Origin of the sequence: Thiothrix sp. UBA5583 (assembly GCA_002425225.1) — a bacterium.
Taxonomy (GTDB): domain Bacteria; phylum Pseudomonadota; class Gammaproteobacteria; order Thiotrichales; family Thiotrichaceae; genus Thiothrix; species Thiothrix moscowensis.
This window is the reverse complement of the sequence record DILV01000009.1, coordinates 1-102481: the sequence shown is the minus strand read 5'-3', so window position 1 is coordinate 102481 and position 102481 is coordinate 1. Positions and strand designations below refer to the sequence as shown.

Sequence of the window (102481 nt, the reverse complement as noted above, 5' to 3'; positions counted from 1 at the left end):
CAAGGACAGCAAGGAAGCCAAAGACAACACAACTGCTGACAAGGACAAAAAGCCTCTGGCAGAAGAAGATTACCAGTTGTTTGAGGCTCTCAACATCCTCAAGGGCATGGATTTGGTCATAAACCGCACCAAAACCGACCCACTACCTCCTAAAGAAGCCAGTACCGAAAAGGTCATGTAATGCCGCGCGTGCTTATCCCATTGGCGGAAGGTTGCGAAGAACTGGAAGCCGTTACCATCATCGACCTGTTACGCCGTGCGCAGGTCGAAGTGATAAGCGCCAGCCTGTGCAGTGGGCCGGTGAAATGTTCCCGTGGTACAGTGCTGTTGGCAGATCGTGAATTGTCAGAGGTCATGGCAGAGCATTTCGACATGGTTGTTTTGCCGGGTGGCCTGCCGGGAGCCGACCACCTGAATGCAGACCCGCGCATTCACCAGCTCATTAACCAGCAAGTTGCTGCCAACAAACCGCTTGCAGCCATTTGCGCCGCCCCGAAAGTGCTGGTGGCAAACGGCAGTATCAACGGACGCAAACTCACGGCTTATCCGGGCGCATTGGCAAGCATGGATACCAGCAAGGTCACACTGACCCGTAATCCTGTAGAAATTGATGGCAATATCATCACCTCGCGCGGCCCCGGTACTGCCTTGGATTTTGCCCTGCAACTGATTGAAACCCTGCTAGGCAAAGCTACCCGTGATCAAGTCGAAGCCCCCTTGCAGCGACCATGAGTGAATTTACCCACTTCAATGCCCGGGGTCAGGCGCATATGGTTGATGTTGGCAACAAGCAACCAACTCAGCGTATTGCCATCGCTGGCGGTTACATCACCATGCAGGCAGGCACGCTTGCCAAAATCCTGCAAGGCGACCACAAAAAAGGCGATGTACTGGGCATTGCCCGCATTGCCGGAATCATGGCTGCCAAAAAAACCGCTGACCTGATCCCGCTATGCCATCCGCTGGCATTGACCCATGTGGAAGTCGAACTTCAGCCCGCTGACAATCCACCCCGCATCCATTGTCAAGCCACAGTGGAAACACACGGTAAAACCGGCGTGGAAATGGAAGCCCTGACCGCCGTCCAGATTACCTTGCTGACCATTTACGATATGTGCAAAGCTGTTGACAAAGGCATGTCGATGGAAAGCATCCAGTTACTACACAAATCAGGCGGTAAATCAGGCGCGTGGAATCGTTCGTAATTTCAACCTGTACTTCTCTTGCCCGATATGTTTAACTTTTACACATCAGGCGGGCAACCTAAAACACCAGATGTTTATGGGGAAATTTCCACCAAGGGGTGTGGAAAAGTAGATTCGCCTGTCCATAAGTAATCACACAGGAGGGGAAAGTATGCACATCATGCGTTCTTCCCGAGTTGTCATCTCATCGGGGCTAGCCACCATTTTATTCTGTGCCACTGGCGCTATTGCCCCTGCCACGGCTGCGGATACCAACCTGAAAAGCCGGGTTACACTGGTTGCCACCATCAGTAACCGCGCTGCCCTGCTACCGGGACGCTGGCTTATTTACCAATATACCGACCGTGAAAGACGCCATCCGGTTGAAACCTTACCGGGGCACAGCGGTACGGTTTATCTGCCTGCCGGACGTTATCTGGCACGGGTGGAACTCAACGACAAGATCAGGGAAACCAGCTTCAAGATCGAAACAGACACAGAAAAAACCATCACCTTGCCAATGGACTAAGCCCTTTTAGCCCGGTGTATTTTTATCCACCCAGCGGGTAGTCCCGTTGCGGAGTGTTTCCTTTTTCCAGAAGGGTGCGTGGTGTTTGAGGACTTCCATGATATGCCGACAAGCTGCAAAGGCTTCTGCGCGATGCGCCGACCAGACAGCCACCAGTACAATGGCATCAGCAGGACGAATTTCACCAGTCCGGTGCACAATACAAACATCATCCAGTGACCAGGTTTGTTGTGCATCAGCAGCAATGGCGTGGAGCTGGTTTTCCGTCATGCCGGGGTAATGCTCCAGATACATGGACTGGACATCATCCCCTTCATTAAAATCCCGCATGGTTCCCACAAACACCGCTGTTGCCCCGGAACGGGCGGACAGTTGCCGGGTTTGTTGCCAATCTGTCAGATAGCGCCACGGATCAAACGACCCGTCATGCAGTTCCACAGCTATCATGCTCACCCCCCGGTCACAGGAGGGAAAAAAGCCACTTCATCGCCTGGCTGTACTTGGGCTGTCGCATCAGCATACGTCTGATTGATGGAAACCAGTACATTGGCAGGCAGGCAAATCTCCCCGCTCGCTTGCTGCCAGACTTCTGCAATACTCAAGGGTGATGATGCATCCAGTTGCACATCGCCACGCCCGAGACGTTCGCGCAAACTGGCAAAAAACAGAACCTTTATCGACATGAGCATGGCCTCCCGCCAATATGAAAAAGGCCGCTTGCGCGACCTTTTCAAGGATACCTTATTTGCTTTCCAGTGGCATATAGGTTCTGAAAGGTTCAATGTCGATAGCATCCCCCAACAACTCCTTGGCATGGTTCAGGGCATACTTGCGCTCGCGGAAGAAACGGTCTTCGCCGATATGCCGCGCCAGGCCAGAACGCTGGAAGGCTTCATATACCCGGAACTTGACGCGAGCAATATAGAACTCGATACCGGCAGACTTGAGGCGATCAGACAGCTTTTCCAGCATTTCTTCACCCGTTGAATCTACTTGGTCAATGGATTCCATATCCAGCACCAGTACTTTCAAGCTGGGTTTTTGCGCTACATTGTTCAACAGTTTGCCTTCCATATAACCGGTATTGGCAAAGTACAAATCACCATCAAAACGATACACCGCCACCGTGTCACTGGTTTTGAGGTTATGCGCCTTGGCATCACGCATCGTGCCATCTACATCACGCGCTACCTCCACCAGATTCGGACTCATGGTGCGGTACAGGAATAGCCCCAGTGACAAGACCACACCCAACAAGATGCCTTTGTCCAGATGCGGGGCAAATGCCAGCGTGGCAACGAAAGTAACAACTGCGACAATCCCGTCATGTGGTTCCACTTTCCATGCGTGCTTGATCGGCGCAATCTTGATCAGGTTAACAACCGCCATGATGATCACTGCCGCCAGCGTAGCCTGTGGCAAGTGATAGAGCAATGGCGTCAGGAACAGCAGCGTCAAAGCCACCAACGCCCCGGTGACAACCGATGAGAAACCCGTCATTGCACCTGCTGCAAAGTTAACCGCAGAACGGGAGAACGAACCAGACACGGCATAACCACTGAATACCCCTGAAGCAATGTTTGCCAAGCCCTGCCCCACCAGTTCCTGATTGGCGGACAAACGCTGGCGGGTCTGGGAAGCCATCGCCTTGGCGATAGAAATTGCCTCCACGAAACCAATCAGACCGATGACAGCCGCCGTCATTGCCAGCGAACTAAAGGTCTGGAAACTCATTTCCACTACCGGCAGGGAGAAGGAAGGCAAACCTTCAGGGATTGTGCCAATCACACTACCTCCCAACCCTTTGTAATCAACTACCCAAGACAACAAGGTAGTAACAGCAACCGTAATCAGTACACCCGGCAGACGGGGCGCATACTTTTTCAGAACTATCAGGGTAAGTAATGCAAATGCCCCGATCGACAAGGTAGTCAGCTTGGTATCAGGCAGGGAAATCAGGGTTGCCCACCAGAATTCATAGGAATGCTCAAACTGGTCAGCCTTGACCCCCAACCCAAACAGTTTCGGCACCTGGGAAGTGGCAATGATCAAAGCCCCGGCATTGGTAAAACCAACCACCACCGGATGCGACAGGAAGTCAACCAGTACCCCCATGCGCAACAACCCCAGCGACAACTGGAACACACCAATCATGAGCGCCAACAGAGCTGAATAAATAATGATGGTTTCAACAGGCACACCCTGCGCAGCAAACGGCTGCATGGCGGCTGCTGACATCAGGGAAACCACCGCCACCGGCCCCGTACCCAACTGGCGGGAAGAGCCAAACAGGGCAGCAATCATGACCGGCAGGAACGAGGCATACAAACCGATATAAGCAGGTAAACCCGCCAGTTGCGCATACGCCATTGACTGGGGTATCAGCACCAACGCAACGGTCAAACCTGCCATTGCATCTGCCTTTAATACCTCAGGATTTTTTAGTTCACCGATCCATCCTTTATAAGGTGTAAAACGGTCTTTCCAGTCGCTTAACAGCGACATCAACCAGTTGCCCATCTGTTGCCTGCCTCCACATTATTTCTGCATTACCCTAAAAAGAAACCAGCGGGGCAACCGCTGGTTTATTAGAATATAAGATTATACTGAAGTTCCTGCACGACCGACAGTAAACAGATTCAATGCTGAAGCCTGCCTACCATAGGATTCTTCAATACTATTCGACTGTCACGGACTTCGCGAGGTTACGAGGTTTGTCCACATCCGTACCCTTGAGTACTGCCACATGGTAGGACAACAGTTGCAAGGGAATGGTATACACCACCGGAACCAGCAACTCCGGCACATGCGGCATATCCAGCACATGCAGGCTATCAGTAGCAGCAATATGTGCCGCTTTGTCAGCAAACACATACAGCTCACCACCCCGCGAACGGACTTCTTCCAGATTGGACTTTAGTTTTTCCAGCAAGACTGTGTTGGGTGCTACCGTGACAATCGGCATTTCACTGTCGACAAGCGCAAGCGGGCCGTGTTTGAGTTCCCCGGCGGGATAGGCTTCCGCATGGATGTAGGAAATTTCCTTGAGCTTGAGCGCCCCTTCCATCGCCACCGGATACAGTTCACCACGCCCCAAAAACAGCGCATGGTGTTTTTCGATGAAACGTTCTGCCATGGCTTCAATGGACTGGTTCATGTCCAGCACCCGCTCCAGCAAAGCAGGCAGTTTGCGCAAATCAGCCACCACTTGTGCAACATTGGCCTGATCAGCACCCTTGGCCTGCATCAGCAAGGTCATCAGCAACTGGAGAGCCACCAGTTGAGTAGTGAATGCCTTGGTGGAAGCCACCCCAATTTCCGGCCCCGCCAACGTCATCAATGACATGTCGGACTCGCGAGTCAGGGAACTTTCCGCCACATTGCAAATGGTCAGGGTTGCCAAAGCACCGTGACTTTCCTTGATTTTTTCCAGTGCCGCCAGCGTGTCGGCAGTTTCACCGGACTGGGAAATGGTCACGAACAGCATATTTTTGCGCGGTGGCTGGCGGCGGTAACGGTATTCGCTTGCCACTTCCACATGGCAGGGAATGTCGGTATTGGCCTCAATCCAGTAACGCCCAACCAGACCTGCGTGATAACTGGTTCCACAGGCAATGATCTGGATCTCTTCCACCTGCGCCAGTTTTGCCAGTGCATCCGGTGTTCCCAGCAAGGAAGGTAACACGTGGTCGCCAGCCAGACGGTTTTCCAACGTGGCGGCAACTGATTGCGGCTGCTCGAAAATTTCCTTGAGCATGAAATGGCGGTATTCGCCCAGTTCAGCGGAACACAGGGAAGCGTTGGATTCCTTGACGGGACGGCTGACACGCTCACCATTGGCATCAAAAATCTCTACCTTGTGGCGGGTAATCCGTGCAGCATCACCGTTTTCCAGATAAATGAAACGGCTGGTGACGGGCAATAATGCCTGGATGTCGGAACCAATGAAATTCTCACCAATGCCCAGACCGATGACCAGCGGGCTGCCTTGGCGAGCCACAATCAGGGTGTCAGATTCGTTGGGAGAAATTACCGCCAATGCATAAGCGCCCTGCAATTCGCAGCGAGCCGCCATCACTGCATCCATCATATTCAAACCTTTGCGGCGGAATACCTCAATCAGATGCGCAACCACTTCGGTATCGGTGTCGGAATCGAAGCGGTAGCCATCGTTTTTCAAGCGTTCCCGCAATTCCGCATGGTTTTCGATAATGCCGTTATGTACCAGACCAACCCATTCACCGCTGAAATGCGGGTGGGCATTGCGTTCTGCCGGAACCCCATGGGTAGCCCAGCGGGTGTGGGCAATACCCAGTTTGCCATCGACGGGTTCGGCTTCCAGACGCTCCATTAATGCTGCCACCTTGCCCACAGCACGACTACGCACCAGATCGCCACTTTCACGCACGACCGCAACCCCGGCTGAATCATACCCCCGGTATTCGAGGCGGCGCAGACCTTCCAGCAGGATTTCCACCACCGGACGTTGCGCAATGGCTCCAACGATACCACACATTATTTTTTCTCCTTGACCGGACGCTGCCAGCCTTTCATTGTCATTTGCTTGGCGCGGGACAGGGTTAACTCCCCGGCAGGCGCATCCTTGGTGATGGTGGAACCGGCGCCGATGGTAGCTCCATCACCTACACTGACAGGTGCAACCAGTTGAGTACAGGAACCGACGAATACCTTGTCGCCAATCACAGTCTTGTGCTTGTTTGCACCATCATAGTTGCAGGTAATCGTGCCTGCACCGATATTGACACCTGCCCCCATCTCGGTATCGCCAATGTAGCTGAGGTGATTGACCTTGCTACCTTTGCCGATGCGGGCTTTTTTGGTTTCGACGAAATTGCCGATGCGGGCGTTTTCTGCCAGCACCGTACCGGGGCGTAAGCGGGCAAATGGGCCAATGTCACAACCTGCTGCGATTACTGCGTCTTCAATCACCGAATGTGACTTGATGTGGACGTTATCGCCAATGTCCGCATCCTGGATCACGCAGTTGGCTTCGATAATGACGTTGTTACCCAGCGTCACCTTGCCTTGCAGTACCACGTTCACGTCGATGAAGACATCCTGCCCGGTTGCGACCGTACCACGAATGTCAAGGCGAGCCGGGTCTGCCACCGTTGCCCCCGCCAACATCAGGGTTTCCACCTGACGTTGCTGGCAAGCACGTTCCAGACGGGCAAGCTGCACGCGGTTGTTAGCACCTTCCACTTCCAGCGGGTCAGCACATAATACCGTATTGATGTTGCCACCTTCCGCCACCGCCAGCCCAACGCAATCGGTCAGGTAGTATTCGCCCTGCGCGTTCTGCGGGGTAAGCTGTTGCAACCAGCGTTTCAGGTCAGCACCGCGTGCTGCAATAAAGCCAGTATTCACTTCAGTAATGTTGCGCTGCGCATCATTGGCATCCTTTTCTTCCACAATCGCCTGCACCTGACCGCCAGCATTGCGCACGATGCGCCCGTAGCCGGTCGGGTTTGCCAGTTGGGTAGTAAGGATACACAGGGAAGCATCCTGCAAGCCTTGTGCCAGCCGTTGCAGGGTGACAGGCAGGATCAGGGGAACATCACCGTAAGCAATCAGCACCACATCTGTGTCACCCGCCAAATGGATAGCCTGCGCTACCGCATGACCTGTGCCCTTTTGCTCCGCCTGCAAAGCCCACTGAAGGTTGTTGCCGGAAATACGTTCACGCACCAGTTCGCCACCGTGCCCATACACAACCGCCATACCAGCCTGACCACCCGGCAAGCTGGCACAGGCATCAACCACGTGTTGTAACATGGGCTTGCCTGCAACGGGATGGAGTACTTTGGGCAGGGAGGAACGCATCCGGGTTCCTTGACCCGCAGCGAGAATAAGAGGGAATATATTCATGAATAATTAACCAGACTGCTATTTATTGTGTCGTGAATTATAGTCAATATGCGTGCGCCACGCTAAACCCGGCTTGTGTCGATTGTGTCAAAAGATGTCACCCAAGGGTGCTGCAAGCCGTCGGTTGGCTGGTTTTCACGGACAAGGCAACAGGTTTTCAACCCCGCCTGCCGTGCGGCATCCAGTTCTTCACGGATGTCCGACAAAAACAGGATGTTATCCGCAGGCAAGCCAACCTCAACAACAATACGCTGATACGCTTGCGCCTCGCGTTTGTGCCCGATATGGGTGTCAAAATAACCGCTGAACAACGGTGTCATATCACCCGCATCCGAATAGCCAAACAACAACTTTTGCGCATGAACCGAACCGGAAGAATAGACAAATAACGACAAGCCCTGTTGATGCCAGAGACGCAAGTTGCGTACAGCATCCTCATAGACATGCCCGGTGAAAGCCCCTTTGCGGTAGCCTTCCTCCCACATCAGCCCCTGAATCGCCTTGAGCGGGGTAATTTTTTTGTCCTCGGCAATCCACTCGCGCAACTGGGCAATGGCCTCCAGCAGCGACAGATTGGGCTTGCCCACCTCCATACGCACATCATCCACCAGTTTAGCGACTGCTGGATCAGTACGGTGTGCCACCACAAATTCGTGCATGTACTGGTCGGCATAAGGGAACAGCACATCCTTGACGAACGACAGGCTGGTAGTCGTACCCTCAATATCCGTCAAGATCGCCTTGATGCCCATCAGTTCTCCAGACGCGGGAAACGTTCCGCAATATCACTACCGGTAAAATTCGCCACCCAGCCTTCCGGGTTGGTAAACAGGCGGATGCACTTGAAACGCGGATTCGGCCCCATATCAAACCAGTGGGTAGCCCCCGCCGGAACGCTGATCAGGTCGCCTTTTTCACACAACACCGTATACACCTGATCACCCAGATGCAGGAAAAACAAACCTTGCCCGTCGACAAAGAAACGTACCTCAAACTCCGAGTGGGTGTGCTCATTGAGGAATTTCTGCCGCAGCGCTGTCTTGTCAGGGTGTTCCGGGGTCAGGCTGATCACATCCACGCTTTGGAAAGCGTATTCAGCCATCAAGCGCTCCACATCTGCATGGTAGGCCGCAATGATTTCATCTTGTGTGGAAGCATCCGTCAGTGGCGCATTCGCCTGCCAGCGCTCGAAACGCACCCCCTTACCCTGCAACAGTTCACTGATGGTGGCGTAATCGCTATAGGTTTGTGCTGCTTGCGGGTCGCTATCCGCGTAAATTTTCAATTCGCTCATCGTCCTCACCTGTCCAGCAACATCTGCCGGTAAACACATTCAAACAAAAACTCCATCGCTTCGATATGGCGTTGGGTATCCGTCACTGTCGCCCCCCAGGTATACAAACCATGTCCCCGGATCAGATAGCCCACCGTTCGCGGATACTGATCCAGATACCTGCCGACCTCCTCCGCCAGCGCAGGAATATCCTGACTGTTGGGAAAAACCGGAATCACCACACGGCTTTCATGCGTATCAATCCCCGGAAACGCTTTCTGTACTTCATACCCTGCAAATACCACTTCATCCAGCCGCATCGACAACACCGTGGCATTGACCGAATGGGTATGCAACACGCAACCGACCGCAGAATCACGCTGGTACATCAAGGTATGCAACCCGGTTTCCGCCGACGGGCGCTTACCCTCTTCCAGCGAAATGCCCTGCAAATCTGCCCGCAGGAAACCGTTCTCATCCAGCCTGCCCTTATGCTGCCCGGAACTGGTAATCAGGATCTCCGCATCACCCAGACGGGCGGAAAAATTGCTACTGGTCGCAGGAACCCAGCCGCGTGCATGAAAAAACTGCCCGGCAGCAATCAGTTCGCTGCGCAAGCGTGACAATGTGTCGTGCATAAGGTTACTCATGGCAACAAAGCATAGCATTTTCGCAGCATTACGCCCGTTTGTCAGACGATTTGCAAAAAGTACCGGGAAAGTCCAAAAAAGTTCTTTACATTAGAAAACTCTAATATTAGAATTATCTCATACTCAAACATCACTTGAAACATTTTCGCTAGGAGACAAAATTCATGAAACTGCAAACTATCGCTTTCGCTGCCCTGATCGCTTTCTCTGGCGCTGCTTCTGCTGAATTCTTCGACGGCTTTGACAACGGTTCTGGCGCTGGCAACGGCTACGGTAACGGCACTGGCACAACGGCTGCCAACGGTAACGGTTACAGCAAAGGCAACGGCGACGTAAATGGCTGGGGTCGCGGCAAAGGCACTGCTGACGGCGAAGTTGAATTCAGCATCAACTTCAAAGGCAAAGGCAAAACCGACATGGATACCGACATGGCTGCCAACGGTAAAGGCAACGGTGACTGGTACGCTGCTGGCAACGGTTATGGCTACGGCGATGGCAACGGCAATGCTTACGGCTACAGCAACACTGCCAAAAACGGCGCTCCAATGATGGCTCCAGCCATGCCGGTTGCTCCTCAGCAAGCACCTGCTGCTGCACCAGCGCCAGCTACTGCCCAATAATTTCCAAGGTGGGAAAACCGTCGGCAGGTAGCGCTTAGGTGCTACCTGTTCGATTACACCTTAAGCTCCCTAGCAAGGGAGTTATCCTTCGGGGTAGCTCTCTTGCTTTTTTCGTTTCTGTTTTCTGACTTTTCATTGCCACTAATCCTGCGTTCAGCCTGCACGCGCTAGCCTGTATCAATTAGGCTATTTTTTGATCAAGCCGATTGATACCCCATTAGCGAGCACCAAGAGCAAGGCTAACAGATGATTGATTTCATTATTGAAATTATTGATTCAACGTTGACGGCACTGCGCGATGCCCAGCACTACCTGCTTGTCATTTTTTTCTACGCTGTCACCATCCTGCATCTCCCCATGGATGATGTGCTCGAAATGTTTGGCATCCTCGTGCTGCTAACACTGGGGATCAACCTGATTCTGGCTGACAGCGGGGAACATCAGCCCTGAGCAACAGCCAACCCTGCTGCCAGACTCGGGTAACGCAATTCCATCTTCAATTCGCGTAACAGTTTGTCATTGCTGATACGCCGGGATTCCTGCAAATACGACAACATACCAGCACTCATGGCTCCTTGTGCTTCAGCCATGCTGATCTGGGGCGGACGTGGCAAACCAGCAAAATCCGCTACCTGATTGAAATAAGCGGTCATGCTGGACGGGTTGCCATCGGTAGCATTGTAAATGGAGCCGGATGGAGCAACTTCCATCGCCCGCTTGCACACCATCGCCAGATCGTCGGCATGAATGCGGTTAGTCCACGGTGCTTCTGCCTCACACACGACCGGCTCACCCCGTTGCAGGCGCTCCAGCGGTAAACGATCCTGGGAATAAATGCCGGGAACACGCAGGATCACGCTTTCCCCACCAAAACGTGCCACCCATTCCTGCACGGCGGCTTCAGCATCCGCACGGCGTTTGGCACGGGCTGCCAACGGTTTCAGCGGCTCGGTTTCATCTATCCAGCGCCCACCGCAATCACCGTACACCCCCGTAGTACTGATCAGCACTACCCGATGGGGAGCCGCATCCACCCCCTTGAGGAAACGGCGAATGCGTTCATCCAGCTCCCCGCTCGGCTGAGGCGGCATGAACCAGTACACCAGTGCCTCATCCAGCGCAAAAATCGGGAAAAAACTGCCACGATCCACATCGCCCTTGCGCATGGCAAACCCTTGCGCCAACCCCAACTGGAGCGATTCCTCACTGCGTACCCAGCCTATGGCCTTGGTTCCCTCGTTTTGGTATAACCGTGCCACCCGGCGACCAATGTCGCCACACCCCATAATCCACACATTGCGGTTGACAATATCCATGAACAACTCCCGACTTGATGCAGGCAGTATAAACGAAATCAAACCCGGCAAAACCAAACGGGTCGAGGCTGGCAATGGCAAACGCATTCTGGTCTGCAATGTAAACGGGGAATTTTACGCCGTTGATGACCGTTGCACCCACGGTGATTCGTCGCTGTACCTTGGCTGCCTGAAAGGTGACAGGGTACATTGCTCACTGCATGGTGGCGAATTCAACGTCAAAACTGGCGAACCTGTGGCAGAGCCTGCCGATGTTCCGTTGCAAACCTATCCTGTCAGCCTGTTTGACGGGCGCATCCTGATCACACTCTAACCATGCGCCTGTTACGCCGCCTCATCCTGCTGCTGTTGCTTGTCATTGCCGTGCTGGTGGCGGGAATCTGGGCGTACCGGCATTTCATCCTGCCGCCTCCCCCAGGCAGCATCCTGATTCCCCCAACGCCGCAAGTGACACCTCCACCACCTGTCCTCAAGCCGGTCATTCCCCGGCATGTTGAAAAGCTGCTGGAGTCGGTTTACCGCCAAACGGAAGTAACCCGCAGCTATGACCCTTCCTACGTGCGCCTCAAATATCCGGGTGGCGATGTCCCGGAAAGCACCGGAGTCTGTGCGGATGTGGTGGTACGGGCATTCCGCGCCCAAGGTGTTGACCTGCAACAGGCACTGCATGACGACATGCGAAAAAATTTCAGGCAGTACCCGAAAAGATGGGGAATGAAAGCCCCGGATACCAACATCGACCACCGCCGTGTTTATAACCTGATGACGTTTTTCGAGCGGCAAGGCAAATCGCTACCTGTCACCTACAATGCGGAAGATTACCTGCCGGGGGATGTAGTAGCGTGGGATTTGGGCAATGGGCAAGGCCATATTGGCATTGTCAGCCATTACAAAACCCCGGACGGACGCCCGTTAATGGGGCATAACGTTGCCTACGGAACCAATATCGAAGACGCCCTGTTTTTCTGGCCAATTATTGGACATTACCGTTATTTCAATGCCCCGGCAGACACCAAAACCACCCGGCAAGCCCCCCGACCTTGAATTTCGGCACGGTTACGCACCTGCCCGACAAGACAAGCTGTATTTTTCAGCTTGTCATTCCCAATAATTTACCCCTATGATTGCACGCAGAATTTAATAAAAATGCGTATGCCAAACCAACTTGCACTATAGTCAGTCTTGGCCGCCAACGGGGTGGCCTGCCAAGGCGCAAATACCGGCTAACAACAGAGCTCAGAATGAATAAGAACAAAACCGATGCATCCAGCAAACTTCCTGTCGCCGTCACACACGGACAGATTGCCTATCTTTTCCGTCATGGCTCCATCTGGTTGTGGGGCAATCTGTTTGCTGCCAGCCTGTTTGTGCTGTTGCGCTGGGTGGAAGGCGAGCCGGACATGCTGCTATTGCTGATCTGGTACACTGCTGTCGTTGCCATCGGCATGGTGCGCTGGGCATTCGGGCAACGTTTTTTGTCAGCCCGCCATTATTCGGACGATGAGCTGGGCGATTTCGGGCAACGCTTTCTGGTGTACTCCACGCTGATCAGCGCCTTGTGGGGTGTTTCCGGTTTTATCCTGTTCTCGCAGCAGGAGCTGGTGCAAGCCATGCATGTACTGTTGCTGGCTGGAGCCGTTATTGCCACCATGCCAGTGCTGGCAGTGTCGCGTTTCGCCCTGTACCTGCAAATTGGCATCATCCTGTTGCCCACCACCCTCAATCTGCTGTTGCTAGGCGATGCTACCCACCAATCGTTGGCAGCCGCCGTGCTGGTATTGGCAACCTTGCTGGTCATGGCTTCGCGCTCCATCACCCACGTCTTGCAGGAATTGCAGGCAACACAACTGCAAATGCAGGAACAGGCCAATACCGACCCTGTCACACAGATTGCCAATCGCCGCTATTTCGATGCAATTTTCAAGACTGAATGGCGGCGGGCTGCACGTGAAAATAAAAACATCGCTTTGCTGATGATTGATGTAGACCATTTCAAACGCTACAACGACCGGCACGGGCATCACGCAGGCGACCAGTGCCTGCAAATCATTGCCCAATCCATCAAGGCTGTCGCCCGCCGCGCTTCGGATGTGGTTGCCAGACATGGCGGTGAGGAATTTGTCATCCTGCTGCCTGATACCTCGCTGGATGATGCAACAATTCTGGCAGAACGCCTGCGCAAAAATGTGGAAGAGCAACGCATCCCTCATTCTGATGGGGCGATTCCACGCATTGTCACGGTCAGTATTGGTGTTTCCTGCTGCACTCCCAGCTCCCCGCGTGACCAGCAGCAAACCTCCCCGGATGCCGAACTGGTTTACCCTGCCATGCTGTTGAGCGCTGCCGATCGCGCCCTGTACCGTGCCAAACGTAACGGTCGTAATCAGGTAGCTCGTGAAAAATGTGGACAAGCTGCCATCAAACTCAGCCTGCCCGCTGCCATCAACTCCAACGCTGCCTAATACAGATCACACAGAGATGTAAAATAAATATTTCGTAAATTCATAGTAACAATGGAAATGTTACCGAATCATTGTTGACTAACGTCATATTTTATTGTTATTCAAGGGCTTGCGGCATCAATATTCAGTTTACTTGACGGGGTTTTTTCTGCTATAAAATAGCCGCCACATCCGTGGTAAAAACATTTTCAAAGAAAAAACACAAAAAACAGGAGCTGAAATGCCATCCACACAAATGGCCTTCCTGACGGGCAACTTGATGAAAAACCTAACGATTACTTATTCATCAGCTATACAGAAGCGTGGGTAGGGGTTGTCATACGTGGTTCCAGACAAACAACAGGTCAGCGAAGAGCTGGGACGGCTGCTTGCCAGCCCTTCTTTTCGCGCACGCAAACTGATCAAGCGCTTTTTGCAGTACAGTGTTCAGGAAACACTGGCAGGACGAGGGGATCAGCTTAGCCAGTACACTATTGCCATTCATGCCCTAGGTAAACCGAAGGATTTTTCCCCGGTTTTCAACCCTGTGGTGCGTATTGAAGCAGGCCGCTTGCGCAAACTGCTGGAAGACTACTACGCAGCACCGCCGCCGGGTAGCACGATGAGCATTTCCATACCCCGAGGTAGCTATCAGGTAGAAATCAGCCCACTACCGGAACCTGTCCCGTCTTGCATCATTGACGACAACTACCCATCCAGGGTATCGGAAGGCCCGCGCCTGTTTGCCCACTTCCAGATCGCGGATGAACTTGCCGAACACCACCCGCCCCTCCTCTACAAACTGCGGGGTGATCTGCTACTGGTTTTGAGCCGTTTCAGAAACATCCGTCTGGTATCATCCGCCACCCTGGAACCCCGACAAATGCCGACCCGGCAGTTTCTCCTGCACTTGCAACAGACCTACCGGGCTGACTACCTGCTAACCTGTGACATGAATACTGACAAGCAGGGCAATCTCATCCTGCATTACACACTGGTGCATACCATCAGCGATGAAATTATCTGGGCTGATCAGTTTGTCCTGCCCGTCCAGCCAAGCCAGGAAGCCCTGAATGACCTGTATCGCTGGCTGGTAGCCAATGCCGTTTCCCTGCATTCGGGCGCAATCCTGCGCCATTGGTGCGAATACCAGCTTGCCCACCCACCGCTACCCGTTTCACAACAGGTGCTGATCCATTATGTGGCATTCCTGCGGGATACCAGCCGTTACAGTTTTGCCACCGTACTGGAATCCTGCCACCAACGCCTGAAAAACTTTCCCGATGACAGCAAGGCGCTGGTGATCTTGGCTCGCTTGTGCGGCTATGACCATGTTTTGCAATACAACCTGATCACCAATCTGGATGCAGAATGGACCCGTTCCGCCCGCATGGCGCTGAAGCTAGACCCCGGCAATGCAGAAGCCCATTCCGTGTTTGCACACAACTGTTATTACCGGGACGACTATCCCCTGTCGCTGGCAGAGCTGGAAACCGCCCGTCAGGCCAACCCGTTTGATACGGCCTGCGAATACCTTTATGGGCTGGGCTTGTGCCTGATGGGAGAGTGGGAGCAGGGGATTAGCCTGATCCAGCAAATTCTGGCGATTCCGTTTAACCAGCCATCCTGGTATTACGTACTACCCTTCCTGCACGCCTTTAAACAGCAGGATTACAACCAAGCCCTGCTGCTGGCAGAACGCATCCAGGATTTCGGTTACTGGGGTGAACTGGCGCGGGCGACCAGCCTCTACAAACTGGGGCGTACAGAACGAGCCATCAGCGAATTACAACAAATGCTGCATTGCAACCCGGCAATACTCAAGGAAGATACCCGTACCGACCAGCGCAAACTGTCTTCCCACCAGTCGCTGGCGGCAGTATGGGCAACCTTGGCAGAACTGCGGGCGCATCTGGCTGCCAAGCCCGCCTAGATCGGGGTACAATGCCGCTTTTGAGCCTGAACGGATAGCGTTTTTCTCTTGAGCAATAATACAACCATTCCCGCCATCCACGCCTTACGCAAGCAACTGGAAGCCTGTTTCGGTGCAGAGCGTTTTGCCCTGCGCCGCGCTTTATTCTCACTGGAAAAACAACCCTGTAGCAAACGTACCCTCGAATTGCAGGCACGCATGGCAGCTTCCAGCCAGAAACGCAGTCTGCGCCAGCAACACCTGCCACAGCCTGAGTATCCGGCAGAGTTGCCGGTCGCTGCCCGTCGTGACGAAATTATTGCTGCCATCAGCCGCCATCAGGTCGTGATCATTTGCGGCGAAACCGGCTCAGGCAAAACCACCCAGTTGCCGAAAATGTGTCTGGAACTGGGGCGCGGCGTGGATGGTTTCATCGGTCACACCCAGCCACGCCGTTTGGCAGCCCGCAGCGTGGCGGCACGGATTGCCGAGGAACTGAAAACACCGCTGGGGCAACAGGTTGGCTACAAGGTACGTTTCCACGACCGCTGTTCGCCGGACAGTTACGTCAAGCTGATGACCGACGGCATTTTGCTGGCAGAAATCCAGCAAGACCGTTTCCTCAACCAGTATGACACCCTGATCATTGACGAAGCCCACGAACGCAGCCTCAACATCGACTTTTTGCTGGGCTACCTGAAATGGCTGCTACCGAAACGACGTGACCTGAAAGTCATTATCACCTCCGCCACCATCGACCCGGAACGCTTTTCCCGGCATTTCAACCACGCGCCCATCATCAATGTATCAGGACGCACGTACCCGGTAGAAATCCGCTACCGCCCGCTGGTGGATGTGGATGGTGAGGAAGAATTCGAGCGTGACCAGACCGAAGCCATTCTGGATGCGGTTGATGAACTGGGGCGCGAAGCTCCCGGTGACATTCTGGTGTTCCTGCCCGGTGAACGTGAAATCCGCGAAACGGCGGAAGCCCTGCGCAAACACCATCCACCTGCCACCGAAATCCTGCCGCTGTATGCCCGCCTGTCCAACGAGGAACAACACCGCATTTTCGAGCCACACGGACGGCGGCGCATTGTACTATCCACCAACGTGGCGGAAACCTCCCTGACCGTACCGGGCATCAAATACGTGGTGGATAGCGGTTACGCCCGTATTTCGCGCTATTCCTGGCGGGCGGGAGTGCAACGCTTGCCGATCGAAAAGATTTCGCAGGCTTCTGCCAGCCAGCGCTCCGGGCGTTGCGGGCGGGTCAGCAACGGCATTGCCATCCGCCTGTATAGCGAGGAAGATTTCAGCAAGCGCCCGCTGTTCACCGAACCGGAAATCCTGCGTACCAATCTGGCAGCAGTCATTTTACAACTGGCAGCCCTATGGATTGCCGATGTTGAGGAATTTCCGTTTGTCGAGCCACCGGATACCCGCCTGATCCGCGATGGTTACAAGCTGCTGTTTGAACTGGGTGCGGTGGATGACGATTACCGCGTCACCCCCAGTGGGCATCAACTTGCCAAACTGCCGCTCGACCCACGTTTCGGGCGCATGTTGCTGGCAGCGAAAGACAACGGTGCGTTGCGCGAAGTTCTGGTCATTGTCAGTGCCCTGACCCTGCAAGACCCACGCGAACGTCCACTGGAGCGCCAACAGGCGGCGGATGAAAAACACAGCCGTTTCAAGCATGAAGATTCCGACTTCCTCGGCTTCCTCAAGCTGTGGGACTACTTTCACGAACAACGCAAACACCTGTCGCAGCGCAAATTCCGCGAACTCTGCCAGAAAGAGTTTCTCTCGTTCCTGCGCCTGCGGGAATGGCACGACATCCACCACCAGTTGCACCAGATGCTGGCGGAAATGGGGGCAAAGGAAAATGAAGCGGATGCATCCTATGATGCCATCCACCTCAGCCTGCTGACTGGCTTGCTGGGCAATATTGGCCTCAAGGATGAGGAACGCGAATACCTGGGGGCAAGCGGACGCAAATTCCACATTTTTCCTGCCTCCGGCCTGCGCAAAAAAGCTCCGCAATGGCTGATGGCAGCCGAACTGGTGGAAACTTCCCGTCTGTACGCACGGGTGGTTGCCAAAATCCAGCCCGAATGGGTGGAACAACTGGCCCAGCACTTGCTGCGCCGCCATTACACCGAACCGCACTGGGAACAGAAAGCTGCGCAGGTTGCTGCCTTTGAACGTACCGCGCTGTATGGGCTGACCATTACCCCACGCCGCAAGGTCAGTTACAGCCAGATTGACCCACCGGTGTGCCGCGAACTGTTTATCCGCCACGCACTGGTGTACGGCGAATACCGCACTTCTGCCGCTTTCGCTCGCCACAATGCCGAGCTGATCAGCGACATCGAAACGCTGGAAGCCAAAGGCCGCCGCCGCGACATTCTGGCGGATGAACAACGTTTGTATGACTTTTACGCCGAACGTATCCCGGCACAAGTCGTCAACGGGCATTCGTTTGAACGCTGGCGCAAACAGGCGGAGCAAAAAGATTCCAGACTGCTGTTCCTGAGTCGCGATTACCTGATGCAGCGCAGCGCCCAACATGAAACCAGCCATCTGTTCCCCGACAGTTTGCAGGTGCAGGGCATGATCCTGCCGTTGCGTTACCACTTCGACCCCAAGGCCGACGATGATGGTGTCACGGTGCGTGTACCGCTGCTGGGGCTGAACCAGCTTGCTGCCTGCCGTTTCGAGTACCTGGTACCGGGAATGCTGGAAGAAAAAATTACCGCACTGATCCGGGGTTTGCCCAAACAGGTACGCAAGCAGTTCGTGCCTGCCCCGGATTATGCGCGTGCGTGCATGGAATCCATCCAGCCGAGTGACGATGTGCCGTTACAGGCAGCAGTGGAACAGCAATTGTTGCGCATGACCGGCAGCCGTATTCCGCCCGAAGCCTGGGCAGAAGTCCTGCTGGACAAGCATCTGCTGATGCGCTTTGAAGTCGCCGACGATAGCGGCAAACTGATCCGCAGCGGACGGGATCTGGACGAATTGCGCGGCAGGGTGCGCGAGCAAACCCGTGAAGAACTGGCAGCACAACCTGTCCAGTCCATCGAGCGTACCGGCATTATGGGGTGGGATTTCGGGGATTTGCCAGAGACACACTGGCTGGAAACAGGCGGAATGAAACTGCGAACCTGGCCTGCACTGGTAGATACTTCGGTATCCGGTGTTGCCATCCGCCTGTTTGACAATGCGGCGGATGCGACCGCCGCCCATTGGCAGGGCGTGCTACGCCTGTTCCTGTTGGCGTTGCCCGCTGAAGTGAGGGATTTGCCGAAACATGTGCCGCAAATGCAGACACTGTGCCTGCATTACGCCGCCACCGGCAAATGTGAAGAATTGAAGGAAAGCCTGGCCCGTTATGTGTTCCGGCAGGCATTTGCGGATTACCTGACTATCCGCAAACAGGACAGTTTTAGCCATGCACTGGCTGAATGCCGCAAGCAGGTATTTCCGCAGGCACAGGAAGCTGTGCGTTTGCTCGCACCCTCACTGGCGCTGTACCACGACATCCGCAAGCAATTGAAAGGCAAGGTTCAACCGGCTTGGCTAGAAGCCATGAACGACATCAGCGACCAGTTGAACCATCTGGTCTACCCCGGTTTTCTGGACGCAATCAGCCCCGAGGAGTTGCGGCACTTTCCGCGTTACCTCAAGGGCATACAAAGGCGTTTGCAAAAACTGGCGGAGAACCCGACCAAGGACAGGGCGTTACGCTTGCAGATACAACCCTGGTGGGATCAGTGGAGAAACGCAACGGCAACCCGCAGGGAAAACCTGCACGATTACCGCTGGTTGCTGGAAGAGTTTCGGATTTCGCTGTTCGCGCAGGAACTGGGAACCGCAAGGCCGGTATCAGCCAAGCGGTTGGAAACATTATGGAAAGAAAGCTGAGCGATCACTGCGGAACCATTGCCGTACCCGGATTGCGCGGGTAACGGGTTGGGTAGCCGTAGTACTTTTTGGCAACTTCCGGTACTTTCATTTTGGTCAGCACCGTACCAATCACATTGGTACGTGCCTGCATCAAACGCTCATAAGCATCTTTCAGGCTGCGCTTGCTGGTTTGCCCAAACGCACTGACCAGCAGCGTGTTGTCAGAACGGTTGGAAATGATCAGCGCATCCGCCAGCCCCATGACCGGCGGGCTATCCAGCACCACCACATCAAATTGGGCGGAAGCCTCTGCCAGCAGGCTGGCAAAACGGCTACTAGCCAACAGTTCAGTCGGATTGACAACCGCATCCCCCGCCGTCACGGCATACAGGTTTTCTACGGTAGTTTCCTGCATGATCTCTGGCAGGGTATTGCTGCCACGCAGGTATTCTGCCAAACCCATACCGTTGCTGATATTCAGTTTTTCATGGCTGGCAGGGTTGCGCATGTCACAATCCACCAGCAACACCCGTTTGCTGGTATAAGCAAAAACTGTCGCCAGATTGACCGATGTGGTGGTTTTGCCTTCACTGGCTGAGGGACTGGTCACATTCATGATCAGGGCATGGTGCTCGCTGGGGGCTTTGAATAACAAGGTATTTTCCCGCAAGGAACGGAATGCCTCCAGCATGAAGGAACTCACCTTGTCACCGGAGGTTGCCAGCACATTGCGGTTGTTTTTGCCTGTCATGAAGGGAATAACACCAATCAGTGATACATCCGACAGGGTACGTTTGATGTCTTCAACACTTCTGAGGCGGTCATCCATCATATCAGCCAGAATGGCCGCCAGCAGCCCCAGCAGCAAACCGGCAACCGTACCAATCCCCAAGTTCAACAGGACATTCGGCTTGTAAGGCTGGCTGGGAACCGTAGCCTTGTCGACGACCAGGACGTTGCTCACGCCACTGCCTTCGGCAATGGACACATCTTTCATGCGTTGTAGCAAACCTTCATAGTTCTCACGGTTGGCGGTTACTTCACGTTCCAGCGTGTTGTATTCAACGCTTCTGTCACGCTGATCCAGCAACGCTCCTTTCTGCTTTTGCAATTCGGCACGTAACTGGTCTTCTTTCTGCTTCGCAGCCTGATAAGCCGCCTGCAAAGAGCCACGGGTAGTGCTGTCAATGCTGGAAGACTCACGGGCGATGTCACTACGCAACTGGCTGATCTGACGGCTCAACTGCTGCATTTCAGGATAACCCGGTTTGAACATCTGGGATTTTTCCTGATAGTCACTTTGCAGACGCGCCAGTTGTTCTTTCAGCGCCTGGACAGCGGGGTTTTCCAGCGTCCGGTCAGCCCCTGCGACGTGTTGTGACTGGCGGTAGGCTGCTTCTGCGGCAATCCGTTCAGCTTGGGCAGCAGCAAAGGCACGGTTGATTTCAGTAATACTTTGGGAGTTCAGTGATTCCTTGTACTGACCGTCAGTGGTAATGATGCCCTGCTTTTTGGCATAAGCCACCATGCGGTTTTCAGAGTCTTCCAAATTGACCTTGGCAGTGTTCAACTGGTCGGTCAAAAACTCCTTGGCATAAGAAGCAGCCTCGGAACGGCGCTCTAGGTTCATTTTGATGTAGTTTTCAGCCAGTGAGTTGGCAATGGTAGCAGCAGCCTGTGGACTCTCATCGTCAAAACTGATCTTGAAAATCTGCGAGTTTTCTACCGGCTGCACCAGCAAATACTTCAAAAACCTGTCTTCTTCCGTTTTGGGCTGTTGTGCTGGCAGTGGCTCACCTGTCAAGGTCTCTTTGACGCTGGACAACCAGCCATACAGCTTCAACTGCAAGCCGTCCTCATTGCTGAACTGCTGCTGGATACCTAGCTCTTCCATCACCCGCGCTGCCAGATTACGGCTACGCAACAACTCATATTGGGTCTGGTAGTAATCCTTTTCGTTGATCGGCGCACGCATGTTATCAGCATTGATGTTGAGGTCACGCATGTCTTCCGCACTAATCTGCAAGGTCGTGCTGGCACGGTAAGTCGGTGCAGTCAGGATGGTAAACAGGATGGATAACAGGAAAATACCGCCTGCTATGGCAAAAAACAGCCCCTTGCGCTGCATGATGCGTTTCCACAACTCGCCCATGCCAAATTCTTCAACTTTTTGCTTGGGTGCGGCATCCTCAACCGGGATATATTCAATAATCTGGCTATTATTCCCCGACCTGATGTCAAGAGCCTTTGATTGCTGTGTTATGTAGTAGTTTTCCATGGCTATTCCTCTGTCTCTGTTTCGTCGTCCTGCTGGTTTCTAGGATTCATAGATGTAACTTAATATTTCACGGGCAGCGCTAAATTCCTTTTTTTTGTAGGTATTCAAACCTGAAGTTGAGAATTCAATATTCTCGATATGTTCCACCACGTCACCCACATTCATGCAAACAGCGCACAACTGGCTGGAACCCACATAATTGGCAAGCTCCAACTGATGTTTGTCAGCCCTGTCGGTATTAGGTACAACCAAGACCCGTTTACCTCTTTCCAGCAGCATGAAGATGGTTCCTGCCCCGGCATGGGTAATGAAAAAATCGTAGTCAGACAGTTTGTCATTCAATTCCCGGTCAAATGCAAAACATTGCTTGTACTTTGGCTGATAAAGACCTTCGCCTGTTTGCAGCACAATGTCATACTTGTTTTCAATTTCACGATTTTCGTCAATATTCCGTATCAGGGAATCAAACCCGGTAGTACCGGTAATGACCAGAATACGGCGTTTGTTATAAGCGCCCTGCAAATTCTGCATTGTGGTACAACTCCTTTAAAGATTCATTTTGCACAAAGACTTTGGTACTGAAAGGGGAACAGGCTTTGCCTGACAGACTCTTACTGGTAAACCTGCACCAGTCTTCAAAAAATATGCGTTTCTTGATACCCAGCAATTTGCTGACCATGAAAACCGGAATACAAACACCAGGGCCAAAACCGATCACGGCATCGAAGCGATAAGCACGTTCTAGTTTGATTGTCAGCCATGCCGCCTTGATATAGGATTTCACAAACAAAACAGGATCAAATGCTGCATTCTTGTGACGCATGGGCGGAACGGTATGAACCTCGCCTGCTTCTTTCATCGTTTCCGAATCAGTAATGTGAATAAAATTCAAATCAGGATCAAGCGAACGCATTAGCTCCATCAGCCGTATGGCTTGGTCGTGATGCCCCCCCTCGCCGTACACGAGCAATATATTTAACTGTTTTTTGTCCATATACATCTCCCTGAATCCTGATCAAGGTCATCAATATTGCGAATTCCCCAGCCATCCTGCTGATATGCTCACCGAAAGGAATGGTGAGACACACAGCAATAAAAATTGCCATCATGATAATAATAAAATCATTATGATAACGACGGTACAACATCCCTACTATCGCCACATAAATGGCGATTAATGGAATATAAAAAAAGCCATACTTGTACAGATAACCAACAAGCCCCATATCAGCCGTATAGACATTCATGCCAAAATAGGTTTTAAATCCGCCATTGAACTGCAAGGACAAATGTCCATGTGGCATGAAAAAATCACGAATCACATCCCTGAACAGCAGGTTAAATTCCATGTTGCGGTAAACATCGTAGAAAAAAACCGGCTCAGCAAAAACATAAGCATACAGGAAGTACAAGAAATACAGCAACATCATAAAGATGGGCACAAAAAACAATGCCGCCAGATTCAAATGATCTTTTTTCAAGCGAATAACAACAATTGCCAACATGGAAATAATTGCAATAGCGGCAATTGAACGTGTCTGGTTAATAAACACCATGTACAACACCGTCAAAATTACTGGCAATAACGCCTTGCCAAATTTTCCTTGTGCCAGTAAAAAATAAACATACAAGAAAATCATGAAATTGCCGCCAAGAAAGCGGGTTGCAAACCGGTCATCCATTGACTGGAAGCCATCCAGAAAATGCTCTGTATGGGTTGAAAACCAGAAACCCTGGTTGCGCGGAATGAGTTCGTAAGCATTCAGAGCAGACCATATCAGACCGACGACAAACACAACACCCAGCACGCTCTCAATGTCTTCCGTGGAATAACTTTTTTTCCGCAACATCAACAGCGGTATAAAGTAGGAAAAATACAACAGGGTACGGCGCTCCTCCAGTATGCCAAACTCAAACGGCTGCTTGAAATAAAGGTATGAAAACAAAACCGGCACAATAAATACCATCAACGCCAGGAATGCAACATACCAATCAAACCGTTCCATGCGTTCACGGTGGAAAACTGCGTAGTAGGCAAAGAAAAGTAGGGATACTGCTGCGACCCCTTCCATTAAAAATGGAATGCCGTAACGATGGTCATCACTCAGAAAAAACAGTCCTGACAGCAATAACATTACCGATGCAAGCAACAACCTGTCAAAGTTTGATGCTGATATACTGTCTGCCGTTCTTTCAGAGGGCATCCTAAAAACAACCATTGCAGAAGACATATTCAGTAACCTTTATTTTAATCGTTAAAACTGTTTTTACAGGAAATCATCCCTGAGCCGTTACAGCCGTATCAGTCTGGATTGTCAGGGTTTCCCTGCTTTTTTTTTGCTTAAAAAACCAGGCAAAAAACGCTAGACCAGCCAATATACCTACAACGCCATTAACGACAATGCTGACCAAAGCATTCCCAAACAGGTTGTTCACCCACAGCAAGGCATAAACCGCCACTAAACCCAGCAATGTTGTCAGCACCAAACCAAACAGGTATTCATTCAGCCGATGTCCGATTTCGCGGGCAACCCACATAAACAGCAAAGGAAATGGCAATAAACTGAGGAACAAGGCAACCGCAACCCCGTTATAGGAATACAGATTACCCAGCGCAAACAAGCCAATACCGTAAGCCAACCCACTCAATACCAGCACAAATGCAATGAGCCTGGCTTGCCCGCTACCCTGCGCAGCCCAGTAAGCTACTGACAGGTTGGCATTGAAAAACGAAAACAGGGCAATAATCTGCAAGGTCAGAGTTGTTTTATCGGCAAACTCGGGGGACACCCACAAGCTCAGGAAATTACCACCCGCAGCAATCAGCATGACTGCGATCAAACCACTGATGAAAAACACCACATGGGTGGCATGGCGGTACAGATTCAACAACTCTGTTTTCACCTTCAGGCTGGAGAGTTCACTGAAACGCGGAAACAGGATGACAACCAATGTATTGACAATACCATTTGCCATTTGCACGATGGTGTAGGGAATCTGGTAATAGGTCACAGCATCTGTGCCAATAATGCCACCAATCAGCAGTTTGTCAGCCCTGGTGACAAGCGCAATGACAAAGTTGCTAACGAAAGTATATGCACTGAAGCTGATCATTCCCCGAAAAATCGGCAGGTCAAAAGCCATGCCAAACTGCACACCAGCAGGCAGCACCTTGCGCCCGGCAAGATAACCACTGCACAAGGCAATCGCTTGGATAAACACATATCCCCATAACACTTCATGGAGTGCATAACCTGCCAACAACAGTAGCGTAGTTAATACCACCCCACTGATATTGCCTGCGTTATGAATGACCGCCGGGACATCAAAACGGTGATAGGCACGGGAAACATTCAGGAAAAACTGGTTAATGTAGCTCAAAAACAATGCCAAACTGGTAATTCTCAGAGCGATACTGGCATCCGCTGCCTGCTGTGGCGACTCATACAAAAAACCTGCCAACGCCGGAGAAAACACAAACAAGGCCGTCACCATCAGCAGCCCCAGCCCCAGATACATCAGCAAGGCAATATCCAACACTGGCTTAACCTTGTGCGCCTGTCCGGTGGCTTCGTATTCCGCCACATATTTGATGACTGCCTGCCCTACCCCCAGATCGACAAAGCTCATGAAACCAATCAGGGAAATGCAAATAATGTATAAACCGTATTGGTCAACGCCAAAATATTTCAGCATGAGCGGGATAGTCAACAAAGCAGCCAATAATGGCAAAATGTAACCAACCCCGCTAAAAATGACATTGCGCCTGATATTTTTCATGATTAATTCCCTGTATGGCCTTATTCAGGATGATGCAGGGATAACAGTCTTGTGTCCCATAACAAGTGAAGCAAGGGCATACTTCAGAGATGAACGGGCAGCCTTGAATACCAGCCCGCCCCGTGTCTGCAATGGCAACGAACTGTTCATAGCTGTGACAAACAGTTCCCACCAGATTTGCGCCCCACGAACAGCCTTGTCCAGCAGGCGGATACGTGCCGCCTCCTTCATGTAACTGGATTCGGCGTAATAGCGGTACAGCTTGAGCGGCGCATCAATCGAGGCAATCTTGCCTCTGACAGCCACTTGTGCAAGAAAGGGCACTTCCAGACTGAACACCAGATTTTTCCATATCTGGTTCGGCAAATAACAAGCCTGGACGACCTCCGTCCGGTACATGCCATAGAAGCAGTCAAACAGCTTGTGCCCCGGATACTGGAAGAACAACTCACGCTTGTGCTCCCAGTCAGCGTCAACATCTGCCAGACGGATGGAATCCAACCGGTTCACCTTGACTGCAACCCCGTTTTCGGAAATGTATTTGAGATCAGCCATCACCAGCGCCAATTGCGGATCACGCTCAAGGCATTTCACCAGTTCGCTGACAAACTCCGGCTCACACAAGTCATCCGAAGCTGTCCACATGAAATACTTGCCACGTGCCGCTTTCATTACAAAATTGAAATTTCCCAGCAAACCCAGATTACGTGGCTGACGGATGTAGCGGACACGGGCATCCCTCGCGGCATAGTCCCTGCAAACGGCTTCTGTCCCGTCTGTCGAACCATTGTCGGAAATGATGATTTCAAAATCCGTGAAGGTTTGCGCCAATAGCGATTCCAGGGTTTTGGCAACCAAGCCCTCCCGGTTGTATACAGGTAATCCGATACTGACCGTAGGCTGCTTTTCTGCTGTCATTGTTGCTTCCTTTACAAGTCGTGTTAATTACTTGCTTGTGTCTACCGATTCATAATCCCTGATCTGCGTCAGAGATACCGAAGCCATATCCTCACCACGCCGCCATGCCTGATGCCATGACAGGGTATTTTCCAGCGCGGCAGGCAAGTGCCAGCGTGGCAACCACCCCAGTCTGGCTTTGGCTTTGGAACTATCCAGCCGCAGCAGACCCGCCTCATGAGGCTGCGGGCTGCCGTCGCACTGCCAGCTTGCTCCTGTCACTTGATTGCACAGGTTTTCGACAATCCAGCCTACCGAGCGGGCATCCCCTTCATCCGGGCCAAAATTCCAGCCTTCGGCGAAGCTATTACCCTCTGCATACAGTTTTTCTGCCAGCGTCAGATAACCGGACAAGGGTTCCAACACATGCTGCCACGGGCGTACTGCATGAGGTGAACGGATGGTGATGGGTGTTCCGGCATCAATGGCCCGCAGAAAATCCGGGATCAGTCGGTCATCTGCCCAGTCACCCCCGCCAATGACGTTACCGGCTCGCGCACTGGCCAACTGGATACCGGCAGTATTCATGAAAGAACGGCGGTAGGCAGAAGTCACCAGTTCGGCACATGCCTTACTACTGGAATAAGGGTCATAACCGCCCAGGGCTTCACTTTCGCGGTAAGGCCAGACCCATTCACGGTTTTCGTAACATTTATCAGTGGTAATATTCACGATGGCTTTCACACCCGCTATCCGCCGGGTAGCCTCCAGTACGTTGACCGTCCCCATGACATTGACCGCGTAGGTATCCACCGGCGCCACATAGGAGTAACGCACCAGCGGCTGAGCAGCCAGATGAAACACGATGTCTGGCTGAGCCGCTGCCATTGCCTGACTCAAGGCCGCAGCATCGCGGATATCACCGATGGTGCTGGCACGTATCCGTGCCGACACATTGCAGACATCAAAGAAACTGGGCGAAGTGGGTGGAGCCAGTGCATAGCCATGCACTTCCGCCCCCATGTCAGCCAGCCACAAAGCCAGCCAGCCGCCCTTGAAGCCGGTATGCCCGGTCAGGAAAACCCGTTTGCCTTGCCAGAATTCACGCTTCATGCCACACCTTCCAGGGCGCTTTGCCAGATACCCACAGTTTTTCCAGCTCCTGTTTTTCGCGCAGGGTATCCATAGGTTGCCAGAAGCCGCCATGACGGAAAGCCATGACCTGCTCCATTCCAACCAGACGCTGCATTGGCTCGGCTTCCCACATTTCCATGTCATGTGCCACGGCATCAATGCATTTGGGTGACAACACAAAGAAACCGCCATTCACCAGACCGTCACCGTGCGGCTTTTCTTCAAAACTCATCAGGCGGCTGCCATCAAGCTGTAACACGCCATAACGCCCGGAGCGCTCCACCGCTGTCATCGTGACCCAGCGCCCGTGCTTTTTGTGAAACTCAATGGAGGCGGTAATGTCAACATTGCCCACACCATCACCGTAGGTAAAACAGAAGGCTTCTTCGTCTTTCACATAGTCTGCCACCCGCTTCAGGCGACCGCCGGTATAGGTTTCATTGCCGGTATCGACCAGCGTCACCCGCCACGGCTCTGCATGGCGGCGATGCACTTCCATTTGGTTGTGAGTCATGTCAAAGGTCACATCGGAACGGTGCAGGAAATAATTGGCGAAATATTCCTTGATGACATAACCCTTGTAGCCACAGCAAATGACGAAATCATTAACGCCGTGTGCAGCATAGATTTTCATGATATGCCACAGGATCGGCATTCCACCGATTTCGACCATTGGTTTTGGTTTGACATTGGTTTCTTCAGCAAGGCGGGTTCCAAGTCCCCCGGCAAGAATGACTGCTTTCATGTTTTTAATTCCCTAATTTGTTTTCGCACGCGAATCATTGATGGAAATAAGTGTTTTGTTCCGCCCGCAGCCGGTCGCACAGACGATCTGCTGGCAGCTCCACATCGTCGTAAGTAATGGGGTAATCCCTTGGCACATCACGCTTCATGCGACAACCTTCCGACAACCCCATTGGCAACAGATTTTCGGTGTGGCAAACACTGGAATTTTCAGCCGCACCGTAACAGGTGAACCCGCCAATCCCGTCCAGCACTTCACCGGCCTTGAGGTCACGCTTGGCAAGGGTAATCACATCCACGACCGGCCCACCGATAGGTGCAACCGCAGCGTCGCCAAACAACACGGCACGCGCTACGGTCAGTGGCACTTCCAGGTGGCACAGGTGGTAAGGGGTGTAGAACACGTACAAGGGACCATCGCCCATCTTGTAATACTTGAGGTACTGCTGCTGGATAGGGTTGTCGTTGTAGCCCAGCACAAACACACCCGGTGTGCGCTGCGCCCCCAGCACATAATCCACCAGACCGGTTTCCAGCATTTCATCCAGCGGAAACAGCCCAGCAGAATCATTGACATCAGCACAGGCTGGGCCATACATGCCACGCTGACCGACCTTGAAGCCCGTCGCATTGGCGACAACCGCCATTTCCATGGAAATCTTGGTGCCATCGGCAAATGAAGTCACCATGCGGGGTTTTTGCTTGAATTGCTCAGCATAAGCCCGCTGGGTTTCCGGGGTACGGTAAGGGTCTTGCAAACCCTTGATATTGCCAGCCAGCACCGGACGGCAACCGATGCTTTTGACATAACGCAGCAGGTTCATTACCACGCCCGGCTGGTCGCCATCCACATTGGTCATGACCACACCAGCACGGTCTGCATACACTTTCAGGATAGGGCCAACCGTGGCATCCAGTTCCGCATTCATGAGGATGATGTGCTTGCGGTTTTCAATCGCGCTCATGGCGACATGGGCACTAAACTCCACGTCGCCCGTAGCTTCCACCACCGCATCAACATGACGGGACTGACACAGCAGTGCGGGGTCACTGGTGACTGCATACTTGCCTGCCGCCAGCAGTGTATCCAGTTGTGCAAGGCTGTGCGCCTGATTGACATCATCCACCCCGGCCTGCTGGTATGCCCGCTCTGCTTCCTCAAGGGTGCGGTTGGCAACTGCCACCAGTTTCATGCCAGGTACACCCTGAAGGATTTGCAGCGCCACACCGCGCCCCATATAACCTGCGCCGACAATAGCAACTCTAACCGGATTATTATCCTGTTGGCGCTTTGCCAAAGCCGTATCAACAATAATCATTTTTTAACTCCCCGCAACGAAGAAAATAACCGCAAAAGGCTGATTCAAAGAACTGGAACATAATCAGGCCAGTTTTTATCTTTGGGTGAAACTGCACTCACCGCCAACGGCCATTGAATCCCGAAAGACGGATCATCATAACGCGCCCCACGCTCACATTCGGGAGTATAAAATTCGGAAACCTGATAAAAGACTTCACAGTTATCCTCCAGTGTTTGATAACCGTGAGCAAAACCTGCCGGAACATATAACATCCGGTGATTTTCCGCACTCAGCTCAACACCAAACCATTGCCGGTGGGTCGGGGAATCCGGGCGCAGATCCACAATCACGTCGTAAATGCGCCCTTTGGTACAGCGCACCAGTTTGACTTCCTCTGCGGGTGCAATCTGGCGATGCATTCCACGCAATGTACCTTCAAACTTATTAAAGGAAAGATTGCTTTGTACAAAAGCAGTCACCAAACCATGAGCGCCAAATTCCTTCTGACACCAAGCTCTGGCAAAAAAACCGCGCTCATCCCCGATTATCTGGGGATCAATAACATAAGCGCCTCGCAAATAGGTTTCTTCAAAAATCATTATGCATATCCATTTGAGTTTCGTTGTTCAACAGCCCTTTAACGGGTGTTTCATGCATATATCCTGATAAAGCACACAAACAGCATAGACATCTTTCAGTTTATTAGCGTCTGTACACAGACTGACAGTTACGAAAGACCCGATAAAGGGCAAGACGTCCCTTTACACACGCTGAGAACGACTAATCCACTTTTTTCCCATACGTGCCAGACTGACCACGTACACAGAAAAACTGGCGAGAAACAATAGGAAAATGGCGGACTCACTCCAACCAAACATCGGCAGCAAGACACCGGTCAACACAAACAATAGCGACAGGCTACATATTTTTACCAAAACCAGATACCGGTTGGCATAACGCAGCAACAGCAAGTGGTGTAAATGCGTGCGATCTGCCTTGAATACAGGTTTGCCGTCATGCATCCGGCACAGCATGACCCGCACCATATCCATCACCGGGAAAGCCACCAACCACAACGCCGTTGAGGTTGAAAACGCAGGCTCTGCCCCCTGGCTACCCTTGACCAGCAACCAGACCACCGTAAAACCGATCAACATGGAACCGGTATCCCCCATGAAAATCTTCCTGACCTTCACAATCCCCATGTTTACAGCCAGATAAGGAATCAGCGCCACCACCATGAACAAGGACATATACAGGCTATTCACATCTCCCTTGAGGAAAAACAGCAAACCCAGCCCCAGAAACGTAATCATGGAATTGATGCCAAGCAAACCATCAATCCCGTCAATCATGTTGAATGCATTGATACCAGCCAGCACCGCAACGATGGTCAGAAGCACGCCACCATAACCAATGTACAGGTTGCCCTGACCAAACAGATCACCAACGTTACTGATGTGCAAGCCCGCCCCCACAATCATGATGAAAGCAACCAAGGCCTGTACCACCAGACGTACCAGCGGGGAAATATCCCAAGAATCATCCATGACACCCAAAACAACAATCAGGCTGCTGCACACCATATAAGTGACATAGCCATTACCGGGTGCAGCAAACAGCAGGATGCCCACTGCCAACCCGATATAAATGGATAAACCACCGATCAAGGGAATATGACCTTGATGAAGCTTACGCTGATTGGGCACATCGACCAGACCAAATTTTTCTGCCAATGGGGTTAAAAATAAAATTGATAATGATGACATAAACATTACCAATAAGGCGACACTTAAAAAACTCACTGCGACCTCCTGTCATTCATATGCATCATGACATATAAAACCAGTTTTTGACACGCTACCGCCCTTCTGTAACAAACAGACCACGGCTTAGAGGAATTAGCCATTAATCACTTTTTTGCTGATTAACTGACTTTAATAACGAACACATCGCAAGATGTAAAACCTTGCACAACTCACCACTGACAAGCGACCCAAAAGACAAAAGCGCATGACCCATAGACTTTCAGGGTCACGATTCAGATAACGGAAAAAGGGATACCACAAGGTTTTTGCCATTTGCGCCAAATTTCATCAAACTTCCGCACACCAAACTCACCTGCACAAGCCCCTCAAAGGTCTTATGGGTGCATAATTCAGTGTAATTGAAACATTATTTATTACACTCACTCTTCCCACGAATGGCGACATTTACGCTCCCAAAGGCAACTTATGCCACCATGATGCGTATAATCATGACATCTAAAAATAAACATTATCTATTTATAAAAATAAAATTTAACTATTGAATAACTAATCCTAATATCTCAGACACAGACTATAGTCGTTTTCAACGCAGTTTCCGTCAAATGTTTTTATTTGGCATTTGAATATTTGATTTGTACAAAAAACAATATCTCTAATAAGAGCTTTTCAATTACTTATGTCATCTTGCATCTTTATCACCAAACGAAAAACGATCGATAAGTAATCAATCACTTTAAGCGGATATTCGTTTTCTTATAGTCTATTTAACGATTAACGGTCTTTTTTCCTGACACTTGCTCATGCCTAACTCATCAAATACACTTTTGATATATGCCAATAATACAATCATTAAATTTAAAACGATCCACATAATAGGTTAATTTTTTATTTTACCCCTGATCAGATGGGTTCCTGCGCGAAATTTTCCACACAAACATGGCACACCCCAACCCAAACCCGGTAAACTAACGACCACAACGGAAGGGCAACAAACTCATGGAAAAACAACACTCCCGCGTGATTTCACCGCACAGTAACCAGACAGAGCAACGGGCAGACGACCATATCCGCCCACGCCGCCTGCGTGACTACATTGGGCAACCGGTAGTGCGCGAACAGATGGAAATCTTCATCGGAGCAGCCCGTGGCCGGGGTGATGCCCTTGATCATGTGCTGATCTTCGGCCCGCCCGGCCTTGGCAAAACCACCCTGTCACACATCATTGCCCACGAAATGGGCGCAAACCTGCGCCAGACTTCAGGCCCGGTACTGGAAAAGGCAGGTGATCTGGCTGCCTTGCTGACCAATCTGGAACCGCACGATGTGCTGTTTATTGATGAAATCCACCGCCTTAGCCCAATGGTGGAAGAAATCCTCTATCCAGCAATGGAGGATTTCCAGCTCGACATCATGATTGGCGAAGGCCCGGCGGCTCGTTCCATCAAGCTGGACTTGCCCCCCTTCACGCTGGTGGGCGCAACCACCCGTGCCGGTTTGCTGACCTCCCCGCTGCGTGACCGTTTCGGCATTGTGCAACGGCTGGAATTTTACAATACCGACGACCTTGCCTACATCGTGCAACGCGCTGCCGGGATCCTTGGTGCGACTATTGATGCGGATGGAGCGCGTGAAATTGCCCGCCGTTCACGGGGCACGCCACGTATTGCCAACCGCCTGCTGCGCCGGGTACGCGATTTTGCCCAGGTCAAGGGGGATGGTGTCATCCATGCCGGGCTGGCTGACAAAGCCCTCAATATGCTGAATGTGGATGAACAGGGTTTCGACCACATGGACAGGCGCTTGCTGCTGGCTGTCATGGAAAAGTTTGACGGCGGCCCGGTTGGGGTCGACAGTTTGGCGGCAGCCATTGGCGAGGAACGTGGCACGATTGAGGATGTGCTGGAACCCTTCCTGATCCAGCAGGGCTTCCTGATGCGTACCCCTCGCGGGCGGGTTGCCACCCGGCGGGCATGGCAACATTTTGGGCTAAATATCCCCGAACACCTTGGCAACAACACTCCAACAGAAGGCACGAATCTTGAGCTTTTCGAGTGAATTTATCCTCCCCGTCAGGGTCTATTATGAGGACACAGACGCAGGTGGCGTGGTGTATTACGCCAATTACCTGAAATTCATGGAACGCGCACGCACCGAATGGCTCCGGTCACTCGGTGTGGAACAGGACGCTATTGCACAACGCCTGAATATCCTGTTTGTGGTCGGGGAGGTCAGTATTCGTTACCGAAAACCTGCACGATTTAATGAGCAAATTTTTGTCATTACTGCTATAAAAGAGATGGGCAAAGCCACTATTACATTTAATCAGGGCATCTGGCGCGAAAAAACAGGCGGCGAACGCGAACTGTTGACCGAAGCTAGCGTCAAAGTCGCGTGCATCAGCAACACAACCTGGCGGGCAACCCCCATCCCAACCGAGATAAGGAAGCTATTTCAGTGACTACCGACCTTTCTATTCTGAAACTCATTCTTGACGCAAGCCTAGTCGTCAAAATCGTCATGGCATTGCTGGTGCTGGCTTCATTGCTGTCCTGGGCGCTGATCATGGCGAAATCGAGCAAGATCAGTGCAACCGAAACCAGCGTGGCACGCTTTGAAGACCGTTTCTGGAGCGGTGTTTCACTGAACTCCCTGTATGAAGAATTGTCTCAGAAAACAAACCGGCAAGGGCTGGAACGGATTTTCTGGGACGGCTTCCACGAATACAAACGTGCGATTGGCATGGATCCTGCTTCCCGGTTGTCACTGACGGATTCAGTACAGCGGGCGATGCGGGTTGCAGCCTCCAAGGAAGTGGACGAACTGGAACAAAACCTAGCATTTCTGGCAACTGTTGGCTCCACCAGCCCGTATATCGGCCTGTTTGGAACAGTATGGGGGATCATGAACTCTTTCATTTCACTGGGACAAATGCAGCAAGCCACATTGGGCGTGGTTGCTCCCGGCATTGCCGAAGCACTGATTGCCACCGCGATTGGCCTGTTCGCTGCCATTCCGGCGGTCATTGCCTACAACCGTTTCAGTGACAAGATTGACCGGCTGGCAGTCAGCTACGACAACTTCCGCGAAGAATTCACTGCCCTGCTGGAACGCCACGCAGCAGCACAGAGGAAACCGGCATGAGCACCACTTGCCGCCGCAAGCGCCGCGCCATGTCGCAAATGAACGTCGTGCCTTACATTGATGTCATGCTGGTGCTACTGGTCATTTTCATGGTGACAGCACCGATGATGCAAACCGGGGTGGAAGTGGACGCGCCGGATGCACAAGCCGAATCACTCAGTGCCGACAACCAGAAAGAACCACTGACGATTTCGGTCAACAAGGAAGGGCAGTTTTTCCTGGATGATGGTTCGGAAGTAGCCGCAGGCAGTATTACCCAATATGTTGCCGGACAGCTTGACCCCAAAGGCGAACGCCCCATTTATGTACGGGCTGACGGCTCCGTTGAATACCGTTACCTGATGAATGCAATGGTTGCCGTACAACAGGCCGGTGCAAAAAAAATCGGCTTGATGGCAGACCCTTCACCATCCGACCAACCTAAGCGTTAAAGGCTTGTAACACGGTTATGTGGAAAGAGTTACTGAAAAATCCAAGAGCGCTATTCTGGGCAATTGCACTGCATGTCTTGGCGGTATTGTTGCTGCTGCTCAGCTTCAAGTTTACGGAACGCCCGGAACCGGAAGCAGGCAACCCGGTGCAAATGATTGCATCGGAAGACGTGATTAATTCCCCAGACAAAGCCAAAACCACCCCGGACAAACGCCCGGAAGCTCAGCCCGAAGTAGCGGAAAAAGCCCCAAAGCAGCAGCAACAAGCCAAACCCGCCCCCACCGAACAAACTGACGCCCAACAAGCCAAAGCCGAAGCTGCCGAAAAAGCCCGTCAACAAGCTGCGGCAGAAGCCAAGCGTCAGGCACTGGTCGAACAACAGGCACGCGAAAAAGCTGATGCCGCTGAAAAAGCCCGTGAAACGGCTCGCCAGCAAACCGCTGCCGAAAAACGTGCAGAAGCAGAAGCCGAACGCCGCGCCGAAGCCCGTGCAGCAGAACGCGCAGCCGAAGCCAAGGAAGAAGCCAAACGGTTGGCAGTAGCCGCCGAAAAACGCAAGCTGGCGGAAGCCGAACGCAAAAAAACCGAAGCAGCCGACGCCGCTGCCAAAGCCAGAGCGGAAGAACTGGCAGCCGAAAAAGCCCGTGAAAAAGCTGATGCAGCCAAAGCAACTGCCGCAGAAAAAGCCAAGGCTGAAGCAGAAGCCAAAGAGAAGTCTGAAGCCCTCGCCCGCAAACTGGCAGAAGAAGACAAGCAACGCAAAGCCGCAGACGATGAGCGCAAACTGGCGGAAGAACGCGAACGCTGGAAAGCCGCTGAAGCCAAGCGCAAAGCCGAGGAAGAAGCTGCCGAACGCAAACTGGCAGAAGATCGTGAACGCTGGAAAGCCGCTGAAGCCAAACGCAAAGCCGAAGAAGAAGCCCGCCGGGCGGCTGCCGGTGGCAATGGCGGCTCTGGTGGTGGCCCCAGCGCCCGTGACATCAGTTCCGCCCGCACCGAATGGGGACGCAAGATCAAGGCACGGGTCGAAGGCCGCTGGGATCAACCCGCCGGAACAGCAGGCATGTCCGCCCGTGCCAGCCTCAAGATACGCCCACCCGGTTACATCAGCCGCCTGAGCGTTACCCAGTGTAGTGGCAGCAAACCTTTCTGTGATTCGCTCGTGTCCGCCATCCACCGTTCCGAGCCTTTCCCACAGCCGCGCTACGATGATATGTATGACGAACCGATAACCTTAGTTTTTTGAGTAAGCCATGAAAACGAAACTGATTACCGCTGTATTGCTGGCAACCGGCTTGCTGTTCACCTCCGCAGCCGCCCGTGCCGAACTGGTCATCCAGATTGATGGAGACCCAGGCCCTGATGAAGGAACCCGTATCCTGGTCGCGCCTTTCGGCGAACAGGCCAAAATTATTGAAGCTGACCTGCGCCGCAGTGGTCGCTTTGCCCTGATCAACCCTGCCAGTGTTGGCTCCCTGCAAATGGGGCAACCGTTGGATGCTGCCGCCTTGCAAGCGAGTGGGGCGCAATACGTGGTACTGGGGCGGCAAGCCGGTTCGCTGGATTTTGAAATCGTCAACGTTGCCAACGGACAACGCGAAGGCAGCTTCCGCATCCCTGCGCACCCCAACCAGCGTCGTATGGGACACAAGGCTGCCGACCAGATTTTCCAGAAACTGACCGGCGTGCGTGGGGCATTCGATACCCGCATTGCCTATGTAGCTGCCAACGGCCCGGCAGGTAGCCAGACCTACCAGTTGATCGTGTCGGATTCCGACGGTTTCAACCCGCGTACCATTGCCTCTTCACGCAAGCCGGTGATGTCGCCGAGCTGGTCGCCGGATGGACGCCAACTGGCTTATGTTTCCTATGAAACCGGGCGTCCGGCTGTGTACGTGCAGGATTTGGCATCCGGCGGCAAGCGCATGATTTCCGACCCCAACCAGTCGAGCATTTCGCCTAGTTGGTCGCCGGATGGGCGCTCCATCGCCATGAGTGTTTCCAACCGGGGCGATTACGACATTTTTGTTGCCAATGCAGGCGGTGGTGGCTTGCGCCAGATCACCAACACACGCGGGATTGATGCCGAGCCGCAATGGGCCAATGCCAATACCCTGATTTTCACCTCTGACCGGGGTGGGCAACCGCAGCTTTATCAAACATCTGCCAGTGGCGGCAATGCCAGCCGCATGTCGTTCGGCGGCAGTTACAATGCCGGGGCAAGTGTTGCCGGTAATACCATGGCGATGGTACGGCAAAATGGCGGTGCATTCCGCATTACCGTGACCGACTCTGCCACCCGTGAGGAACGCACCGTGTCACGCGGCACGCTGGACGAATCCCCCGCACTGGCTCCCAACGGTACAATGGTACTTTATGCCACCGATGCCGGGGCACGCGGCTCACTGGCGGTTGCCAGCGACAATGGCAAGGCTCACCAGCTCCTGTATTCCGAAGCCGGTGATGTGCGTGACCCTGCTTGGTCACCTTATCTGGACTAAACAAACCAACGAATAGCGAGAAAGAGTGTCATGAAAACGAAAGCATTAGTGGTCTCCATCCTGATGTCAGCCGCCTTGCTGGCGACAGGTTGCGCCCAACAGGGTGGCTCAGCCAGCGGCGGTGTTAACGCGGGCGGCGGCAGTGGTTACAACAGTGGCAGCACAGGCGGCTACAACAGTGGCTCCGGTGGCTACAACAGTGGCGGTTACAACAACGGTGGTGCGGGTGGCTATAATGGAGGTTCCGGCTACAGCCAGTACACACCTGCCGACCTCAAAAATCCCAGCAGCATCCTGGCGCAACGCATCATCTATTTCGATTACGACAGCGCCAACATCCGTCCTGAGTACCAGAACGTGCTGACTGCCCACGCTTCCCTGCTGTCCGCTTACCCCAACCTGCGGGTACGACTGGAAGGCCACGCGGATGAACGTGGTTCCCGTGAGTACAACGTTGCCCTGTCTGAACGGCGTGGTTATTCCGTGCTGGATTACATGCAAATCAAGGGTGTGCGCAGCAACCAAACGGATGTGATTGGTTACGGGGAAGAAATTCCGGCGATGTTCGGGCATAATGAGTCCGCGTGGGGCAAGAACCGCCGCGTCGAAATCAAATATCCCGGAGAATGATGCACATGTACAACAAGGTTAACCGCCATGCGCTGGCAGCACTGGTTGCTGCTACGTTGGCTGCACCTGTTCACGCCGCCCCGATGAGTGATGAGGCTGCCCTCCAGTTGTTGCAACGTATCAACGATATGGAACAGGAACTCAGCAATCTGCGTGGCGAAAACGAGCAACTGCGTAATGACCTGAAAGATTTGCAGAAAAACCAGAAAGAGGGTTTCCTGCAAGTCGATGAGCGCATGGAAAAGCTCAAGTCCACCAGATCGGAAGCAGACGCAAGCAAAAGTACGGCGACGACTGTACCTCCTTCATCCACCGACAAGGGGCTTGGTGACGTTGGCAAAACGGATATGAAGACCGACACGGGTAAACCTGAAGACAAACCGGAAAAGTCTGACCCCAACGGTTTCTACAGCTATGGCACGGGCAAACAGGATGATAAAAACGCTGGCATCGCCCGCACCGACAGCAAACCTGCGGACGACAAGGCAACAGATAGTAGCAAAAGCGACAGCAACAAGCCTGACGACAAACCAGCCGACAGCAAAACGTCTGACCCTGCCAAAACCAGCGATAGCAAACAGTCCGACCAACCCTTGCCTGCCAAGGAAGAACGCGCAGTCTATGACGAAGCCTTCAAGACCTTACTGAAAGATCCCAAGGCAGCCATTCCGGCCTTCCGCAGCTTCCTCAAGGATTACCCCAACAGCTCACTGGCAGCCAGCGCCCAATACTGGGTTGGTGAAGCGCTGTATGCCGAAAAGGATTACAAGGGTGCTGCGGATGAATTCCTGATCGTGCTGAAGGAACACAAGGGCAGTGACAAAGCCCCGGATGCCGCCCTGAAACTTGGCTACAGCTTCTATGAGCAGAAAGAGTGGGATAGCGCCCGCAAAACGCTAGAAGATGTGACTAAATTTTTCCCTAGTAGCGATGCCGCCAAACTTGCCAGCCAGCGGCTGGAGAAGATGAAGACGGAAGGGCATTAAGCCCTAACTCGATGAAAGAGCTGTTCGACACCGCCAGCAACTGGCGGTGTTATTTTTTACAGACACTCCATCTGTCTATAGTTGATGCCATCGCCCTAAATATCAAGTTACTTATACAATTTTTCCAAAAATATAATTTTTCATTTTTATGCAAAAAATATATTGACTTTCTTGAAAAACCCACTACTTATGAACTTGACTTTTTACACACAATAAACTAATATTTGCCACATATCGAAAACAGCAAACAACCAAGTTTACTTCAGCGATATACCGACTGTAAACACAGTTTAACTCACATTATGTATTTCTTTTGCAATTAAATTGTTGCACGCCAACTTATGCTTAAGATAATGCATTTTTAATAAATTCAAACCTAAAAAGGAAATATAAAACAATGAATGAAAAACTTATTTTTGCAACCAGATTAACTATTGATGCAGTGTTTTCAATTTTTAAAACAAAATTCAAAAAATTAAAAAGCCATTGGCGGCATTACATTTACACAAATGTATCATACTCAACACAACTTCAAACAGGATGGTAATATGAAATAATCATGAAATCTAAACAAGCACAATGCCGCTTAAAAGCGGCTGCTTGCGCAATAATTCAAAAAAACATTTTTTCAATATTGAACTTAACTCAATCGATCAAATTACAATAAACACCAAATCATCTAAACGACTCCTCTCTCCCTCGACGAATGCACATTTTCTAAACACAAGTTGACTATAAAGGGTTAGATGTGAATTAGAAAAACCGTATTTTTTGTAGTGACACATCGTATAAACCGAAGTATTGCCAGCTCATCGAAACAATCAATCAATCTCCACACATTATTCATGATCTTCCGCCCGCACATTTGTTAAAGTAACTCCCCACCGTGCCTGCAAAGTCATGATTCTTTGCATATAGTTATAAGGATGAATCGAGGCGGAGGATACGCATGTCTGAAAAACAGCCCCCAGAGTTCCTGCAAAAGTTGCAGCCAGAAACCCTGAAAACAGCGGCAGCCCGCCGTTTCGCAGACTTTTGCCTGCAAGACTTCCCCACCCACGCCAAGGCCGAAGGCTTTGACCCGCAGGTTTACGCTGACGCTGCCAGTCTGGTAATTGCCCGGCTCGAAGCTACCCGCCACATGGAGTAATCCCCATGATCATTACTGCACTGACAGCGGAAAACTTCCGCAAATACGAACGCCTGCATCTGGGCAATCTGCCTGAACGTGGCCTGCTGGCAGTAACCGGCGGCAATGAATCCGGCAAAAGCAGCATTGGTGATGCCATCCAGTTTGGCTTGTTCGGGCGTACCGACCAGTTAGCCCCGGAAGAAGCCACCAAACTGATCCGCTGGGGAACAAAACAGACCACGGTTTCCCTGAAACTGCGCCACCGCGAACACGAATACCGCCTGATCCGCTCCATCAACCAAGCAGGTGACACCGTAGCGACCCTGTTTTCCACTGAAGAAGGCTTGACCCTGGCGGATACCCCGGAAGCGGTGGAACGTCAACTCCAGTCGCTACTGGGCTACAATTACAAGGCGTTTGTGCAGGCATTTTACTGGAGCCAACAAAGCACTCGCGTCCAACAGGGCGACAGCGACAACCTGCGGGCATTGGCAGGCTTGCGCGAACATGCCCAGTTACGCGACCAACTGCAAAGCGAAAACCGCGAACGCTTGCAAACCATTGCCGACATGGAACTCCAGTTGCAGAGCAACGAGGCTGCCCTGGCAAACCTGCACATTGACGATACCCACCTGCCCCAACTGGAAACCGTCGGTGCAGCTTTGGAAGAACGTCAGCAACACTTCCTGCAACTGGCGCAAAAAGTCGACAAGGAAGCAGAGGTTTACCCTGCCAACCACGAACGTTTTCATGCCTTGCGCCAGAAATTTGAGCGCATCGGTTTCTGGACACGCATCTGCCTGCTGATCTTCATTGTGGCATTGCTGTTAGGTGTTGCCTTCCTGTTTGCCCCCAACATTGGCAGCACCCTGCTCGCCAGCATGGATGCCAGCCTGCGCGAAACCATCGGGCGCGTTTCCGTGCGGATTGCTTCCATCGCCGCCCTGATCAGCGCCATCCTGCTGATTTACGGCTGGTACATTGATACCCGCCGCATGGCTCCCCTGCGCAGACAGTCACAAAGCCTCTCGATGGCACTACACGAAGCCTTCCACCTCAGCAACACGCCAGCAGTCGAACAACTGGAGGGCGAAGCAGGCCAATACCTGTTGCAAACCCAGACCGACATGCCGGAACGCAGCAGTGACCACCCCGACATTGCCGTCATCCCCGAATGGGCGAAATCTGCGGAACGTTACGAAACCTACCCCAGCAACATCAGCAGCATTGCCGATGCCGTCAATATCAGCATGGAACAGCGTAACCGCGAATTCGGCAAATACCTGCGCTTCCTTTACGCCGACGTGGAAACCGAACAGATCAGGCTCAACCAGCGCGAACACATCCAAGCAGGCATCGACCAGCAGGAAGACGCGCTGGAACATATCCGCCGTGACCGGGTAGTATTCGACACCGCCATTGGTCTGCTGCAACGCAGCGGTGGCAGTTCCATCGGTCGTTTCAACCAGTTGGTGCGCAACCGTTGCACGGAACTGCTCCAGAACTTTACCGATGGGCATTACAACGCGCTGGAAATTGATGAGGATTTCGCCCTCAAAGTCATGTCGCCCAGCAAACAGGATTATCTGGATTTCAGCGAAATTTCTGCCGGAACCCAACGCCAGCTCGCCCTCGCCATGCGGATCGCCGTAGCCAATGCGCTGGCAGACACCACCCAAACCCGTAACCAGTTCCTGTTTCTGGATGAGCCGCTGGCCTTTTTCGACCCAGGACGTACCGCCAGCACCCTCAATAGCCTGCAAACCAACAGCAATGGCGCAGTCAGCCAGATCTGGCTAACCGCACAAACCTTGCCAGACAGTATTCGTTTCACCCAAGTGATCAATTGCCCGCAAGGTAGCCCGACATTGGAGATATAGCCCTTTATCCTTTGAGATTTATCAACTTATAATCTTCCTCGCGCACATTGAGAGAGGAGAGGTTATGGCGTTTGCAGACTTTGCATCGGCCCAGTCGTTCTTGCTGACGGCGGGCTTCGTGATTGCTTTCATCATGGGAGCAATCGTCAACAAAACACACTTTTGCACCATGGGTGCGGTTTCTGATTGGATCAACATGGGTGACACCGGGCGTTTCCGCGCCTGGGGGTTGGCGATTGGTATCGCCCTGCTGGGCGTGGTCGTGCTGGAAATGCTCGGCATGGTCAACCTTAACAGCACTTACCCACCTTACCGTAACGGGCAACTGATCTGGGCAGAAAACCTGCTCGGCAGCATCCTGTTCGGCATCGGCATGACCATCGCGGGTGGCTGTGGCAACAAATGTCTGGTACGGATTGGTGGCGGCAACCTGAAATCCATTTTCGTGTTCCTGATCATCGGGGTCGTGGCTTATTTCATGCTCAACCCATTCCCCGGTTCCGACAAAACCCTGTATTCCGTTCTGTTCTACCCATGGTTGAACCCGCTGGCGATCAACATGGGCAATTCGCAAGATCTGGGTAGCGTGCTGGCAGGTGAGGAACATGCGGTAATGGTACGTCTGGTAATTGGCCTAGTGCTTGGCCTGTTCCTCGTCTGGCTGGCTTTCAAGTCGAAAGACTTCCGCAGCAGCGCCGACTTTGCCCTCGGCGGCATCGTGGTGGGCTTGTGCGTGCTGGCAGCATGGTACGTTACCAGCAACATCAGTATCGACGTAGATGGGCAGCCTTACCCCCTGACCCAGTATTACGGTGAATGGGACATGCTCGCGGAATCCGAAGAGGGCAAACCGGCGATGGGCGTAGCCCTGGGGTCACAATCCTTTACCTTCATCAATCCGATGGGGCAAGCGGTCGGCTATGCTGCGGGTGGTTTCAATGCCGCCTTGCTGACGTTTGGCGTCATGGCTTTCCTCGGCGTGTTGGCTGGTTCGTTTGCCTGGGCACTGGTTAGCCGCACGTTCCGTATCGAATGGTTTGCATCCACCAGCGATGTCATCAACCACGTGCTAGGTGCAGTACTGATGGGGATCGGCGGGGTATTGGCAATGGGCTGTACGGTCGGGCAAGCCATTACCGGTGTTTCCACGCTGGCGATTGGCTCTTTCCTCGCGTTTGCAGGCATCGTGCTGGGCAGCGCCCTGACCATGAAGGTACAGTTCTACCAAATGATGTACGAAGACGAAGCCAGTTTTGGCAAAGCACTGATTACCGGACTGGTTGATCTCAAGCTGCTGCCGGAAAGTCTGCGAAAACTGGAAAAAGTTTAACAAAAGGGCTTGAAACCGGAAGTTGCTTCCGTATAATAGCGCCTTCTTCGGGACATTAGCTCAGTCGGTAGAGCATCTGACTTTTAATCAGGTGGTCGTGCGTTCGAGTCGCACATGTCCCACCATTTTTTGAAGTCGGTCTGCGATTCGCTTAGAATGCAGGCCGTGTGTCTGGTAGCAAACATCCGGTTATTGAGATATTCGGGCCTATCGAAACCACCGAGTAATCAAAACTCCGGTTTATCAGATCCAAAGCGGACGTGAGTGGATTCACGCCCGCTTTTCTATTTTTGGGCAACTGCCAAGTTGCACCCCCTATTCTCAGCCATTTCGGCTACTTAATACAACCCCATTTTGCTATTGTGTTACGCACAAACGTGCTGCAACCTGAACAGATGCGTGCCACGCAAGTGTAGCCTCTAATCCAGAGGCTACTTTATCAGCTACTTACAGTCCACGGATACCACCGTTTATCATCTCGCGCATACTTTCTGTATCAGACTCCACATAACCCAACGTGGTCTTGAGGCTGGTATGACCCAACATCCGCTGGAGGTGTCGCAGGTTCTGCCCACCCCGGTTTGCTGCTTGGGTCGCAAACGTGTGACGGAACCGGTGGGGACTGATCTTGACCTTGTAACGCAGTGATGCTCGTTTGAAATACCCTGTGACCTGCTCCGGGAACATCTGTTTACCTGCATAGTCCGGGTTGAACAGGGTGATGTTGAACACCTGCAATTGACGAATGGCTGCCACCTGCCCCACTTCCAGTTTCCCCAGCGTTTTATCCTTGACCACCAGTAATGCTTGGACAACCTCCGCAGTCATGGGGATATGCCACTCCCGACGTGTTTTACTCCCCTCTGCCCGTAACAGGATACGTTCATGGCGGAAATCCACATCAGCCCAAGTCATGGCCACCAGTTGCCGCCGCCGCATTCCTGTATAGTACAAGGTTTTAAGCACCGCCTCCCAGAACCAGGAAGGGCGATTTTCATCCGGGTACTGCCGGATCATACTCAACAGACTGAGAATGTCCACATGCTCGGCTGTGTGCTTCAATCGGGTATATTCGGGCACATAACTGACATGCTGGAACGGGTTGGTTTCCAGCAGACCACGCTTGTCCGCAAGATTAAACAACGTGCGTAACGCACGCAGGTAGCTGTTGACGGTTGCCTCAGCAGCCCGCGACTTGAGCAACGCTTTCCACTGGAGCAGCAACTCGTGCGTCACTTCCCCAACCTGGGTGCATTGGGTTTCGCGCTGGAACAGCGCCATGACATTTTCACAATGTTTGACGGTCGCAGGAGCCGGGTCGCTTTCCCGGACATACAATGCCAACAAGTCATTCAAATCACCTAACATTTGCAAGCTCCTCTTCACAAAAGCAGTGATTTTCACTGACTTATGTTAATGGAGTGTGCTATGCAACTTACAATCAGTCCCTTGATCCTGAAAAAAGTATAGCCAAGGTTTCAGCCTTTTGCCGACTATTCACAACCAGTGTTGACGCCCTCGCATGGCCTGCCTAGCAGTATGCCGCTGCCTAGCTGTCACCATCCCTGACACCTGCCCATCCAGCCCAAAACGTACCCCACCCTGCATTAATCGTTCCCAGTAGCGGGTTCGGCTGGTATGCCAGCGCAGAGTTTTATGGATGACCCGTTTTGACCATCTCTCTTGCACCCCATGCACAGCCAAAAGCGCATACACATCCTCAATCACCCCGATCCGCAGCGGCAAAAAATCCCGCCATACCGCCGAATGCTCTCCCAACCACTCAGCAAGTTGGCAGGATGCCTGATCTGACAGCCGTGAAGCCTCCTGTTTGGCTGTAGTGGCCTCAACCGAAGGTTCCGCAACAGGTACTGTTACAGGCGTATCGGATGTCCTGGTACGTTTAAGGGTTAAGATAGGTCGTTTCTTGTCCATGCAAAAAGTGTAACGCATGGTGATGGAAAGGTCATGTTGGGATGGCTGGGATTGGAAGGCTCACAAGAAAAAGCCTGCTTATGCAGGCTTTTATAAGTGGTTTCCATAAGTAAGGTCTAAGCGGCTTTTTGTTGTTTGCTTTGCTCAATCAACTTGTCCAAGGACTGATTGTACTGCTTCAAAGCATTTCTCAGAGCACGCACTGCTTCTAGCGTTTCCTGTTTGGTCATTGACGTAGCTCCTCTTCATTCATCGGGTATCTAATAAGCGACATAACCACTAGATTAGACAATACTAAATTATCATAGCTTCTTTCTTCAGTACAGAGACAACCTGATCAAACGCACTTTTATCTTGATTAGCCAAGGCCAATGTTAGTTCTCTGATGTGCAACACATACTGCCTAACGTTGACTATTTTCAAACCACTCTCTGGAGAAAAATCCCCATAAACCACCAATCTATCAATAATCGGCACGACCATCTCATCCAAAGTTCTCGACATCTGATGAATGTTAGGATCTGGAATATGCATCAACTGAAAACCATATATATTTGAATGATTTATGATCCTGTTACATGTATGGATCACTTCTTCATATATAGCTTTTACCTCATCGTCAATCAACGAATCTTGTACGGTACGTAACTCCACAACTGTGGACATAGAAATAAGTCCCCTAGATAAACAAAGCACGTAAATTTATAATGCCCCATGCGCCATGTCAACCATGATTACCACCTCGTCTACCAGCAACTCCTTATCCCCCAGCCACAACCCCATCTGGGGGTGATGGCGATATTTGCTGAATACCATTGGTTTCATACTGCCACCCTCCCCGCCTGTGCCTGCAACATATCCCGCAGCCGATACCACTCGGCTTTCTTGACCTCAATCTGCGCCGTGAAACTGTCCCATGCGTCGGAACCTTCCTGCTGGGCTTTCTGCAACCCCTGCAAGGTTTTAACCTCATTGCTGAGGTTGCTGAGTTCTGTTTTCAGTAAAGCGCCGTTGTAGCTATCCCCTTGTGCCTGCCGCTTGCGCCATTCCAACGCAGGTGTGCGGTCAAACGTCCCCGTCCGGGCGGATTTTGCCAACCAAACCAACAAGCCGATGTTTGACTTCTTGACCTCTCCATTAGCCATCTTCCATGCCAGTGCGTCCAGTACCTCCTGTGCCATTTGGGGATGCAGTCCGTCCAGTTTTTTCGGTGCTTCGGTGAGTTCCTCTGCTGTCAATGCTGCCGGGTATTGCAGGGCTTCGGCAGTGATCCCGCTGGCTTGGCTAGCAGGGGCTGGTTGTCCACCTGCCGCAGCAGGTGATGGATGCTGGCAACGGGCTGTTGCCGCTGCGTATTGCTCCCAAACCTGAAAATCATCATCCCCATGCCCGACCAAATCCCAATGCGCAGTCCACCGTTCTGGAGAGGTTTCTTCACTGGCAGGGTTTGGGATGGTAGTGGTTTTGTCTTGTCTGGGTTTTATATTGTCTGTTACCAAAATCCGGGGCGTTTCAACCCGACTTTCGGTCAATGCCTCACCGGATTTCGGTAAGCATCCCCCATTTTTAGGCAAGCTGTTTACCAACTGTTGGTAAGCATCTACCAGATTTTGGTTGGTACTCACCAACAGTTGGTTACTTTCCGCCAGCCGCTGGTTTGTCTCCAGCAAAGTCTGGTGTGCCGCCTGTAGTTGCTGATAACGTGTCTCCAGTAGCGCACCGGCTTCGCTGTTGTCCTGCACCGTTGGCGTGTGACCCATCCCTTCCCCCGCCATGTTGTCTTTCAGGGCTGGGAAGGCCGCACGGTTACTGCCAGATTCCCCATCCACCAAAAACCGTTCAGGGATGCGGTAAACCGTACCGTACCTGCCTTTGCCTGCAACCGTCACCAGTTGGCTGGCCTCCAGTCCGGCAACCGCAGCACGAGCGCGGTCACGGCGCAGGCCAGACAGTTTTTCCAGACGTGAATCGGCAAGATCATCTTCCACTTTGCCATAACTGACGGTCTGCAACAGCAATGCCAAGAACGCTGTTTGTTGTGAGGGGGTCAGGCCAGACTCCAAAGCAGCCTTGATCCATTGGGTGACAGGGTTCATGTTCAATTTATCCTTTTTCATAGGCAATACTGACCCGTCAGGCCAGTTGCTGACCTGAACGGCATTAATAATCAGGGTTTCCAACGAATGGGGTGTCAGGGTGGTTGTTGTTTCACCTGGTCACTTCCTGCAATAAACGCCCGTATCTCCTCCCTTGCCCGTTCGGCTTCTGCTGTCGTGCCATCGTCATAAGCAGGGCACTCCCTCGCTGCGGTCAGTGCCACCCAACTATGGCAGTTCGGCATATGCAAGCACTGTGAACAGTTGCGGTTCCAGGGTTGGGGGGTACTGCTCATGGCTCCCCTACCCCGTACTTCCGGGCAGCTTCTGCCGCATCCAGTGGGTGGCAGGCATCCCCGGTACATTCAAACCATGACAGTCCGCACCCACTGTTGGCTGACCACACAGATGTGGGGTGATCAGCCAGGTAAAAGCTGTCGGCTTCCATCTGAATGGATCTGGGTGTACCGCAGGCAGCGTCCAGCAAGGTGGCAATGGTGTGGGTATAACGGTCAGCAGAATCGGAACCTTCCGTAACAGGATCAGCCCTGCTGCTTCCCGTGTCAGCCAATACGGCTACCGGCAGGAAACCCAGGGTGGCAACCGCAAGAAGCACTGCTATCTTTTTCATGTCATTCCCTTTCATATCAACCTCGTTGTTGTGTGTTTAGGTGTTAAAAAACATTCAATAATTGCTAGGGCATTCAACCCCAGACTTCTGCCATGTCTTTGGCAAAAACCTTCTGGATCGTGGTTTCAAAGCCGTTGTACTTGCCCTGCCAGTGCGACAGGAAAACCTTGGCAACCGCAGCAGCGGACAAACCGCTTTTCAGGGTGTAATAGGGACGCTGGCGACCATCTTTTGCCGTTATGCTGCCGGTATTGAAATAGTGGTCACGCACGCTGCCTGGCAGGTTGTACCCCATGCTGTTGATGACCGTGCTTTCCTTCATTCCGGCTGACTGACCTTGTGACAAGCGCCAGATGGCTAGGACGACCGGCAAGCCTTGTTGGTGCGCCATGTACAGGTAAGCACCTTCCACAGGCATCGTGCTGACCATCCCGCGCTTGTTGTCGCGTGCCAATTGGGCAGTGGCAGCGGTGGACTGGGATAAATCCATCGTGTTTTTCACGCCATACGCTGTAGCGATGGCTGGCATCAACTGATACCAGCCGGAAGCACCAGAGGCATTGAGCATGTGCTGACCCAGTGCCGATTCAATCTTGAGCATGGTGGCCATGTAGCCACGCGGCAGACCATGCTGTTTGCCGACCGCTTCTACCCGCTTGATGATGGCAGCGTCCGAGAACATGCCCGCCATGGCAATGTGACGGTGTATGGCAAAACCATCCATACCTTTAAGGCTCAGGCGGGCGCAATAGGCCAGCATGTCCTTGCCAAAACGCGAGTAGCTGGCCTGGTGTTCAATGTGCCAGGCTTCCCCGGAGGGGTTGTCCTTGACAAAGCCATGCTTGACCAGCAGCCCCAAGCGGTGCAGTTCTGCCACTTGGGGTGATGACCTGCCCTGCCGGTCAATGTCCACGGAGTAGCCATGCTGGTGTTGCGACCAGCCGGGTTCGGCTGCATCAGCGCCAAACTGGGCCTTGACCCCGACCTGATAGGCTGCGCTGCGGTAGACCGAACCAACATTGAGCTTTTTGCCGGTCTTATGGTGATATTCCACCACCATCGCATAAAACGCATGTTGGGCAGGCCCCGCCATGCCCGTGATGGCGGTAGTGAAATCTGTCCCGCCGGTATAGCGGATGACCTTCTGGAGTTGTACGAGCTGGGCAGCATTCAGGCGTGGTAGGAAGTCACGGGCTTTGGGGTCAACCGGGGCGGCACTGCCCGCTATCCCTGCCTTGGCATCAGGCAAGGTGGCAACCGTATCCGGCGCTGCCGATACCGCCATCCCTTCCAGCAGGGAAGCGAGGGACTCAAATTCGTCGGCAGACAGGGCGTCGACCAGTGAGGCTGCCAGAGTGGTTCCTTGTGCAATAGCATCCTCAAAATAAGCCGCATCATCACGTACCGCAGCGGTGGTAGTATTTTGCACCAGCTTTGCCATCAACGCGGCAGCAGCAGGGTACTGGTTCTGTACCGCCAGCAGTGAACCTGCGAACATGATGGTTGCAACACGCCACATGCTCAGCCCCTGCCTTTTGCCGCTAACGGTTTGGCTGCGATCACAGGGGCAGGTACTGGCGGCTTAACAGGTGCGGGTTTACTGGCACTGGTCGCTGCCGGGCAATCCCAGCGCAGGCTTAGCAGCAGCAAGGCCAACGCACACCAGACAAAGACCCATCCCAGCAACCAATTCTCCCGCCCTAGGGTGATGGACAGATGCAGAGGTTTGTCCCCCAGCAGGATGCCTAGCGCCAACCCGGCAAACAGGAAGCACACCATCAAGGCTGTTGTCCTAACCAGGTTAAAGAGTGGGTTCACGCTGCCTCCCTTGACTGGTGTGTATCCGTTTGCCGTCATCCTGCATCCGCAGGTAAGGCGCACAGGCCAACGCCAGTAACCAGACCACGACCAGACAGGCAATAGCGCTCGCCCCATAAGAGAGCGTGGCTGTCTGTTGGTCTTGTGCCCAACTCGCCAGCGCCAATAAGGCAAACACCAGATAAGCGATCATGACCGCTCCGGTCAGCCATTCCGCCAACACCAGCCAGACATCCACCAGTGCCAGCTTTTCTAGCCATGTTTTTTTGTGCATCACACGCACTCCTTTTTGATGCAGACAGTGACGCCAGATAACGGAGCATCCCCCTTCTCCGACCAGATCAGGGCATTGCCACCGCCGTTCAGACGATCACCCTGGTTGCCAGCACCCGTATGCAGGCTGGATTTTGAGGGGGTTTGGAACTGGGCAGGCTTGCCCTTGTTGACCTTGACAGGGGCTTCCCCCATCAGGCGGGCTACCCATGTGCCTTGTTGGGCGGCACGTTCTTGCGGCTTGGGGTTGCGGATGTAGTTGTAATAATCGGCCTGCACCGCCTGCCCCGGCATCAGCCTGCCCACCCAAGTGGCAGGGACAGGTGCCGGACGTGTGACGGTTCGTTGAGCCACCTTGTTGGCTGGCGGCTTCGTGTCACCTTGACTCGCCTGTTTGCGGGGGTGGGCAGTTTGGGAACCTTGCTGTTTATGGGGGGTGGAACTACTGGCTTGTTGCCGCACCATCTGGATGACAGGCTTGGCAGCAGACGATGAGGCAGCACCAGAGGGCTTGCCCATCACAAAAGGTCGTGTTTCTGCATCGCTTGCCTCGGCAGACGACACCAGCATCACCGGGATGGCTGCCAGCGTGTTGATCTCACCCTGCCCCGCACTGCTGGTTAGCAGTCGGGGGGAACCCGGCATGGACTGGGTGGCTGTTCCTGCTCGGCTATCCGAGGTTTTGTAGACAGACTTGCCACCATCGCCAAACGGGTTGAACCCGTTGGATTTGCCATAGTCCCAGACGTGGTACATCGCACCGGCAATCAGCGCACCGACACAGCCCCCTGCCACAAACGTGCCGAAGGTTTTGATCCGCTGGACAGCGCCAGTCTGTACTACTTGATGCTGTGCTTGAATATTCATGTTCATGGTTCCTGTCTCCTGTCAGTGGAATTAGCCGCACGCCAGCACGATGTCGATGTCCCCGCCCGATCTCAGGGTGAACGACCGGCTGCGGTTGGTTCCGTTACACTCCAGATGGGCGCTGTAGTCCCCACCTGGCAAATGGAAGGTGGCGCTGTGGGAGTGGGTGCTTTTCACCACCGCATCACCCTGCTTCACTACCCAGCTCACTGCCTGCATGGCAGGACCATCCTTGATGGTGGCCACCAAATGCAGGGCACCTGTTTGGGCGGCATTCGCCTCACGGCTCCCCAAGGTGATGACTGTCAACGCTACCGCCACACCGAAAGCCAGCAGGCCATTGGCAATTTTTTCCCCTGTTGTTCTGTTCGTTTTCATGTTGTTGTCCTTGTTATGTTCTTCGTTCGTGTTTTGTTCGCACCCAACAGGCAATACTTGCCCGTCAGGCTTAAAGCCCTGTTTTTTTGGATGAATGAGAAATGGGAGTCAGCCTGACGGCTGGTCAGTGTCTACCCATAGGCATGACCTTGCAGGAATTGCCGGAAATGCGTAGGCAGGAAGTGGATACAACGGTGCAATACTGCCAACAGATCGCTTTCACTCATGTGAAATGCCTGGGCCAAATTGCCAAGTTGCCCTGTTTGAAAAGGGATTAAGATGTTAGGATTCATGGCTAACACCTTTGTCAGGATTGGCTTTTTCAGGGGAGTCTTTGCTAGGGTCGGCTTTTAGCCCCAGTGCAATCGCAGCCCGGTGGGATTCACCACGCAAGCCAGGGGCATTTCGGTGCAACAAAGCATTGACTGTACTGCGGTTGAATTTATAAAGACGACACCAACCTGCAACAGTCGTGCCTGTAGCCCGGAAGTTAGCCAACACCTGTTCAGGGGTCAGTAAAGTTGGGTTGGGGGACGTGTCCATCCTGTCGGTTCTCCTGTCCAAATGTGTTACGTTGTGGCTAGTATTTATCTTTAAAGATAACAAGTCAAGTAACTTAAATGATATTTCGAGGAAGAATGACAGAAACAAGCATCGGGCAGCGCCTGCGCGAAGTGAGGGGAACTCTAACTCAAGCAGAGTTTGCCGAACGCATGGGGGTTGCGAAAATAACTATCACCCGTTACGAAGGTGACGCATCTGTTCCAGATGGTAATTTTCTTTTAAAGTTAGAAAATCTGTTTCAAGTCGATCCTGCATGGATGCTTTTGGGTAGAGCCTTGAGTAACGACAGTCATATAAACTCAGAAGAAGCTGCCCTTTTGACAGATTATAAATCTATTAGCCCATCAAATAAGGAAATTGTTCGAGCTATGATTTCTGTTATTGCCAATCTTGAGAAGGAGAAGGGGGGACGCTAGTAGAAATTTCATTCTTTGGCGATGAGAAAATGTGCCTCGCCAGTAAGGATGATGGCTTCCTGCCTTTCGCATCAAAAATTTTCATGTCGCCAAAGACCATGAAACTGTGTTTTGCCCTTGAAACAGCAACGTTCAACATGTTGGGGCCAGCATCAAAGAAAAACTGCCCGCCAGTTTCGTGCTTAGAGTAAACAGGTGAAAAGATTATCAGGTTACGTTCAGCCCCTTGAAGAGCGTGGACAGTACCAACAGTGATGTCATTTTTGTCTCCTAGCATTTCTTTTAGTTCTGATTGGATAGCTGTCTTTTGCGCACCAAACGGGGTTACTATCCCCAGAATCTTGCCAATTTTTTCCCCTTGGTAGTGCTGTTGGATTTGTTCACGGTTCGCTGCAACCCAAACCGCAATAGCCTTTGCTTCATACCTGTTAATACGGCTTCCCCCTTGGCTTTGTGATTTCCCATCAATATGTAGGTAAGCCATGGGCGGGAATAGTGGGGTAATCTTTGCGGAGGCATGAGCAGAACCCTGCTTGGGTTGGAGAGTGCCCTTGTAACATAATTCGCTACAATAGGCGATGATCTCGTCCCAGCATCGGCGGTGTTCATATAGCCACATACCCCGATCAAGAGCTTTGTTGTCGTGGTGCAATGTGCTGTGTTGGGACATTTTCATGACACTACCCGCTGTCGCTGTCTTTCCTTGTAGGTCTAAGGCTTCCTTACCCTGCCTTTCCGCACACGGTGCAGCCAACCCGCAGGCAACCAAGTTGCCAATATCGACGGATTCCGGCAGTGACCAGATAGGTTCTATTTGCTGAGTGTCTCCAATAACCAAGGCTCTTTTAGCTAGTGCAAATGAGGCCGCCGCCAAATCAGGCGTTACCTGTCCTGCCTCATCTATGATCAACAGGTCAATGGTGTTGTAAAGATAAGTATCCGTGCCACTCCACGCCTTCATGGTTTTAGGCAGCATGTAGAGCGTCGAGACGGCACAAGGGGTCAGCATCATGCGTAGTGCCCATGTTTTTTGGATATGCTTGCGGGATTTGCTGCTGCCCGTTCCCCCGGCCCCACTACTTGTCAACACAGGAACACCAGTTTTCCCTTTTTCAGTCAACTCCTGTAAGAATTTTTCGGTTTCTTCCAACCATACGCCCTCCCAGTAATGCGTGGCTAGGCGGAACAGATCAAAACGGATTGTTTTGTCCGCCTGATCTTCGATGGATTGGATTTCATCTACGGCTGCCCAGCCCGGATATAACTTGTCCAGTTGTCCAAGATGAGTTTGCCATTCCTGCTGGAGTTGTTGATGCTTGTCCCATACGTTAAGTAAATTTTCGTAGTTCAGTGCCGCCCTGTCTTGCTGACCCGATGTAGACTGTTTGTATGCCGAAATTCGTTGGTGGATTTCGGTAAATTGGCGTATACCGTCCAAGACACCACCATCACATCCATTTTGGATGATGAAACTGATTGCCCTGTTTAACCGACGTTCCTGAATTGGGCGCAGCCATCCGAACAGGGATGACACTAGCACTTCCGATAAAGATTCTGTTTGGTGGAATGCCCGTAGCCTAGTATCCAGCAAGCAGGCAGTTCTGTACCGGGCGGATGCTGCATCTTTCCGCTTAAGGGCTTCTGATAGCGCATATTGTGGGGTATTCCCAAGCTTGGTTAACACCTCCGTTTTAGCATCTTCTGCCTGTTGCCATAGGTTGTATGTTTGCTCTAATACATCATTCAGCCCCACCATTTTCTGTCTAATAGCAGAAATTCCTTGGCTGACGGACAGTAAACCATTACCAAAAGCCGTAGCAGCACATTGAATGTAGTGGATTTTCGCCCTATCAATGTATTCTTGTTGCTCGTATTGATTATTCATGAGTGATTCTGTCAAGTACCCGCGCTCAACAGCATCACCTTCCTTAGCTTTGGCGGGCAGGTAGATGCCGTAGCTCGAAAGGTTTGGCAACCATCGTCCCGCTAAAGGCCCCATCCCCATATCAACCTTCCTGAAGGCGTCGATGATGTTGGTGACAGCTTGGTTATTCGCTGATGCCGCCATTGTTATAGGAGCTTCCCTACCACCTTTAAGTGCAGCGTTGACCCACTGGGTGGCGATGATGCTCAGAAGCATGGTGGTTTTCCCTGTACCGGGTGGGCCGTTCACTGCCAGTATGCTGCCATCTTGCTCACCCAACAGGCGTGCCAGAACATCCCGCTGGGCAGGAGCAAGTCCATAACCATCAGTACCGTGTCCAGTCCTTTTGGTAAAGCTTTTAATGGTTGGCTGGCAATGTTTTTCCCGTGTATTCCCTGTATAGGCCAAGTTCTCAAATAGTGGTACGCACTCGCGGGTCTCCAACAAATGGTCATATAGGGCAATGACATTCCACGCAGCAATATTGTTGCCTTTCTCTAGGTATACAACATGTTGTTTCAAGTAATGTTGCAAAGGGATTTGACAAACATTTGCTTCAAGCCCATCAGCGTATTCGAGCAGTTTGCCCCATTCGTCAAATTGTTTATGGGAATCGCGGGAGTCTATCTCATCACAACCCTCATTCTCTTTTAATTGGTAGGGGTGCTGTGTGATATAGCGGTCATATTCCTCCAAGCTCCCTATAGTCAGATACCCTTCTTCAAGCGGTGCAAGTAAGTCCCTGGCAATGATAGGGGAAGTAGCCGGGAAAAATTTGCCTTGCCGATCCATGAGCAGCAGCACGGATACAGGCAGAAGGTACTGCGGCAGTATGCCAAGACCGTAATCATGGCCATGTTGGGATATGCGTTTGTACGTGTTTGGGCTAACGATGACTTCAACGGTCTCATCGGTCGCAGGAACCCCCTTGAAGTAATTACCTATGAGATCTTTTTTATCATAGCCTAGCTGACCGTTACGCCATTCTTGTTCGTTGATGACATCCTTTTTTTTCAAGTCTTGTTCTTCGGCAAATCTTCCTTTCGATAAAGCCGTATCAGCAAGTGATTTTCGCCAGTATTTGGCGAATGCAAAGGTTGGTTCAAATTTGTGTTCAGTCATAAGGTTACACCAGAAGATCAGGCGATTCTTGTCAAAGAGTGGTCATGGTTTAGGTTCTGCATTGATCATTCATCATGTTCGCCAGCGGCTTTTAACGCCGAGTCAAACACTGTTTGGGACAGGTAATAGCCTGATGCACGCAGTTCTGCCAGCAATGGGTATGCTTGTTGGATCAATCCCAACCTCTTTGCGGTTGCAAGGACACCAGCACTCCCAATCAATTCCAGTGATAGACTTTTGGCAGCAGCCCGACCTTTGGCCTCATCAATCACCAAGCGGGATGTTTGCCCGTTCTGCTGGTATTCCAGCGCCAACAAAATTGAACTCCGTTCACCTAGGTCAAGCCACCCAAGCCCCGCATCAGCAGTCCCTATGGACAAATGCTTGACCTGTAACCAACCTGCTTTGATGGCGTCACCAACAGGAACAGAGTCAGCAAAGCCACCACCTGACAATACTTCCTGCTGGACAATTTCCGTCACCACCACCCCACCAAAAATTTCACGTAGCAGGTGGATATGCCCAATTCTGGCCAAAGCAATCAGCGGGCCAGCATCTGCAATCACAACCACGGGATTCATGCGGCTTTTAGCCCTGTTTTCGCCTGATGTTCACGCACCAGCTTTTCAACCATGGTTACTTCGGCTTCAGCCTCTTCTTGGGAATAATCAACGACAGGTATACCCATGCCGGATACTAAGGTCAGCATTTCTGACAGAGACTTACCCGCTACCTTTGCCGCCGCTGCCAAGGATAGCAATTTGTCACGGAACAAGCCGACACCCAAGGCAAGCCTGACCTGATCAAGGTTGGGGATGCCGGAAAGCTGTTCCATGCTAACCAGCAGGGCATCAGGTCTATCACGGTTAGTGACGACTACCAAATCATGCTTGGCCTCGCGCAATGCGACAGAAGGGTTTGCTTTCAATTGGCGTATGTTGACAACTTGCATAATGTTCTCCTTTTTTGTAGGAACATTCTGTAAACATAGCATAGCCGTTGGCACTCCTGCAATTGCCCCGCATTTCCCGCAGGTGCTGAAACCATCGACCAGCGCCTGCGAGAAGTGCGGTGGGGAATGTCTCAGCAGAGATCGCAGAGCAAATGGGGGTTGTCAACAAGACAATTCGGATGAAGATAAACCCGTTCACCAACCAGATGGAGTTTGATTCAGGTGGATGTTAATCATCTTCATCTGCCTTCTGGCGGTTGTTCCCCTGCCAACGCTTTTGCCTGTTTCACCAAGGCGGGGCAAGCCAACCGTACCTAGTACTTCCACCTGTTCACGTTTGGCAACCACCCGCCCGCGCCTCTCATCCAGCAAGACCGGGCAGTGTGCCTGTTGTCCGAGAGGCGGAAACCATTGGTGATAGCCTGATCCAGCAAGCTAATGAACAAATGGCACGTTCTGCAAATCCTAGATGCCGCTTCGCTTCTCAGGCAGAAGTGATTCCCATTTGTGCCGCTTGCATTTTCTTGATGGTATCTGCCGTACATGGTAGCAGAACAACACTACCCGTTTCCCTACTCTCCCCGCAGGTGCTGGCTGGTGGCCTCAGCACTTCAGAACAGGATTTACCCCACTTCAGGGAAACAGCACATTCTCAAACGGCTCATGGCTCTTCCATCGGTAACAGTTAAAATCCCGTTGGTCAGTGGAAAGGATGCGCCCATGCCCCAGTTCCTCCGCCAAAATGACCAACGAGGCATCCGTCAAATCCATCGGGAGGTCGCGGTATTTCTGCATGAGGGCATTGATCCGCCCCATGTGCTGGATTCCATCAAGCTGAAAAATATCTGCCCCACCCCGCTGAAGCGTCTGCAAGAATGCCAATTGCCGCTGAAAACCGGCACGTTGTAAAAGCAAGTGGCTCGCTTCCACAATGACAGGCCAAGTGACAATCAACAACTGGTCAGCAAACCTGTCCAGCGCGGTCACTGCGGCAGCATGGTAAGAGTCTTGCTGGTGGAACAGTGCTATCCAGAAACCACTGTCAGCAATAACACTATTTTTCGCTGGCATGTTGGGGGTACTTCCCGTCCAGGTATTCGGTAACGTATTGCTTGTAATTGGCGGACAGGTCTTCAGGCGCATTATGGATGCAGCCAATCAGGCCACTTTCCCGCCAAAGCTGCTTTTGGCGTCTGGCTCTGTCTTTGTCACGCAAGTCTTGCGCCACCTGCTGCAAGGCGTATTTCAGCACGTCAGTAACTGATTTATCACCCAAAACTTCCCGCAAAAACCGCAAATCCACCGCTGTTTGCTCATCAAGGCGGGCATTGATCCTTAACCCATACATATTGTCATACCTATAAATATAGTTCGTCATACAAGGATAGCGCAGGCATTTAATCTTTGCACTTACTTACTCCCCGCACTTAACCGCAATGTGCAGTGCATCCAGTTTCGCTTTTTCCGGCGGAGCCGCCGTGCCTCCATCTCAGATTCTCTTTTATGCAGCAGTTACCACTTTTGCCAGATTAAAGGAAACATGCTGCCCCGCAGCTTCCAGCATGTTCACTAACCTGTCGATGGTGCAGCGGTCAATCTTACCCTTGAGGACGTTGTTCAGGCGGGGTTGGGTTGTCCCTAATACGGCTGCCGCCTCCTTTTGGGTGTAACCACTGGCTTCAACCCACTGGGTAATTGCCCGCATCAAGGCAGACCGTAATTTGAGGTTGGCACGGATAACAGGGTCAGGTTCGAGTGCATCCCATACGTTGGTGAATGCCTGCATTTTCAGTGTCATTAGCCCATCCCGAATTCTTGGGCTTCGGCGGTCAACTCATCCAGTAGCAGCATACTGGCCTGATCCCGTGTTCTCTTGTATTCCATCACGTCCTTAAAGAGAACCCTACGGCGCACCCCATTCTTGTGGAAGGGTATTTCACCACCCTCCATCAGCTTCACCAGGTAGGGGCGTGACACATTCAAAAGGTTGGCCGCCTCTTGTGTGGTCAGTTCTTTATGGATGGGAACCAGTGATACGGCATCGCCCCGCGCCATGGCATCCAGAATGTCGACCAATAGGCGGATAGCTTTTATAGGGACTTGTAATACGTCGTTCCCATCATGCAGGCGCAAGCAGGCACTTTCCCCCTTGCCAATACAAGCAGCCAACAAGCGGCTGCTCTCAACAGCCAGTGCGGCATCTTCTTGTGTTGGGATTTGATAGCTCATCAATGCAGACATCTCTGAAAACTCCTTCAACCGTCGTCATTAGTCTTGATTTCCTAAGTATAGCAGTGAACGAAATGAACGAAACAATAAGTTTGACACTCGCACTTCGCGCAGGCGCTGACCGATGCTTGTTTCTGTCATTCTTCCTCGAAATATCATTTAAGTTACTTGACTTGTTATCTTTAAAGATAAATACTAGCCACAACGTAACACATTTGGACAGGAGCAGCAGACATGGCAAAAGTACTAACGGTAACAGGATTCTCCATCCGCAAGGATCGGATTGAGGTCGAAAAACCATCCGGCACTGCCGCTCAGGCTGGCAAGGCGTGGAAGGCGTATGCAGATGTAGCACCCGCAGGTGTGAAGGTCGAACTGTACGCACTATACAGCGACGGCAGCGAAGACTTGCGCGGCTTGAGCCGCAAGCCACTCCCTAACGAGATATAAGAAGGAGTCACCCATGCCAATCCCCACCCACACCGAAGCTGCGGCAGCACAAAAACTCTGCCCGCTGACCTGTTCGCCCCATCAGTCCAACTGCTGCGCCAGTCAGTGTATGGGCTGGCAGTGGATGAAACCTGCCCGTGTGCAGGAAAACCGTTATATCAAGCTGGGTTACGGTGTTGACCGCCCTGAGACAGAACCAGCGGTTGAAACCCTGCGCCAGCCCCAAGGTGCTGGGTGGCAGCTCTCCAAAGAGGAGCCGGTCTACTTCTACGACGGCAGGGACGATGGTGAAGAGTCTGCCTGGGTAATCCACTGGGAACGGGAGGCTGACCCAGAGCGACAAGGCTACTGCGCCATGATGCCGCATCCAGCAGTTATCCATGAAGCGCTGGATGAATTCACGACCACTATTTACGGGGCAATCGTGGAAGGCCAGAGGGAGTGAGGCATGAAAACGTTACACCGACAATCACTCAAACTGCTCGGCTACTACACCCTAGCGATTGTAGTTGCCACTGGCATCACATTCTTCCTTGTCCCTGTCAGCAATTATTGGCTGGAAACAGACCGCTGGACATGGGGCGCATTCCCCATGGGGGCATTGCTGCTCGGCGTTGTGGCCTATCTGGTCATCACGCCGGTAGTCATGGCGGTTTACTGGCTCAAGAACCGTGGGGCAAACAATGAACGGTGAAGCTGAAATCATCTGTGATGAGTCCACCAATCCGGCAGAACCCTTGTTCCAGGTGATCAGGTTCACCAGTCGGGAGGGCTACGTGACCGAAGGCGGTCAGCCAGTCGGATGCTACAAGGTCATCGAAAGGAAACTGACCTGGGGGCAATTGCTGGGTTTCCTGAACCAGTTAACCCAAGTGAAGGGGTATGCGGCATGAGCAAGAAAAAAGCAAGGACACCTGTAGATGTGTTACCCACCGGCATGGAAAACGCCGACCCGCTGTACACACAGGAACAGGGAGTAAAAATGGCCGATCACGTTAAAACCTACACCCTGATTGTTCGTTGGAAGGACTTCAAAGGTAGGAACCAGACAACATTTTTAACCGAGCTTACGCAAGAAGAGGGAGCGAAACTCTACGACTACGACACCAGTTTGTCGTCATTAGTCTGGGCAAAATTGATTAATGACCATACCGGGATGGTATGGAAGGAAACGGCAGGGCAAACCAATGGGAGGATCGGCAATGGGCATCAAGACTGATAACAGCATGAGTACGCACGGATCAGGGGAAATCAACCCGCAGGAACTGTTTACCGGCAAGGGGCGTTATGTGCTGGAAGTACGCGGCGAGACGATGGTTGGCATCGGCATCATGGACGGTGATTTCGTCGTCATCCAGCACCAAGAAGAAGCCCGCAACGGTGAAATCGTGGTGGCTCTGGTAGACCGGGAAGAATCCACCTTGAAACGCTACTACCGGCACGCACCAGGGGTGAGGGTAGAGCTGCATCACCCGGACGCTGGCATGTCTCAGACAACAGACATCTCCAGCTTGTTCCCGGACGGGCTGGTAGAACTGCGCCCCGAAAACAGCAACTTGACATCCAGCTTTTACGCGCCGGGCCGGGTGCAGATTCAAGGGAAGATGGTTGGATTATTCAGGAGTTACTGAGATGAACATAAAAGCATTCTTTGGTTTTCCGCTGTTCCTGTCAGGGCTGGCAGTCCTGCTGATCGGCGCCCATTCCTTAATGACAGCGGCTGGCTATCCCGCTATCCAGGGTTTTGGCCTGAGCGTGAGCCTTAACCTGGCTGGCCCTACCTATGTGCGCAGCCTGACCACGGGTTTCTACGGTGGTGTCTTTGCCTGGCTGGGTACGGCTATGGTGATTGGCTCAGCCATGTTGCTGGATAGCAAGGGCAAGGAGTAAGTGATGACACTGGCAAACGCAAATACATCCACCACCACCGATGCCGATGACTGGTGGGATCGGGTAACAGATGCTTATGCGCAGGACACCCCGTTCAATGCCGAATTCAACGATGGCAAGGGGAGTGTCACCACGGACACCGATGACGGACAACAACCATAAAGGATAAAGGTGGGTCATGAACACAGGAAAAGATATGGCGTCCCTGAAAAAGAGAAGGCATGAGCAACGTCAACGCAGCCAAATCATGGGCGTATTGAACCGGGCAGGTAGTGATGCTAGGGCTTGGGCGCAACGACTTGGTTTCCTGACCAGTCAGGGATGGGATTATGCACGCACACATTAACCCTGCTTTACAAGCCTACCTGTTGACCATCACCGCACTGGCCTTGCTGGCGGTGCTGCTGCAACCGGCAGGGGGCTATGCCATCAGCTTGATGGTGCTGTCCGGGCTGGTGCTGTATGCCGTGCTGTCAACCCTTGGGCAGGCGGGCAGGGTAATGTGCCAGGTTGTCTCTGTCCATTCTGGCAATGGGCTGGTTATACAAATCAAACACCGCAAGATCAGGGTGCAAGTATGGGGCATTACAGCCCCTGAACCTGAATCAAGGTACTTCGAGTCATCACGCCAGGCGCTGGAAAGCCTGCTGCAAAACACCTCAGTCCAGTTCCAGGAATTGCCGGACAAAAAGCGAGCAGGGCACATCAGCCGGGATGAGCCGCTGATGTTCTTTGCCGATGGCTTGGACATCGCCCCACGCCTGCTGGCAATGGGCATGGCAGGGCTGGAAAAGGGTGTCACCGTACCAGACCGGTACACCCAGGCACTGGGAACTGCTGCTGATGAGGGTTTGGGCATCCATGCCGATAGCCCCCAAATTAGCCAAGACACCGAATAAAACATGAACAGGAAAGGGTAGGGTGGTCAGCCGCCCTACCCCGTCAACCAACCATTGCAAACAGAGCGCAGGAAGTCAGCTATGGATACCATGGAACAACCATCCCAAACCGTACAGTCTGCCAACAGTGTACTGGAGGGAATTTCCCAGCAGGATGTGCTGCTGGCAGCGGCCTTGATGCTGGTATTCGCCGTGGGTGCTGGTATCTGGCATTACCGTAAACAGCAAGCTGTGTTGCCTGCCATTGGTGTGGCCTCCCACATTGCGGTTTGGGAAGCCTCTAGCGGGGCCAACATGCTGTTCTGGTACATCCTCGGTTCCAGCATGGATGCAGTATCCGCTGTACTGTTACCCATCATCTTCTTTGTGGCGGACATCGCCAAGGTGCTGATCCCGCGTACCCGGAAGTACCGGCAGAGTTGGGACAAGCGGATCAGCGTCAACATCCTGCGCGGGTTCAGCCTGTTTGCGACCATCGGGCTGGGGAGTCTTTACGCCACCCAGAATGCCAACAGTGGCATGGATGCAGAGCTGGCACGGCAACAGGCTGCATTTGTGGTGAAAGCGGCTGAAGCATCTGTCGATGCCGCAGATACCCGTCTTGAGTCCAATGCACCTGATGCAGACGATCTTGCGTTGCAGCAATCCTTGCGTGACAAAATTAACGCCATTCAAAACCGTCCCGCTGTGAACGCATCAGGCATCCGTATTTATCTGGATGGCAAAGACAAGCCAGCCACAACGGTATGGGTTGCCACGAAGGGGTGCAGCACCAAAAGCAGCTACTCAAAAGTGCCCGCCAATGGCTGTGAGGAACTTAGCCAGCTTCAGCTAAACCTGGCTAAATGGAGTTCCGGTTTAGCTAGCCAGGCAAAAAACATGGCTAGCCAGTCAGAATCCTACAAAAATGCAGGACAGCAACTTGAAGAAGCCCGCAGAACATTACAGGGCACACCCCCTGCCCTGCCCGTCAATGACATGATCGCTGCCGCCCAGGTTTGGCTGGGTTATACGCAGGAACAAGCCAGCGACCATAAGCGCAACTCACTGATTTTCGGCGCATTGCTGGCAATTTCACTGGAATTGCTGGTGATGATGACTATCAATCTGGATTTCAAAAATACGTCAGCCAAAGACGATGATGTGGATTCATCCGGGGCTTCATGGGTTGCAGCCACCACTGGTTTAGGGCTGCTGCTGTTCAAAACCGCCCAAAACCGCCTTTTTTCGCGGGCTAAACGTGGGCTAGATGCGGGTCAGTTTCCGCTACATGGACAAGAAAGTTTGGCTAAAACAGAAAAACCGTTAGCCAGCATTCCTGTTGATGAAGTTGAGCAGTTCAAACAGGCCGTACTGTCAACACTCAATGATTGGATCGACCTATCTGTCATCCGTGACGAGGATGGGTTCAAAATTAAAGAAGGACATCAGCAGGCGTTAGTGCTTTTGATGCAGAACTTTGGTGGGAACGTATCCAATGATTTCTTTTTCAACAAGATCAGGAACGCCCATGGCGAAGGCATCCGCAAGGCTTATATCAGCGAGTCCAAACTAATCCTGTACCGCAACGGCTACATGTGGTCAAAACCATTTGGCAACCGTGGTGTGACCTATGAATGGGTTGACGAAGACACCCTGCGCAACGTGATGCGACAACACCTCGCGGGCACATACCACTACCAACCCGACACAAAACCTGCCAGCACCCCGGAAAAGGCAGGTGTTGTATCACTGGCTGAGCGGCGTAATGCCCGCCAGCAAGAAATTAACCTGGATGGCCTGACCGCTGCATAAACAAGGAGATGGCAATGGAAACCCTGAGTGAAGCCCAAATGCTGACGAATGTCGCTGCTTATATGGACACCCTGCGGCAATGCATCCTGGAAGAAGGCATGAAAGCGGTACTGAAGGAGTTGCAGGATGAAATCAACCTGTATCAGCGGGAACCTGTGGAAGCTATCCGCAGGTTGCTGCAACAACACAACATGAATACCTACCTGAACACACAATAAGGACTGGAACAATGGCTACGTTAACCCTGCCCATTTTCAGTAATGCCCGCCGCCGTCAGGCCAGGGCCAGCAAACAACGTGCTGTCGCAGGCAATACCAGCAGCGCACCCGTAAAGCCAGCAGCCCAACGGCTGACGCAGCAATTCGCTTGGGTAAGGCATGTGAGCCTGCCACACATCCGCCCTGAACTGGTGCTGGGTACGGGTATCGGCCTAGCAGCCACCTGGGGGGTGTTGGAAGCATGGGATGCAGCCGCCCCGGTACTGGCATCGGTCAAGCTACCTGTGCCAACCTGGCTGCAACCAGTGGTGTTGGTGGCTGGTGATGGCACAGGCGTTGGAATCGGTGCTGGTCTGTATGGGCTGCAATGGGCGATACGCACCAATATCCAGCGCCTGAGTGCTGCCATCGGCTATGCCATCGGCATTACTGTTGCCAGCCTGCCGGTGCTGGAAGTATGTGGGTTTGATGGTGGGGAGCTGGGGCGCTATGCACTTGACTTGCTGCTGGCCTCCGGGGCGCAACCCGCCTGGATTGCCGCAGCCGGTACTGCCATTGCCCTGGGGGCATCCATCCGCATGGGTGATCCGCTGAGCAAGCTGGCTGGCTTGTTTGACCTGATCGGGGCTGGTGTTACGGCACTGTTGCCCAGTGTCAAGGCAGCACCGCAGGAAAAGGCGCTGCCAGTACCTGTGACCAAAGACAGCAGTCCTGACGCTGCACTGAAAGCCAAAATGCAGGCGGTACTGAATGCCCGCAAGCTGGATTACATCAGCGTACAGCAGGTTGCTGTCGGGCCGGTGCTGACCACCTTCATGGTGAAAGTGCCGCTGGACAAAGACCTGAAAACCTTGACCCGCGAGGCGCAAAAAATTGCCTCCGTCTTCCGCTCCAGTGGTTCGGTGGGGATTACCGAGCATGTGCGCGGTACAGACTGCGGGGCGATTGAAGTGCCCAATGCCGAACGCGGTGTGGTCAAGCTGGCTGATCTAATGGATACAGCAAGCTGGCAGACATTCAATGAACCACTGGCGTTGCTGCTGGGGGTGGATACAGTCGGCAACCCTAAAATGGCTTCCCTGCCTGACCTGATCCACCTGCTGATTGCGGGTACGACCGGCATGGGCAAATCCGTCCTCCTGAACACCATCCTGGTCAGCATGATGGCGAAAAGTACCCCGGACATGCTGCGGATACGCATGGTTGACCCCAAACAGCTTGAACTGGGCTTGTATGAGGGTTCCCCGTTTGTGGAAGGCAGCATCATTACCGACATGAAAAATGTCCGCCCTATGCTGGAAGAACTGATTGATGAAATGGAACACCGCTATGGACTGATGAGGGCGGCACGGGTACGGAATATTGCCCAGTACAATGCCAAGCGGGCGGATGCCCCCCTGCCTTATGCGGTAGCCCTGTGGGAGGAATTTGCCGACTTCATCATGCTTGACCGAATGATGGGCAAAATGACCAAGGTCATGGATGAAGACGGACGTGAAGTCGAAGCCACCGAAGCGGAGGACATGATTATTCGCCTGGCGCAAAAATCACGGGCAGCAGGTATCCACCTGATGCCCACCACCCAGCGCCCTGAAAAAGATGTGGTCACACCCCTGATCCGCTCCAACATCCCCAGCCGCATTGCCTTGCACGTCATGAGCAAGGGGGATTCCAAGATTATCCTTGACCGGGAAGGGGCAGAACAACTGCTGGATAAGGGCGATGCCTACGGATTGTTCCCTGGCTGTACGGAATTGCAGCGTTTCCATGGGGCATTGGTGACAGAAAGAGAGGTTGAGGCGGCTGTTGCAGGACAGCGTAAACGCTGGCCCGAATATTGCCGGAATGGGAAATGAGGAGACAAAACATGCTGATGGAAAAACTCATTGCTAGCATGACACCAGAACAGCGGGGCAAGTTGTCAGAATTGAAAGCCCTCCTGAACCAACCAGCGAAATCCACACCGGGGACATCTACAGATGCATAAGTTCATCCAGCCACCTCATGGCTTAAAACCACTACAACGGCTGGCCTGGCAACTGGGACGGGATGCTGGCTTCAAGCGTGAACCCTTCCGCCGTCACCTCAGGGGTTTGAATACTTACGCCCAAAGGCCGTTCATGGACGGCTACCGTGCAGCACTCATGGAGTCCTAACAATGGCTGATACAACCAACATTTCCTGGACAGACAGCACCCACAACCTCTGGTGGGGCTGTACAAAAGTAGGGCAGGGCTGCGACAACTGCTATGCCGCCGCCTTGGATCGCCGCACAGGTGGCAACCATTTTGATGCAGAACCATACAAAAGGCTCTCTGACCACTACTGGCGACAACCGCCAAAATGGAACCACAAGGCAGAACAAGTGGGGAAACGTCACAGGGTTTTTTGTGGCAGCATGTGTGACTGGGCGGATAAGCAAGGGTATGACGACCAACGGGATCGCCTGTGGAACCTAGTCAGGGCAACCCCACATCTGGATTGGCAACTGCTGACCAAACGTGCCAGCAATATCAGGAAGTACCTGCCTGCGGACTGGGGCTGCGGCTATGCCAACGTGTGGCTGGGTGTCACCGTTGAAAACCGCCGCCAGGGTCTGCGCCGGTTGGCCATACTCAGGGATGTTCCCGCGCTAGTACGGTTCCTGTCGGTTGAGCCGTTGCTTGAAGACCTAGGCAGCCTTGACCTGTCCGGTATCCATTGGGTGATCGTAGGCGGAGAAAGTGGAGTGAAAGCCCGTCAGATGGAACCGGCATGGGTGGATAATATTTTCCATCAGTGCCAGGAACAAAGCGTGCCGTTTTTCTTCAAGCAGTGGGGCACGTTTGGGGAAGACCGCCAGCGCCGCAGTGTGGTCGCGAATGGCTGTTTGTACAGGGGAAGGGAGTGGAAGGGGATACCTGTGTGATCAAAATAAACTGGGGGAAAGACGACATAGATACAACTTTTTAGCAAAAGTTGAAGTCACATTTAGCCAACAGTGCAGTCATGGCAATGACCCCGCTGTATTGGGGATTGGATCTTTGCCAGCGTTGGGATGGCAGTTTGGCATCTCCCGAAATTGGTTCTGTTTTCGGTATCTGATTTCGGTATCTGATTTCGGGGGGCTTCAACTGTCATGTCCCATGCATCACTTCTAATCACACCCCTCCCTGTTAAAAAGATTGCTTAAAAACAAAACAGTGCTGTATACTCGGCGAAGTGTGGGTAAAATTTAGTCTCAGGAAGGTAATCTATGAAGAAAGAAGAGTTGTTTCAGTTTGTTGAAGAAAAAGTGTGACTACTCGGTCTCCTAAAAAATCAGCTATGCTATCCTTATGAACCAGCTACCCCGCCCAACACGAGAAAGTCTCCAGCAGTTAAGCCACTCCGAATTGGTGGAGTTGGTGTTGATGCTGTTTGACCGCTTTAATGATGCGCTGAAGCAGTTGGGCATTATCAAAACAGGCAAGTTCTATAAGGACTTTTCTCGCTAAATCTATGTACACGAAATTTATATTTAAATCATGACTTTATGGCGACTAGTGGCAACTGAGTTTCATGGACTCAGTTATTGCATTTTATTAATTAATGGGTAAAATTTATGTCTTTATATGAATCTTCAAATTCTTCACATAAATCTAAGGAAACAACAGGTAACATAAATAAATTTGTCAAAGACGTACAGACTCAGCCGAATTTGCAAGCAGAATTAATACAGCACTTTAAAACTAACCGGTTAAAGGAATCCTCAGTTCTGGAGTTTGCTAGAGTCAAAGGTTACGAGGTTGGTTATGAGAGAGGTTATATTTTAGAATTGTTAGAAGCGGAGCAAAAACGACTAGAAGATAACAGTGATTATGATGACCTTCTAACTGAATATAAACATAAATACAGAGAATTTGACCTAGTTCCTACTGAGAGACCATTAGCTATGCTTTTCATTAATACACCTGTGTTTATTATAGATAGAGTTATTTGCTCGCGAAAGTAGGCAGATCATCTGTACACGACAAAAACGTAACAAACTGATTTTATTTGGCTTTGCTTGATGAGTTGAAAGCCCGTCGTAAGCCTGTTCTAGTCTCAGCGACCAAGCAGAAGAGTGTAATGGATTTGAACGACGGACTGTTCACCCTAACCCACTTTCCTGAAGCCTGTTGGGATGCTGGGGACAGCCCTCCTCAGCATCTATTTTTTAGACACACCACAAGCCACCGACAAAATAAAAGCGGCAAGGTCAGGGCTAACCATTGCCGCCAAACTTCCCTTTTTCGTGGAGAGACGTTCCTTGTCTGCAAAAGAGCTGTCTTCAGATAGACAGCAGCATTCTGCCACAATGTCGACTGAAAATGAATGAATGCTTAATGAAAAATGAACGAGACTTGTTGTTCATCCAAATACCCCAATGCATTCAGGAATAACTCAACAGCGGGCTACCCAACCACCACATTCCCAAACGGCGGGCTGGCCAGCCCGTCACGCCGCAACTGCACGGCCATGGCCTGTTTGGGGCGGATGTATTTCAGTGTTTCCCTGCTGATCCCCAGCTTGCTGGCGGCCATTTGCCGGTGGCTTTCGTGCAAGCCGAGGATGATGGTAGCCCCCACATTGGTCAGGAAGCTGTCCGGGAAGTCGGTCGGGTTCTGGCTGGCACACCACAAACCGATCCCGAACTTGCGGGCTTCGCGGGCAACCACATTGATAATGTCGTCATTGTCCTTGCGGAAAAACTTGTGGGCTTCATCCAGAAAGATGACATGGCGCAGTTCGGTGCCACTGCGGGTTGCCCCGGCCTGCTTGTGGCGCTCAAAGATGGCCTGCAAGCGCAGCTTGACGAACAGGGTTTGCTGTTCACTGGCCAGTGACTTGATCTGGTGTACCCGTGCCAGGGCGCTGCCAAACGGTGGCGGATTGGCACGGAATATCCCTGCCGAATTGAGCAGTTCCAGCCGTTGCAGCACACTGGCAAGCGTATCTGCCGAGTCGTACTTGAGCAGGTCATCCAGCTCCCGCCCGGTCTGCATGGCTTCGATGAAGGTGGTGTAGCTGCCGGTGCAGTGTTCCTTGCTGGTAGCAATCTGCTTGCCGAGCTTATCCAGATCACCATCACCACTGGCTTTGGCATATTTGCCTTGCAGGTTGCTGAGGCGCTTGTAGTGGCGGGTAAGCTGTTCCAAGGCAGTGATGCAGGGATTGTCACCACCGAGGGTGAGCGCGATGAGCTTGCGCCTGCCATAGTCCTTGAGATCATCCAGCGTAGGGTAATACTGCTTCAGAGCAACCCAGTTGCGGGCTTCCCGCAGTTGCCTGCGCCCTGCTTCAGTGATGTTGTCCCGCTGCCAGGTGGCCGGGTTGTCCGGGTAGATACCGGCTAGCTGGTAAGTGTCCAGGATCAGGTTGCGCAACACCATATCCTGCCGGATGCCCAGTTGGGCGCTTTCCCTGACCAGCCCCAGCAGGTATTCTGCCTGACGGGCTGGCCCACCGGTATGCGGGTCAGGCGACAACGCCAACGGGTTATAGCCGTAGCCGGTCGCCTGCGAATAGCGGCAGGCTTTCGCCCCTGCAATCCCGTCCAGTTCGTCATGCACGTCGAACACGTCCACCTCGATACCGGCCCCAACAGCACTGCCAAGCAACTGGCGTGACTGGTACGACTTGCCAGTGCCGGACATGCCGCATACCAGCAAATGGGCATTGATCAGCTTCTCCGGCTCATAGTTGACCGGGTATTCCTGTTGCTTTTGGCGCAGGTGGTATTCCGAAAGGCCAAGGTAATGTTTCATCATGTTGGGTACAAGGTTGTGGTGCCACGTCACAGGTATTTCTTGAAGTAACCCACTGCCAGCCGGGTAGCCATTGCCACCAGCAGCAGGGAAGGCAGCAGTATCCAGCGCGGATCAACCACCACGGGCGGCAACAGGTACAAGACCCAGATGCCCAGTACCGTATGGCGGAAACCGTGTTTGGCGCGGTGGTAGATAAAGCCCGATTCCCGCCCGACACTGGTGCGGCGTTTGTACCAGGCAATGGAACCATCCAGCCCGGCAGCCAGTGCCACTACCAAGAACAGAGGGGCTGACAACAACAGCACCGCCAGCCGCTGGGCAAACAGCAGGATGCCGATGTGGGCGGTTTGCAGGAATGGCCAGTTGCCCACCACAAAAGCGTGCATGTAGGCATTCGCACCCTGCCAGGAAGCAGGCTTGCCAACATCACGCATCATCTCGTGCAGCCCTGACCAGGCAAAGGTGGGCTGGTACGCCCATACCTGTACCTTGCGGATGAAGGCCGCCGCCTCGGCACCGGCCAGGCTGGCAACCAGCCCGCTTTCCGCTTGCAGATTATGCTGGAATACGGCTACCCCGCGCATCGCCGGGTAAGGCCAGAACACGTACACGATGTCCACCAGCAAAGCCAGCGTACACACGATGGCAAACCACTTCACATACCAAAGGATGCCCGTCACCTTGTCCAGCATCAGCCACCCTCCCCCAACCGGGTTTCCCGCACCCAGCGGATAATGGTGTGCATGTCTTTGGGCAGCAGCGGGTCAGCCCCTGCCAACGGCAGGCGCAGCTTGTAGAGCTTGCCTCCATCCAGCAGGGCAAATGCCTGCCCCTTGGGCAAGGACACCAGATCCGCAGGGGTAAGGATGTCCGCCTCCGCTTCAGTGATGCGGTCAGAGTTACTGGAGGTAAAATCCACCGATGAATCCGGGTCGTTGTTGTCAGTCACGGCGGATTGAGCGGTTTTGGTGTAGATACGTACCTTGGGCAACTGGTCAGTCAGTACCGCAGCGGTTTCCTCATTCTTGACCCGCAACATAATCAGGGTGTTGAGGTTGCCCTGGATTTGTCCCGCCTTGGGTTTCTCGCCAATCCCGGCCTCAATGTCAGAGGCCGTTTGGGTATACGCTGTGACCTGCACCCCTGAACCACCGGCCTTGTTCAGCAGCGGGATAAACTCGTTACCCACCAGTTCGTTGAACTCGTCCGCATGGATGGCAATCTTCGCCCGCTGGTGTCCTGGCAGTTCCGGCAAGCCGAGGTTGTCACCGTGCTTGTAGAGCTGTCCGGCGATGGAAGTCAGGTCAGCGAACATGGAGTTGCCCACTGCACCTGCCACTTCTGCATCAGACAGTGCATCCAGCCCCACGTACACCACATCCCGCTGGCGGATCACCGTCATCCAGTCGAGGATCGGGCGTTTGTCGTTACGGTCGCCGTAGTGGGGAGCCAGCAGTTCCCCGGATTTGCCGGTGGTGAGTTTTTCCAGTAATGGCAACAGCGAGGCAGTGAGTTTGTCGAAATAAGTTTTGTCGTATTCAAACGCGGAACGCAGGCCATCCGCTACCGGGTCGTACAAATCCCGCGCTTTGGCAAATTGGGTGTAGGCAATGGCTTTAAAGTCACGGCTTTTGAGTGCCATTGTCAGTGACTTGGGGTCGATGTTCTGCGCAATGGTATTGACCTGTTCACGCCAGTTCTCAATGCCTTCGCGGTCAAACCAAAAGGCGTAATACTCCATCATCAGCGGTTCAATGTTGGTGACGTAACGCGCAATCGCGGTGTAATCCGGTCGCCGTCCCAGTGCCACCAGTGCGTTAGCAACGATATTGGTGAAACGCCAGGCAAACTCCTTGAAGGTGGCACTGTTGCCTGAGCCAGGTAACTGCCCGGCAATCCGCGAAGCCACTTCCGTGACCCGTCCGAAACTGCCCACCGGGTTGTAACGTTCGGAAATCTCCGGGAATCCCAGATGGAAGATGTGGAACTGGTCGAGCCGCCCTGCCCGCAGGCATTCTGCCCACATCCGTGCCAGCAGTTCAGTGTCACCCTTGGGGTCGAACACCACCACAATTTCCCCCCGGCGGATGTCCTGTGTCACGAGCAGTTCGGCCAGGCGGGTCTTGCCAACGCGGGTTGTGCCCAGCACCAGGGTGTGCGCTACCCGGTCAAACAGGTCAATCCAGGTATCGCGCTCATCCTCAACCCCAACCCCATGCAGGGCAGGATCACCCCCCACGGGTGGCAGGGGCTTTAACGGGTTCCACCAGGCATTGGCACGGGTGCGGGACAGTAGCCACTGCATCCGGGGCTGGTGTTCATGGCGTAGCTCCAGCGTCCTTGCCCACAGGTACAGCCGACCGGGTTGTATCCAGCGCCGCCCACCCGGTGAGCGGGCTTCCACCAGCCGCTGGCTATGCACTTGTGTCCACTGGAACCCCTTGCCAAGGAACAGTTTGTGGCGTGACAGCGGAATATCATCCGCATCCAGGACATAGGTCGGCAGACGCTTGAGGTTGGCGCGGTAACGCAGTATCCCCGCACCCTGCCAGCCACGCCACAGCGCCAACAGGAGGATAGCCATGGCAGCCCATTGTGCCAGTCCCGGCATCAGCGGGGACAGCCAGACGGGCTGGTGTAACAGGAATGCAGCCAGTCCCAGCAGCAGGCCAGCCACCCACAGTTCCACTGCCGGGCGCAGGCGGTTGTCAAAGACAGGTTGGCTCATGGCTTCCCCCACCAAGCATTGAACCAACGGCGGTAAGCAGGGGTTGTCAGCTCATTTAATACTTGGTTAAGTTCTTTAGGGGTTGTTGCCGTTTGGGTATTTTTACCATGCCGTTCCACCGTTACCGTGGGTTGGTATAAATCCAGCCGCCATCCCCCAGTATCACGCCGCCCAGTTCGTACACTTTGGGCTGTCACACAGATGTTTCCCAGTAAACGGCGTTCCCTCATGGTTTCTAACAGATTAAGGTAAATGCTGTGCATTTCCCGGTCAAAACGGTAATCACTCATTTCCAAACCGTATAATTCTGTCCGGTCTTGATAATGGAACGAGAATTTGGCAATAGCAGTGCGATGGTTGCCGTCTCCATCCACATACCAATTTAGCCCATCGACGCTGGTAAGGGACATTTCAGGGACTTTCTTTACGATTGCGTCGTAATAGGATGGGTTTTCGTCATACTTGGGGAGATTATTTGCCATCCGCTTTCCACGTTGCAGGAACTCAATCCAAGACAATCCTTGGTAATCAACGTGCTTAGTCCCAACAACCTTAAATACGTTCAGTGATCCGCTATCTATCCAGTAATGATGGGTAATAAAGGCATCAAGTTGCTTGAATAACTTATCATCCCACGCAAGGATTTTCTCATGTCCCCAATGGGGTGGCTGCGCCATCACCTTTTGGTAAAGGGTGGCGTTTTGTATTGCTTCGTCAATTTTTTCCATCGTGTTTACCCTGTCATTGCATTGAAGTTGTTTTAGATGTTCACTGCGGCTCCCTCAACAACGCCGCCAGCGTCCCCGGCTGGAACCCGAACTCCAGCAGCAAAGCCTGGTTGAAGAAAAAACTGCGCAGGAGGGTGATGTACTGCCAGCGCAACTGACCCGGTTTGCGGATGGCAATCCGCTGTTCGGTATTGTGCTGGGTAGCCTGAAACCGGTCATCGACTGAAGCCAGCGTGGTTAGCAGGTTGGGTACTTGCCGCCAGGCTCCCGGTGGCAAGCTGTCAGCATCATGAGTTTGTGCAAACAGCGTGCGTAACAAGGGGGGTGTTACCCAGATGCCATCCGGCATCACCAGGCAGGATGCGGTTGGCTGGTTGATTTCGATGCTGTGGTTCAGCATCCCCTTGTGCAACTCACCGATGACCAGCCGACATGACTGTACAATGCCGATGGCGGCTGCTTCCTGGGTAGTGTTGGGTAAATGGTATGCCTTGTTCATAGGGTTAGCCCTTCCTTATTGTTGTTGTGTCAGTTGATGTTTTTTGTGTTTGTTTTGTGATGGATGGCGTGGTGATCCTACCCCGGCAAGGCTAATGACTTGTTGGGGGCTGGCAGGTAGTTCAGCCCCAGGGTTGCCAACGGGTCTGCCAGCAGGATGCCCCGCACTACCCCTGTCCTGCGTTGCCCGCGCACGTTGTACTGCCAGATGTTACTGTCATTCGGCGCAGGCTGGTGGAGCTTCAGCTTGGTGAAACGCTTTTGCACGTATTCCCAGTTATCCGGGGAATACTCCTTGAAGGCACGGGGGCTGACCAGTAACACCCCTTCCCTAACCACATGCACAAATGCCTCCGGCGTGTTGAGCGGATGCTTGCCGGTGAGCAAGCCATCCGCCAGCCAGGCCAGAAACTGCCTGCCGGGATCATCGGCATCAGCCGCTGGTGTGATTGTTACAGGTGGATCACCCACCATTGTGTGGGCAAGCTGCGGTTCCATGCCCAAAGGAGCCTTGAAACTCAAGGCTCCTTTGGGCAGCTCATCATCCCCCCACGGCGAACCACTATCCCCTCCCCCAGTGGCATCCGGCACAGTGCTGGCCTGCCCCGCCGTGGTTGGCAACAACCAGTCATCATCCGTATCAACCACTACCTGTGCTGCGGGTACGCTGGGTGTTGTGGCAGATGCCTGGGCAACTGTGGCAGCCAGTTTGTCTGCTGCGGGTAAGGATTGGGAGGCTGTGGCAGCATCCCCGTCTTTGGCATTGGGCGTGATACTGCCATCCAGCGGGCTGGGGTATTGGCCTGGGTCAGCCCACAAGCGGCTGGCAGGAATGCGTAGCAGGGTAAATGCCTGCTCCATGCTCCCGGTCTTGATGGTGGCATTCCAGATGGCTTGCCCTGCCAACGTGGGGGTGAGGATCGCGTGCTGTTGCAACTCGTCCATCAGCCGGTCGTTGCGGCTGGGGATGCCGGTTTGCCCTCCCTTCTCCAGATGGGTACGCAGTTCATCCAGCACCCGTTTGCTGACAAGCCACAAGCTATCACCGTCAAAGAACCCGGCAGCACCAGGGCGGTTAAGGGTCAGTTGCTGTTCATCCAGCAAGTGGCGCAAACCAGTCAGCAGGCGCTGTGAAAGGGGCTTGGCCTTGGCAGTCGGGATCTGGCGGGTATGGGTCGGCTGGCTCCCGGACAGGTCATCTGCCACTGACTGCATGTCAGCCTGGGTGACGATCTGCCCCAGCACACCAGCTACCTCATCCTGCCCGGACAGGTAGCCCAGCCATGCCTGGAACACGTTGGGGAAATCCTGTTGCAACCAGGATAGTGCCTTCTCCGGGGTAAGTTGCCGTGCCAGCAAGGGGGGGAGCAACTCATGGGTACGGTAGGCTCGGTTACGCACAAAGTCCACCCGGTAGCACCCAGCCTGCAAAGAGCCGTGCAGCGGCTCCCAGTAACAGTAGGTATCTTGTCCGTATGTATCAAACAGGCGCAATTTCTGGTCGCTGCATGGCTTGCCAACATCGTGTAAAAGTGCGGCACTGGCGATGGCATACGTCCAGGCGTGCTGCTGGCGGTTGACCTCTTCTGCTGCCGCACCGGGTGGGAGCAGGTTGCCCTTGCGGGCATCCAGCGCCAGTTGCATCACATGCAGACTATGGGCAAGCATACCGCCCTGCCCGCAGTGGTGATGGGCTTCTGACGCTGGGGTTTGTTGCACGAAGGCGGCGAAATTGTCCAGCAATGGCTGGTAGAGCGAGTCCCAGTAATCGGCGGACACCCCGCTGAGGCCACGGATACGCACCAGTAGGCGCTGGTGCGGCTGCAACAGGGTGGGCGCAGGCAAGACCGGCCACACACCGGGGGGCAGTTGCGGGATGGCAGGGATACCAATGGCAGTCAAGGCGGGCTTGGCTGCCACTTTACTAGGCACAAGCGAAGACAACAGGCGGCGCAGCATCACCCTGCCCCGCACTCTTGGCTATCCAGTTGGCGGGCGAGTCCGACCAGGAACAGGACGCAAGCTGTCAGTGAAATGCCCGGTGGCTGGTGTGCCGGGTCTGACCATGACGCAGGCCACACCCCGGCAGTTTCACACCCCACCAGGAATGCCTGAAAACTGCATACCCGGAAATCCCATTCATCCTCCCCTGCCCGAATGTGGCAGCGCAGCAGCGGCCAGTGCCGCAAGGCCAGCCAGTCACGCAGGAGGGGACGTTTGTCCGGGTTACGGGCAACCTGTGCCAGCCAGCCTGACAACAACAGGGGCAGACGGGCATCTTCGTCCAGCCACGCTTCCGTACCGGCAAAACGTGCTAGCAACCAACCAGCCCAGGCGGGTTGGGTATCAGCAGGAAAGTCGAGTTTGTTGTCCATAACACCTCAACGTCACAACAGGATTAGAGCAGGTGATGGCGCTTCAGTTTGGTGCGCAGGGTTGCCCGGTTAATGCCCAGGCACTGTGCTGCACGTGATTGATTGCCATGTGTGTAGCGCATCATGATTTCCAGCATGGGGCGTTCAACTTCATCCAGTACCAAGCGATAAATATTGCTCGCCTCATGGTCGCCCAGGGTATCCAAGTAATCTTGTAGCGCCCTTTGCGTGGTTTCTGCCAGGGAGGCATCCAGGCCGGTTGTACGGGGACGTGCAGTGGCGTGTTTCATAACAGTTTGCCCATTGGTTTATCATTGTCCCCATGATAACGGGCGGGTTATTGGCAAGGTAATTTTTGCCGGAGCGAGCGGACAAGTACTCCGGTAAAAACTTGCCCTAAAAAGTCGTTTGTGCATACTAGCCGCATGACAACAGGTATCAGCCAATGCTGGCGGCATCCTGGCAAACGCCGCTACTATCGGGTACAGGTATTCCCTGACCTGTTTGGGAGCTTGTGCCTGGTACGTTCCTGGGGGAGTCTGGATAATGCACGGGGCAACTGTAAAACGGAACCCATCACCGATTGGCAGGAAGCCCAGCGCCGGTTCAAACGGATCAGCCAGGAACGGTTGCGTAACGGTTATCGTCCGATCTATTTATAACGATTCTGTAAAATACCTATGAAAACAAGAACAAAAATTATGCCCTGCATTTACCTGATCCTATGCGGCCTATTCATCGCCTTGCTCCCTGCCCGCAGTTGGGCAGAGTGTTGGGGGGATGCCTCGGCACGTTACGGTGTGCCCATCCCGCTGCTCAAGGCCGTGGCCCAAGTGGAAAGCAGCAACCGCGCACGGGTCATCGCCCGTAATACCAATGGCAGCCTCGACTACGGTTTCATGCAGATCAATGACTGGTGGCTGCCCAAACTGAAGGCTTACCGGATCGGGGTGGAAGAACTGCTGAACCCTTGTACCAGCCTGCATGTGGGGGCATGGATACTGGCGCAGAACATCCGTCAGATGGGCTATGGCTGGGAAGCCATCGGTGCTTACGGGGCTGGGACTAGCCCCAAAAAGGCAGAAGCCCGGCGCAAGTATGCCGGGAAGGTGTGGAAAGCACTGGGACAGGTGGAAAGGAAGGCAGGCGGGAAAGATGGCATGAAGCTGGCCCAGCCTGTGGCAGTGCCTGCGGTTGCCTCAGACAGTATATCCAACGGGGCAGCACCTGCTGGAACTCCAGCATCACCGGAAACTGCGGCAGAAGGAAAACGGGGGATATTGGTGGTGGATTTGGGGGGGTAGGGTTTGTTCGTTTGTCGGGTTATCAAAACACACCATCAAATTGATTGCTAAAATTGACTAACCCCTTACAACAACAAGGAACACCCACATGAAACCATTTGGTATTACTGCACTGGTATTTGCAATCACAGGTATTTTCATTCCTGTCGTCGGCCCATTTATTTCTGGACTTTCTGGCTTTCTAGCTTGGCTTTCAGCAGGCAAAGGGACTACATTGGGAATATCCGCAATTATTATAAATATCATTAACATCTTGTTTTTGTCTCCATCCCTAATACTGGCAGGTAGTGACAAAAACCCTCTTACTGGCACTGCTTATAAGAATCAGGCAATGTTGGATCGTGCCAACGAGGTACAAACCATTTTCGGTACTCTGTTATTGATCCAAGTAGCAGCCTTGGTCATCTTTTTGGTGGTTTGGTTGATGGGTAAAAATAAAAGGGCACGGCAGTATGCTGACTAAACTCGTCTGGATCACCTTCCTATGCCTTACCCTATTTACTGACTCAGGAGTGGCTGATCAACTACAAGGTGAGATTGTTGGTGTTACTGACGGGGATACTGCCACGTTGCTGACTACTGACAAAGCTCAAGTCAAAATCCGGCTGGCGCAGATAGACGCACCGGAAAAGAAGCAAGACTTCGGGCAACGCTCCAAGCAATCACTCTCTGATCTGGTTTACCGGAAAAACGTCACTGTTGATGTCGTGGATACCGACCGCTACGGTCGCACTGTGGGGCAAATATGGGTAGATGGGCTGGATGTAAACCTTGAACAGATCAAGCAAGGCATGGCATGGGTCTACCTCAAATACATGACTGACCCGACTTATCAAGAAGCCGAGGCCATAGCCCGAAAAAATGGGATTGGCCTGTGGCAGCAAGAAGATGCTGTTGCCCCATGGGAATGGCGTAAACAGCAGAAAACATTGCGGCAAGAGAAACAGGAATGAGCGAAGATAGCCGTCATACACCTGATTTACAACAAGTATGGGCTGAACTATCTACAAAACTCCAGGCAATGATGGAAAACCCAAAATCCAGCTACTGGCTACGAACAGCAGCTCAGGATTTATGGGAACAGGAACCTGAAACTGCGTTGGCTGATGCAATCCTGTTGGTGGAACTGCTGCAACTGAAGGTAACAGCAGACAGACTCCTGCGGCTGGGATGGGAACAAGTGGGAAACAATCCACTATAACCTGATGCCGTCATCACGCAGCTTCAATGCCTGCCCCGCTTGGATGGCATACGGGGTGGACAACTGGTTCAGGTCAATAAGCCGGGCGACTGGTACACCTGTTTTGCGCATGATCCCATACAACGTATCCCCGACATTTACCCTGTAGATGTAACCATAATCCCCATCGGCTGGCTCTGGGTCAGGTGATGGCAAACCACCCGCAAGCTGGAGGACTTGCCCTGCATACAGATGGTAGGGGGCTGCCAACCGGTTCAGGCGGATCAGGTGGGTAATCGGGACACCCGTGTTCCTCACCACGGTAAACAGCGTTTCACCTTGCCTGACCTGATAGGTGGTTGTGGCGGCGGTGCTAACAGGCTGGGTGGTTGCAGGGAAAGTACCTGCATCAGTCTGGTCAGCAATGGCTGGGACGGCTGCTACAAACCATACAGTGATAAAGCAGGTGCGGAAACATGACGGGCTAAACATGGGTAAACCTTCATTATTGTCTGTATTTTATGCTTCAGGTAACAAGCGCGGACTATACGTAACAACGCAGGAGGCTGCAAGGCAGGCAGGGAAACAATCCACCAAGGCGGGGCTTACACCTTGGTGGATGCGCAAACAGCCGATAGAGATATTCGCCCACCTGGGCAAATAATATACTAAACTGTGTTGCAGCTTGCTTTCTCGACGCTTCCTCCGGTCATGGCAAGCCCAGCAGCCAACAGGTTCCAACCCTCCCTGTTGGCTGTTTTATTTGCGGCATTCATCGGAATTGACAGGCTTACTGCGGCAGGGAGGGTTATGATCTGCGCCAACCAATAACAACAATAACGGGGAAGGCATGGGTCAACAACTGCGCAGGTTCTTCATTCGGAAATTACAAGGAGCCGCACACCTGCCAACGTTCTGGATCATGGTACTGGCTGCCCTTTGCCTTGCATCCATAAGCTGGCGCAGCGTTTGGTTACTGGCCGCTTTCATTGTCGCTGCCATCCTGGCCTGGATTACCCATGATGCCAAACACCCATCGTATGATGACTGGTTTTAGGCAGGAACGCTGCAAAGCCTTTTTGCCATTTGACAGCCCTTTGCGGGTAAGTCTGTTCCCTTATGTTTCCCATTCCCCTTACCTGCCCTTTACGCCTTTGCCCTTTGGTTGCTTCAAACTGGGGATAGCTGTTTGCACGCACGAAACCTGAGGGCCAGCACAACCCAGGCAGCATTGCCACTGACCAGCAAGACACCAGCATAAAAGCTCCACATCTGCCCCAACGCCGGATAGTAATACAAGTTCCAAATGCCCCAAGCTGCGAAAAACGCGGTGGTAGGCCAGTAAACGCCCTTTACTTCGCGCTCTTTCCAAAGTGTGTAAGCATTCATCCAGGCAAAATATGCTCCCACCAGTTCAAACAGGCCGTTGATCATGTCCGGCTGCATTGTTGTTACCCCATGTTTGGTTTATGTGTTTTCGTTTTCGGTTTTGTTGGTAGCTGCGGTTGCAGCCTGTTGGTGCTTTGCCAGCAACCGTGCCACCGTTGACGGGTGGACACGGAACAGCCGGGCAGCATCTGCACCAGTCTTCTCACCTGCTGATACCAATCTCACAATTTCCTTCTGTTGCGGGTCGGTCAGCTTAGGTCGGCGACCACCTACCCGGCCTTCCCGCCTGGCAGCGTCCAACCCATGCTTTGTGCGTTCGCGCAACATGGCACGTTCAAATTCCGCAAACGAGCCAACAATCTGCATCATCATGCGTCCAGCAGGTGTACCCGTGTCGATGGCTTCTGTCAGGCTTTGGAACGCTGCCCCTGCCCCATCAATTTTTTCCAGGGTCAGCAGCAAGTCCTTCAGGGATCGGGACAGCCGATCCAGTTTCCAGACCACGACGGTATCCCCCTGGCGTAACTGACCCAGCAGCCGGTGCAGCTCCGGCCTGTCCCACCGGCCCCCGGAAGCCTTCTCCTGAAAAATCCGCTCACATCCCGCCGAGTGGAGGGCACTGATCTGGGCTTACATGCAAAGCCTTGTTCTGGCGTGTTGTGCAGAACCATTGCATAAACGTTCGTTTTTGCAACTTGTTTTATAGCTTATCGGGAACGTCTTGCTTTTTCTTAATGAAAATGGGACAGTAGAGACACAACATGATAAGTGCGGACTTGTACTGCACTACTGGCAACAACTTTAACTCTTGGTGCGTAAGACCTCCTCACGGGGCAGCCGGGTGTTTCTCCGCAAGGTTGTATGCCTTTTTTATTCACGATGGACGGGGCCATGAAGATACAGGCAACTGCGGCAGGCAAATGGACGCTGGAAGCGCCCCCAACAGGCATGGAAAGGTTCCGACTTGGAAAACGTTGGGGATGATGTCATGCAACGGGCTTTGTTTGCCGGTCAGGAACTGATTGCCATTAAAGAAGCCGATGAAACTGACCGGTTCGGGTTGCGGTATCTTGGTTTCAAAGCTACCGGCTTCATGACGATGGCGGCGGCGAAACAGGCTGCACCAGAATTTGCCCAACGTGTGCTGGGCAGGATGCTGGAGATGGTGTCATGAACACAGGGCGGAGAATCGGGTATGTGCGGGAAAGCCATGCCGGACAGAGCTTGGAAGAGCAGACCGAAAAGCTGCGGCAGCAGGGCTGTGAAGTAATCCAGGATAACCTGCCCTGGATAATGGGTTATTCCCGCCCTGGTGATGTTGTGGTGGTCACGCGGCTGGATCGGTTGGCAGATTCCATGCGCAGCCTTGGTACAGCCATCAGGTTACTGCGGCACAGGCAACTCGGGCTGATCGTGCTGGAACAGAATCTGGATACCACGGTGTCAGGTGATGTACTGTATGATGTCATGGCAGAGGTGGTAGCTTTTGACCGGAGCCTGACCAATGAACGGATCACCATCGGGCTAGCCAAAGCCAAAGCCCGAGGGATTGAGCCAGGCCCCAAGAAAAAACTGACTGCGGCAGAACTTGAAGCGCTGCGGCAGGAGTTCAACATCCCTGGGGTGAACAAAGTGGAACTGGCCCACAAGTTCGGGTTGCACCGGTCGAGCTTGTATCGGCTGATGCAGGGAAACAAACAATAGAGGAGAACTCAGGATGGATATACCCATACAGACCATTGCAATGGTAATGGCGATAGTCTTCTGGCTTGTGGTGCTTGCCCTGTTCTTTTCATGGCTGAATGAAAAGGTCAAAGCACATTATAGCTATCGACCCAAGCAGAATTCTTATAAAAAATGTCCAAGTAGACCAGCGTTAATGGAAGATGATATTGCTTTATTTGCAAACAACTCAATTTTCCCTAATAACATTGAACGAGGCATCAATCCTGCTACTGGGTATGTAATGATGGGTGGCAGGGTAGATATTGGAGGGAATATGTATGGCTCCAGCAGCAACCTTTAAGTGACTCTTGAAGGGACGCTTCATGTATTTGATGGGGAAACGCCTAACGAACAACAAGTACAGTTCCCCAGTTTGTTGCTGGACACCCCTGTACTAATGGGGTGCCATTAATCTAGGATCATGACCTCTTGATTTGTCCAGGTCTCCAGCCTTCATGTTCGGCCATCTTGCCAACCATCCGTGAAAACTGTTCATCACTTAGACTAGCAATTTTAGTATCAGGTGATACGCCAGCAGCAGCAGAAATGACTGATGCATAACGGTCGGTATCATTCTCAAAAGAGGGGGCATATTTAGACACCATCCCATGAATAGTGTAATTCTCATATTTTCCCCTCAACAAAGCTATCCGAGCTGCATCACCAGTCTCTTTATCAGGAAAAATTGCAAATCTCCCATCACTACCAGTTGCCCCATGTCTTTTGGCAAAATCCCCATATTCAAGGTTGCCAGGGTTGTTGTTCCTCCATGAACGTGAACCACCAACCCGAACTTCACCATTTGGGTATGAAATCTCCCTCCCCATAGTAGTATGGCGAACAGATACCTCGCCTTGTCGATTAACTGAACTATCACTCAGCGGGCTTTTTTTTTCCTCACCCCCATACATCTGTTCGTAGATCGACTGTGTTGTGCCCGCAGGCGTACCCAGCAGGTCACTACCCGCAACACGATCAAATCCAGCCTGATAGTCTGTACCCCAGTCTTGCTCCCGACCAGTACGGAGACGCTCCATCGAACCCGCAACCCCCTGGATGACGCCAGAGGCTGTTGCTGTCATATCTGTAACCCCTTTATTGGCAAACTGAAGGGCCGAATTGACGGGCTGTGGCAATACATCCATCACGTTGTCAGATATACGGTGTAAAGCAGCTTCTGGTGCTGACATATCCGCCATAGTCTGGATATTCTCACCCCTTGCCTGTGCTTCCGTTTGGATACCGTCACGCCCTAAGTGGATAACGCCGCGATCATTGGCCATGCCAAACTGGGTAGCATCACGGGTTGCTTGATAGCCTTGTGGGATGGCACTGTCCGAGTCAACCCCGGCCTTGCTGGCAGCCCCAGCCACCTGCCCTGCCCCTGCCACCTGATTGTGGGTAATACCTGTTTGACCTTGCGATGCCACCGCCCCTTGATAATCGGCGTAAGCGTTGTAGACAGGATAAGCTGCCGGGGCATCATCCAGCCCAAACAATGATGCCCCCCGCTCTGCCACAAACCTGTCCACCAGCCCATCCAGTTGCTGGATGGCAGCCGCGTTGCCCTGCTCTGCTTCCTGTTGCAACCCCAGGTATTGGCTGCGGCTCAGGCCAGAGAATGCCTGGATCGCGTTGTCAATTTTACCGGTGAAGTTAAAACCATGTTCTTCCATGCGAGCCTGTACCCGCGACCAGCTCTCGGCACGTTGCAGGGAGGCAGAGGCTTTTTCTGCCAACGCCTGGTTCTGTTGCAAGCCTGCCTGCATTTGCTGGGCTGCGGTATCCGTCACGCCATCCTGGTGGGTGGAGGACAATTGGCTGGAGATCTGTGTGGCGGTTTGCATTGCCTCCTTGAAACCAGATTGATTAGCCACACTAACGGCCTCATCATACGCTTCCTGGGATTTTGCATTAGCACCTGCCCCCAGCTTCACACCTTGAGAAGCGCCCGCCAACATACCCAAAGAAGTTTCGTATCCCAGGCCATGCCTGCCAGCAAAATCCCTAGCAACAGATTCCATTTTTTCCACGGACTGCGCCAGTTGGGTGGATTGCTGCTGGGTAGCCGTATCCTGGGTTGAATTGCCTGCACTCACCTGATGGCTGAAATTTTTCATGTTGCTGAACAATGAGGAAGTTGATGCCATGTATTCAACTGCATCCTGCCGGGCAGCCGTGACCGACTGCCCGGCCTGGGTGGTAATGCTGGACTTGACGGCCTCCCCGGTACTGGCGGAGAACGCATAACTGCTGACCTGCTGCTGGGTGATTTCCCCGCCATTTTGGGTATAGGTGTGTTTTGTGCCCATCCCGTCAGTATGGGTATATGTACCAAAGCTAGTGGATGGTGCAGTGTTCTGCGCCCACCAGTTTGCATTGCCCATGGAGGTATTGCCGAGGGAAATGTTGCCGGTCGTGGCTTCCTCAGCGCCCTTGGCAGCCGGGGCTTCGTAGCTGCCCATGACCTTCCCTGCCAGGCTGGCCATCATCGCCCCGCCCTGGTTGACGATCAGGTAGCTGATCATGGGGATCGACATCGCCATGTAGCCCGCAATCAGCGATATATCCGCCAGCGCCTGGTACAACCCGGTATTGGTTGCCATCGACAGCGCGGAACCACCGTCCAGCAAAGCCGTGGCACTACTGGCTGCGCGGGTACTGTATAAAGTCATGCCAAAATGCAGGATGGCATACAGGGGTGCCCACAGTTGCAGCCACAGTAACGCCTTGAGGTAGGTCATTACCACCTTGCTGGCGGCGGGCAACAACATCAGGGCAAACACCAGCGGGAAAATGCCATACACAAAGGCTTCAAAGATGTTACGGATCAGTGGCAGGGTGCGGCCTGCCAGCTCCCCCAGTACTGCATAAGTGGTACGCCGTTCGGTTTCCGCCCGCGCCACCGCAAAATCCTGGGCAGCAGCACCAGCATCCACACGGGTGGCAAAACTCTGCAATCCACGCGCCATGTTGGTGGCCATCCAGCTTTGCCGGATCGTCTGTTCGGCCGTCATGCTCATGCCAGTCAGGTGCTGGTAGGAGATCGGCAGTGCTGATGCGAATTGCAGCGCAGCTTCGCCAGGGGTAGCGCCCTTACCCAGCTTCTGCCCGTAGTAAACCTTGGCCTTGGCGATGGCTGCTGTCAGGTCAGCCGTAAGGCTATGCCCTGCCGGATTACTATCATCTGTTGTACCGCTGGCTCCTGCCCGGCAGCCAATAACTTCTGACCGTGCAGCACCACCGGTACGGTAGGCAAAACTCCGGGACTTCGAGGTATTAGCCTTGATATACTCCCAGGTATCCTGCGCAGACAATAGCTCATCAAATTCATACAGCCCCAGTAACACGTCATAAAACACACACGCCTGCCAGAACTCACTTAGGTTACGGGCAAGCCGGGCATCCGTCACCTGAAAGCGTGCGGACTCCATCATCAGGTGCTGCCCGAACAGCATCCCGGTTTTGGAATAGCTCAGGTCATCCGGCAAGGCAAACACCGTATCAAAGGTACGGGTCAGGTAGTCACCCACTTGGCTGAACGATCCGGCTGTCACTGCCAGTGCTAGGGGCACGTTGGCAACCACACGGGTAAAGGCCGGATTGATCCGGTCAGTCACGACCACATTGGCCTTGGGAACCATAAACCCCATGTAGACAAAGATCATGATGAACAGCCATTTGTAGTTCAGCTCCTTGCCAAACGCCCCTTCAATAATCACCCATATCAAACCGATCATGGCAACTACGGCCAGCAAGCTGGTGTAGTTGCTGTTTTGGGTGATGGAGGCTACAGCATTGAACACCGTATACAGGTATTCACCACCGCCATAGGTATAAATTTCCCAGTTCACTGCACTCCCCCCAGCTTGTTATTATCAGTTGACACCAAACATGACCGACTGGAACAAGCCGGGCGTCAAATTGCCTAGGATGGCTTTCTCCTGGTTCTGCACACTGGCAGAAAATGTCAGGGCATCATCAAATGCCTTACCCACATCATCCTTGTATTTGCGGATCTCGCTTCGCGCCTGAAAGATACCGTCCTTGAATGCCTGGAATTTTGCATCATCTTTCTCATTGGATTTGATCAGGGCTGATGATGCGGTCACTTTACCCAACAGGTCATTGAGATAGGTGGCAAGGATGTCCTTGGCAATCAACAGAGCATAGGTATCCACCGTGTTGGAAGCCGTACCCGGCAAATAGACAGCTTGTACCGTCAGATACTTGTAAACAGGCAAGGAAGTTGAAGCCAACAAGCCTTGTTGTTCCGCGCTGAGCTTGTCATCCGTAGTGATGTTTTTGTCGATAGCTTGCAAGATGTTCTGTACCCGCGTCACCAGTGCCTGCGGGGCAGGAATGTTCACTGTGCGCCCCGCTGTTACATCACGGCACTGCATTTCACCGAAACCATCCGCACAACCGACGATAGGGACACTTCCACCCTGCAACAGGGTATTCAGCAACTGTATCCCCTTACCCTCCATCAAAATGGAAGGAACGGTATGGGAGATAGTCAGGGCATCATCACCGACACCATTCTTGTAGGTAACAACTGTCCCGGAGAGGTTCATCATCACCTCTGCCACAGCCGTATTGCTACTGAAGAAGGCATTCTTCATCAGCGCCCGCCATGCCACATTGCCCTCGGTGGCATTGATGATGCTGGCAGGCGAGTTGGGATCACCATTATTATTGGTGCTGTTGCGCTCACCGCCCGTGGTACAGGCCATCAGTGCCTCGGCATGGCTCATGCCCTGCCCGCCTTGGGCAGCCGGGGCTGTTTTCTGGGCAAGGCAGGCTGACTTTTCACGGCTGAATTGGCTCAATGCCCCACCAACCAATCTGGCACCCTCCTCACAGGAATTAATCTGGAAATTGTTGAACTGCTGTGACCAGTCCTGGAGTTTTTCCAGGGTAGCAGTCAATTGCGGTGACAAGGATCGCATCCCAACCATAAAGCCATAACTGACAGCGGCTGAGCCTATGTTACGTAACATAGCCACCAGTTGTTCCTTGTTGATGAAGGAAAAACCACCGGCAAACAGGTCGATCCCGCCACACCCGGCACGGAAGGAGGGAAACTGGATACTACCTAGGGTATAGGTACGAGCAGGCACCCGTACAAAAGCCGAGCCACCCGTGTAGTAAGTGGCACTCTGTCCCTTGTAAGCCCCACCAGGGGTGACATTGGCATAGTTCAGGTCATCAAAAAAACTGCCCATGTCGCTGGCGAGATCAGCCTGGGCAGTGCCTGCCAAGAATACGGCGATTACCCATACCCGCAGTGTGTGTGTCAGCAACCTGAGAGTTTTCATGTTTGGCCTCCTGTCATGGCTGGATCGGGTTGGGTTGGGTTTTTAACCACGCCTCACGGCTATCCTGCTGGGCTTGCTGTGGGTTAGCACTGTGCTTGTTGAGTACCGTGTAGATACGGGTACGCAGCTCATCCCAGGTGATGAAGCCGTAACTGATGGGTTGGATGTCACGCTTTCTGGGTTCCACCAGGAACAGGGCTGGTACTGCCTCCACCTTCAACTCAACCGCCACTTGCTGGCTGGTCTTGAAATCCGGGAATTCCGGCAAACCCTGTCCATCCAGGGATACCGCTACGATATTAAAACCGTATTGTGTGGCAAACTGCTTGAGGATCGGAGCCAGCTTGTGGCAGTACGGGCAGGTGCTGCGGAAGAAAAAGAATAACCCGTATTGCTGGCTGGCTGAGCGCAAGAAATCCTCATTAATTGCCAGCTTGGCGTCATTGTAGGCATGGATAGCCTGGTCATCGGTTGGTTTAACCAGCCGGTAATCCAGTTGCGGGGTCTGCCACAACACTTGCTGCCATGTTTCGGCGAACCGCGCTGCCTGGGCTTGCGCCTGGGCATTCACCACCATGAACGCCTGCACGTTGGCTGGGGTCGGGTCTAGCACTGCCCGTGCCTGCGCCCGTTCAATCGCCTCTTGCACCTGCTTCATCTGTACCAACGGATCATTGGTGTCTTCCGCTGGTTTGGCAGGCGATACTGACATCACCGCTGCTGGTTGTTCCTCGGGTGGCTCCGGTTTGTCAGGATTGGCAGGTGGCTGTGCATACCAGAACCACCCCTGCTCACCCGACTGGTAGTACGGTATTGGGGCAAGGGCATCTCCCTCCCCCACCACCGGACTAGCATGGATCAGGGATGGCAGATTGAACAGCATCAACAGGGCAATGGCGGGGTACTTCATCATAGTATTCACCGCTTGCCGGGCAACTGCTGGAGAATCTTGTCCTTGATCAGGTCACTGAGGTTATCCATCCCCGGCTTGATCGCCTTGTCCGCATTGGTCAGTGCATCTGCGAAGAACTCACTGAAATCCAGTTTCCCAAAATCAACCCGTGCCAGTTCATCCGGGGTAAATCCACGGCAGACTGGATTCCGAGCGCTACCCCAGTCCAGTGGCACATAAGACCGTCCCTGTTCATGGATGATGCGTGCCAGCTTAGAGTTGAAACAACATGAAACGTTATAACGGTTGGGGAACAGGGATTTATCCTTGTACGTCCCCACGAAATGGCACAAACCCGCCGCCTGTTTTTCACCCAGAATAATTTCACTTTCGGAACACTGGGTCAGGTTCCAGCCGATTCCCCAGCCAGAATCCCTGCAACAGTTCTTAAACCCCAAGGCTGTCTTTTTGCATTTATAATTCTGCCCCGAAAAAATAAGCATGTTGCTGGTATCAAAATCTTTGGCCGCACTTTCCGCTGAACTTAGGTAGCTGGCTGCCTGACCAAAATCACCGTTAGGCGCATAGCTGCTGTCAAAACATTTATCCCCATCCATGCAGAACGCTTGCCCTGAACAGTCCTCAATGGTGCGCTGATTGCCGGAAGCCGTACATTGGTAGGTTTGTTCCCAAGCCACACAACGCCCGTACAAGGTTTCGTCACAGTGCGAGCCGGTTTGGGTGCAGCCCGCCTTGCGCAGCTCCGCACAATAATCATCCTCTCCCCGCTGATCCTGACTGTTGTAACACTGGTAGGTATCTGTGTATTGCCAACAGTCACGGCTGACATCCTCCCCATCCACCTGGTGGGGATTGACAGTATCCGTGCAGGCACTGGACTGCACCTCACAAGCGGGGTTGCTTGTATATGGGATACAATCATTGCCCCAAACATCTTCCCACTGGCTACATTGACAATCCATACTCACCACAAACCGGATAGGTATGGCTTCATCCAGTTTCCAGATAGAAAAATACGGACTGGCCTTGAATAACCCTGTCAGGTCAGACCCATGCCCATAATAGGCACCGTAACTACCTATAACCGTAGAGTTGCTATTTGTATCTATCCATACCGCCCGTCCATCTGTTTCTAGGCGAATTGCCCTGATATTGTCCAACTTGGAAAATTCCCAGCGTGCTTGCCACCACCAATGCCACCAGTACGTGGTCGCTGGCGTATATGTGATAGTCAGGGTATCCCCTGACAAAACAGGGATAATGCCAATATCTGTCATTAACGGAGATATTTGAACGCTATTTAAGCAGTCATCGCGTACTTTACAGACTGTTTCCAAGGTACGTTTACACTGAACCATCTCCGGTTTCAGATATTCCATGCAGGTATCGACTCCCATCCGTATCGGATCAGTGACCACCACCTGCCTGCACCCGCTATCTGCCCCTATCTTCCCTGCATCTGCCAGTAACTGGTCAGTTTTTCCCACCAGTGGATCATCCCTGCCCAGTTTGAAAACTGGACGGTTGAGGATGCTGTGGAGGGTCTGCCCACTGGCATTGTCCGGGGAGGCAGAGAACAACACTGACCGAGCTTTGTCTTCCAGCCCCATTCCGGCACTTTGATGCTGTACTTCTTCGGGATTGCCTGTGACAAACCCCGGCAGGGAGTCAGATGTTACGCCTGGCAAGGTAAAACTGGACACGCCAGTACTACCGAATTGTTTGCCAGCTTCCAGCGCAGCCGTCTGGGCAGGGTCAGCCAAGGCTTGCAGGATCAGCACTAACCATAACAGCATCGCCAGCACTAATACCCTGGACAAGGTGATGATGGCTGCCAAAAGCCTGGGATGGATGCCGCCCATATTCATGGCGTCCCCCCCTGCAATACCTTTAACCACTGCTGGACAGGGGTCTGCCAGTCCGGTACATCCTTGAGGTAGCCTGCAAACTGTTCCAGGGCATACGCCAGACGGACATCACCGCTGAGACGGACATGCCGAAAAACCGGGCAACCCTGACCTTCCACGCAAGCGGCTGGTGGCACGGCAGGCAGTACAAAGGTGGGCACTTGCCGGATACCCAGGCGCGAGAACAGAGTCGGGTCAATAACCATACCTGCCACGGCCTGCATCCCGTCTGGCAGGCTGGTTGCCTTGGGGTCAATCCCCTGGATTTCCAGCAAGCGCCCAGCCGTGGCTTGGACATCATCATCCACCAACCCGTTCAGCACCAGTTGCGCACCGATTTTGGCAGCATCTGCCAACAACAGGCGTAAGCTGGCATTAGGCATCGACATTGACACGAATACCAACGGTACAAGTGGTTGCTGCGGTGTGGAAGGGAACGTGATGGCATCAGCCATCAGCCTGTCGATCACAGACTGGGCCTGCTGTTGCTGGACAACACCCACTTGCCTGACTTCTGCCCAATCAGGCAAGGCCGGGACAGGCACGCCGCCACTGTCCAGTGCTTGGAGAGCTTCCTGCCAGCCGGGTGCTGGCGTATCCACTGGGATAGGTTGTCCGGTGGCAATACCCGGCAGCAGGGCAACCCATAATGGCAGGATTAAAAAGCGCAGCATAGGCGTCTCCTGAATATCAGGTAAGCAAAATCCTCCCGTCCCGGAAACTCCTTGCCCGCACCGCTGACCATCGTGGTACGCCCAAAGGTTTGGGGCTTTTGTTGGGTCGCCGGGATGGGGTACAGCATCTGCATCTTGTACTGGTTTTTCATGACGACCGGGGCAGGCTTGCTTTGGCACATGGCAGCATTGGTGCTGGTGTTGAGTGCCAGCAGTTGCTTGTGCATCTTCGTGAGCATCCTTTCCGTCATCAGGGTAGAAGATTCCACCCCGCCCGTGTGATGATGGCTGCTGCCTGTCATTGGGTAATTCGACCCCTGACAACCTGCACACCAGAACAGCTCCTGCCGGGAAAATCCAGCCGTAGCTGCCACACAATCGGCTCCGCAGGCTGCCTGTGCCACAGGGTTAGCGAACAGGGCAGCTTCCGGGCTTAACAGGGTATTGAGTTCATCGTCCTGCCATAACGGGTCAAGCTCGGTCAGGTACAGCATGTCGAAGCTCTCAGCCTGCACACAGGTGACACTGGTCAGCAGGTTCAGCCACGCCAAGACCGGATAGATGTAATAGTGGGCATGGTACATGGCCTTGCGTTCATCGCTGGCATCATTTGTGCCTTGGGCAATGCCGTAATCCCCCAGCGTAGCCCCGCCCAGCAGGGGGGAACAAAACGGCTTTTTCACCACTTCGGCAACCCTGGCAGGCTCCCAGAAACTGATGCCGATCCCGATTCGCACGAAAATTGGCGCTGGTGCCGGACAGGTGCAAATCAGCGGTGGCGTGTCACCATAATCTTCCTGCCCAAAACTGGCGGACAACGGGCCGATACGCAGCGGGAAAATCCCCTTCCAGTAAATGTCCGTGAGCGGGTTGGGGAACTTGCCCTGGCAGGTATTGGCTTGTACCAATGCAGGCAGTGTAACCACCAGGATAAGCAGCAACATGATGAGGCGCCTAGTCATGTACCACCACCTCTTCCAACACCAGCACCTGGCCTTGCTGACGCAACACCACCGGCAGGGACTCAATACGGAAACGTTTAGCCAGATACCCGCCCTGATCAAACCACAGCGGGGTTTTCCAGTCCTGCATCAGTTGCAGCACTTTTCCGGCAGTCAGGATTGGCTTTACTGGGCGCTGGCTGGAAGTGATGTACTGTTTTGCCCAAGCTAATTGCGCGGTATCCGTGCCATCAAACAATACGATGTCTTTGGATAACTGCATCATCGCCAACGGGTTGACTTTTGTACCCGCTTTGGCAAACACAGCACCATCGGCATCAGATAAGTCGTTTTCCAAGGTCAGGGTCATGTCAAGCGTGCGGGTACGGGCTTGGGGCGCACGCGGGTAATGCTTTCCGGGTGGCTCCTGGGCATACGCTTGCCAACGTTGCCGGGCATCCTCCTCAACCTTGTCCAGTTCCCCCGCCTGCTGTGCCTGCCGCAAGCGGGCCATCAGCACATCCAGCAGGCTGCGCTCCTGTACCGGATACACTTTGCCCATCACCCCAAGGTCATGGGATTCCGGGGCAGGTGTTGCCCAACTTGGTGCCAGCCATAACAGCAACAATCCGGGGATGACCCAGATCATAGGTTTAGAAAATACGGAAAGCACGCCCCACCACCTTGTCCTCGGTTATCAGGTCAATCTCGGCATACCGGGAGTCAAACGAATCCGGGTTCGGCGTCCACACAAACACCGACCCAGGCGGGATCACCCCACCCGCGCTGTGGGGCAATGCAATACCACCACTGGAGAAGGCTTTAGCAGTACCCATAGGTTGGCCATTGATGCTGAAATCCGTGCCCATGGGGTAATCTTCCCCAAAAACCACCACATCCCCAGGCACGCCTGCCACCTGTTTGATGAACAAGAAAGCAGTTGGGTAGAACGAGTTTTTGGGGGGGTAAAAACCGATGAGGTCGCCAGGCTTGAGGTTGGCAGTTTGCCCTAGAGATACCACATAAACCCACCCTGGCAGGCTGGTACTCAAATTAAGGCCGAAACGGGCATACGGAGAGACGAACCAAGGCAGGCTAGCCAACACACCCGCAAGGCATACCATCAACATAGCCAAGCAGGCGAACCGCCCAAGGAAGGCACGAAAAGCGGGCTGATCCCAGCGGGTCATGGTTGTCCACCTGTACTAAAAACAGGCTGCTGTGCCAGCGGGGGCTGTACGGGCAGTGCCACCGCTGGCGCATCAGATTGAACCCCTGGGCTGCCCATGGCAGCCACCATCCGCTGGCGCAGTTCACCAGTCAGGTCGGGAACCCCCGCCACAACAGCGGGTGCCACCAGCACCACGGCATGGTATTCCTCCGCCATTGCCCTGGATTGCACATCCAGTTGCTGGGCAAAGGCAGCCGCCAACTGTGTCCTGGTAGCGCCACCATCATCCTGCCGGGAGGCCAGCACCTGCACCTGTTCCGCCACCAGGGCAGCCAAATCCAGCCGGATAAAGACAGGTGGCGGAAACCAGATACGCACCAAGAGTAACGCAACCAATGCGCCCGTAAAGCCCGCTCCGATAAGCGTAACCCACGGCCTGATGGACTCAGAAAACTTTGCCAACCGTTGCATATCCCCCCCTTGTTTAGTGTCGCTGGGCGCTGGCCACCAGCCGTTCCAGAGCATCCGCGAGCGACAGACCAGCAGTCTGCATGTCCCGGATGGCCTGCACTTCTTGGGCTTTGGTGGAGTAAAGTTTTTCTGTAAACGGGTCTACGATCAGGCGTCCCACTGCTGTGCCATTAGGGCCACGGATCGCCACCTCGGAATACTTTCCCGCTTGGGTGTCAAGCGATAACAGCAGGCGTTTCAATCCTCCATCCATCAACATGTGTCCATGTTTTTCGGCAGCAGCGATGGTTTCAGGCTTCTGGCGCAACAGCAACACCCAGTCAGAGTTCTGCAAAGCTGCTTGGGCGGTGGATGACGCATGGTAATCCCCCAGTGCTTGGGTTATGGTCATGAACGCCCCGCCGAACTTGCGAGCGGTACGGTAGCCACGTTCCACAAACTCACCGGCATTGCCACTGCCCATCAAACGCCACGCCTCATCAATGATGCACAGCTTGCGCTGGCTGCGGTTGCCTAGGTACATGGCTTCGGTGATCTGCATGATTAACAACAGCAATACCACCTGTTGCAGGTCGGGCTTGCTGTCCAGCTCCCCCAGCTCCAGCACCACAAACGGGTTATCCAGGTTGATATTGGCCTTGCCACGGAAAATGCGGGCATAGGTTCCCTTAGCGTAAGGGTACAGCATTTGCCCCACTTCATTTGCAGCCCTGTCCGTGTGCTGCTCCAGCCACTGAGCTACTCCGGCAATTTCCCCATCATTTCCCTGCTGCCCCCATTCATGCTGGATCGCTTCTTCTAGATAGGCTTTCTGGAGGGCATCCAATGGCATGGACGGGGATGCCATCAACGCCAGCAGGTCTTTCAGTTGCGGCATTTCCATATCCATGCGCTGCACCCAGGTAAATGGGTTCAGCCGTATGCTGCGCTGGTCGGAAAAGGCAATGAACTCTCCACCCACCAAATGGCATAACTGCTCGTAGGAGCGGCCGGAATCAATCACCCAGCAGCGCCCACCCGTACCCAGCAGGGATGTCACCAGTTCCTGGGTCAGAAATGACTTGCCTGCCCCGGAGGTAGCCGCTACCGCAATATTGAAATTGCCCTTCTCGTTTGCAAATGGGTCAAAGTGCATCACTTGCCCGCGCCTTCCGACTAGCAACAACAAGGGTTGCCGATTGCCTTGCCATTCCGCGACCAGCGGCAAGGTGTTGGTGACTGAATTGGTCAGGAAAGTTGAGAACCGCCCCATCCGTGACATTTCAGACACAAAAGCAGGCCCACACATCAGCGGTAAGGCAGACAGGAACGCGGGCAAAGGCATGAAGCGGTCGCGGCTGAGCGACCAACCCTTGGCACTGAACAGCCCCTGTGCCTGCTGGCACACCTGTTCGGCTTCACCCGCACGAGCGAACAGGACAAGCTGGAAATGGCTATTGAGGATGCGGTGGCCTGCATCCAGTAGCTTACCCGTCGTAGCCCATTCCTCTTGACGCTCACGCCAGGCCGGGATAAACCGCCCCATGGGGGAACCAGCCATCTGGGTAGCCCTCACCGCTTTCATGCGAGCCTTGCTTTCGGCATCCACCGCATCCGGGACGTGGATCGTGGTAGTCATCAGGAATGGCCCGCCAAACCGTTGGGTATTAGCATAAAAATCCCCAATCAGCTCTGCCATCCTGTGCGCAGGCCACTCTCGCGGATACTGGCGCACCGAAAACGGGATCACCTCCACTGGCACACCTTCATGTATTAGTGCAAAACTGTCACGCCCCACCTGCAAGAGGGAATCAGGGGCAACAACCTGTTCACGCAGGGGCTTGTTACACTGCCATAAAAGTTGGCGTGGATGATGCAGGGCAGGATTCAGGATTGTATCCAGAAAGTTGATGAACGCCCCGGCATCAGCCGTCCACGCCACCATCTCTGCCGATTGCAAGGTGCCAAGAGCAGAGGCCCGCGTCCGCTGTAACCACTCTATGACTAACCTACCGACCTCTTCGCCTGCGTTGGTAGGGAGCGGCCTGCTGACCGTCATGAACAAGCGGAAATGGCGCAACAGCAAGGATTGCCCTGACAACAAGGACTGCCAGTTTGCAGGACGGAAATAAGCCGCTCGCCGCTCTGCTAGATGGCGGTAGATGCCCCCTTCGGTACGTGCATCCACCCATGCTTTCAGCATGGGGTCTATATCGGGTGACGCATACAGCAGAAACTGGATGACTGTCCCCTCCGGCAACCCTTGGGTAAACAGGCCATTCATGACCCTAGCCTGGTTTTCGGACAACCCACCGGCTGCCGGAAGCAGTTCCAGCATGAAACCAACGGCATCCTCGCCGTAGAACAACCCGGTAGCATCATCGTAGGCTTCATAAGGCAGCAGGTCTGCCACACGATAACGCTGCATCAATGCCTGAGCATCTGCCAAGGATGCAGGCATTGCCCCTTCAGCATAGGCAGTGGCTGGACTGGTTTCACGTAGCCAGTAAGCAACCATACCCGTCAGCCTATCCTTCCATATTTGTGGGATCATCGCAGTAACCACTGCCCGCTATCGAGCCGCAGGTACAGGTAAGTTTCATCATGCAGATCCCCCTGTGGGTCTTCCCAACGGTCAACCCAAACCCGGATATGGCGTGGACGGGTCAGGATCGGATTGCCGGGTGCTACCGTTGCCACTGGCTCAGCGGCAGATGCCTGCACCATAGCAGTACCACCTGCCGCACTAGCAGGTTTATTGCCCAGCGTACCATCGGCTGAGAGCTGGTAAACCTTGCTGACGGGCTTACAGCCGACCCCATTGGGCAACCCACAGGTAAAGCGTGGCGTTTTGAAGTCACTGAGTACGGAACAGCCTGCCTGGGTAGACAACAGCCCCAGTAACAGGAAGATAGCGAGTGTTTTTTTATTGTTTGGCATTGCCTTCCCCTTTTTGTAAAAAGCAGGGCCACCGGGGGAATACCCCGGCAACCCTGAGCCGCTAGGAGCCGTTGCCAGGCAGGTTATCCTGTTGGCCTGCCCGGTCTTGTACTGTTTTATCGTTGATGGTTTGCATGTCAAAAATATGCCCTACCACCAGATAGCGCCCGGATGGGTCGGCATAGAAGGTGTTGTTGTCGCCTGCACTAAAGGCGTACAACCCTGGAATCCCGGATTCCCATACCCGACTAATGGTGGTTGCTGGAAATGCTGACCTGATGTTGGCCTCAGCACGCTGGTTATGATGCTTTGCCCACCACTGCGGGGCAGGCAGCAAGGCAAACACAACTAGGAGCGGCAGAACTACTGCCAATAGCGACAAGCCCATGCGCTGGCTGGTCAACCTCATCATTCGTCCGCCTCCCCATCGCCCATGCCATTGGCAAGGATATTGGTTTCAAAGGCAAACCCCTCAGTCAGCACAATGTCCACGCTACGCCCACTGGCAACTTCGATAATGGGGTAGGTTTCATTAGCACGTTGCAAATACCAGTCAGCAACTTTCTCCAGAGTTTTGCCAAAGCCGTTGGCAACACCGAACTGGCCTATCTTGCTGGGGTCAACGGTTGTCACCGTCCCGGTCGTTGCAGAAGTTGATACACTGCTGTAAGCATCAGAAATGCCACTGCCAATGCCTCCGGCCACACCCGACACTAGGGCGCGAGCAATCATTTGCCCCTGCTTGCTGACCAATAATCCCCGGATACCGGCCTTGCCATCCTCTCCCGCGACATAGCCCTTGATGGCTTTGTCCACCACTTGCCCATTAACCAGAACGCAGGACATGCGTTCCAGTCGCAAGTAAGCACGCTCTGCGGATATGTCACCGTAACCAGCGGCGGTCATGTGGCAGGATCGTATGTTGGAGGCAACACGATTTGGCAAAGTACCATCATCCACCAACCGCAACAGCACCGGCTGCGGGTTGTTTTGGGCTTGCCCCCCTGTAGGCGCATCCAACCCCGACAACAATGTAGCAGAAACAAAACTTCCGGCAGGCAGGTAATCACCCACCGTATGTGGCTTGTCCTTGAATTGCTCCACCTCTTTTGCTCCCGCATTGGCATCAAGGTTGATGTTCAGGATGCCGGGCTTTTTCCCGTCCCCTTCTGCTGGGGACGGCTCTGGCAAGCCTGCCGGGTTCGCAGGGGGAACCGGGGTTCTGGCTGCTGGAACCGGTGTTGGAGGAGTAAGTGGCAAGGATGATGCGGGTAATGCACCTGGCACAGGTGGCAACACCATGCTGCCACCTGCTGCTTCGGAGCCTGCATCCCTACCCTCATTCTTGCTGTCTTCCTTGTTCGATCTGGTGTCCTTGCTGTCCTCCTTGTCCAAGCTGGCAGACGCACCAGCACCACCCTCCTTGCCATCCTTGACCAGTTTGGTCAGGGCATCCACTTGTTGCTGCATGGCGAGGTTTTGCTTGCGCATTTCCTCCAGAGTGGCCTCCGAACGAGTGATCCAGACATCTGCCGGATCAAGCACCTGTGCAGGTGTCGTGAACTGCTTGCTCACCATCGGGGTATTGGCCTGCTGTTGCTGTGCTGCATCCAGCTTACGCCCCGGATCAGACCACCACAGTCCAAAAATCACCATGGCAACCAGCACCCCTGCCACACCAACGGTCAGCAGCATTTGCCGCCGTTTGATGTTTTGTTGACCATCCATTACAGGCCATCCTCGGACTTGATGACATACACACGGGTTGTCTGGCCTACGGTCAGTTGCAACTCGTCCATGGCAACTGCCTTCACATCCAGCCCATCCCCCCCGGTCAGTGCTTCAAACTGGCGCTCATCCAGTATCAACTCGGCATCCGCTGTAAATTCGTACACTTCACCCGCCAGTGCCCCGGAATAACGCTCCAGCAAAACCAATTTGCCAGGCAGGCCAGCATCAACTGTCTGGTTGATAGCTTCTGCACCGGGCAAGGTTCCCAGTGCCATGTTACGCACCATCTCCTTCAAGGTTTTGACCCAGTTGTAAGGCCGTCCCTGCGTTGAGCCGAGATAAGACCCTCCCCCTACGCCCAACCGTGCATTGGCGTCACCCTGGGGTTGCAGCACCACGGAGCCAGCGGGCATGTTTTCGGGTCTGACCTGTATGGTATACGTCCCGCCCCGTTCGTCCTTGACAAAAACACTGAACGGCTCGGTACGCTTGTCCAACAAGCGCATGAACAACTGGCCTGAATCCTTGTCAGGTTCCACCGCAAAGCGGTCATCCGGCCCCCAAATCCGCGCAATCCGCCCACCCTCAACCGAGAAACGGGTCAGTTCGTCTGCTGACACCCCAACGGTCACGCTATCGCCATCACTGACCGGGAGGTTTTGGAGTGCCATGGCGGGTGCTGACAACAACAAGGCCAGCAACAGGTAAAGTTTCAGTTTCACGGTGATAAATCCCCCTGCGGTTTGTTCTGCCCACTCCGGTCAGGCACTTCCAGGAAATCGCGGATCAACGGTTGTTGCTGGCCCTGCGACAATTCCAAACGGTAGCTGCGTTGTTTTTGTTCGGTGACGTTCTTGCCCACAAAGACAGTCTGAATACCGGTAATCTTCACGGTCATTCCTTGTATATCCACTTGCTGCGGGAACCAAGCCGAGGACAGTTGGTTACGGGTCACACGGCCTTTATCTTCCTCGAAGCGGCTGGACAACTCACCGTAAACACCAGGCTCCACAAAGCGCAGGAACTGGCTGGCCTGATAGCCCAAGTTGGCAGGGTTGTAATTCAGCAGCAGGCCGCTGTAGTACATGGCCATCTGTTCCAGGTATTCCGGGGACAGTTCCCCCCCGGACACCCAGAAAGAACGGTGGAAATCCGGCGGTACGACAATGGTTTTTTCGGCTTGCCCCGTGGAACGCCACACTATCGCCACGAGGATCAGGTTGGTTAGCAGCAGCACGCCTGCCACCACTCTCAGGGCTGCTTGCTGGTAGCCGCTATTGGCTAGTTGTGACAGGTAGTGGCTGCGCCTCATCCTACGAACTCCCGCTGCCAGGACGGCACACGGGTTTTAATCCACCAATCCGATGGCGTGTACCAGTACAGGCAACGGATCACCATGCCCTTGCCACCACCATGCTTGATTTTGGAAAACCCCCGCGCCAACAACAAACCAACCAGTATCCCCGGAATGGGCGCATTGAACAGTGCTCCCAGCAAGGTGAAGACAATCACAATCACGGCAACGTCTGCATCCCAGAAAAACAACTGGGGCATATCATCCAGCCTGCGCGGCATGAAATGGCTCCTATCCGTCATCGCAACCCCTGCTCAGATGATGGCTGAATTGAAAATGGAGTTGATGATGCCAGGCCCCAAAGCCCCGAAGATCGCCAGTACCACCCCCAGAATCGCAATGGTCGCTTTGCCGGAACCGGCTGCCACCCCCAGCATGATCAATCCACCGACAATGGCGATGCCACGCCCCAGATAACCGGTAGCTGCGTCATACACAAAGTCGTAGAAATCTTTGAACGCCGCACCGCTGGTGGAAGCAGATGCAAGCACTGGCAGCAGCAACAGCAGCACTACAGTCAACACAAACATGATGGCCATACGCTTGTTAGGGCGGAAAGCCAGGGCAGGTAAAACAAACAGGGGAAAACTCAGGTTAGTACCCATAATAACCATCCTTTAATTGTTAGTGATTAGTAAATTAACTATATTTAGGATAGAAATCCTGCGCCATTTTTTCCCGGAGAGGCCAAACATGCCGAACGGCAAAAACTTGACAAAACGTGGAATCATTCACCGCGCATGGCTACAGAATTTATCAGCGCCACGGCGGGTAACATCCAGTTGATAACCTAGTGTTCCTACTGCCAATGCAGCCACTAATGGCACATTGGCAGTAGCGCCCGCTAATACAGCAAGGTTATTAACCGCCGCCCCTAGCTTGATGGCAGACAGTGCATGGTAAAAAGGTTTGCATTGCCCTGGTGCGTAGTACCGCACACCATATACAGCCCCATAACTTAACGCTGCGGACACAACCGCGACAGAAACAGCATCATTGCCGGATAACGCTTTTAACACCGGGTTTGCCTCAACAATGTTAGGGTTGGAACTGATCCCGATATAAGTGGACAGCGAATCTCCCCCAATGGCAGTATCCAGTACAGTGCATCCACCAATGGCAACACTCACGACGACCGAAAAAAACAGCTTTTTTATTTTCACGCTTTAAAGACTCTTGTTGTAATTTATAGGTTGTCTTTGGTCTGGCAATATCATTCTGCCTGCTTTCCAACGTGCTGCATGGAATCCCGCAAAATGGCCTGCAATGCCAGCGACATGTAACCGCAGATAACGACCCAGAACACCTGCCCCCAAAAACCGCCTGCAATCAGAGCAAAGATCCCATCCAGTTGACGGGTTCCAGCATAAAAAGCTAATGTCAGCACAACCGGGAGATAAGGTGATTGCCATGCATAGCACAGCCACACCCAAACGCAGTTATTGTGGTTTATCACCATGCTTTTTAACCTCTACGCACATGAAAGCAGCAGTCGGCGTGCCTGTGTCAGTGTTATCTCTACCCAGCTTCATGGTGGCTGCATTCATATCCCCCCTGCTGACATGCACAAGGCTTGTGACTCAAACCCATCCACCGTACTCATGGACACCTGCTGTGGCGTTGCCGCAAACAGCAGTAAAAGTACCCATTCACCCATAATTCCCCCTTGTATTGATTGTCATGATCGTAGCGGGCAAACATTCGGGTTGGCCCTCCCAATAACGTGTCGTGCGGGCAACCCAGCCAGGTAGCCAACGGCTCTCATGTGGACGGATACGCACACGATTCTCCAGCACAATGCGTGCAGAGATGGCAAACGCTTGCAGGGGTGAATAGTCTTGCTGCAACAGCATCACGCCCTCAAGAACATGCAGCAAGCCCCAAGGTCGTGAACCTAGGCCAGCGCCCTTGAAATTCAGATAATCAATGATGGCAAACCAGCCATCCGCCGATTGGGTCAGCCGTTGCAAGGCGGGTATCAGGTCAGGGCGGCGCTGCGTAATGTCATGCAAATTGTCGATGGCACGCTCAATGATGTAGCGGATCTGTACCTCGCCCGTGGCGTATAGCCAGTGCCGCAAGCGATTGATGCGTAAAGAGCCTTGTGCCAATTCAGTCAGATAGTGATCGCGGTCACGCCAAGGGTTGCCCTGGGCGATCCATAACGGAATCTGTACCTGTTGGCGGCGCATGTAATCCAGTAATTGGTCAAACCCTTGCCGGTTGTGTGTACCTGCGGGATACCAGGAGAAATGCCCAATCCCGACGGAAGCAAAACCTTCCCCGTTATGCCAAGCCAGCAGATTTTCAGATTTGCAGCCCGTTTCATTGGAGGCTAGTTTGTGGGCAATAGCGTCGATATAGGATACCGGCATACGCCAACGGGCAGGCTCAGCATTGACAACAGGAGCCAGTACAAACAACCCGAAAAGGCCAAAGAAAATGAGGTAAGCCCGCATCATGTATTTCTTGTTGTTTTGAAGGTTAAAGCAGAAAAAAGTATGGACACCACCAGGATGCCCATACCCACGCCAAAGGAACCGACTACCTAGGCGGATTACCAGCTAAGGCTATAACCGACCTTAGTCGCAGCCTTGCCGCCTTCAACTCCAGACAAACCTAAATCCAAACGACCTACATTCAGTTTTGTGGCAAAACCTACGCCAGCCGCTGTTTTACCACCGTAGTGACCTACAGCGATGCCAGCCGCTCTGGTTTTACCCGATTCAAAACCCACGAATGGCATAGCTAAAGAAGCCGCAACACCTTCTGCCACAGCTTTATCGGTATAGCTGTTGGCACTGGCCAGGGTGGCAGCATCGCCAGCCTGCATTTGCCCCAGATTAACTGCGTCATAACGCTCAGTACCGTCAGCAACATTGTGGATACCACCAGTGGGGTTGCCATCCACATCTGTACGCAGTGAAATACCACCATCTGTATCAAACGGTACAGAATTGCTCAAGCCCTCTTCAACAGAGGCAATACGCATCATGCCTTGCCGCAACCCGCCTTGAATATCAGCGATGTCCATTGAATTCTGAACACCCATATCCAACGCAGCACCTGCCATACCCTTAGCTTCTTGAGCCGCGACATTCGCACCTACCGCCAAGTCAGTTACCGCTGTAGCAACCCCTAACGCCTCATTCGCTGTACTTTGAGCGGCTTGTGCTGCGCCTTGAGCCGTGTTTGCTGCCGATTGAGCAGTGGCAACACCCGCTTGCAGTGCAGCGTCACCCGCGATACGGGCAGTAGTTTCTG

At 53.2% G+C, this 102481-nt stretch carries 119 protein-coding genes, 1 tRNA gene and 1 pseudogene; 49 read left to right on the top strand and 72 right to left on the bottom strand.

Going from position 1 to position 102481, the window contains the following annotated elements; translation table 11 throughout:
- The 4 genes and pseudogenes from B2U47_RS02875 to B2U47_RS02860 form a co-directional block, all read left to right on the top strand.
- Positions 1–181 (top strand): annotated as a pseudogene (locus B2U47_RS02875) (peptidase S41); the annotation flags it as partial.
- Positions 181–732: a DJ-1 family glyoxalase III gene (locus tag B2U47_RS02870; RefSeq protein WP_296676522.1), complete on the top strand. Its 552-nt coding sequence runs from the start codon at positions 181–183 to the stop codon at positions 730–732. The pseudogene B2U47_RS02875 and the gene B2U47_RS02870, both read left to right, overlap by 1 nt.
- Positions 729–1205 carry a cyclic pyranopterin monophosphate synthase MoaC gene (moaC, locus tag B2U47_RS02865; RefSeq protein ID WP_296676520.1) on the top strand — a complete coding sequence of 159 codons (477 nt, stop codon included), beginning with the start codon at positions 729–731 and terminating at the stop codon, positions 1203–1205. Before B2U47_RS02870 ends, moaC begins: the two co-directional genes overlap by 4 nt.
- Before the next feature lie 151 nt (positions 1206–1356).
- Positions 1357–1713 (top strand): hypothetical protein, encoded by a 357-nt coding sequence (locus B2U47_RS02860; protein ID WP_296676518.1) that lies wholly within the window; start codon positions 1357–1359, stop codon positions 1711–1713.
- 6 nt (positions 1714–1719) lie between these two features.
- Here the strand turns inward: B2U47_RS02860 and B2U47_RS02855 are convergent, their stop codons facing one another.
- From B2U47_RS02855 to B2U47_RS02820, 8 genes are all read right to left on the bottom strand, one after another.
- Positions 1720–2160, bottom strand: coding sequence for a molybdenum cofactor biosynthesis protein MoaE (locus B2U47_RS02855; protein WP_296676516.1), 441 nt, complete (start codon positions 2158–2160; stop codon positions 1720–1722).
- Positions 2161–2162: 2 nt separating this feature from the next.
- Positions 2163–2396 (bottom strand): MoaD/ThiS family protein, encoded by a 234-nt coding sequence (locus tag B2U47_RS02850; protein WP_296676515.1) that lies wholly within the window; start codon positions 2394–2396, stop codon positions 2163–2165.
- Between the two features lie 58 nt (positions 2397–2454).
- A complete protein-coding gene (locus B2U47_RS02845) occupies positions 2455–4233 on the bottom strand; it encodes a SulP family inorganic anion transporter (RefSeq protein ID WP_296676512.1) in 1779 nt (592 codons plus the stop codon).
- A gap of 157 nt (positions 4234–4390) precedes the next feature.
- Positions 4391–6229 (bottom strand): glutamine--fructose-6-phosphate transaminase (isomerizing), encoded by a 1839-nt coding sequence (glmS, locus tag B2U47_RS02840; protein ID WP_296676510.1) that lies wholly within the window; start codon positions 6227–6229, stop codon positions 4391–4393.
- Positions 6229–7602 (bottom strand): bifunctional UDP-N-acetylglucosamine diphosphorylase/glucosamine-1-phosphate N-acetyltransferase GlmU, encoded by a 1374-nt coding sequence (glmU, locus tag B2U47_RS02835; RefSeq protein ID WP_296676507.1) that lies wholly within the window; start codon positions 7600–7602, stop codon positions 6229–6231. The genes glmS and glmU overlap by 1 nt, the downstream gene beginning before the upstream one ends.
- 62 nt (positions 7603–7664) lie before the next feature.
- Positions 7665–8354, bottom strand: a complete 690-nt coding sequence (gene mtnC, locus B2U47_RS02830) for an acireductone synthase (RefSeq protein ID WP_296676504.1) — start codon at positions 8352–8354, stop codon at positions 7665–7667.
- A complete protein-coding gene (locus B2U47_RS02825) occupies positions 8354–8896 on the bottom strand; it encodes a 1,2-dihydroxy-3-keto-5-methylthiopentene dioxygenase (protein WP_296676502.1) in 543 nt (180 codons plus the stop codon). Before B2U47_RS02825 ends, mtnC begins: the two co-directional genes overlap by 1 nt.
- A gap of 5 nt (positions 8897–8901) precedes the next feature.
- Positions 8902–9513: a methylthioribulose 1-phosphate dehydratase gene (locus tag B2U47_RS02820; RefSeq protein ID WP_296676500.1), complete on the bottom strand. Its 612-nt coding sequence runs from the start codon at positions 9511–9513 to the stop codon at positions 8902–8904.
- Positions 9514–9689: 176 nt separating this feature from the next.
- Between B2U47_RS02820 and B2U47_RS02815 the strand changes: the two genes are divergently transcribed.
- Together B2U47_RS02815 and B2U47_RS02810 are read left to right on the top strand one after the other, a co-directional pair.
- Positions 9690–10145, top strand: a complete 456-nt coding sequence (locus B2U47_RS02815; RefSeq protein WP_296676497.1) for a sulfur globule family protein — start codon at positions 9690–9692, stop codon at positions 10143–10145.
- 246 nt (positions 10146–10391) lie between these two features.
- Positions 10392–10595: a hypothetical protein gene (locus B2U47_RS02810; protein WP_296676494.1), complete on the top strand. Its 204-nt coding sequence runs from the start codon at positions 10392–10394 to the stop codon at positions 10593–10595.
- Here B2U47_RS02810 and B2U47_RS02805 read toward each other — a convergent pair.
- Positions 10586–11461, bottom strand: a complete 876-nt coding sequence (locus B2U47_RS02805) for an NAD-dependent epimerase/dehydratase family protein (RefSeq protein WP_296676490.1) — start codon at positions 11459–11461, stop codon at positions 10586–10588. The two genes, B2U47_RS02810 and B2U47_RS02805, sit on opposite strands and share 10 nt — an antisense overlap.
- Here B2U47_RS02805 and B2U47_RS02800 point away from each other — a divergent pair.
- The 5 genes from B2U47_RS02800 to hrpA all read left to right on the top strand — a co-directional run bounded on the left by B2U47_RS02800 (position 11460) and on the right by hrpA (position 19744).
- On the top strand, positions 11460–11774 hold the full coding sequence (locus tag B2U47_RS02800) for a non-heme iron oxygenase ferredoxin subunit (RefSeq protein ID WP_296676487.1): 315 nt from the start codon (positions 11460–11462) through the stop codon (positions 11772–11774). The two genes, B2U47_RS02805 and B2U47_RS02800, sit on opposite strands and share 2 nt — an antisense overlap.
- A 2-nt stretch (positions 11775–11776) precedes the next feature.
- On the top strand, positions 11777–12505 hold the full coding sequence (locus tag B2U47_RS02795) for a DUF1287 domain-containing protein (RefSeq protein ID WP_296676485.1): 729 nt from the start codon (positions 11777–11779) through the stop codon (positions 12503–12505).
- A 197-nt stretch (positions 12506–12702) separates the two neighbouring features.
- A complete protein-coding gene (locus tag B2U47_RS02790) occupies positions 12703–13923 on the top strand; it encodes a GGDEF domain-containing protein (protein ID WP_296676482.1) in 1221 nt (406 codons plus the stop codon).
- Between the two features lie 322 nt (positions 13924–14245).
- The gene (locus tag B2U47_RS02785; protein ID WP_296676480.1) at positions 14246–15835 is read left to right on the top strand and encodes a tetratricopeptide repeat protein; all 1590 of its coding nucleotides are present in this window, start codon (positions 14246–14248) and stop codon (positions 15833–15835) included.
- Between the two features lie 48 nt (positions 15836–15883).
- A complete protein-coding gene (gene hrpA / locus B2U47_RS02780; protein ID WP_296676477.1) occupies positions 15884–19744 on the top strand; it encodes an ATP-dependent RNA helicase HrpA in 3861 nt (1286 codons plus the stop codon).
- 4 nt (positions 19745–19748) lie between these two features.
- Here the strand turns inward: hrpA and B2U47_RS02775 are convergent, their stop codons facing one another.
- The 11 genes from B2U47_RS02775 to wecA all read right to left on the bottom strand — a co-directional run bounded on the left by B2U47_RS02775 (position 19749) and on the right by wecA (position 31635).
- Complete coding sequence (locus B2U47_RS02775; protein ID WP_296676475.1) at positions 19749–22004, bottom strand: GumC family protein; 2256 nt, start codon at positions 22002–22004, stop codon at positions 19749–19751.
- Positions 22005–22043: 39 nt separating this feature from the next.
- Positions 22044–22535, bottom strand: a complete 492-nt coding sequence (gene pssE / locus B2U47_RS02770) for a PssE/Cps14G family polysaccharide biosynthesis glycosyltransferase (protein ID WP_296676473.1) — start codon at positions 22533–22535, stop codon at positions 22044–22046.
- The gene (locus B2U47_RS02765; RefSeq protein ID WP_296676470.1) at positions 22510–22917 is read right to left on the bottom strand and encodes a hypothetical protein; all 408 of its coding nucleotides are present in this window, start codon (positions 22915–22917) and stop codon (positions 22510–22512) included. The genes pssE and B2U47_RS02765 overlap by 26 nt, the downstream gene beginning before the upstream one ends.
- Positions 22904–24235: a hypothetical protein gene (locus tag B2U47_RS02760; RefSeq protein WP_296676467.1), complete on the bottom strand. Its 1332-nt coding sequence runs from the start codon at positions 24233–24235 to the stop codon at positions 22904–22906. Before B2U47_RS02760 ends, B2U47_RS02765 begins: the two co-directional genes overlap by 14 nt.
- A gap of 46 nt (positions 24236–24281) precedes the next feature.
- Positions 24282–25784, bottom strand: a complete 1503-nt coding sequence (locus B2U47_RS02755) for an oligosaccharide flippase family protein (protein WP_296676465.1) — start codon at positions 25782–25784, stop codon at positions 24282–24284.
- Between the two features lie 24 nt (positions 25785–25808).
- Positions 25809–26702, bottom strand: a complete 894-nt coding sequence (locus B2U47_RS02750) for a glycosyltransferase family 2 protein (protein WP_296676462.1) — start codon at positions 26700–26702, stop codon at positions 25809–25811.
- A gap of 27 nt (positions 26703–26729) precedes the next feature.
- Positions 26730–27794, bottom strand: a complete 1065-nt coding sequence (rfbG, locus tag B2U47_RS02745; RefSeq protein ID WP_296676461.1) for a CDP-glucose 4,6-dehydratase — start codon at positions 27792–27794, stop codon at positions 26730–26732.
- On the bottom strand, positions 27784–28560 hold the full coding sequence (gene rfbF / locus B2U47_RS02740) for a glucose-1-phosphate cytidylyltransferase (protein WP_296676458.1): 777 nt from the start codon (positions 28558–28560) through the stop codon (positions 27784–27786). The genes rfbG and rfbF overlap by 11 nt, the downstream gene beginning before the upstream one ends.
- Positions 28561–28594: 34 nt before the next feature.
- On the bottom strand, positions 28595–29878 hold the full coding sequence (locus tag B2U47_RS02735; protein ID WP_296676456.1) for an NAD(P)H-dependent oxidoreductase: 1284 nt from the start codon (positions 29876–29878) through the stop codon (positions 28595–28597).
- A gap of 44 nt (positions 29879–29922) precedes the next feature.
- Positions 29923–30459, bottom strand: coding sequence for a dTDP-4-dehydrorhamnose 3,5-epimerase (gene rfbC, locus B2U47_RS02730; RefSeq protein ID WP_296676453.1), 537 nt, complete (start codon positions 30457–30459; stop codon positions 29923–29925).
- A 162-nt stretch (positions 30460–30621) separates the two neighbouring features.
- Positions 30622–31635, bottom strand: coding sequence for a UDP-N-acetylglucosamine--undecaprenyl-phosphate N-acetylglucosaminephosphotransferase (wecA, locus tag B2U47_RS02725; RefSeq protein WP_296676526.1), 1014 nt, complete (start codon positions 31633–31635; stop codon positions 30622–30624).
- 990 nt (positions 31636–32625) lie between these two features.
- On the opposite strand from wecA, the gene ruvB reads away from it, so the two are divergent.
- From ruvB to B2U47_RS02665, 12 genes are all read left to right on the top strand, one after another.
- Positions 32626–33684: a Holliday junction branch migration DNA helicase RuvB gene (gene ruvB / locus B2U47_RS02720; RefSeq protein ID WP_296683000.1), complete on the top strand. Its 1059-nt coding sequence runs from the start codon at positions 32626–32628 to the stop codon at positions 33682–33684.
- Entirely contained in the window at positions 33668–34087 is a 420-nt protein-coding gene (gene ybgC, locus B2U47_RS02715) for a tol-pal system-associated acyl-CoA thioesterase (RefSeq protein WP_296676447.1), read from the top strand. The genes ruvB and ybgC overlap by 17 nt, the downstream gene beginning before the upstream one ends.
- Positions 34084–34770: a protein TolQ gene (gene tolQ / locus B2U47_RS02710; protein ID WP_296676444.1), complete on the top strand. Its 687-nt coding sequence runs from the start codon at positions 34084–34086 to the stop codon at positions 34768–34770. Before ybgC ends, tolQ begins: the two co-directional genes overlap by 4 nt.
- Positions 34767–35201 carry a protein TolR gene (gene tolR / locus B2U47_RS02705; protein ID WP_296676441.1) on the top strand — a complete coding sequence of 145 codons (435 nt, stop codon included), beginning with the start codon at positions 34767–34769 and terminating at the stop codon, positions 35199–35201. The genes tolQ and tolR overlap by 4 nt, the downstream gene beginning before the upstream one ends.
- A 17-nt stretch (positions 35202–35218) precedes the next feature.
- Positions 35219–36448, top strand: coding sequence for a cell envelope integrity protein TolA (tolA, locus tag B2U47_RS02700; RefSeq protein WP_296676439.1), 1230 nt, complete (start codon positions 35219–35221; stop codon positions 36446–36448).
- 7 nt (positions 36449–36455) lie between these two features.
- Complete coding sequence (gene tolB, locus B2U47_RS02695) at positions 36456–37703, top strand: Tol-Pal system beta propeller repeat protein TolB (protein ID WP_296676436.1); 1248 nt, start codon at positions 36456–36458, stop codon at positions 37701–37703.
- Positions 37704–37733: 30 nt separating this feature from the next.
- The gene (gene pal / locus B2U47_RS02690; RefSeq protein WP_296676433.1) at positions 37734–38333 is read left to right on the top strand and encodes a peptidoglycan-associated lipoprotein Pal; all 600 of its coding nucleotides are present in this window, start codon (positions 37734–37736) and stop codon (positions 38331–38333) included.
- A gap of 5 nt (positions 38334–38338) precedes the next feature.
- Positions 38339–39319, top strand: coding sequence for a tol-pal system protein YbgF (gene ybgF / locus B2U47_RS02685; RefSeq protein WP_296676431.1), 981 nt, complete (start codon positions 38339–38341; stop codon positions 39317–39319).
- A gap of 949 nt (positions 39320–40268) precedes the next feature.
- The gene (locus B2U47_RS02680) at positions 40269–40469 is read left to right on the top strand and encodes a hypothetical protein (protein ID WP_296676428.1); all 201 of its coding nucleotides are present in this window, start codon (positions 40269–40271) and stop codon (positions 40467–40469) included.
- Positions 40470–40474: 5 nt separating this feature from the next.
- Positions 40475–42331, top strand: coding sequence for an ATP-binding protein (locus B2U47_RS02675; protein WP_296676424.1), 1857 nt, complete (start codon positions 40475–40477; stop codon positions 42329–42331).
- Between the two features lie 64 nt (positions 42332–42395).
- On the top strand, positions 42396–43661 hold the full coding sequence (locus B2U47_RS02670; RefSeq protein ID WP_296676421.1) for a YeeE/YedE family protein: 1266 nt from the start codon (positions 42396–42398) through the stop codon (positions 43659–43661).
- 49 nt (positions 43662–43710) lie between these two features.
- A tRNA-Lys gene (locus B2U47_RS02665) sits at positions 43711–43786 on the top strand.
- A gap of 322 nt (positions 43787–44108) precedes the next feature.
- Here the strand turns inward: B2U47_RS02665 and B2U47_RS02660 are convergent.
- The 13 genes from B2U47_RS02660 to B2U47_RS02600 all read right to left on the bottom strand — a co-directional run bounded on the left by B2U47_RS02660 (position 44109) and on the right by B2U47_RS02600 (position 52202).
- Complete coding sequence (locus B2U47_RS02660) at positions 44109–45029, bottom strand: tyrosine-type recombinase/integrase (RefSeq protein WP_296676418.1); 921 nt, start codon at positions 45027–45029, stop codon at positions 44109–44111.
- A gap of 129 nt (positions 45030–45158) precedes the next feature.
- Positions 45159–45596 (bottom strand): ProQ/FINO family protein, encoded by a 438-nt coding sequence (locus B2U47_RS02655; protein ID WP_296676415.1) that lies wholly within the window; start codon positions 45594–45596, stop codon positions 45159–45161.
- A gap of 294 nt (positions 45597–45890) precedes the next feature.
- Positions 45891–46262, bottom strand: coding sequence for a hypothetical protein (locus B2U47_RS02650; RefSeq protein WP_296676412.1), 372 nt, complete (start codon positions 46260–46262; stop codon positions 45891–45893).
- Between the two features lie 36 nt (positions 46263–46298).
- Positions 46299–46421, bottom strand: a complete 123-nt coding sequence (locus B2U47_RS02645; protein ID WP_296676410.1) for a hypothetical protein — start codon at positions 46419–46421, stop codon at positions 46299–46301.
- A complete protein-coding gene (locus tag B2U47_RS02640) occupies positions 46418–47692 on the bottom strand; it encodes a hypothetical protein (RefSeq protein ID WP_296676405.1) in 1275 nt (424 codons plus the stop codon). Before B2U47_RS02640 ends, B2U47_RS02645 begins: the two co-directional genes overlap by 4 nt.
- A 95-nt stretch (positions 47693–47787) precedes the next feature.
- Positions 47788–47988, bottom strand: coding sequence for a hypothetical protein (locus B2U47_RS02635; RefSeq protein ID WP_296676402.1), 201 nt, complete (start codon positions 47986–47988; stop codon positions 47788–47790).
- Positions 47985–48323, bottom strand: a complete 339-nt coding sequence (locus B2U47_RS02630) for a hypothetical protein (RefSeq protein ID WP_296676400.1) — start codon at positions 48321–48323, stop codon at positions 47985–47987. The genes B2U47_RS02635 and B2U47_RS02630 overlap by 4 nt, the downstream gene beginning before the upstream one ends.
- A 73-nt stretch (positions 48324–48396) precedes the next feature.
- Positions 48397–49842 carry a hypothetical protein gene (locus B2U47_RS02625; RefSeq protein WP_296676398.1) on the bottom strand — a complete coding sequence of 482 codons (1446 nt, stop codon included), beginning with the start codon at positions 49840–49842 and terminating at the stop codon, positions 48397–48399.
- Positions 49843–49844: 2 nt separating this feature from the next.
- Positions 49845–50141, bottom strand: a complete 297-nt coding sequence (locus tag B2U47_RS02620; RefSeq protein ID WP_296676395.1) for a hypothetical protein — start codon at positions 50139–50141, stop codon at positions 49845–49847.
- Positions 50125–50415, bottom strand: a complete 291-nt coding sequence (locus tag B2U47_RS02615; RefSeq protein WP_296676392.1) for a hypothetical protein — start codon at positions 50413–50415, stop codon at positions 50125–50127. The genes B2U47_RS02620 and B2U47_RS02615 overlap by 17 nt, the downstream gene beginning before the upstream one ends.
- Entirely contained in the window at positions 50415–51287 is an 873-nt protein-coding gene (locus tag B2U47_RS02610) for a hypothetical protein (RefSeq protein ID WP_296676389.1), read from the bottom strand. The genes B2U47_RS02615 and B2U47_RS02610 overlap by 1 nt, the downstream gene beginning before the upstream one ends.
- A 24-nt stretch (positions 51288–51311) precedes the next feature.
- Positions 51312–51659, bottom strand: a complete 348-nt coding sequence (locus B2U47_RS02605; RefSeq protein WP_296676387.1) for a hypothetical protein — start codon at positions 51657–51659, stop codon at positions 51312–51314.
- Between the two features lie 282 nt (positions 51660–51941).
- Positions 51942–52202 carry a hypothetical protein gene (locus B2U47_RS02600; RefSeq protein WP_296676384.1) on the bottom strand — a complete coding sequence of 87 codons (261 nt, stop codon included), beginning with the start codon at positions 52200–52202 and terminating at the stop codon, positions 51942–51944.
- A gap of 95 nt (positions 52203–52297) precedes the next feature.
- On the opposite strand from B2U47_RS02600, the gene B2U47_RS02595 reads away from it, so the two are divergent.
- Positions 52298–52639, top strand: a complete 342-nt coding sequence (locus tag B2U47_RS02595) for a helix-turn-helix domain-containing protein (RefSeq protein WP_296676380.1) — start codon at positions 52298–52300, stop codon at positions 52637–52639.
- Here the strand turns inward: B2U47_RS02595 and B2U47_RS02590 are convergent.
- The 7 genes from B2U47_RS02590 to B2U47_RS02560 form a co-directional block, all read right to left on the bottom strand.
- Positions 52602–55685 (bottom strand): DEAD/DEAH box helicase, encoded by a 3084-nt coding sequence (locus B2U47_RS02590; RefSeq protein WP_296676378.1) that lies wholly within the window; start codon positions 55683–55685, stop codon positions 52602–52604. The genes B2U47_RS02595 and B2U47_RS02590 overlap by 38 nt on opposite strands.
- A 65-nt stretch (positions 55686–55750) precedes the next feature.
- A complete protein-coding gene (locus B2U47_RS02585) occupies positions 55751–56266 on the bottom strand; it encodes a DUF3368 domain-containing protein (protein WP_296676375.1) in 516 nt (171 codons plus the stop codon).
- Positions 56263–56637: a UPF0175 family protein gene (locus tag B2U47_RS02580; RefSeq protein WP_296676373.1), complete on the bottom strand. Its 375-nt coding sequence runs from the start codon at positions 56635–56637 to the stop codon at positions 56263–56265. The genes B2U47_RS02585 and B2U47_RS02580 overlap by 4 nt, the downstream gene beginning before the upstream one ends.
- Before the next feature lie 633 nt (positions 56638–57270).
- Positions 57271–57708, bottom strand: coding sequence for a type II toxin-antitoxin system VapC family toxin (locus tag B2U47_RS02575; RefSeq protein WP_296676371.1), 438 nt, complete (start codon positions 57706–57708; stop codon positions 57271–57273).
- Positions 57692–57985, bottom strand: a complete 294-nt coding sequence (locus tag B2U47_RS02570) for a hypothetical protein (protein WP_296676367.1) — start codon at positions 57983–57985, stop codon at positions 57692–57694. The genes B2U47_RS02575 and B2U47_RS02570 overlap by 17 nt, the downstream gene beginning before the upstream one ends.
- Before the next feature lie 153 nt (positions 57986–58138).
- On the bottom strand, positions 58139–58435 hold the full coding sequence (locus B2U47_RS02565; RefSeq protein WP_296676364.1) for a helix-turn-helix domain-containing protein: 297 nt from the start codon (positions 58433–58435) through the stop codon (positions 58139–58141).
- Positions 58435–58878, bottom strand: a complete 444-nt coding sequence (locus B2U47_RS02560) for a helix-turn-helix domain-containing protein (protein WP_296676362.1) — start codon at positions 58876–58878, stop codon at positions 58435–58437. The genes B2U47_RS02565 and B2U47_RS02560 overlap by 1 nt, the downstream gene beginning before the upstream one ends.
- Before the next feature lie 222 nt (positions 58879–59100).
- On the opposite strand from B2U47_RS02560, the gene B2U47_RS02555 reads away from it, so the two are divergent.
- From B2U47_RS02555 to B2U47_RS02480, 16 genes are all read left to right on the top strand, one after another.
- A complete protein-coding gene (locus B2U47_RS02555; RefSeq protein WP_296676357.1) occupies positions 59101–59316 on the top strand; it encodes a hypothetical protein in 216 nt (71 codons plus the stop codon).
- A gap of 13 nt (positions 59317–59329) precedes the next feature.
- The gene (locus tag B2U47_RS02550) at positions 59330–59761 is read left to right on the top strand and encodes a hypothetical protein (protein WP_296676354.1); all 432 of its coding nucleotides are present in this window, start codon (positions 59330–59332) and stop codon (positions 59759–59761) included.
- A gap of 3 nt (positions 59762–59764) precedes the next feature.
- Positions 59765–60010: a hypothetical protein gene (locus B2U47_RS02545; RefSeq protein ID WP_296676352.1), complete on the top strand. Its 246-nt coding sequence runs from the start codon at positions 59765–59767 to the stop codon at positions 60008–60010.
- Positions 60000–60209 (top strand): hypothetical protein, encoded by a 210-nt coding sequence (locus tag B2U47_RS02540; RefSeq protein ID WP_296676349.1) that lies wholly within the window; start codon positions 60000–60002, stop codon positions 60207–60209. Before B2U47_RS02545 ends, B2U47_RS02540 begins: the two co-directional genes overlap by 11 nt.
- The gene (locus B2U47_RS02535; protein ID WP_296676346.1) at positions 60206–60535 is read left to right on the top strand and encodes a hypothetical protein; all 330 of its coding nucleotides are present in this window, start codon (positions 60206–60208) and stop codon (positions 60533–60535) included. Before B2U47_RS02540 ends, B2U47_RS02535 begins: the two co-directional genes overlap by 4 nt.
- Positions 60519–60947: a LexA family protein gene (locus tag B2U47_RS02530; protein ID WP_296676344.1), complete on the top strand. Its 429-nt coding sequence runs from the start codon at positions 60519–60521 to the stop codon at positions 60945–60947. Before B2U47_RS02535 ends, B2U47_RS02530 begins: the two co-directional genes overlap by 17 nt.
- A 1-nt stretch (position 60948) precedes the next feature.
- Positions 60949–61206, top strand: coding sequence for a hypothetical protein (locus B2U47_RS02525; RefSeq protein WP_296676341.1), 258 nt, complete (start codon positions 60949–60951; stop codon positions 61204–61206).
- A 3-nt stretch (positions 61207–61209) separates the two neighbouring features.
- Positions 61210–61368 (top strand): hypothetical protein, encoded by a 159-nt coding sequence (locus B2U47_RS02520; protein ID WP_296676339.1) that lies wholly within the window; start codon positions 61210–61212, stop codon positions 61366–61368.
- A 167-nt stretch (positions 61369–61535) separates the two neighbouring features.
- A complete protein-coding gene (locus B2U47_RS02515; RefSeq protein ID WP_296676337.1) occupies positions 61536–62105 on the top strand; it encodes a thermonuclease family protein in 570 nt (189 codons plus the stop codon).
- An 81-nt stretch (positions 62106–62186) separates the two neighbouring features.
- Entirely contained in the window at positions 62187–63899 is a 1713-nt protein-coding gene (locus tag B2U47_RS02510) for a hypothetical protein (RefSeq protein ID WP_296676334.1), read from the top strand.
- Positions 63900–63913: 14 nt separating this feature from the next.
- A complete protein-coding gene (locus tag B2U47_RS02505) occupies positions 63914–64117 on the top strand; it encodes a hypothetical protein (RefSeq protein WP_296676332.1) in 204 nt (67 codons plus the stop codon).
- An 11-nt stretch (positions 64118–64128) separates the two neighbouring features.
- Entirely contained in the window at positions 64129–65973 is a 1845-nt protein-coding gene (locus B2U47_RS02500) for an FtsK/SpoIIIE domain-containing protein (protein ID WP_296676329.1), read from the top strand.
- A gap of 123 nt (positions 65974–66096) precedes the next feature.
- Entirely contained in the window at positions 66097–66273 is a 177-nt protein-coding gene (locus B2U47_RS02495) for a hypothetical protein (RefSeq protein ID WP_296676325.1), read from the top strand.
- A gap of 2 nt (positions 66274–66275) precedes the next feature.
- Positions 66276–67025, top strand: a complete 750-nt coding sequence (locus B2U47_RS02490) for a phage Gp37/Gp68 family protein (protein ID WP_296676322.1) — start codon at positions 66276–66278, stop codon at positions 67023–67025.
- Positions 67026–67434: 409 nt separating this feature from the next.
- Positions 67435–67593: a hypothetical protein gene (locus B2U47_RS02485; protein ID WP_296676320.1), complete on the top strand. Its 159-nt coding sequence runs from the start codon at positions 67435–67437 to the stop codon at positions 67591–67593.
- A gap of 107 nt (positions 67594–67700) precedes the next feature.
- A complete protein-coding gene (locus B2U47_RS02480) occupies positions 67701–68090 on the top strand; it encodes a hypothetical protein (protein ID WP_296676317.1) in 390 nt (129 codons plus the stop codon).
- A 442-nt stretch (positions 68091–68532) separates the two neighbouring features.
- Here B2U47_RS02480 and B2U47_RS02475 read toward each other — a convergent pair whose 3' ends face one another.
- The 8 genes from B2U47_RS02475 to B2U47_RS02440 all read right to left on the bottom strand — a co-directional run bounded on the left by B2U47_RS02475 (position 68533) and on the right by B2U47_RS02440 (position 76507).
- The gene (locus B2U47_RS02475) at positions 68533–69918 is read right to left on the bottom strand and encodes an ATP-binding protein (RefSeq protein WP_296676315.1); all 1386 of its coding nucleotides are present in this window, start codon (positions 69916–69918) and stop codon (positions 68533–68535) included.
- Positions 69915–70580 carry a DUF4400 domain-containing protein gene (locus B2U47_RS02470; RefSeq protein ID WP_296676313.1) on the bottom strand — a complete coding sequence of 222 codons (666 nt, stop codon included), beginning with the start codon at positions 70578–70580 and terminating at the stop codon, positions 69915–69917. Before B2U47_RS02470 ends, B2U47_RS02475 begins: the two co-directional genes overlap by 4 nt.
- On the bottom strand, positions 70580–72616 hold the full coding sequence (gene traD, locus B2U47_RS02465; RefSeq protein ID WP_296676310.1) for a type IV conjugative transfer system coupling protein TraD: 2037 nt from the start codon (positions 72614–72616) through the stop codon (positions 70580–70582). Before traD ends, B2U47_RS02470 begins: the two co-directional genes overlap by 1 nt.
- The gene (locus B2U47_RS02460) at positions 72613–73344 is read right to left on the bottom strand and encodes a hypothetical protein (RefSeq protein WP_296676307.1); all 732 of its coding nucleotides are present in this window, start codon (positions 73342–73344) and stop codon (positions 72613–72615) included. Before B2U47_RS02460 ends, traD begins: the two co-directional genes overlap by 4 nt.
- A 40-nt stretch (positions 73345–73384) precedes the next feature.
- Positions 73385–73843 (bottom strand): hypothetical protein, encoded by a 459-nt coding sequence (locus tag B2U47_RS02455; RefSeq protein WP_296676303.1) that lies wholly within the window; start codon positions 73841–73843, stop codon positions 73385–73387.
- 77 nt (positions 73844–73920) lie between these two features.
- Positions 73921–75801: a MobH family relaxase gene (gene mobH / locus B2U47_RS02450; RefSeq protein WP_296676300.1), complete on the bottom strand. Its 1881-nt coding sequence runs from the start codon at positions 75799–75801 to the stop codon at positions 73921–73923.
- Positions 75801–76217: a hypothetical protein gene (locus B2U47_RS02445; RefSeq protein WP_296676297.1), complete on the bottom strand. Its 417-nt coding sequence runs from the start codon at positions 76215–76217 to the stop codon at positions 75801–75803. The genes mobH and B2U47_RS02445 overlap by 1 nt, the downstream gene beginning before the upstream one ends.
- 23 nt (positions 76218–76240) lie before the next feature.
- Positions 76241–76507, bottom strand: a complete 267-nt coding sequence (locus B2U47_RS02440; protein ID WP_296676295.1) for a helix-turn-helix domain-containing protein — start codon at positions 76505–76507, stop codon at positions 76241–76243.
- Positions 76508–76642: 135 nt separating this feature from the next.
- Between B2U47_RS02440 and B2U47_RS02435 the strand changes: the two genes are divergently transcribed.
- From B2U47_RS02435 to B2U47_RS02415, 5 genes are all read left to right on the top strand, one after another.
- Positions 76643–76879, top strand: a complete 237-nt coding sequence (locus B2U47_RS02435) for a WGR domain-containing protein (RefSeq protein ID WP_296676294.1) — start codon at positions 76643–76645, stop codon at positions 76877–76879.
- A gap of 39 nt (positions 76880–76918) precedes the next feature.
- Complete coding sequence (locus B2U47_RS02430) at positions 76919–77521, top strand: lytic transglycosylase domain-containing protein (protein WP_296676292.1); 603 nt, start codon at positions 76919–76921, stop codon at positions 77519–77521.
- Positions 77522–77609: 88 nt separating this feature from the next.
- On the top strand, positions 77610–77984 hold the full coding sequence (locus tag B2U47_RS02425) for a hypothetical protein (RefSeq protein WP_296676290.1): 375 nt from the start codon (positions 77610–77612) through the stop codon (positions 77982–77984).
- Positions 77974–78474, top strand: coding sequence for a thermonuclease family protein (locus B2U47_RS02420; RefSeq protein ID WP_296676288.1), 501 nt, complete (start codon positions 77974–77976; stop codon positions 78472–78474). Before B2U47_RS02425 ends, B2U47_RS02420 begins: the two co-directional genes overlap by 11 nt.
- A complete protein-coding gene (locus B2U47_RS02415) occupies positions 78471–78722 on the top strand; it encodes a hypothetical protein (protein ID WP_296676286.1) in 252 nt (83 codons plus the stop codon). Before B2U47_RS02420 ends, B2U47_RS02415 begins: the two co-directional genes overlap by 4 nt.
- On the opposite strand, the gene B2U47_RS02410 is transcribed toward B2U47_RS02415, so the two are convergent.
- Positions 78717–79193, bottom strand: a complete 477-nt coding sequence (locus tag B2U47_RS02410) for a LysM peptidoglycan-binding domain-containing protein (RefSeq protein WP_296676283.1) — start codon at positions 79191–79193, stop codon at positions 78717–78719. The two genes, B2U47_RS02415 and B2U47_RS02410, sit on opposite strands and share 6 nt — an antisense overlap.
- A gap of 358 nt (positions 79194–79551) precedes the next feature.
- Here B2U47_RS02410 and B2U47_RS02405 point away from each other — a divergent pair, with 358 nt between their 5' ends.
- Positions 79552–79758: a hypothetical protein gene (locus B2U47_RS02405; protein WP_296676279.1), complete on the top strand. Its 207-nt coding sequence runs from the start codon at positions 79552–79554 to the stop codon at positions 79756–79758.
- 113 nt (positions 79759–79871) lie between these two features.
- Here the strand turns inward: B2U47_RS02405 and B2U47_RS02400 are convergent, their stop codons facing one another.
- Both B2U47_RS02400 and B2U47_RS02395 read right to left on the bottom strand, forming a co-directional pair.
- Positions 79872–80147, bottom strand: a complete 276-nt coding sequence (locus B2U47_RS02400; RefSeq protein WP_296676276.1) for a hypothetical protein — start codon at positions 80145–80147, stop codon at positions 79872–79874.
- Positions 80148–80168: 21 nt separating this feature from the next.
- Positions 80169–80714 carry a recombinase family protein gene (locus B2U47_RS02395; protein WP_296676523.1) on the bottom strand — a complete coding sequence of 182 codons (546 nt, stop codon included), beginning with the start codon at positions 80712–80714 and terminating at the stop codon, positions 80169–80171.
- Between the two features lie 340 nt (positions 80715–81054).
- Between B2U47_RS02395 and B2U47_RS02390 the strand changes: the two genes are divergently transcribed.
- Genes B2U47_RS02390 through B2U47_RS02380 form a run of 3 tightly spaced genes read left to right on the top strand, consistent with a single transcriptional unit; the run spans position 81055 to position 82116 of the window.
- Positions 81055–81264, top strand: coding sequence for a hypothetical protein (locus B2U47_RS02390; protein ID WP_296676274.1), 210 nt, complete (start codon positions 81055–81057; stop codon positions 81262–81264).
- Positions 81261–81794: a recombinase family protein gene (locus tag B2U47_RS02385; protein WP_296676271.1), complete on the top strand. Its 534-nt coding sequence runs from the start codon at positions 81261–81263 to the stop codon at positions 81792–81794. Before B2U47_RS02390 ends, B2U47_RS02385 begins: the two co-directional genes overlap by 4 nt.
- 13 nt (positions 81795–81807) lie before the next feature.
- Entirely contained in the window at positions 81808–82116 is a 309-nt protein-coding gene (locus B2U47_RS02380; protein ID WP_296676268.1) for a hypothetical protein, read from the top strand.
- Between the two features lie 118 nt (positions 82117–82234).
- On the opposite strand, the gene B2U47_RS02375 is transcribed toward B2U47_RS02380, so the two are convergent.
- The 21 genes from B2U47_RS02375 to B2U47_RS02275 all read right to left on the bottom strand — a co-directional run.
- Positions 82235–85669, bottom strand: coding sequence for a conjugal transfer protein TraG N-terminal domain-containing protein (locus B2U47_RS02375; protein ID WP_296676266.1), 3435 nt, complete (start codon positions 85667–85669; stop codon positions 82235–82237).
- A 24-nt stretch (positions 85670–85693) separates the two neighbouring features.
- Complete coding sequence (locus B2U47_RS02370) at positions 85694–87136, bottom strand: conjugal transfer protein TraH (RefSeq protein ID WP_296676265.1); 1443 nt, start codon at positions 87134–87136, stop codon at positions 85694–85696.
- A gap of 13 nt (positions 87137–87149) precedes the next feature.
- Positions 87150–88049: a type-F conjugative transfer system pilin assembly protein TraF gene (gene traF, locus B2U47_RS02365; protein WP_296676263.1), complete on the bottom strand. Its 900-nt coding sequence runs from the start codon at positions 88047–88049 to the stop codon at positions 87150–87152.
- A gap of 5 nt (positions 88050–88054) precedes the next feature.
- Positions 88055–89917, bottom strand: a complete 1863-nt coding sequence (locus B2U47_RS02360; RefSeq protein ID WP_296676261.1) for a conjugal transfer protein TraN — start codon at positions 89915–89917, stop codon at positions 88055–88057.
- The gene (trbC, locus tag B2U47_RS02355; protein WP_296676257.1) at positions 89914–90630 is read right to left on the bottom strand and encodes a type-F conjugative transfer system pilin assembly protein TrbC; all 717 of its coding nucleotides are present in this window, start codon (positions 90628–90630) and stop codon (positions 89914–89916) included. The genes B2U47_RS02360 and trbC overlap by 4 nt, the downstream gene beginning before the upstream one ends.
- Positions 90615–91592 (bottom strand): TraU family protein, encoded by a 978-nt coding sequence (locus B2U47_RS02350; RefSeq protein WP_296676254.1) that lies wholly within the window; start codon positions 91590–91592, stop codon positions 90615–90617. Before B2U47_RS02350 ends, trbC begins: the two co-directional genes overlap by 16 nt.
- Positions 91585–92220 carry a type-F conjugative transfer system protein TraW gene (gene traW / locus B2U47_RS02345; protein WP_296676248.1) on the bottom strand — a complete coding sequence of 212 codons (636 nt, stop codon included), beginning with the start codon at positions 92218–92220 and terminating at the stop codon, positions 91585–91587. The genes B2U47_RS02350 and traW overlap by 8 nt, the downstream gene beginning before the upstream one ends.
- Before the next feature lie 4 nt (positions 92221–92224).
- Positions 92225–92761: a S26 family signal peptidase gene (locus B2U47_RS02340; protein ID WP_296676246.1), complete on the bottom strand. Its 537-nt coding sequence runs from the start codon at positions 92759–92761 to the stop codon at positions 92225–92227.
- A complete protein-coding gene (locus tag B2U47_RS02335; protein ID WP_296676244.1) occupies positions 92758–93213 on the bottom strand; it encodes a TrbI F-type domain-containing protein in 456 nt (151 codons plus the stop codon). Before B2U47_RS02335 ends, B2U47_RS02340 begins: the two co-directional genes overlap by 4 nt.
- A 13-nt stretch (positions 93214–93226) precedes the next feature.
- Positions 93227–95746, bottom strand: coding sequence for a type IV secretion system protein TraC (gene traC / locus B2U47_RS02330; protein WP_296676241.1), 2520 nt, complete (start codon positions 95744–95746; stop codon positions 93227–93229).
- The gene (locus B2U47_RS02325; protein WP_296676238.1) at positions 95743–96132 is read right to left on the bottom strand and encodes a TraV family lipoprotein; all 390 of its coding nucleotides are present in this window, start codon (positions 96130–96132) and stop codon (positions 95743–95745) included. Before B2U47_RS02325 ends, traC begins: the two co-directional genes overlap by 4 nt.
- Positions 96133–96193: 61 nt before the next feature.
- Positions 96194–96544, bottom strand: coding sequence for a disulfide isomerase DsbC N-terminal domain-containing protein (locus B2U47_RS02320; protein ID WP_296676236.1), 351 nt, complete (start codon positions 96542–96544; stop codon positions 96194–96196).
- Entirely contained in the window at positions 96541–97860 is a 1320-nt protein-coding gene (locus B2U47_RS02315) for a TrbI/VirB10 family protein (protein ID WP_296676233.1), read from the bottom strand. Before B2U47_RS02315 ends, B2U47_RS02320 begins: the two co-directional genes overlap by 4 nt.
- Entirely contained in the window at positions 97860–98585 is a 726-nt protein-coding gene (locus B2U47_RS02310; RefSeq protein ID WP_296676231.1) for a TraK domain-containing protein, read from the bottom strand. The genes B2U47_RS02315 and B2U47_RS02310 overlap by 1 nt, the downstream gene beginning before the upstream one ends.
- Positions 98582–99175 carry a TraE/TraK family type IV conjugative transfer system protein gene (locus B2U47_RS02305; RefSeq protein ID WP_296676228.1) on the bottom strand — a complete coding sequence of 198 codons (594 nt, stop codon included), beginning with the start codon at positions 99173–99175 and terminating at the stop codon, positions 98582–98584. The genes B2U47_RS02310 and B2U47_RS02305 overlap by 4 nt, the downstream gene beginning before the upstream one ends.
- Positions 99172–99438, bottom strand: a complete 267-nt coding sequence (gene traL, locus B2U47_RS02300) for a type IV conjugative transfer system protein TraL (protein ID WP_296676225.1) — start codon at positions 99436–99438, stop codon at positions 99172–99174. Before traL ends, B2U47_RS02305 begins: the two co-directional genes overlap by 4 nt.
- Positions 99439–99471: 33 nt before the next feature.
- Entirely contained in the window at positions 99472–99822 is a 351-nt protein-coding gene (locus tag B2U47_RS02295) for a hypothetical protein (protein ID WP_296676223.1), read from the bottom strand.
- Between the two features lie 126 nt (positions 99823–99948).
- Positions 99949–100380: a hypothetical protein gene (locus B2U47_RS02290; protein ID WP_296676220.1), complete on the bottom strand. Its 432-nt coding sequence runs from the start codon at positions 100378–100380 to the stop codon at positions 99949–99951.
- A 50-nt stretch (positions 100381–100430) separates the two neighbouring features.
- A complete protein-coding gene (locus B2U47_RS02285) occupies positions 100431–100676 on the bottom strand; it encodes a hypothetical protein (protein WP_296676217.1) in 246 nt (81 codons plus the stop codon).
- 190 nt (positions 100677–100866) lie between these two features.
- Complete coding sequence (locus tag B2U47_RS02280; RefSeq protein ID WP_296676215.1) at positions 100867–101679, bottom strand: hypothetical protein; 813 nt, start codon at positions 101677–101679, stop codon at positions 100867–100869.
- Between the two features lie 95 nt (positions 101680–101774).
- Positions 101775–102481: hypothetical protein (locus tag B2U47_RS02275; protein WP_296688226.1), on the bottom strand; the 707-nt coding region annotated here is incomplete at its 5' end.

What these genes read in the sequence shown, in the direction of transcription:
- B2U47_RS02545 (WP_296676352.1), top strand. Translation starts at nt 59,765, where the DNA reads ATGAAAACGTTACACCGACAATCACTCAAACTGCTCGGCTACTACACC.
- B2U47_RS02360 (WP_296676261.1), bottom strand. Translation starts at nt 89,917, where the DNA reads ATGAATATGGGCGGCATCCATCCCAGGCTTTTGGCAGCCATCATCACC.
- B2U47_RS02380 (WP_296676268.1), top strand. Translation starts at nt 81,808, where the DNA reads ATGGATATACCCATACAGACCATTGCAATGGTAATGGCGATAGTCTTC.
- mtnC (WP_296676504.1), bottom strand. Translation starts at nt 8,354, where the DNA reads ATGGGCATCAAGGCGATCTTGACGGATATTGAGGGTACGACTACCAGC.
- B2U47_RS02350 (WP_296676254.1), bottom strand. Translation starts at nt 91,592, where the DNA reads ATGACTAGGCGCCTCATCATGTTGCTGCTTATCCTGGTGGTTACACTG.
- glmS (WP_296676510.1), bottom strand. Translation starts at nt 6,229, where the DNA reads ATGTGTGGTATCGTTGGAGCCATTGCGCAACGTCCGGTGGTGGAAATC.
- traW (WP_296676248.1), bottom strand. Translation starts at nt 92,220, where the DNA reads ATGATCTGGGTCATCCCCGGATTGTTGCTGTTATGGCTGGCACCAAGT.
- B2U47_RS02845 (WP_296676512.1), bottom strand. Translation starts at nt 4,233, where the DNA reads ATGGGCAACTGGTTGATGTCGCTGTTAAGCGACTGGAAAGACCGTTTT.
- B2U47_RS02455 (WP_296676303.1), bottom strand. Translation starts at nt 73,843, where the DNA reads ATGAACAAGGCATACCATTTACCCAACACTACCCAGGAAGCAGCCGCC.
- B2U47_RS02540 (WP_296676349.1), top strand. Translation starts at nt 60,000, where the DNA reads ATGAACGGTGAAGCTGAAATCATCTGTGATGAGTCCACCAATCCGGCA.
- glmU (WP_296676507.1), bottom strand. Translation starts at nt 7,602, where the DNA reads ATGAATATATTCCCTCTTATTCTCGCTGCGGGTCAAGGAACCCGGATG.
- B2U47_RS02575 (WP_296676371.1), bottom strand. Translation starts at nt 57,708, where the DNA reads ATGCCAGCGAAAAATAGTGTTATTGCTGACAGTGGTTTCTGGATAGCA.
- tolR (WP_296676441.1), top strand. Translation starts at nt 34,767, where the DNA reads ATGAGCACCACTTGCCGCCGCAAGCGCCGCGCCATGTCGCAAATGAAC.
- B2U47_RS02305 (WP_296676228.1), bottom strand. Translation starts at nt 99,175, where the DNA reads ATGAGGCGCAGCCACTACCTGTCACAACTAGCCAATAGCGGCTACCAG.
- B2U47_RS02570 (WP_296676367.1), bottom strand. Translation starts at nt 57,985, where the DNA reads ATGTATGGGTTAAGGATCAATGCCCGCCTTGATGAGCAAACAGCGGTG.
- B2U47_RS02535 (WP_296676346.1), top strand. Translation starts at nt 60,206, where the DNA reads ATGAGCAAGAAAAAAGCAAGGACACCTGTAGATGTGTTACCCACCGGC.
- B2U47_RS02425 (WP_296676290.1), top strand. Translation starts at nt 77,610, where the DNA reads ATGAAACCATTTGGTATTACTGCACTGGTATTTGCAATCACAGGTATT.
- B2U47_RS02825 (WP_296676502.1), bottom strand. Translation starts at nt 8,896, where the DNA reads ATGAGCGAATTGAAAATTTACGCGGATAGCGACCCGCAAGCAGCACAA.
- B2U47_RS02340 (WP_296676246.1), bottom strand. Translation starts at nt 92,761, where the DNA reads ATGACCCGCTGGGATCAGCCCGCTTTTCGTGCCTTCCTTGGGCGGTTC.
- B2U47_RS02315 (WP_296676233.1), bottom strand. Translation starts at nt 97,860, where the DNA reads ATGGATGGTCAACAAAACATCAAACGGCGGCAAATGCTGCTGACCGTT.
- B2U47_RS02295 (WP_296676223.1), bottom strand. Translation starts at nt 99,822, where the DNA reads ATGGGTACTAACCTGAGTTTTCCCCTGTTTGTTTTACCTGCCCTGGCT.
- B2U47_RS02285 (WP_296676217.1), bottom strand. Translation starts at nt 100,676, where the DNA reads ATGGTGATAAACCACAATAACTGCGTTTGGGTGTGGCTGTGCTATGCA.
- B2U47_RS02800 (WP_296676487.1), top strand. Translation starts at nt 11,460, where the DNA reads ATGAACAACTCCCGACTTGATGCAGGCAGTATAAACGAAATCAAACCC.
- traL (WP_296676225.1), bottom strand. Translation starts at nt 99,438, where the DNA reads ATGCCGCGCAGGCTGGATGATATGCCCCAGTTGTTTTTCTGGGATGCA.
- B2U47_RS02765 (WP_296676470.1), bottom strand. Translation starts at nt 22,917, where the DNA reads ATGCGTTCGCTTGATCCTGATTTGAATTTTATTCACATTACTGATTCG.
- B2U47_RS02855 (WP_296676516.1), bottom strand. Translation starts at nt 2,160, where the DNA reads ATGATAGCTGTGGAACTGCATGACGGGTCGTTTGATCCGTGGCGCTAT.
- B2U47_RS02335 (WP_296676244.1), bottom strand. Translation starts at nt 93,213, where the DNA reads ATGCAACGGTTGGCAAAGTTTTCTGAGTCCATCAGGCCGTGGGTTACG.
- B2U47_RS02495 (WP_296676325.1), top strand. Translation starts at nt 66,097, where the DNA reads ATGCATAAGTTCATCCAGCCACCTCATGGCTTAAAACCACTACAACGG.
- B2U47_RS02805 (WP_296676490.1), bottom strand. Translation starts at nt 11,461, where the DNA reads ATGGATATTGTCAACCGCAATGTGTGGATTATGGGGTGTGGCGACATT.
- tolA (WP_296676439.1), top strand. Translation starts at nt 35,219, where the DNA reads ATGTGGAAAGAGTTACTGAAAAATCCAAGAGCGCTATTCTGGGCAATT.
- B2U47_RS02370 (WP_296676265.1), bottom strand. Translation starts at nt 87,136, where the DNA reads ATGAAAACTCTCAGGTTGCTGACACACACACTGCGGGTATGGGTAATC.
- B2U47_RS02635 (WP_296676402.1), bottom strand. Translation starts at nt 47,988, where the DNA reads ATGAGCAGTACCCCCCAACCCTGGAACCGCAACTGTTCACAGTGCTTG.
- B2U47_RS02385 (WP_296676271.1), top strand. Translation starts at nt 81,261, where the DNA reads ATGAACACAGGGCGGAGAATCGGGTATGTGCGGGAAAGCCATGCCGGA.
- B2U47_RS02610 (WP_296676389.1), bottom strand. Translation starts at nt 51,287, where the DNA reads ATGAACATGAATATTCAAGCACAGCATCAAGTAGTACAGACTGGCGCT.
- rfbG (WP_296676461.1), bottom strand. Translation starts at nt 27,794, where the DNA reads ATGAAGCGTGAATTCTGGCAAGGCAAACGGGTTTTCCTGACCGGGCAT.
- B2U47_RS02480 (WP_296676317.1), top strand. Translation starts at nt 67,701, where the DNA reads ATGTCTTTATATGAATCTTCAAATTCTTCACATAAATCTAAGGAAACA.
- B2U47_RS02810 (WP_296676494.1), top strand. Translation starts at nt 10,392, where the DNA reads ATGATTGATTTCATTATTGAAATTATTGATTCAACGTTGACGGCACTG.
- B2U47_RS02850 (WP_296676515.1), bottom strand. Translation starts at nt 2,396, where the DNA reads ATGTCGATAAAGGTTCTGTTTTTTGCCAGTTTGCGCGAACGTCTCGGG.
- B2U47_RS02675 (WP_296676424.1), top strand. Translation starts at nt 40,475, where the DNA reads ATGATCATTACTGCACTGACAGCGGAAAACTTCCGCAAATACGAACGC.
- tolB (WP_296676436.1), top strand. Translation starts at nt 36,456, where the DNA reads ATGAAAACGAAACTGATTACCGCTGTATTGCTGGCAACCGGCTTGCTG.
- B2U47_RS02750 (WP_296676462.1), bottom strand. Translation starts at nt 26,702, where the DNA reads ATGACAGCAGAAAAGCAGCCTACGGTCAGTATCGGATTACCTGTATAC.
- B2U47_RS02775 (WP_296676475.1), bottom strand. Translation starts at nt 22,004, where the DNA reads ATGGAAAACTACTACATAACACAGCAATCAAAGGCTCTTGACATCAGG.
- rfbF (WP_296676458.1), bottom strand. Translation starts at nt 28,560, where the DNA reads ATGAAAGCAGTCATTCTTGCCGGGGGACTTGGAACCCGCCTTGCTGAA.
- traC (WP_296676241.1), bottom strand. Translation starts at nt 95,746, where the DNA reads ATGATCCCACAAATATGGAAGGATAGGCTGACGGGTATGGTTGCTTAC.
- wecA (WP_296676526.1), bottom strand. Translation starts at nt 31,635, where the DNA reads ATGTTTATGTCATCATTATCAATTTTATTTTTAACCCCATTGGCAGAA.
- B2U47_RS02435 (WP_296676294.1), top strand. Translation starts at nt 76,643, where the DNA reads ATGACAACAGGTATCAGCCAATGCTGGCGGCATCCTGGCAAACGCCGC.
- trbC (WP_296676257.1), bottom strand. Translation starts at nt 90,630, where the DNA reads ATGCTGCGCTTTTTAATCCTGCCATTATGGGTTGCCCTGCTGCCGGGT.
- B2U47_RS02420 (WP_296676288.1), top strand. Translation starts at nt 77,974, where the DNA reads ATGCTGACTAAACTCGTCTGGATCACCTTCCTATGCCTTACCCTATTT.
- B2U47_RS02405 (WP_296676279.1), top strand. Translation starts at nt 79,552, where the DNA reads ATGGGTCAACAACTGCGCAGGTTCTTCATTCGGAAATTACAAGGAGCC.
- B2U47_RS02500 (WP_296676329.1), top strand. Translation starts at nt 64,129, where the DNA reads ATGGCTACGTTAACCCTGCCCATTTTCAGTAATGCCCGCCGCCGTCAG.
- B2U47_RS02655 (WP_296676415.1), bottom strand. Translation starts at nt 45,596, where the DNA reads ATGGACAAGAAACGACCTATCTTAACCCTTAAACGTACCAGGACATCC.
- B2U47_RS02510 (WP_296676334.1), top strand. Translation starts at nt 62,187, where the DNA reads ATGGATACCATGGAACAACCATCCCAAACCGTACAGTCTGCCAACAGT.
- B2U47_RS02645 (WP_296676410.1), bottom strand. Translation starts at nt 46,421, where the DNA reads ATGAAACCAATGGTATTCAGCAAATATCGCCATCACCCCCAGATGGGG.
- rfbC (WP_296676453.1), bottom strand. Translation starts at nt 30,459, where the DNA reads ATGATTTTTGAAGAAACCTATTTGCGAGGCGCTTATGTTATTGATCCC.
- B2U47_RS02615 (WP_296676392.1), bottom strand. Translation starts at nt 50,415, where the DNA reads ATGCACAAAAAAACATGGCTAGAAAAGCTGGCACTGGTGGATGTCTGG.
- B2U47_RS02605 (WP_296676387.1), bottom strand. Translation starts at nt 51,659, where the DNA reads ATGAAAACGAACAGAACAACAGGGGAAAAAATTGCCAATGGCCTGCTG.
- B2U47_RS02470 (WP_296676313.1), bottom strand. Translation starts at nt 70,580, where the DNA reads ATGCTGGACAAGGTGACGGGCATCCTTTGGTATGTGAAGTGGTTTGCC.
- B2U47_RS02870 (WP_296676522.1), top strand. Translation starts at nt 181, where the DNA reads ATGCCGCGCGTGCTTATCCCATTGGCGGAAGGTTGCGAAGAACTGGAA.
- traF (WP_296676263.1), bottom strand. Translation starts at nt 88,049, where the DNA reads ATGATGAAGTACCCCGCCATTGCCCTGTTGATGCTGTTCAATCTGCCA.
- B2U47_RS02485 (WP_296676320.1), top strand. Translation starts at nt 67,435, where the DNA reads ATGAACCAGCTACCCCGCCCAACACGAGAAAGTCTCCAGCAGTTAAGC.
- B2U47_RS02640 (WP_296676405.1), bottom strand. Translation starts at nt 47,692, where the DNA reads ATGAACCCTGTCACCCAATGGATCAAGGCTGCTTTGGAGTCTGGCCTG.
- B2U47_RS02585 (WP_296676375.1), bottom strand. Translation starts at nt 56,266, where the DNA reads ATGAATCCCGTGGTTGTGATTGCAGATGCTGGCCCGCTGATTGCTTTG.
- B2U47_RS02760 (WP_296676467.1), bottom strand. Translation starts at nt 24,235, where the DNA reads ATGTCTTCTGCAATGGTTGTTTTTAGGATGCCCTCTGAAAGAACGGCA.
- B2U47_RS02400 (WP_296676276.1), bottom strand. Translation starts at nt 80,147, where the DNA reads ATGCAGCCGGACATGATCAACGGCCTGTTTGAACTGGTGGGAGCATAT.
- B2U47_RS02490 (WP_296676322.1), top strand. Translation starts at nt 66,276, where the DNA reads ATGGCTGATACAACCAACATTTCCTGGACAGACAGCACCCACAACCTC.
- B2U47_RS02565 (WP_296676364.1), bottom strand. Translation starts at nt 58,435, where the DNA reads ATGACACTGAAAATGCAGGCATTCACCAACGTATGGGATGCACTCGAA.
- B2U47_RS02410 (WP_296676283.1), bottom strand. Translation starts at nt 79,193, where the DNA reads ATGTTTAGCCCGTCATGTTTCCGCACCTGCTTTATCACTGTATGGTTT.
- pal (WP_296676433.1), top strand. Translation starts at nt 37,734, where the DNA reads ATGAAAACGAAAGCATTAGTGGTCTCCATCCTGATGTCAGCCGCCTTG.
- B2U47_RS02670 (WP_296676421.1), top strand. Translation starts at nt 42,396, where the DNA reads ATGGCGTTTGCAGACTTTGCATCGGCCCAGTCGTTCTTGCTGACGGCG.
- B2U47_RS02560 (WP_296676362.1), bottom strand. Translation starts at nt 58,878, where the DNA reads ATGTCTGCATTGATGAGCTATCAAATCCCAACACAAGAAGATGCCGCA.
- moaC (WP_296676520.1), top strand. Translation starts at nt 729, where the DNA reads ATGAGTGAATTTACCCACTTCAATGCCCGGGGTCAGGCGCATATGGTT.
- B2U47_RS02860 (WP_296676518.1), top strand. Translation starts at nt 1,357, where the DNA reads ATGCACATCATGCGTTCTTCCCGAGTTGTCATCTCATCGGGGCTAGCC.
- ruvB (WP_296683000.1), top strand. Translation starts at nt 32,626, where the DNA reads ATGGAAAAACAACACTCCCGCGTGATTTCACCGCACAGTAACCAGACA.
- mobH (WP_296676300.1), bottom strand. Translation starts at nt 75,801, where the DNA reads ATGCTGCGCCGCCTGTTGTCTTCGCTTGTGCCTAGTAAAGTGGCAGCC.
- B2U47_RS02525 (WP_296676341.1), top strand. Translation starts at nt 60,949, where the DNA reads ATGAACATAAAAGCATTCTTTGGTTTTCCGCTGTTCCTGTCAGGGCTG.
- traD (WP_296676310.1), bottom strand. Translation starts at nt 72,616, where the DNA reads ATGAGCCAACCTGTCTTTGACAACCGCCTGCGCCCGGCAGTGGAACTG.
- B2U47_RS02320 (WP_296676236.1), bottom strand. Translation starts at nt 96,544, where the DNA reads ATGATGAGGTTGACCAGCCAGCGCATGGGCTTGTCGCTATTGGCAGTA.
- B2U47_RS02530 (WP_296676344.1), top strand. Translation starts at nt 60,519, where the DNA reads ATGGGCATCAAGACTGATAACAGCATGAGTACGCACGGATCAGGGGAA.
- B2U47_RS02755 (WP_296676465.1), bottom strand. Translation starts at nt 25,784, where the DNA reads ATGAAAAATATCAGGCGCAATGTCATTTTTAGCGGGGTTGGTTACATT.
- B2U47_RS02595 (WP_296676380.1), top strand. Translation starts at nt 52,298, where the DNA reads ATGACAGAAACAAGCATCGGGCAGCGCCTGCGCGAAGTGAGGGGAACT.
- B2U47_RS02680 (WP_296676428.1), top strand. Translation starts at nt 40,269, where the DNA reads ATGTCTGAAAAACAGCCCCCAGAGTTCCTGCAAAAGTTGCAGCCAGAA.
- pssE (WP_296676473.1), bottom strand. Translation starts at nt 22,535, where the DNA reads ATGCAGAATTTGCAGGGCGCTTATAACAAACGCCGTATTCTGGTCATT.
- B2U47_RS02795 (WP_296676485.1), top strand. Translation starts at nt 11,777, where the DNA reads ATGCGCCTGTTACGCCGCCTCATCCTGCTGCTGTTGCTTGTCATTGCC.
- B2U47_RS02580 (WP_296676373.1), bottom strand. Translation starts at nt 56,637, where the DNA reads ATGCAAGTTGTCAACATACGCCAATTGAAAGCAAACCCTTCTGTCGCA.
- B2U47_RS02625 (WP_296676398.1), bottom strand. Translation starts at nt 49,842, where the DNA reads ATGTGGCGTGTTGCAACCATCATGTTCGCAGGTTCACTGCTGGCGGTA.
- B2U47_RS02600 (WP_296676384.1), bottom strand. Translation starts at nt 52,202, where the DNA reads ATGGACACGTCCCCCAACCCAACTTTACTGACCCCTGAACAGGTGTTG.
- B2U47_RS02735 (WP_296676456.1), bottom strand. Translation starts at nt 29,878, where the DNA reads ATGATTATTGTTGATACGGCTTTGGCAAAGCGCCAACAGGATAATAAT.
- B2U47_RS02555 (WP_296676357.1), top strand. Translation starts at nt 59,101, where the DNA reads ATGGCAAAAGTACTAACGGTAACAGGATTCTCCATCCGCAAGGATCGG.
- B2U47_RS02460 (WP_296676307.1), bottom strand. Translation starts at nt 73,344, where the DNA reads ATGGAAAAAATTGACGAAGCAATACAAAACGCCACCCTTTACCAAAAG.
- B2U47_RS02505 (WP_296676332.1), top strand. Translation starts at nt 63,914, where the DNA reads ATGGAAACCCTGAGTGAAGCCCAAATGCTGACGAATGTCGCTGCTTAT.
- B2U47_RS02415 (WP_296676286.1), top strand. Translation starts at nt 78,471, where the DNA reads ATGAGCGAAGATAGCCGTCATACACCTGATTTACAACAAGTATGGGCT.
- B2U47_RS02515 (WP_296676337.1), top strand. Translation starts at nt 61,536, where the DNA reads ATGCACGCACACATTAACCCTGCTTTACAAGCCTACCTGTTGACCATC.
- B2U47_RS02430 (WP_296676292.1), top strand. Translation starts at nt 76,919, where the DNA reads ATGCCCTGCATTTACCTGATCCTATGCGGCCTATTCATCGCCTTGCTC.
- B2U47_RS02650 (WP_296676412.1), bottom strand. Translation starts at nt 46,262, where the DNA reads ATGTCCACAGTTGTGGAGTTACGTACCGTACAAGATTCGTTGATTGAC.
- B2U47_RS02520 (WP_296676339.1), top strand. Translation starts at nt 61,210, where the DNA reads ATGACACTGGCAAACGCAAATACATCCACCACCACCGATGCCGATGAC.
- B2U47_RS02820 (WP_296676500.1), bottom strand. Translation starts at nt 9,513, where the DNA reads ATGCACGACACATTGTCACGCTTGCGCAGCGAACTGATTGCTGCCGGG.
- B2U47_RS02790 (WP_296676482.1), top strand. Translation starts at nt 12,703, where the DNA reads ATGAATAAGAACAAAACCGATGCATCCAGCAAACTTCCTGTCGCCGTC.
- B2U47_RS02550 (WP_296676354.1), top strand. Translation starts at nt 59,330, where the DNA reads ATGCCAATCCCCACCCACACCGAAGCTGCGGCAGCACAAAAACTCTGC.
- B2U47_RS02660 (WP_296676418.1), bottom strand. Translation starts at nt 45,029, where the DNA reads ATGTTAGGTGATTTGAATGACTTGTTGGCATTGTATGTCCGGGAAAGC.
- B2U47_RS02325 (WP_296676238.1), bottom strand. Translation starts at nt 96,132, where the DNA reads ATGCCAAACAATAAAAAAACACTCGCTATCTTCCTGTTACTGGGGCTG.
- B2U47_RS02280 (WP_296676215.1), bottom strand. Translation starts at nt 101,679, where the DNA reads ATGATGCGGGCTTACCTCATTTTCTTTGGCCTTTTCGGGTTGTTTGTA.
- B2U47_RS02815 (WP_296676497.1), top strand. Translation starts at nt 9,690, where the DNA reads ATGAAACTGCAAACTATCGCTTTCGCTGCCCTGATCGCTTTCTCTGGC.
- B2U47_RS02445 (WP_296676297.1), bottom strand. Translation starts at nt 76,217, where the DNA reads ATGGACAACAAACTCGACTTTCCTGCTGATACCCAACCCGCCTGGGCT.
- B2U47_RS02590 (WP_296676378.1), bottom strand. Translation starts at nt 55,685, where the DNA reads ATGACTGAACACAAATTTGAACCAACCTTTGCATTCGCCAAATACTGG.
- B2U47_RS02440 (WP_296676295.1), bottom strand. Translation starts at nt 76,507, where the DNA reads ATGAAACACGCCACTGCACGTCCCCGTACAACCGGCCTGGATGCCTCC.
- ybgF (WP_296676431.1), top strand. Translation starts at nt 38,339, where the DNA reads ATGTACAACAAGGTTAACCGCCATGCGCTGGCAGCACTGGTTGCTGCT.
- B2U47_RS02630 (WP_296676400.1), bottom strand. Translation starts at nt 48,323, where the DNA reads ATGAAAAAGATAGCAGTGCTTCTTGCGGTTGCCACCCTGGGTTTCCTG.